The 113,292-nt window shown below is 67.7% G+C and carries 103 protein-coding genes, 1 tRNA gene and 2 pseudogenes (2 of these 106 cut by a window edge); 49 read left to right on the top strand and 57 right to left on the bottom strand.

Features of this window, described 5'->3' with window-relative positions; all coding sequences use genetic code 11:
- The 11 genes from htpX to KR541_RS16240 all read left to right on the top strand — a co-directional run.
- Positions 1–709, top strand: the 3' portion of a protein-coding gene (htpX, locus tag KR541_RS16290) for a zinc metalloprotease HtpX (RefSeq protein WP_011546484.1). It extends 149 nt beyond the left edge of the window; only the last 709 of its 858 coding nucleotides appear in the window; its start codon lies off the left edge, out of view; it ends in the stop codon at positions 707–709.
- 260 nt (positions 710–969) lie between these two features.
- On the top strand, positions 970–2,361 hold the full coding sequence (rsmB, locus tag KR541_RS16285) for a 16S rRNA (cytosine(967)-C(5))-methyltransferase RsmB (protein WP_089488947.1): 1,392 nt from the start codon (positions 970–972) through the stop codon (positions 2,359–2,361).
- Complete coding sequence (locus KR541_RS16280) at positions 2,358–2,948, top strand: DUF4390 domain-containing protein (RefSeq protein ID WP_006477467.1); 591 nt, start codon at positions 2,358–2,360, stop codon at positions 2,946–2,948. Before rsmB ends, KR541_RS16280 begins: the two co-directional genes overlap by 4 nt.
- The gene (gene esaS / locus KR541_RS16275; protein ID WP_050011124.1) at positions 2,938–5,352 is read left to right on the top strand and encodes a sensor histidine kinase EsaS; all 2,415 of its coding nucleotides are present in this window, start codon (positions 2,938–2,940) and stop codon (positions 5,350–5,352) included. Before KR541_RS16280 ends, esaS begins: the two co-directional genes overlap by 11 nt.
- A complete protein-coding gene (gene esaR, locus KR541_RS16270) occupies positions 5,353–6,054 on the top strand; it encodes a response regulator transcription factor EsaR (protein WP_006495385.1) in 702 nt (233 codons plus the stop codon).
- Between the two features lie 60 nt (positions 6,055–6,114).
- Positions 6,115–6,190: transfer RNA gene (locus tag KR541_RS16265), tRNA-Phe, on the top strand.
- Between the two features lie 350 nt (positions 6,191–6,540).
- The gene (gene queC, locus KR541_RS16260) at positions 6,541–7,275 is read left to right on the top strand and encodes a 7-cyano-7-deazaguanine synthase QueC (RefSeq protein WP_050011125.1); all 735 of its coding nucleotides are present in this window, start codon (positions 6,541–6,543) and stop codon (positions 7,273–7,275) included.
- A gap of 76 nt (positions 7,276–7,351) precedes the next feature.
- Complete coding sequence (gene queE / locus KR541_RS16255; RefSeq protein WP_050011126.1) at positions 7,352–7,984, top strand: 7-carboxy-7-deazaguanine synthase; 633 nt, start codon at positions 7,352–7,354, stop codon at positions 7,982–7,984.
- Between the two features lie 18 nt (positions 7,985–8,002).
- On the top strand, positions 8,003–8,455 hold the full coding sequence (gene queD, locus KR541_RS16250) for a 6-carboxytetrahydropterin synthase QueD (RefSeq protein WP_050011127.1): 453 nt from the start codon (positions 8,003–8,005) through the stop codon (positions 8,453–8,455).
- 333 nt (positions 8,456–8,788) lie between these two features.
- Complete coding sequence (locus KR541_RS16245; RefSeq protein ID WP_050011128.1) at positions 8,789–9,574, top strand: HpcH/HpaI aldolase family protein; 786 nt, start codon at positions 8,789–8,791, stop codon at positions 9,572–9,574.
- Complete coding sequence (locus tag KR541_RS16240; protein ID WP_050011129.1) at positions 9,571–10,326, top strand: tetratricopeptide repeat protein; 756 nt, start codon at positions 9,571–9,573, stop codon at positions 10,324–10,326. Before KR541_RS16245 ends, KR541_RS16240 begins: the two co-directional genes overlap by 4 nt.
- A 67-nt stretch (positions 10,327–10,393) precedes the next feature.
- On the opposite strand, the gene rodA is transcribed toward KR541_RS16240, so the two are convergent.
- The 5 genes from rodA to KR541_RS16215 all read right to left on the bottom strand — a co-directional run bounded on the left by rodA (position 10,394) and on the right by KR541_RS16215 (position 16,700).
- Positions 10,394–11,542 carry a rod shape-determining protein RodA gene (rodA, locus tag KR541_RS16235; RefSeq protein ID WP_050011130.1) on the bottom strand — a complete coding sequence of 383 codons (1,149 nt, stop codon included), beginning with the start codon at positions 11,540–11,542 and terminating at the stop codon, positions 10,394–10,396.
- Between the two features lie 11 nt (positions 11,543–11,553).
- Entirely contained in the window at positions 11,554–13,842 is a 2,289-nt protein-coding gene (gene mrdA / locus KR541_RS16230) for a penicillin-binding protein 2 (RefSeq protein WP_050011131.1), read from the bottom strand.
- Positions 13,843–13,943: 101 nt separating this feature from the next.
- Positions 13,944–14,456 carry a rod shape-determining protein MreD gene (gene mreD / locus KR541_RS16225; protein WP_006477476.1) on the bottom strand — a complete coding sequence of 171 codons (513 nt, stop codon included), beginning with the start codon at positions 14,454–14,456 and terminating at the stop codon, positions 13,944–13,946.
- On the bottom strand, positions 14,453–15,529 hold the full coding sequence (gene mreC, locus KR541_RS16220) for a rod shape-determining protein MreC (protein WP_050011132.1): 1,077 nt from the start codon (positions 15,527–15,529) through the stop codon (positions 14,453–14,455). The genes mreD and mreC overlap by 4 nt, the downstream gene beginning before the upstream one ends.
- Before the next feature lie 127 nt (positions 15,530–15,656).
- Positions 15,657–16,700 carry a rod shape-determining protein gene (locus KR541_RS16215; RefSeq protein WP_004189550.1) on the bottom strand — a complete coding sequence of 348 codons (1,044 nt, stop codon included), beginning with the start codon at positions 16,698–16,700 and terminating at the stop codon, positions 15,657–15,659.
- 367 nt (positions 16,701–17,067) lie between these two features.
- Between KR541_RS16215 and gatC the strand changes: the two genes are divergently transcribed.
- From gatC to KR541_RS16190, 5 genes are all read left to right on the top strand, one after another.
- Positions 17,068–17,367, top strand: a complete 300-nt coding sequence (gene gatC, locus KR541_RS16210) for an Asp-tRNA(Asn)/Glu-tRNA(Gln) amidotransferase subunit GatC (protein ID WP_006485929.1) — start codon at positions 17,068–17,070, stop codon at positions 17,365–17,367.
- Positions 17,368–17,436: 69 nt separating this feature from the next.
- Positions 17,437–18,927, top strand: a complete 1,491-nt coding sequence (gene gatA / locus KR541_RS16205; protein WP_011546474.1) for an Asp-tRNA(Asn)/Glu-tRNA(Gln) amidotransferase subunit GatA — start codon at positions 17,437–17,439, stop codon at positions 18,925–18,927.
- Between the two features lie 2 nt (positions 18,928–18,929).
- Complete coding sequence (gene gatB / locus KR541_RS16200) at positions 18,930–20,402, top strand: Asp-tRNA(Asn)/Glu-tRNA(Gln) amidotransferase subunit GatB (RefSeq protein ID WP_124631141.1); 1,473 nt, start codon at positions 18,930–18,932, stop codon at positions 20,400–20,402.
- 118 nt (positions 20,403–20,520) lie between these two features.
- The gene (locus KR541_RS16195; protein WP_089488912.1) at positions 20,521–21,360 is read left to right on the top strand and encodes a polyphosphate kinase 2 family protein; all 840 of its coding nucleotides are present in this window, start codon (positions 20,521–20,523) and stop codon (positions 21,358–21,360) included.
- 328 nt (positions 21,361–21,688) lie between these two features.
- A complete protein-coding gene (locus KR541_RS16190; RefSeq protein WP_050017918.1) occupies positions 21,689–22,462 on the top strand; it encodes an exodeoxyribonuclease III in 774 nt (257 codons plus the stop codon).
- An 86-nt stretch (positions 22,463–22,548) separates the two neighbouring features.
- Here the strand turns inward: KR541_RS16190 and KR541_RS16185 are convergent, their stop codons facing one another.
- Positions 22,549–23,601 carry an NAD(P)-dependent alcohol dehydrogenase gene (locus tag KR541_RS16185; protein ID WP_216089617.1) on the bottom strand — a complete coding sequence of 351 codons (1,053 nt, stop codon included), beginning with the start codon at positions 23,599–23,601 and terminating at the stop codon, positions 22,549–22,551.
- A gap of 227 nt (positions 23,602–23,828) precedes the next feature.
- Here KR541_RS16185 and KR541_RS16180 point away from each other — a divergent pair, with 227 nt between their 5' ends.
- On the top strand, positions 23,829–24,773 hold the full coding sequence (locus KR541_RS16180) for an AraC family transcriptional regulator (protein WP_050017920.1): 945 nt from the start codon (positions 23,829–23,831) through the stop codon (positions 24,771–24,773).
- A gap of 21 nt (positions 24,774–24,794) precedes the next feature.
- On the opposite strand, the gene KR541_RS16175 is transcribed toward KR541_RS16180, so the two are convergent.
- The 13 genes from KR541_RS16175 to argB all read right to left on the bottom strand — a co-directional run bounded on the left by KR541_RS16175 (position 24,795) and on the right by argB (position 41,686).
- Positions 24,795–25,841, bottom strand: a complete 1,047-nt coding sequence (locus tag KR541_RS16175; RefSeq protein WP_089488911.1) for a M48 family metallopeptidase — start codon at positions 25,839–25,841, stop codon at positions 24,795–24,797.
- Positions 25,831–27,252, bottom strand: coding sequence for an AmpG family muropeptide MFS transporter (locus KR541_RS16170; RefSeq protein WP_050017922.1), 1,422 nt, complete (start codon positions 27,250–27,252; stop codon positions 25,831–25,833). Before KR541_RS16170 ends, KR541_RS16175 begins: the two co-directional genes overlap by 11 nt.
- A gap of 119 nt (positions 27,253–27,371) precedes the next feature.
- The gene (metW, locus tag KR541_RS16165) at positions 27,372–27,980 is read right to left on the bottom strand and encodes a methionine biosynthesis protein MetW (protein ID WP_006755281.1); all 609 of its coding nucleotides are present in this window, start codon (positions 27,978–27,980) and stop codon (positions 27,372–27,374) included.
- Positions 27,977–29,122 (bottom strand): homoserine O-succinyltransferase MetX, encoded by a 1,146-nt coding sequence (metX, locus tag KR541_RS16160; protein ID WP_050017923.1) that lies wholly within the window; start codon positions 29,120–29,122, stop codon positions 27,977–27,979. Before metX ends, metW begins: the two co-directional genes overlap by 4 nt.
- A gap of 265 nt (positions 29,123–29,387) precedes the next feature.
- Positions 29,388–32,375, bottom strand: a complete 2,988-nt coding sequence (locus KR541_RS16155) for an autotransporter family protein (RefSeq protein ID WP_425542617.1) — start codon at positions 32,373–32,375, stop codon at positions 29,388–29,390.
- A gap of 403 nt (positions 32,376–32,778) precedes the next feature.
- The gene (locus KR541_RS16150) at positions 32,779–33,321 is read right to left on the bottom strand and encodes a fimbrial protein (RefSeq protein ID WP_050017925.1); all 543 of its coding nucleotides are present in this window, start codon (positions 33,319–33,321) and stop codon (positions 32,779–32,781) included.
- Positions 33,322–33,571: 250 nt separating this feature from the next.
- Complete coding sequence (locus KR541_RS16145) at positions 33,572–34,645, bottom strand: fimbrial protein (protein WP_216089616.1); 1,074 nt, start codon at positions 34,643–34,645, stop codon at positions 33,572–33,574.
- Positions 34,646–34,701: 56 nt separating this feature from the next.
- Entirely contained in the window at positions 34,702–37,311 is a 2,610-nt protein-coding gene (locus KR541_RS16140) for a fimbria/pilus outer membrane usher protein (protein WP_176016702.1), read from the bottom strand.
- A gap of 114 nt (positions 37,312–37,425) precedes the next feature.
- Positions 37,426–38,361: a fimbrial biogenesis chaperone gene (locus KR541_RS16135; RefSeq protein WP_235356319.1), complete on the bottom strand. Its 936-nt coding sequence runs from the start codon at positions 38,359–38,361 to the stop codon at positions 37,426–37,428.
- The gene (locus KR541_RS16130; protein ID WP_050017928.1) at positions 38,291–38,833 is read right to left on the bottom strand and encodes a fimbrial protein; all 543 of its coding nucleotides are present in this window, start codon (positions 38,831–38,833) and stop codon (positions 38,291–38,293) included. Before KR541_RS16130 ends, KR541_RS16135 begins: the two co-directional genes overlap by 71 nt.
- Before the next feature lie 533 nt (positions 38,834–39,366).
- The gene (gene slmA, locus KR541_RS16125; protein WP_050017929.1) at positions 39,367–40,032 is read right to left on the bottom strand and encodes a nucleoid occlusion factor SlmA; all 666 of its coding nucleotides are present in this window, start codon (positions 40,030–40,032) and stop codon (positions 39,367–39,369) included.
- Positions 39,999–40,790 carry an HAD-IA family hydrolase gene (locus KR541_RS16120; RefSeq protein ID WP_050017930.1) on the bottom strand — a complete coding sequence of 264 codons (792 nt, stop codon included), beginning with the start codon at positions 40,788–40,790 and terminating at the stop codon, positions 39,999–40,001. Before KR541_RS16120 ends, slmA begins: the two co-directional genes overlap by 34 nt.
- A complete protein-coding gene (gene argB, locus KR541_RS16115; protein ID WP_006490510.1) occupies positions 40,787–41,686 on the bottom strand; it encodes an acetylglutamate kinase in 900 nt (299 codons plus the stop codon). The genes KR541_RS16120 and argB overlap by 4 nt, the downstream gene beginning before the upstream one ends.
- A 294-nt stretch (positions 41,687–41,980) precedes the next feature.
- On the opposite strand from argB, the gene KR541_RS16110 reads away from it, so the two are divergent.
- The 3 genes from KR541_RS16110 (at position 41,981) to KR541_RS16100 (ending at position 44,273) form a co-directional block, all read left to right on the top strand.
- Entirely contained in the window at positions 41,981–42,205 is a 225-nt protein-coding gene (locus KR541_RS16110; protein ID WP_050017931.1) for a cysteine-rich CWC family protein, read from the top strand.
- A gap of 93 nt (positions 42,206–42,298) precedes the next feature.
- Entirely contained in the window at positions 42,299–43,717 is a 1,419-nt protein-coding gene (locus KR541_RS16105; protein WP_204383476.1) for an ATP-binding protein, read from the top strand.
- Positions 43,718–43,730: 13 nt separating this feature from the next.
- A complete protein-coding gene (locus KR541_RS16100) occupies positions 43,731–44,273 on the top strand; it encodes a response regulator transcription factor (protein ID WP_021156278.1) in 543 nt (180 codons plus the stop codon).
- A 67-nt stretch (positions 44,274–44,340) separates the two neighbouring features.
- On the opposite strand, the gene hslU is transcribed toward KR541_RS16100, so the two are convergent.
- The 8 genes from hslU to dapF all read right to left on the bottom strand — a co-directional run bounded on the left by hslU (position 44,341) and on the right by dapF (position 52,582).
- Complete coding sequence (gene hslU, locus KR541_RS16095; RefSeq protein ID WP_050017933.1) at positions 44,341–45,684, bottom strand: ATP-dependent protease ATPase subunit HslU; 1,344 nt, start codon at positions 45,682–45,684, stop codon at positions 44,341–44,343.
- A gap of 10 nt (positions 45,685–45,694) precedes the next feature.
- Positions 45,695–46,231, bottom strand: coding sequence for an ATP-dependent protease subunit HslV (hslV, locus tag KR541_RS16090; protein ID WP_006477497.1), 537 nt, complete (start codon positions 46,229–46,231; stop codon positions 45,695–45,697).
- A gap of 236 nt (positions 46,232–46,467) precedes the next feature.
- Positions 46,468–46,884: an RNA polymerase-binding protein DksA gene (gene dksA, locus KR541_RS16085; protein WP_006477498.1), complete on the bottom strand. Its 417-nt coding sequence runs from the start codon at positions 46,882–46,884 to the stop codon at positions 46,468–46,470.
- 494 nt (positions 46,885–47,378) lie between these two features.
- Positions 47,379–48,461, bottom strand: coding sequence for a CobW family GTP-binding protein (locus KR541_RS16080; protein ID WP_204383474.1), 1,083 nt, complete (start codon positions 48,459–48,461; stop codon positions 47,379–47,381).
- A gap of 188 nt (positions 48,462–48,649) precedes the next feature.
- A complete protein-coding gene (locus tag KR541_RS16075) occupies positions 48,650–49,864 on the bottom strand; it encodes a class I SAM-dependent rRNA methyltransferase (RefSeq protein WP_050017945.1) in 1,215 nt (404 codons plus the stop codon).
- 76 nt (positions 49,865–49,940) lie between these two features.
- Positions 49,941–50,861 carry a tyrosine recombinase XerC gene (gene xerC, locus KR541_RS16070; RefSeq protein ID WP_050017935.1) on the bottom strand — a complete coding sequence of 307 codons (921 nt, stop codon included), beginning with the start codon at positions 50,859–50,861 and terminating at the stop codon, positions 49,941–49,943.
- 13 nt (positions 50,862–50,874) lie between these two features.
- Entirely contained in the window at positions 50,875–51,600 is a 726-nt protein-coding gene (locus tag KR541_RS16065) for a DUF484 family protein (RefSeq protein ID WP_050017936.1), read from the bottom strand.
- A gap of 37 nt (positions 51,601–51,637) precedes the next feature.
- The gene (dapF, locus tag KR541_RS16060; RefSeq protein WP_080334404.1) at positions 51,638–52,582 is read right to left on the bottom strand and encodes a diaminopimelate epimerase; all 945 of its coding nucleotides are present in this window, start codon (positions 52,580–52,582) and stop codon (positions 51,638–51,640) included.
- Positions 52,583–52,716: 134 nt separating this feature from the next.
- Here dapF and KR541_RS16055 point away from each other — a divergent pair.
- A pseudogene (locus KR541_RS16055) lies at positions 52,717–52,863 on the top strand (HigA family addiction module antitoxin); the annotation flags it as partial.
- Between the two features lie 28 nt (positions 52,864–52,891).
- Here KR541_RS16055 and lpxL read toward each other — a convergent pair.
- Entirely contained in the window at positions 52,892–53,776 is an 885-nt protein-coding gene (gene lpxL / locus KR541_RS16050) for a lauroyl acyltransferase LpxL (RefSeq protein ID WP_216089615.1), read from the bottom strand.
- A gap of 265 nt (positions 53,777–54,041) precedes the next feature.
- Between lpxL and metK the strand changes: the two genes are divergently transcribed.
- Entirely contained in the window at positions 54,042–55,229 is a 1,188-nt protein-coding gene (gene metK, locus KR541_RS16045; RefSeq protein WP_050017940.1) for a methionine adenosyltransferase, read from the top strand.
- Positions 55,230–55,338: 109 nt separating this feature from the next.
- Here metK and KR541_RS16040 read toward each other — a convergent pair whose 3' ends face one another.
- Positions 55,339–55,680 (bottom strand): hypothetical protein, encoded by a 342-nt coding sequence (locus tag KR541_RS16040; RefSeq protein WP_050017941.1) that lies wholly within the window; start codon positions 55,678–55,680, stop codon positions 55,339–55,341.
- A 352-nt stretch (positions 55,681–56,032) separates the two neighbouring features.
- Between KR541_RS16040 and KR541_RS16035 the strand changes: the two genes are divergently transcribed.
- Positions 56,033–56,806, top strand: a complete 774-nt coding sequence (locus tag KR541_RS16035) for a phytanoyl-CoA dioxygenase family protein (protein ID WP_050017942.1) — start codon at positions 56,033–56,035, stop codon at positions 56,804–56,806.
- Positions 56,807–56,956: 150 nt separating this feature from the next.
- Here KR541_RS16035 and KR541_RS16030 read toward each other — a convergent pair whose 3' ends face one another.
- Positions 56,957–57,163, bottom strand: coding sequence for a DUF3185 family protein (locus KR541_RS16030; protein WP_006477510.1), 207 nt, complete (start codon positions 57,161–57,163; stop codon positions 56,957–56,959).
- Positions 57,164–57,356: 193 nt separating this feature from the next.
- On the opposite strand from KR541_RS16030, the gene mgrA reads away from it, so the two are divergent.
- Entirely contained in the window at positions 57,357–58,400 is a 1,044-nt protein-coding gene (gene mgrA / locus KR541_RS16025) for an L-glyceraldehyde 3-phosphate reductase (RefSeq protein ID WP_089488907.1), read from the top strand.
- A gap of 105 nt (positions 58,401–58,505) precedes the next feature.
- Here mgrA and KR541_RS16020 read toward each other — a convergent pair whose 3' ends face one another.
- Both KR541_RS16020 and KR541_RS16015 read right to left on the bottom strand, forming a co-directional pair.
- The gene (locus KR541_RS16020; protein ID WP_006482800.1) at positions 58,506–58,691 is read right to left on the bottom strand and encodes a hypothetical protein; all 186 of its coding nucleotides are present in this window, start codon (positions 58,689–58,691) and stop codon (positions 58,506–58,508) included.
- Positions 58,692–59,044: 353 nt separating this feature from the next.
- The gene (locus KR541_RS16015; RefSeq protein ID WP_050017949.1) at positions 59,045–59,932 is read right to left on the bottom strand and encodes a DMT family transporter; all 888 of its coding nucleotides are present in this window, start codon (positions 59,930–59,932) and stop codon (positions 59,045–59,047) included.
- A gap of 806 nt (positions 59,933–60,738) precedes the next feature.
- Between KR541_RS16015 and KR541_RS16010 the strand changes: the two genes are divergently transcribed.
- Together KR541_RS16010 and KR541_RS16005 are read left to right on the top strand one after the other, a co-directional pair.
- On the top strand, positions 60,739–60,951 hold the full coding sequence (locus KR541_RS16010) for a hypothetical protein (protein ID WP_006477514.1): 213 nt from the start codon (positions 60,739–60,741) through the stop codon (positions 60,949–60,951).
- A 39-nt stretch (positions 60,952–60,990) separates the two neighbouring features.
- Complete coding sequence (locus KR541_RS16005; protein WP_080334409.1) at positions 60,991–62,013, top strand: serine/threonine protein kinase; 1,023 nt, start codon at positions 60,991–60,993, stop codon at positions 62,011–62,013.
- A 77-nt stretch (positions 62,014–62,090) separates the two neighbouring features.
- Here the strand turns inward: KR541_RS16005 and KR541_RS16000 are convergent, their stop codons facing one another.
- Positions 62,091–63,533: a coniferyl aldehyde dehydrogenase gene (locus KR541_RS16000; protein ID WP_050017947.1), complete on the bottom strand. Its 1,443-nt coding sequence runs from the start codon at positions 63,531–63,533 to the stop codon at positions 62,091–62,093.
- 901 nt (positions 63,534–64,434) lie between these two features.
- Here KR541_RS16000 and KR541_RS15995 point away from each other — a divergent pair.
- Entirely contained in the window at positions 64,435–66,075 is a 1,641-nt protein-coding gene (locus tag KR541_RS15995; RefSeq protein WP_050014218.1) for a GMC family oxidoreductase, read from the top strand.
- A gap of 30 nt (positions 66,076–66,105) precedes the next feature.
- Here the strand turns inward: KR541_RS15995 and KR541_RS15990 are convergent, their stop codons facing one another.
- The 6 genes from KR541_RS15990 to fliF are packed head-to-tail and all read right to left on the bottom strand — an operon-like array spanning position 66,106 to position 72,922.
- Positions 66,106–67,476 (bottom strand): flagellar hook-length control protein FliK, encoded by a 1,371-nt coding sequence (locus tag KR541_RS15990; RefSeq protein ID WP_050014219.1) that lies wholly within the window; start codon positions 67,474–67,476, stop codon positions 66,106–66,108.
- Positions 67,477–67,507: 31 nt separating this feature from the next.
- On the bottom strand, positions 67,508–67,966 hold the full coding sequence (gene fliJ, locus KR541_RS15985; protein ID WP_050014220.1) for a flagellar export protein FliJ: 459 nt from the start codon (positions 67,964–67,966) through the stop codon (positions 67,508–67,510).
- 5 nt (positions 67,967–67,971) lie between these two features.
- Positions 67,972–69,465, bottom strand: a complete 1,494-nt coding sequence (gene fliI, locus KR541_RS15980) for a flagellar protein export ATPase FliI (RefSeq protein ID WP_373452495.1) — start codon at positions 69,463–69,465, stop codon at positions 67,972–67,974.
- A 32-nt stretch (positions 69,466–69,497) separates the two neighbouring features.
- Positions 69,498–70,181, bottom strand: a complete 684-nt coding sequence (fliH, locus tag KR541_RS15975) for a flagellar assembly protein FliH (protein WP_050014222.1) — start codon at positions 70,179–70,181, stop codon at positions 69,498–69,500.
- Positions 70,174–71,169, bottom strand: coding sequence for a flagellar motor switch protein FliG (gene fliG, locus KR541_RS15970; protein ID WP_050014223.1), 996 nt, complete (start codon positions 71,167–71,169; stop codon positions 70,174–70,176). The genes fliH and fliG overlap by 8 nt, the downstream gene beginning before the upstream one ends.
- Positions 71,159–72,922, bottom strand: coding sequence for a flagellar basal-body MS-ring/collar protein FliF (gene fliF / locus KR541_RS15965; RefSeq protein ID WP_050014224.1), 1,764 nt, complete (start codon positions 72,920–72,922; stop codon positions 71,159–71,161). Before fliF ends, fliG begins: the two co-directional genes overlap by 11 nt.
- A gap of 248 nt (positions 72,923–73,170) precedes the next feature.
- On the opposite strand from fliF, the gene fliE reads away from it, so the two are divergent.
- The 6 genes and pseudogenes from fliE to KR541_RS15935 all read left to right on the top strand — a co-directional run bounded on the left by fliE (position 73,171) and on the right by KR541_RS15935 (position 77,318).
- Positions 73,171–73,515: a flagellar hook-basal body complex protein FliE gene (gene fliE, locus KR541_RS15960; RefSeq protein ID WP_050014225.1), complete on the top strand. Its 345-nt coding sequence runs from the start codon at positions 73,171–73,173 to the stop codon at positions 73,513–73,515.
- Positions 73,516–73,745: 230 nt separating this feature from the next.
- Positions 73,746–74,180: a flagellar export chaperone FliS gene (gene fliS / locus KR541_RS15955; RefSeq protein ID WP_050014226.1), complete on the top strand. Its 435-nt coding sequence runs from the start codon at positions 73,746–73,748 to the stop codon at positions 74,178–74,180.
- Positions 74,177–74,509 carry a flagellar protein FliT gene (locus KR541_RS15950; protein ID WP_050014227.1) on the top strand — a complete coding sequence of 111 codons (333 nt, stop codon included), beginning with the start codon at positions 74,177–74,179 and terminating at the stop codon, positions 74,507–74,509. Before fliS ends, KR541_RS15950 begins: the two co-directional genes overlap by 4 nt.
- A gap of 133 nt (positions 74,510–74,642) precedes the next feature.
- Positions 74,643–76,000: pseudogene (fliK, locus tag KR541_RS15945) on the top strand (flagellar hook-length control protein FliK).
- Complete coding sequence (locus KR541_RS15940) at positions 75,997–76,314, top strand: EscU/YscU/HrcU family type III secretion system export apparatus switch protein (protein WP_050014230.1); 318 nt, start codon at positions 75,997–75,999, stop codon at positions 76,312–76,314. The pseudogene fliK and the gene KR541_RS15940 overlap by 4 nt, the downstream one beginning before the upstream one ends.
- Before the next feature lie 269 nt (positions 76,315–76,583).
- Positions 76,584–77,318 (top strand): PepSY-associated TM helix domain-containing protein, encoded by a 735-nt coding sequence (locus KR541_RS15935; protein WP_050014231.1) that lies wholly within the window; start codon positions 76,584–76,586, stop codon positions 77,316–77,318.
- A 61-nt stretch (positions 77,319–77,379) separates the two neighbouring features.
- Here KR541_RS15935 and KR541_RS15930 read toward each other — a convergent pair whose 3' ends face one another.
- The 8 genes from KR541_RS15930 to KR541_RS15895 all read right to left on the bottom strand — a co-directional run bounded on the left by KR541_RS15930 (position 77,380) and on the right by KR541_RS15895 (position 85,500).
- The gene (locus KR541_RS15930) at positions 77,380–78,405 is read right to left on the bottom strand and encodes an XdhC family protein (RefSeq protein WP_050014232.1); all 1,026 of its coding nucleotides are present in this window, start codon (positions 78,403–78,405) and stop codon (positions 77,380–77,382) included.
- Positions 78,406–78,659: 254 nt separating this feature from the next.
- Positions 78,660–80,066, bottom strand: a complete 1,407-nt coding sequence (bcaP, locus tag KR541_RS15925; RefSeq protein ID WP_050014233.1) for a branched-chain amino acid transporter BcaP — start codon at positions 80,064–80,066, stop codon at positions 78,660–78,662.
- 241 nt (positions 80,067–80,307) lie between these two features.
- Positions 80,308–80,964: a response regulator transcription factor RqpR gene (rqpR, locus tag KR541_RS15920; protein ID WP_050014234.1), complete on the bottom strand. Its 657-nt coding sequence runs from the start codon at positions 80,962–80,964 to the stop codon at positions 80,308–80,310.
- Between the two features lie 7 nt (positions 80,965–80,971).
- The gene (rqpS, locus tag KR541_RS15915) at positions 80,972–81,787 is read right to left on the bottom strand and encodes a quorum system sensor histidine kinase RqpS (RefSeq protein WP_050014235.1); all 816 of its coding nucleotides are present in this window, start codon (positions 81,785–81,787) and stop codon (positions 80,972–80,974) included.
- 450 nt (positions 81,788–82,237) lie between these two features.
- Positions 82,238–83,008, bottom strand: coding sequence for a ferredoxin--NADP reductase (locus KR541_RS15910; protein WP_050014236.1), 771 nt, complete (start codon positions 83,006–83,008; stop codon positions 82,238–82,240).
- A gap of 306 nt (positions 83,009–83,314) precedes the next feature.
- Entirely contained in the window at positions 83,315–84,130 is an 816-nt protein-coding gene (locus tag KR541_RS15905) for an endonuclease/exonuclease/phosphatase family protein (RefSeq protein ID WP_006477533.1), read from the bottom strand.
- Between the two features lie 5 nt (positions 84,131–84,135).
- Positions 84,136–84,624 carry a hypothetical protein gene (locus KR541_RS15900; RefSeq protein WP_050014237.1) on the bottom strand — a complete coding sequence of 163 codons (489 nt, stop codon included), beginning with the start codon at positions 84,622–84,624 and terminating at the stop codon, positions 84,136–84,138.
- 147 nt (positions 84,625–84,771) lie between these two features.
- The gene (locus KR541_RS15895; protein ID WP_050014339.1) at positions 84,772–85,500 is read right to left on the bottom strand and encodes a nitroreductase; all 729 of its coding nucleotides are present in this window, start codon (positions 85,498–85,500) and stop codon (positions 84,772–84,774) included.
- Positions 85,501–85,753: 253 nt separating this feature from the next.
- On the opposite strand from KR541_RS15895, the gene KR541_RS15890 reads away from it, so the two are divergent.
- The 3 genes from KR541_RS15890 to KR541_RS15880 all read left to right on the top strand — a co-directional run bounded on the left by KR541_RS15890 (position 85,754) and on the right by KR541_RS15880 (position 88,502).
- Entirely contained in the window at positions 85,754–86,734 is a 981-nt protein-coding gene (locus KR541_RS15890; RefSeq protein ID WP_050014238.1) for an AAA family ATPase, read from the top strand.
- A gap of 178 nt (positions 86,735–86,912) precedes the next feature.
- Positions 86,913–88,022 (top strand): NAD(P)/FAD-dependent oxidoreductase, encoded by a 1,110-nt coding sequence (locus KR541_RS15885; RefSeq protein ID WP_050014239.1) that lies wholly within the window; start codon positions 86,913–86,915, stop codon positions 88,020–88,022.
- 168 nt (positions 88,023–88,190) lie between these two features.
- Complete coding sequence (locus KR541_RS15880; protein ID WP_021163765.1) at positions 88,191–88,502, top strand: high-potential iron-sulfur protein; 312 nt, start codon at positions 88,191–88,193, stop codon at positions 88,500–88,502.
- A 215-nt stretch (positions 88,503–88,717) separates the two neighbouring features.
- On the opposite strand, the gene KR541_RS15875 is transcribed toward KR541_RS15880, so the two are convergent.
- On the bottom strand, positions 88,718–89,233 hold the full coding sequence (locus KR541_RS15875; RefSeq protein WP_050014241.1) for a hypothetical protein: 516 nt from the start codon (positions 89,231–89,233) through the stop codon (positions 88,718–88,720).
- Entirely contained in the window at positions 89,230–90,240 is a 1,011-nt protein-coding gene (locus KR541_RS15870) for a DUF6402 family protein (RefSeq protein ID WP_124631165.1), read from the bottom strand. The genes KR541_RS15875 and KR541_RS15870 overlap by 4 nt, the downstream gene beginning before the upstream one ends.
- Before the next feature lie 597 nt (positions 90,241–90,837).
- Here KR541_RS15870 and KR541_RS15865 point away from each other — a divergent pair.
- From KR541_RS15865 to KR541_RS15835, 7 genes are all read left to right on the top strand, one after another.
- Positions 90,838–92,145 (top strand): MFS transporter, encoded by a 1,308-nt coding sequence (locus KR541_RS15865; RefSeq protein ID WP_050014243.1) that lies wholly within the window; start codon positions 90,838–90,840, stop codon positions 92,143–92,145.
- Positions 92,146–92,465: 320 nt separating this feature from the next.
- Entirely contained in the window at positions 92,466–94,094 is a 1,629-nt protein-coding gene (locus KR541_RS15860) for an ABC transporter substrate-binding protein (RefSeq protein WP_050014244.1), read from the top strand.
- 118 nt (positions 94,095–94,212) lie between these two features.
- Positions 94,213–95,223 carry an ABC transporter permease subunit gene (locus KR541_RS15855; protein ID WP_050014245.1) on the top strand — a complete coding sequence of 337 codons (1,011 nt, stop codon included), beginning with the start codon at positions 94,213–94,215 and terminating at the stop codon, positions 95,221–95,223.
- A 4-nt stretch (positions 95,224–95,227) separates the two neighbouring features.
- Positions 95,228–96,145: an ABC transporter permease subunit gene (locus KR541_RS15850; RefSeq protein WP_006489141.1), complete on the top strand. Its 918-nt coding sequence runs from the start codon at positions 95,228–95,230 to the stop codon at positions 96,143–96,145.
- 1 nt (position 96,146) lies between these two features.
- Positions 96,147–97,145, top strand: a complete 999-nt coding sequence (locus KR541_RS15845) for an ABC transporter ATP-binding protein (protein ID WP_050014246.1) — start codon at positions 96,147–96,149, stop codon at positions 97,143–97,145.
- Positions 97,142–98,155 (top strand): peptide ABC transporter ATP-binding protein, encoded by a 1,014-nt coding sequence (locus tag KR541_RS15840; protein ID WP_050014247.1) that lies wholly within the window; start codon positions 97,142–97,144, stop codon positions 98,153–98,155. The genes KR541_RS15845 and KR541_RS15840 overlap by 4 nt, the downstream gene beginning before the upstream one ends.
- Positions 98,148–99,293: a TraB/GumN family protein gene (locus KR541_RS15835; protein ID WP_050014248.1), complete on the top strand. Its 1,146-nt coding sequence runs from the start codon at positions 98,148–98,150 to the stop codon at positions 99,291–99,293. The genes KR541_RS15840 and KR541_RS15835 overlap by 8 nt, the downstream gene beginning before the upstream one ends.
- A gap of 577 nt (positions 99,294–99,870) precedes the next feature.
- Here the strand turns inward: KR541_RS15835 and pxpA are convergent.
- Genes pxpA through pxpB form a run of 3 tightly spaced genes read right to left on the bottom strand, consistent with a single transcriptional unit; the run spans position 99,871 to position 102,411 of the window.
- The gene (gene pxpA, locus KR541_RS15830; protein ID WP_050014249.1) at positions 99,871–100,635 is read right to left on the bottom strand and encodes a 5-oxoprolinase subunit PxpA; all 765 of its coding nucleotides are present in this window, start codon (positions 100,633–100,635) and stop codon (positions 99,871–99,873) included.
- A 55-nt stretch (positions 100,636–100,690) separates the two neighbouring features.
- The gene (locus tag KR541_RS15825; protein WP_050014250.1) at positions 100,691–101,758 is read right to left on the bottom strand and encodes a 5-oxoprolinase subunit C family protein; all 1,068 of its coding nucleotides are present in this window, start codon (positions 101,756–101,758) and stop codon (positions 100,691–100,693) included.
- Entirely contained in the window at positions 101,755–102,411 is a 657-nt protein-coding gene (gene pxpB, locus KR541_RS15820; RefSeq protein WP_050014251.1) for a 5-oxoprolinase subunit PxpB, read from the bottom strand. The genes KR541_RS15825 and pxpB overlap by 4 nt, the downstream gene beginning before the upstream one ends.
- 149 nt (positions 102,412–102,560) lie before the next feature.
- Between pxpB and KR541_RS15815 the strand changes: the two genes are divergently transcribed.
- Positions 102,561–103,073 (top strand): winged helix DNA-binding protein, encoded by a 513-nt coding sequence (locus KR541_RS15815; RefSeq protein ID WP_044847863.1) that lies wholly within the window; start codon positions 102,561–102,563, stop codon positions 103,071–103,073.
- Positions 103,074–103,146: 73 nt separating this feature from the next.
- Here KR541_RS15815 and KR541_RS15810 read toward each other — a convergent pair whose 3' ends face one another.
- On the bottom strand, positions 103,147–103,755 hold the full coding sequence (locus KR541_RS15810) for a 5-formyltetrahydrofolate cyclo-ligase (protein ID WP_050014252.1): 609 nt from the start codon (positions 103,753–103,755) through the stop codon (positions 103,147–103,149).
- 8 nt (positions 103,756–103,763) lie between these two features.
- Here KR541_RS15810 and KR541_RS15805 point away from each other — a divergent pair, with 8 nt between their 5' ends.
- The 4 genes from KR541_RS15805 (at position 103,764) to KR541_RS15790 (ending at position 108,683) form a co-directional block, all read left to right on the top strand.
- Positions 103,764–105,716: a lytic transglycosylase domain-containing protein gene (locus KR541_RS15805; RefSeq protein ID WP_050014253.1), complete on the top strand. Its 1,953-nt coding sequence runs from the start codon at positions 103,764–103,766 to the stop codon at positions 105,714–105,716.
- Positions 105,717–105,773: 57 nt separating this feature from the next.
- On the top strand, positions 105,774–106,733 hold the full coding sequence (locus KR541_RS15800) for a complex I NDUFA9 subunit family protein (RefSeq protein WP_050014254.1): 960 nt from the start codon (positions 105,774–105,776) through the stop codon (positions 106,731–106,733).
- 64 nt (positions 106,734–106,797) lie between these two features.
- A complete protein-coding gene (locus KR541_RS15795; RefSeq protein ID WP_050014255.1) occupies positions 106,798–107,445 on the top strand; it encodes a glutathione S-transferase family protein in 648 nt (215 codons plus the stop codon).
- Positions 107,442–108,683 (top strand): multifunctional CCA addition/repair protein, encoded by a 1,242-nt coding sequence (locus KR541_RS15790; protein ID WP_050014256.1) that lies wholly within the window; start codon positions 107,442–107,444, stop codon positions 108,681–108,683. The genes KR541_RS15795 and KR541_RS15790 overlap by 4 nt, the downstream gene beginning before the upstream one ends.
- Positions 108,684–108,747: 64 nt before the next feature.
- Here the strand turns inward: KR541_RS15790 and KR541_RS15785 are convergent, their stop codons facing one another.
- Entirely contained in the window at positions 108,748–109,527 is a 780-nt protein-coding gene (locus KR541_RS15785) for a helix-turn-helix domain-containing protein (protein ID WP_050014257.1), read from the bottom strand.
- Between the two features lie 373 nt (positions 109,528–109,900).
- Here KR541_RS15785 and KR541_RS15780 point away from each other — a divergent pair, with 373 nt between their 5' ends.
- Positions 109,901–111,751, top strand: coding sequence for a M24 family metallopeptidase (locus KR541_RS15780; protein ID WP_089488899.1), 1,851 nt, complete (start codon positions 109,901–109,903; stop codon positions 111,749–111,751).
- A 57-nt stretch (positions 111,752–111,808) separates the two neighbouring features.
- On the opposite strand, the gene KR541_RS15775 is transcribed toward KR541_RS15780, so the two are convergent.
- The 3 genes from KR541_RS15775 to flgA form a co-directional block, all read right to left on the bottom strand.
- The gene (locus tag KR541_RS15775) at positions 111,809–112,249 is read right to left on the bottom strand and encodes a flagella synthesis protein FlgN (protein WP_050014259.1); all 441 of its coding nucleotides are present in this window, start codon (positions 112,247–112,249) and stop codon (positions 111,809–111,811) included.
- Between the two features lie 78 nt (positions 112,250–112,327).
- Positions 112,328–112,657, bottom strand: coding sequence for a flagellar biosynthesis anti-sigma factor FlgM (gene flgM / locus KR541_RS15770; RefSeq protein ID WP_050014260.1), 330 nt, complete (start codon positions 112,655–112,657; stop codon positions 112,328–112,330).
- 117 nt (positions 112,658–112,774) lie between these two features.
- Positions 112,775–113,292 carry the 3' end of a flagellar basal body P-ring formation chaperone FlgA gene (gene flgA, locus KR541_RS15765; RefSeq protein WP_124631183.1) on the bottom strand. 721 nt of this gene lie beyond the right edge of the window, so the window shows 518 of its 1,239 coding nt (coding positions 722–1,239); the start codon falls outside the window, past its right edge — the gene reads right to left on this strand; its stop codon occupies positions 112,775–112,777.

Raw genomic sequence — 113,292 nt, 5'->3', positions numbered from 1 at the left:
CAAGATGGTGCTGCGCATGTACAACGCGCAGGAAGTCGACGAGAACACGGCACCGCAGTTCTACCGGATGGTGCGCGAGCTGGCCACGCGCGCGAACCTGCCGATGCCGCGCGTCTACCTGATCAACGAGGATGCGCCGAACGCGTTCGCGACGGGCCGCAACCCGGAGCACGCGGCGGTCGCCGCGACGACGGGCATCCTGCGCGTGCTGTCGGAGCGCGAGATGCGCGGCGTGATGGCGCACGAGCTCGCGCACGTGAAGCACCGCGACATCCTGATCTCGACGATCACCGCGACGATGGCGGGCGCGATCTCGGCGCTCGCGAACTTCGCGATGTTCTTTGGCGGGCGCGACGAGAACGGCCGGCCGGCCAACCCGATCGCCGGTATCGCGGTCGCGTTGCTCGCGCCGATCGCCGGCGCGCTCATCCAGATGGCGATTTCGCGGGCCCGCGAGTTCGAGGCCGACCGCGGCGGCGCGCAGATTTCCGGCGATCCGCAGTCGCTCGCCACCGCGCTCGACAAGATCCATCGCTATGCGGCGGGCATCCCGTTCCAGGCGGCCGAAGCGCATCCGGCCACCGCGCAGATGATGATCATGAATCCGCTGCACGGCGGCGGTCTGCAGAACCTGTTCTCGACGCACCCGGCCACCGAGGAGCGCATCGCGCGCCTGATGGAGATGGCGCGCACCGGCCGCTTCGAGTGACGCTTGGCGACCCGCGCGGCCGTTGCCGCGCGGGGTCGCTTCGCCACCCCGCATGCTTCGCGCTGCGGGGTGTTTCATTTGTGCGCGCCGTAAAGGGGCCAAAGGGGCAGCATGGCCGCACGCTACAATGCGCGGTTTGGGATCGCCGGGCCAACTGGCGGTTGCGATCCCGCCGTTTGCCGCACCCGTTTGCCGCACCCGATTGCTCGCACCCGATTGCTCGCGCCTGTTTGCCGCGCCTGTTTGCCGATTCCGCACCGATGACACGACCCCGTTCTTCCGCTTCGACTTCCTCCGGCCGCCCGGCGCGCCTGGCTGCGCTGCACCTGGCGCCCGATTCGCTCGGCTTCGCGCTCGACGCGGCCGCGCAGGCGGTCGATGCGGTGCGACGCGGCACCGCGTTGCCGGCGGCATTGTCGGCGGTATTCGCGCAGATGCCATCCGGTGCGCAGCCACTCGCGCGCGGCGCGACGCAGGACGTCGCCTATCGGACGATGCGCCGCCTCGGCAGCGCGGACTGGCTGATCGGCAAGTTCGTCAGCAAGGCGCCGCCCGCGCACGTGCACGCGGTGCTCGCCGGTGCGTTCGCGCTGCTGCTCGACCCGGCGGACGAGGCCGCGTACCCGGCGTTCACGGTGGTCGACCAGGCCGTCACCGTCATCGGCGCGCGGCGCGAATTCGCGTTCGCGAAGGGGATGGTCAACGCGGTGCTGCGCCGTTTCCTGCGCGAGCGCGACGCACTCGTCGCCGCGATGCAGGACGACCCGGTCGCGCGCTGGAACTACCGCGCGTGGTGGGTCGATGCGGTGAAGCGTGCATGGCCCGACGCGTGGCAGGCGATTCTCGCGGCCGGCGAGCGTCAGGGGCCGCTGACGCTGCGCGTGAATGCGCGCCGCGTGAGCGTCGACGCGTATCTCGACACGCTGCGCGCGAATGGAATCGAAGCGACCGCAATCGGCCGGCATGCGGTGCGACTCGCGTCGGCGCTGCCGGTCGAACGCATTCCGGGCTTCGCCGACGGCGTGGTGTCGGTGCAGGACGCCGGCGCGCAGCTCGCGGCCGAATGGCTCGGCGCGCGCGACGGCATGCGCGTGCTCGATGCGTGCGCGGCGCCCGGCGGCAAGACGGGCCATATTCTCGAACTCGCCGATGCGGACGTCGTGGCGCTCGAAAGCGACGCGACGCGCGCCGCGCGGATCGGCGAGAATCTCGTGCGCCTGTCGCTCGCCGCGAACGTGTGCGTCGGCGACGCCGGCGCGCCGGACGCGTGGTACGACGGGCGTCCGTTCGATCGCATCCTGGCCGACGTGCCGTGCTCGGCGTCCGGCATCGTGCGGCGGCACCCCGACATCCGCTGGCTGCGCCGCGAGGCCGACATCCCGGCGCTGGTCGCGGAGCAGCGGCGCATCCTGTCCGCGCTGTGGCCGCTCGTGAAACCGGGCGGCGAACTGCTTTACGTGACCTGCTCGATCTTCCCCGAGGAAGGCGAAGGGCAGGCCCGCTGGTTTGAAGCGGCCTGTGAAGATGCGGTACGATTGGACGCCCCCGGCCAACTGCTGCCGGGCGGCGTGCAGGGACGGGCGGCCGCCGGCGCACTCGACCAGAACACCGATCACGACGGATTTTTCTACGCGCGGTTTCAGAAACGGTGACGATCAAACACCTTTTTCCCTTTCGGCTCGCGGCCGTCTTGCTGGTCGCGTTGACGCTGTGTCTGGCCGTCGTCCGGCCGGCGCATGCCGAATCGATCGCCGTGCAGCGCGCGTCGCTCCAGTCCGACGGAAGCGGCTGGAGCCTCGACGCACGGTTCGACTTCGAGCTGAATCCGAACCTCGAGGATGCCGTCAACAAGGGCATCCCGCTTTACTTCACGACCGACTTCGAGCTGAGCCGCGCGCGCTGGTATTGGTTCGACGAGCAGCCGGTGGCGGTCACGCAGACGATCCGCCTGTCGTTCCAGCCGCTCACGCGCGAGTACCGCGTGTCGACGGGCGGCCTGCAGCTCGGCTTTCCGTCGCTGAAGGATGCGCTCGCGGTGGTCCGGCACATCACGTCGTGGCACGTGATCGACCGCAACCAGGTGCGCGCGGGCGAAACCTACACGGCGTCGGTGCGCATGCAGCTCGATACGGCGCTGATGCCGAAGCCGTTCCAGGTCGATGCCGTGAACAACCGCGACTGGACGCTCGGGTCGGACTGGAAGCGCTTCAACTTCACGGTGACCGAACGTGCTAAATAAAGTACGCCGCGCGGCCAGCGGGAAGAGCCTCCTGATCCGCGTGATCGTCTCGACGGTCGCGCTGACCGCGCTGCTGCTGCTCGTGCTGCTCGCGGCCGCGAGCGCGAACACCGAATTCTTCGACCGCTACTACTCGTGGCTGTACGCGACGAACATCGTCGTCGCGCTCGTGTTCCTGCTCGTGGTGCTCGGGCTGATCGGGATGATCGTCGTGCGCCTGAGGAAGGGCAAGTTCGGCACGCGGCTGCTCGCGAAGCTCGCGGTGTTCTTCGCGCTCGTCGGTGTGGTGCCGGGCGGGATCATCTACATCGTGTCGTACCAGTTCGTGTCGCGCAGTATCGAATCGTGGTTCGACGTGAACGTCGAGACGGCGCTGACGGCCGGCCTGAACCTCGGCCGCGGGATGCTCGATGCGTCGCTGTCCGATCTGCAGACGAAGGCGCGGCTGATGTCCGACCAGCTCGCGAGCGTCGATGCGAACACGAACGGCACGACGCTCACGCTGCTGCGGCTGCGCGACCAGTTCGGCGTGCAGGACGCGACGATCGTCGAGCCGAGCCGCGGCGGCTCGGGTGCCGCGCCCGACCTGCACATCGTCGCGCAGGCGTCGGGCAATTTCGCGGCGCTGATTCCGGACGACCTGCCGACGCCGCTGATGCTGAGCCAGGCACGCGAACACGGCGCGTATGCGGCGATCGAGGGCGAAGTCGACGGCGACCCGCGCGCGCACGGTGCGAAGGGCGCGCTGCGGCTGCGCGTCGTGCGGCCGATTCCCGATGCGACGACGTCGCTGCTGCAGCCGGCGGAGCGGTTCCTGCAGCTCACGCAGCCGGTGCCGCCCGGGCTCGCGCACAATGCGGACGCGGTGCAGCGCGCGTACCGCGAGTACCAGGAAAAGTCGCTCGGCCGCACGGGCCTGCGCAAGATGTACATCGGCACGCTGACGCTCGCGCTGTTTCTCGCGACCTTCATCGCGATGATGCTCGCGCTCGCGCTCGGCCAGCAGCTCGCGCGGCCGCTGTTCCTGCTCGCGCAGGGCACGAAGGAGATCACCGAAGGCGACTACACGCCGAAGCGCGAGATCAAGACGCGCGACGAGCTCGGCTTCCTTACGCAGTCGTTCAACGCGATGACGCGCCAGTTGTCGGAGGCGCGGCTCGCGGTCGAGAAGAACCGCATCGCGCTCGAGCATTCGAAGACGTATCTCGAGAGCATTCTCGCGAACCTGACGGCCGGCGTGTTCGTGCTCGACCGGCAGTTCCGGCTGACGACGGCCAATCGCGGCGCCGAGCGGATCTTCCGGCAGCCGTTCAACTCGCTGATCGGTACGACGCTCGACCGGATCGGCGTGGCCGCCGGGTTCGGCGCGATGGTGCGCAAGGCGTTCGCCGATCGCGAGGCGGCGTCCGACGGCGGCAGCGGCGATCGCGGCCACTGGCAGCAGCAGTTCGCGATCGAGGTGCCGGGCGAAACCGATCCGCTGACGCTGCTCGTGCGCGGCACGCGGCTCGTGTCGACGGTCGAGGGGCAGGCCGACGATCCGCAGACGTCCGGCTACGTCGTCGTGTTCGACGACATCTCCGACGTGATTTCCGCGCAGCGTTCGGTTGCGTGGGGCGAGGTCGCGCGGCGGCTCGCGCACGAGATCAAGAATCCGCTGACGCCGATCCAGCTGTCGGCCGAGCGGCTGCAGATGAAGCTGTCGGACAAACTCTCACCGCCCGACGCGGACGTGCTCAAGCGCGGCGCGACGATGATCGTGAACCAGGTGGCCGCGATGAAGCGGATGGTCGACGATTTCCGCGAATACGCGCGCACGCCGCCGGCGGTGCTCGCGAACCTGCAGTTGAACGAACTGGCGAGCGAGGTGCTCGGGCTGTACGGTGTGGGCGAAGGCAAGAGCTCGATCGTCGCCGAGCTCGCGCCGTCGCTGCCGGTGATTCGCGGCGACGCGACGCAATTGCGCCAGGTGATTCACAACCTGCTGCAGAATGCGCAGGATTCGGTTGCGGAGTCCGCGCATCCGCGTGTGTTGATCGAAACCAAGACAGTAGAATATGGCGACCCCGACGCCGAGGGCAAAACGCGCGTCGCGGTACGTCTGACCGTGTCCGACAACGGGCCCGGTTTTCCGGCACGCATCCTGACCCGCGCGTTCGAGCCTTACGTGACGACGAAGGCGAAGGGCACGGGGCTCGGGCTGGCCACGGTCAAGAAAATCGTTGACGAGCACGGCGCGCGGATCGATCTGCGCAATCGCATGCACGGCGAGACCGTCGAGGGTGCGCAGGTGTCGATCCTGTTCCTGCAGATGGCGAGCGATACGCCAGGCGCCGAACCCGGTGCGCAGGACGGGGCGACTCCCGCCAAGACAAAAGCAAGTGAGCAGACAAAGGCAGCGTAAATGGCAACCATCCTGGTGGTAGATGATGAAATGGGCATCCGGGAATTGCTCTCGGAGATCCTCAGCGATGAAGGACATGTCGTCGAGGCGGCGGAGAACGCGCAGGCCGCGCGGGAATACCGGCTGAATCAGGCGCCCGATCTCGTGCTGCTCGATATCTGGATGCCCGATACCGACGGCGTCACGCTGCTCAAGGAATGGGCGGCGCAGGGGCTGCTGACGATGCCCGTGATCATGATGTCCGGGCACGCGACGATCGATACGGCCGTCGAGGCGACGAAGATCGGCGCGCTCGATTTCCTCGAGAAACCGATCGCGCTGCAGAAGCTGCTGAAGTCGGTCGAGCACGGGCTTGCGCGCGGCGCAGCGCCGGTGTCCGCGAACGCGGCGGCGAAGGCGGGCGGCGGGCAGGCCGCGGGGCCGGCGGCGGTCGCGTCCGCGGCGGCGCTGCCGACGCTCGGCGACGACATGGCGTCGGCGCTCGGCCTCGCGGGCCAGACGGCCGCGATCCCGTTCGACATCCCGTTGCGCGAGGCGCGCGATGCGTTCGAGCGCGCGTACTTCGAATATCACCTCGCGCGCGAGAACGGCAGCATGACGCGCGTCGCGGAGAAGACGGGCCTCGAGCGCACGCACCTGTATCGCAAGCTGAAGCAACTCGGCGTCGAGCTCGGCAAGAAGCCGTCGGAAGGCGCGCTGTAAAAAATTTCGCGAAAGCACTTGCTCGGGGCCGAATAGCTCGATATACTTTCATTCTTCGTTGGCCCGGTAGCTCAGTTGGTAGAGCAGCGGATTGAAAATCCGCGTGTCGATGGTTCGATTCCGTCCCAGGCCACCAGCATTTAAAACCCCAAGAATCGGAAGGTTCTTGGGGTTTTTCGTTTGTGGTGGATATCGCGCGTCGTGAGCGGCGGGCCCGGCAGCATTCGCCGGGGCATGATAAAATCCGTGCCCGCTCAATGACTTAGCGCATCGCTTCATGCGCATGGCAGGCTGCCCGCGGCGCACCTGCCGTGGCGCGCGGCCACGATGCCGCGCGATGAGCGGTATAAGCGCGCCGCCGCATTCGCGGCCGACCGCGCTGCCTATACTGGTCGGGCCGGCGCAGGCCGGCCGCGTCGGCCGCCCGGTGGCAGCCGGCCTCGGGGCGCAGTGCGACGCGAGCCTACACATTCACGGAGTATCACGGTGATTCGGACAGACGCTAAAGACGGCGCGCTCGTGTTGTTTTCCGGCGGGCAGGACTCCGCCACGTGCGTGGCATGGGCCCTCGAGCGCTACCAGACGGTCGAGACGCTCGGCTTCGATTACGGCCAGCGTCATCGCGTCGAACTCGAGTGCCGCGAAGGCGTGCGCGAAGCGCTGAAGCGCAAGTTTCCGGCGTGGTCGGACCGGCTCGGCGACGATCACATGATCGACCTGTCGGTGCTCGGCGCGATCAGCGATACCGCGATGACGCGCACGATCGAGATCGAGACGACGGCCAACGGCCTGCCGAACACGTTCGTGCCGGGCCGCAACCTGATGTTCATGACGATCGCCGCGGCGATCGCCTATCGCCGCGGGCTGCGCGTGCTGGTCGGCGGGATGTGCGAGACCGATTTCTCCGGCTATCCGGACTGCCGCGACGACACGATGAAGGCGCTGCAGGTCGCGCTGAATCTCGGGATGGATACGCGCATCGTGCTCGAGACGCCGCTGATGTGGCTCGACAAGGCGCAGACCTGGCAGCTCGCCGAACAGCTCGGCGGCAACGCGCTCGTCGAACTGATCCGCGTCGAGACGCACACGTGCTACGTGGGCGAGCGTGCGGAGCTGCACGACTGGGGCTTCGGCTGCGGCGAATGCCCGGCCTGCAAGCTGCGCAAGCGCGGCTACGAGGCCTACCTGAAGGGCGAGCGGGTGACCGAAGCGCCGCTGTGACGCGGCTCGCGCGGGCAGCGCTTGATGGACAACGGATTCTGATCGACAACGAGCGGCGCGAGCCGGACGAAGCACGATGACTTACGCGGTCAAGGAAATTTTCTACACGTTGCAGGGCGAGGGCGCGAATGCGGGCCGGCCGGCCGTGTTCTGCCGGTTCGCCGGCTGCAACCTGTGGTCGGGCCGCGAAGAGGATCGTGCGGAGGCCGTGTGCCGCTTCTGCGATACGGATTTCGTCGGCACCGACGGCGAGAACGGCGGCAAGTTCAAGGATGCCGCCGCGCTCGTCGCGACGATCGCCGGCCTGTGGCCGGACGGCGAAGCGCACCGCTTCGTCGTCTGCACGGGCGGCGAGCCGATGCTGCAGCTCGACCAGCCGCTCGTCGACGCGCTGCATGCGGCCGGCTTCGAGATCGCGATCGAGACCAATGGTTCGCTGCCGGTGCTCGACACGATCGACTGGATCTGCGTGAGCCCGAAGGCCGATGCGCCGCTCGTCGTCACGAAGGGCAACGAACTGAAGGTCGTCGTGCCGCAGGACAACCAGCGGCTCGCCGACTACGCGAAGCTCGATTTCGAGTATTTTCTCGTGCAGCCGATGGACGGCCCGTCGCGCGACCTCAACACGAAGCTCGCGATCGACTGGTGCAAGCGTCATCCGCAGTGGCGGCTGTCGATGCAGACCCACAAATATCTGAACATTCCCTGAGCCACGGCCTTTGACATCGTGCTGATTACCCGAAAACTCGAATTCGACGCGGGCCACCGCATTCCCGATCACCGCAGCCAGTGCAGGAACCTGCACGGCCATCGCTACGTGCTCGAAATCACGCTGCGCGGCGATCTCGTCGATACCGAGGGCGCGCCCGACCGCGGCATGGTGATGGATTTCGCCGACGTGAAGGCGCTCGCGATGGAGCACCTCGTCAGCAAGTGGGACCACGCGTTCCTGGTCTATGCGCGCGACGACGTCGTGCGCTCGTTCCTCGAGCAGATGGCCGACCACAAGACCGTCGTGATCGACCGGATCCCGACCGTCGAGAACCTCGCGGCGATCGCGTTCGACCGCCTCGCGAACGTGTACGACGCGCACTACGGCGTGAACCTGCGCCTCGAGCGCGTGCGCTTGTACGAAACGCCGAACTGCTGGGCCGACGTCGAGCGCCAGTCCGGCCGCTGATCCTGCCTGCACCGGCAGCCCCGCCGTCCGGCGCGGGCTGCCCGTCACCGCGCCTGGCGGTGTCGCCTCCCGCCGTCCCGCGCCGGTACGGCTTCCCCCGTCTGTTCCCGCATCGAGCACCCCGCCGCGCTATGATCGTCGTGCGGCACCGAAAAACGCGCGCGTGGGCGATCGCGCGGCCCGCGCTGTCAGATCGGCCGTCCCGGTCCGACTCACGTTCTGCGGCGCGCGGTCTGCGGCCGCCGCCATGCTTCGATTGCTTGGGCGGTGCGCGTTTCGCTTCGCCTGTTGCTTGTCCCGTTCGATTGCCGTTCCGTTCCGGAGGCCGTATCGATGAGCACGCTCACCAATTCCCTCAAACAACGCCTGCGCGACGGTGACGAGCCGCTGTACGGCCTGTGGCTGTCGCTCGGCAGCGACTCGGCCGCGGAAGCGCTTGCGCATGCCGGTTACGACTGGCTCTGCATCGACATGGAGCATGCGCCGAACGACAGTCGCGACGTGGCATCGCAACTGCGCGCGATCGCCGCGGCGCACCTGCCGAGCGAGCCGGTCGTGCGCGTGCCGGCGCGCGAGCCGTGGCTCGTGAAGCGCGCGCTCGACGCCGGCGCGCGCACGCTGATGTTCCCGTGTATCGAGTCGCCCGACGACGCCGCGCACGCGGTGCGGCTCACGCGCTTCCCGTCGCCGGAATCGCCGGACGGGCTGCGCGGCGTGGCCGGCATGGTGCGCGCGGCGGCATTCGGCATGCGCCGCGACTATCTGCAGACGGCGAATGCGCAAGTCGCGGTGGTCGTGCAGGTCGAATCGGCGCGCGGCGTCGACGAAGTCGAGCGGATCGCGGCGACGCCCGGCGTCGATTGCCTGTTCGTCGGCCCGGCCGATCTCGCGGCGAGCCTCGGGCATCTCGGCGATATCCGCCACCCGGACGTCGAAACCGCGATGGCGCGCGTGCTCGCGGCCGGCAAGCAGGCGGGCGTCGCGGTCGGCATCTTCGCCGGCGATACGGCGGCCGCGCGCCAGTATCGCGACGCCGGATACCGGATGATTACCGTATCGGCCGACGTGAGCTGGCTGTTGCGCGCGACGCGGCAGGCGTTGCAGGAGGTACGGTCATGAACGGAGCAGACGCTGCGTGCCGCAGGCGGGTGCGGATCGGGGCGATGGTCGGGCTGTGGGCCGTGTGGATGGCGGCCGCCGCGCAGGGCGTGCCGCAAGCGAAGCCCGATCCGGCGCGCGAGACGCAATCGGCGGTCGCCGACTACAACGCCGGCGACTATCGCGCGGCGCTCGTGCAGTTCCACGATGCGGCCGAGCGCGGCGATCGCCTCGCGCAGTTCAACTACGCGATGATGCTGCTGACGGGCGAAGGCGTGACGGCGAACATCGACGAAGGGGTGCGCTGGCTCAAGCGCGCGGCGGACGCGAACATGTCGCACGCGCAGTACGTGTACGGCCGGATGTTCGACGACGGCGAGTTCGTCGCGCGCAACCCGGCAGAAGCGCATCGCTGGTTCCTGCGGGCCGCGAAGCAGGGGCATGTGCAGGCCGAGCTGTCGCTCGCAAACCAGTTCCTCGACGGGCGCGGTACGCCGCGCGACAACCGGCAGGCGTTCACGTGGTACAAGCAGGCCGCCGACGCCGGCGATCCCGTCGCGCAGTACGTGACCGCGTCGTTCTACGAGCGCGGCGGCGACGGCGTCGCGCAGAACCTGAACATCGCGCGCGCGTATTACGCGGCGGCGGCCGCGCAGGGCGACGAGACGGCCGGGCTGAAATTCAAGGAGTTGAGCGCGCGGCTGAAGGCGCCGACGCCGGCATCGGGCGCCGGCGCGGTGCAGCCAGGCAAGCCGTACGCGCCGCCGCAGTAAGCGGCCTGGCCCAATGAAAAACGGCGCCGGGGCGCCGTTTTCGTGTGTCGCGGGGCAGGCCGCGCGGTCAGCTCTTCATCAGCCGCCGCTGCCGCCCGACGCTCATGATCATCCCGATCGCGATGCCGAGCGTCGTGAGCGCGGTGCCGCCGTAGCTCATGAACGGCAGCGGCACGCCGACGACCGGCAGCACGCCGCTCACCATCCCGATGTTGACGAACGCGTAGACGAAGAACGCGAGCGTGAGCGAGCCCGCGAGCAGCCGGCCGAACTGCGTCGCGCCCTGCGCGGCGATGTAGAGGCCGCGTGCGATCAGTGCCATGTACAGCGTCAGCAGCACGAGCCCGCCGGCGAGCCCCCATTCCTCGGAGAACACCGCGAAGATGAAGTCGGTGTGCTTTTCCGGAATGAATTCGAGGTGCGCCTGCGTGCCTTTCAGGTAGCCCTTGCCGAGCGCGCCGCCCGAGCCGATCGCGATCACGGCCTGGATCGTGTGGAAGCCCTTGCCGAGCGGGTCGGACGTGGGGTCGAGCAGTGTGCACACACGGTGCTTCTGGTAGTCGTGCATCAGCGGCCACTGCACTTCGGGCTGGCAGATGCGTTCCTCGAACACGGCGATCGAGCCGACCGCGATCACGCCCGCGACGAGCACGGGCACGATCAGCTTGAACGACAGGCCGGCGAGGTAGATCACGAAGAAGCCGGCCGCGAACACGAGCAGGCCCGTGCCGAGGTCGGGCTGCTTCGCGATCAGCCCGACCGGCACCATCAGGATCCCGAACGCGGCGACGAAGTCGTACCAGCGCAGCCCGCCTTCGCGGCGCTGGTAGTACCACGCGAGCATCAGTGGCGTCGCGATCTTCAGGATTTCCGACGGCTGGATCACGACGCCGACGTTCAGCCAGCGCTTCGCGCCCTTCTTGGTCATCCCGAACAGCGCGACGGCAATCAGCAGCGCGACCCCGAACGTATAGAGCGGGACCGCGAAGCGCATCAGCGTGGTCGGCGGGATGTTGGCGATCACCCACATCAGCACGAACGTCAGCAGAATGTTGCGCAACTGGTCCTCGACGCGGCCCGGCACGTCGATCGACGCGCTGTACAGCGTGACGATGCCGACGCACAGCAGCAGGAACACGATGAGGGCGAGCGGGCGGTCGAAGCCCGCGAACATCTGCTTGATCTTGTCGAGCCAGGCGCGCTTGTCGAATTGCATGCCTTTCTCCGTTAATGAGCGGTGCCGGCGTCCGCCGCTTTCGCGGGGGCCGTTGCGCGGTGGTTGTCGTCCCGCGGCGTGGCGACGACCGGCTGCGCGTCGCTGGCGGGCCGGCGCGGCCGGTGCGGGCGCCGGATCGGCGGCAGGCTCGCGGCCATCGGCGCCGCGGCGCTCGCGTCGGCCGGCGCGGTGGTGCTGGCGCTAGCCGGCCCCGAGGCATCCGACGCCCCCGATGCGGCCGATGCCGCATCGGCCGCGCTGGCCGCCGACGGCACGACCGGCTGCGGCAGCGCGGTGAAGCCGGCCGCGATCGTGGCCGGCTTCGACGTGTCGCCGACCACCGGCGCGCTCACCGGCTCGGTGGCCGACGCCGCGGCGGCCACGGCCGCGGCCTCGTTCTTCGGGTTCTGGCGCTCGACGAGGTAGTAGTCGAGCACGCGCCGCGCGATCGGGCCGGCGGCCTGCGCGCCCCAGCCGCCGTTCTCGACGACCAGCGCAATGGCGATCTGCGGATGGTCGACCGGCGCGTACGCGATGAACAGCGCGTGGTCGCGCAGGTGCTCGGCGAGCAGGTGGCCCTTGTAGTTCGAGCCCTGCAGCGAGAACACCTGCGCGGTCCCGGTCTTGCCGGCCGCGAGGTACGGCACGCCGCGGAACACCTTGTACGCGGTGCCGGACGGGTTCTCGATCACGTTCTCCATCCCGCGCTTCACGACGTCGATGTCGGCCGCCTTCAGCGGGATCACGTCGCTTTCCTTCGGCACGGTCAGGTGGCGCGCACGCGAGATCGGATCCTCGACTTCCTTCACGAGGTGAGGCTTCATCACGACGCCGTTGTTCGCGAGCGTCGCCGTGGCGTGCGCGAGCTGCAGGATCGTGAACGAGTTGTAGCCCTGGCCGATCCCGAGGCTGATCGTCTCGCCGTCGAACCACTTCTGCTGCGCCGCTTTCTTGAACGCCTTCTTCTTCCAGTCGGTCGACGGCAGGATCCCGCGCGCCTCGCCCTGGATGTCGATCCCGGTGATCTGGCCGAAGCCGAACGGCTTCATGAAGTTCGCGATCGCGTTCACGCCGAGGTCGCGCGCGAGCATGTAGAAGTAGGTGTCGTTCGACACCATGATCGCCTTGTTCATGTCGACCCAGCCCTGGCCCGAGCGCACGTCGTTGCGGAACGTGTGGCCGCCGAACGTGAAGTAGCCGGGATCCTGGAAGCCCCAGCCCGGCGTGCGCTTGCCGAGCGTCAGGCCGGCGAGCGCCATGAACGGCTTGTACGTCGAGCCGGGCGGGTAGGTGCCGTGCAGCGGGCGGTTCAGCAGCGGCTTGTCGGGCGAGTTGTTCAGCTCGTCCCAGGTCTGCTGGTCGATGCCGTCGACGAACGAGTTCGGGTCGAAGCTTGGCGACGACACGAACGCGAGCACGTCGCCCGTCTTCGGCTCGATCGCGACGAGCGCGCCGCGCTTGCCGGCGAACGCCTGCTCGGCGACCTGCTGCAGCCCGATGTCGAGCGACAGCACGAGGTTGTTGCCGGGCGTCGCCTGCGTGCGCGACAGCGTGCGCACCGGCCGGCCGCCGGCCGTCACCTCGACTTCCTCGAAACCCGTCAGCCCGTGCAGCTCGGTTTCGTAGCTCTGCTCGACGCCGATCTTGCCGATGTAGTCGGTGCCCTTGTAGTTGTTCGCGTCGCGGCGCGGATCGTAGTGCTCCTGGTCGCTGTCGTTGTCGTCGCTCATCGCGTCGATGCGATCCTGGTCGCGCTTCGAGATCCGGCCGATATAGCCGATCACGTGCGCGGCCGTCATGCCGAGCGGGTACTGACGGAACAGCCGCGCGCGCACGTCGACGCCGGGGAAGCGGAAACGCTGCGCGGTGAAGCGCGCGACTTCCGCGTCGGTGAGCCGCGTGCGGATCGGCAGGCTCTCGAAGTTCTTCGAGTCTTCCTGCAGCTTCTTGAAGCGGCGGCGGTCGCGTGCGTCGATCGGGATGATCTCGGACAGCTTGTCGATCGTGTTGTCGAGCGTGTCGTCGAGCTTCGACGGCGTGATCTCGAGCGTGTACGCCGAGTAGTTCTTCGCGAGGATCACGCCGTTGCGGTCGGTGATGATCCCGCGGTTCGGCACGATCGGCGCGACGGAGATGCGGTTTTCCTCGGCCTGCAGCGCGTATTTGCCGTGCTGCATCAGCTGCAGGTAGAAGAAGCGGCTCGCGAGCAGCCCGAAGCAGACGAACACGAACACGCCCGCCGCCGCGACGCGCAGGCGGAACCTCGAGAGCTGCTGTTGGGTGTCGTTGAATTCGGTCATTTAAGGGCAATCTGGCCCGCGCGCGGGCGCGGGCGAGGTGCCGCCCCGGAGCGCGTCGCGCGGCGGGCGTGGGGGCGGCGGGTATTCAAGGTCGGTCCGGCTCAGATCGGTCGCGTATCGTCCGGGTCGACCGGGCGGCGTTGCGGCATCAGCAGCAGGTGGCTCGCGATCGGCCACAGCGCGGCTTCGACGAAACCGTCGACCAGATAGCGCCAGCCGGGGAACGCGGCGCCCATCAGCAGGCGGATCACGAACGGCACGAGCTGCGCGGCGACGAGCAGCGGCGTGACGTACAGCACCTGCACGCCGATCGGCATCCACAGCACGCGGCGGTGGATCGTGATCGCGCCGTACGACAGCAGCGTATAGGCGAGCGCGTGCTCGCCGAGCAGCCCCGCGTCGTGCACGTCCATCAGGATGCCGAGCGCGAACGCGACGCCCATCCCGACCTTGCGCGGTTGATGGATGTTCCAGAAGAGCAGCACGAGCGCGACGAAGTCGGGCACGCCGGGCAGGCGGCCCCACGGCATCAGGTTCAGCAGGAACGCGGCGGCGAGGCTGAAGACGATGAAATACGGATTGACCGGCTGCAGGATGTATTGCGGGCGGTTCATCGCTGGGCTCCTGATTGCCCGGCGGCGGGCTTCGCGGGCGCGGCGGCCGGTTGGGCCGGCGCGGCAGGCGCCGCGGGCGCCGGCTTTGCGCCGGGCTGGGCCGCGGCGGCCGGCTTCGCGTTCGCGTCGGCCTTGTCGGTTTTCTCCGCTTTGTCGCTCTTCGCGGCGGCTTTCGCGCCCTTCTTGCCCTTCGCGTTCTTCTCGGTCGCGGGATCAAGCTCGGCCGGGCGCGGCGGGATGTCGTTCCGGTAATGCAGCACGAGCATCTGGCGCGCGCCGCGCACGGCCGCGACCGGTGCGCAGGTCACGCGGGCGAACGCGGTATCGGCGAGCTTGTCGACGCGCACGACCTTCGCGACCGGCAGGCCGGGCGGATAGACGCCGTCGAGGCCGCTCGTGACGAGCTCGTCGCCGGCGACGAGATCCGCGCTCGTCGGCACGAAGCGCAGGTCGAGCGAATCGCCCTTCGGCGTGCCGTAGATCACGCTGCGCAGGCCGGTGCGCAGCACCTGCACGGGGATCGCGAGATCGCGGTCGGTGACCAGCGTGACTTCGGATTGCAGCGGGAACACGCGCGTGACCTGACCGATCACGCCGTCCTCGCTGACGACGGGCGAGCCGTCCTGGATGCCTTGCTGCGAGCCTTGGCCGACCACGATCTTCTGCGTGAAGGGATCGCTCGTGTCGTACTGGATCTCGACCGGCGTCGATTGCGTCGCGATGTGCTGGCGCAGTTCGAGCACCGCGCGCAGGTGCGCGTTTTCCTGCGTGAGCACGGCGGCCTGGTTGGCCTGCGTGGACAATTGCAGGTTGCGCTTGCGCAGATCGTCGTTCTCGTGGCGCAGCGACGCGCCGGTAACGGCGATGTCGGCCGCGCCCATGAACAGGTCGCGCGGCACGAGCGCCGCGCGTTGCAGCGGGTAGAGCACGGTGCCGAGCACGCCGCGCACGATTTCGAGCGTGCTGAAGCGCGCGTCCGACACGAGGAGCGCGATGGCGAGGGCGACGAAGAAGATGAGCCGCGCGAGCGCGGGCGGACCTTGCTTGAAGAGGGGCGGCGGACTGTATTCCATGGTCGGCGCCGGGCGCGTGTGATCGGTTAAATAATGCTCAGACGCGCAAACGGCGCGGCGGTTCGTTCTGAACGAGCGATCCGGCCACGCCGCGGGTGCGTCATATCAAACGGGACTGCTTAGGCGATCACTCGTACGAGAAGATGCTGCCCAGCTTGTCCATGCGCTCGAGCGCCATGCCCGAACCGCGTACGACGCAGGTGAGCGGATCCTCGGCGACGAGCACCGGCAGGCCGGTTTCTTCCGCGAGCAGGCGATCGAGGTCGCGCAGCAGCGCGCCGCCGCCCGTCAGCATCATCCCGCGTTCGGCGATGTCGGCGCCGAGTTCCGGCGGCGTCTGTTCGAGCGCGATCTTCACCGACGACACGATCTGGTTCAGCGGATCGGTCAGCGCTTCGAGGATTTCGTTGCTGGAGATCGTGAAGCTGCGCGGGATGCCTTCCGACAGGTTGCGGCCCTTCACTTCCATTTCCTTGACTTCGGAGCCCGGGAACGCGGAGCCGATTTCCTTCTTGATCGCCTCGGCGGTCTGCTCGCCGATCAGCATCCCGTAGTTGCGGCGGATGTAGTTGACGATCGCCTCGTCGAACTTGTCGCCGCCGACGCGCACCGAGCCTTTGTACACGATGCCGCCGAGCGAGATCACGCCGACTTCGGTCGTGCCGCCGCCGATGTCGACGACCATCGAGCCGGTGGCTTCGGACACCGGCAGGCCCGCGCCGATCGCGGCCGCCATCGGCTCCTCGATCAGATAGACCTGCGACGCGCCGGCGCCGTGCGCCGCTTCCTTGATCGCGCGGCGCTCGACCTGGGTCGAGCCGCACGGCACGCAGATGATGATGCGCGGCGACGGCGAGAACATGCGCGACTCGTGGGCCGTCTTGATGAACTGCTTGATCATCTGCTCGGTGACGGTGAAGTCGGCGATCACGCCGTCCTTCATCGGGCGGATCGCCTCGATGTTGCCCGGCACCTTGCCGAGCATCTGCTTGGCTTCCTTGCCGACCGCCTGGATCGTCTTCTTGCCGTTGGGGCCGCCTTCCTGGCGGATCGACACGACGGACGGCTCATCGAGGACGATGCCCTTGCCGCGCATGTAGATCAGGGTGTTTGCGGTGCCGAGGTCGATCGCGAGATCGTTGGAGAAGTAGCTGCGCAAAAAACCGAACATTCAGAATCCTGTTTCGCTCTGGGCCGGCCCTGCATAGCGAGCGCTGAGGGCGGCAGCGGAAAAAATAACAGCCTCGGGAAGCGTGGCGGAAGCGGCCGCCGCGGCGCACGAAGCTGCGAGTGATGTCTACCGGGGATCGCACGAAGCACGCACGGCTTGCCGAAACAGGGCGAAACGGTGCGGGAAAAGGCTGCCGGGTTTGGGTCGAACGCGTAATGATACCTTATAATTTCTCGGTATTTGAATCGAAACGGGCGGTATTTTTGCCGCTTCGGCCCCGATTTTTGAGGGTGGGATCGCACCCTCCAACCCCCCGCCGCAGTGCTGTCGTCGATGCACTGCGCAGCCTTGTTTTTCCGGTGATCGCATGGCCCTGACCCTGACCGATGTGAAACGCATCGCGCACCTGGCGCGACTCGAAATGGCCGACGCCGACGCCGAGCACATGCTCGGCCAGCTCAATGAATTCTTCGGCCTCGTCGAACAGATGCAGGCGGTCGACACCGCCGGCATCGCGCCGCTCGCCCACCCGATCGAACAGATCCAGGAAGTCGCGCAGCGCCTGCGCGACGACGCCGTGACGGAAGTCGTCGATCGCGACGACAACCAGCGTCCGGCGCCGGCCGTCCAGGACGGCCTCTATCTCGTGCCGAAGGTGATCGAGTAAGCATTCGATGACAAGCGCGCCGGCCGTCCAGCGCCGCGCGCCACCCAGAATTCCCAGGAAAACCACTCAATGCACGCAAAAAGCCTGACCGAACTGCGCGCCGCGCTCGCCGCCAAGGAATGCTCGGCCGTCGAGCTCGCGCAGCACTACCTGAAACGGATCGACGCCGCGCGCGACCTGAACGCGTTCGTCCACGTCGACGCCGACCTCACCCTCGCGCAGGCGAAAGCCGCCGACGCGGAACTCGCCCGCGGTGCGGGCGGCGCGCTGACCGGCCTGCCGATCGCGCACAAGGACGTGTTCGTCACGCGCGGCTGGCGCTCGACCGCCGGCTCGAAGATGCTCGCGAACTACGAGAGCCCGTTCGACGCGACCGTCGTCGCCCGCCTGCAGGCGGCCGGCATGGTCACGCTCGGCAAGACCAACATGGACGAGTTCGCGATGGGCTCGTCCAACGAGAATTCGGCGTTCGGCGCGGTGAAGAACCCGTGGGACACGAACGCGGTGCCAGGCGGCAGCTCGGGCGGCAGCTCGGCCGCCGTCGCCGCGCGCCTCGCGCCGGCCGCGACCGGCACCGACACCGGCGGCTCGATCCGCCAGCCCGCGTCGTTCGCGGGCGTGACGGGCATCAAGCCGACCTACGGCCGCGTGTCGCGCTACGGGATGATCGCGTTCGCGTCGTCGCTCGACCAGGGTGGCCCGATGGCGCAGAGCGCGTCCGATTGCGCGCTGCTGCTGAACGCGATGGCGGGCTTCGACGAGCGCGACTCGACGAGCCTCGAGCGCGACGACGAAGACTTCACGCGCCACCTCGGCCAGCCGTGGGCGGCCGGCAACGACGCGGGCAAGCCGCTCGCGGGCCTGCGCATCGGCTTGCCGAACGAGTATTTCGGCGCCGGCCTCGCCGACGACGTGCGCGCGACGATCGACGCGGCGCTCAAGCAATACGAAGCGCTCGGCGCGACGCTCGTGCCGGTGTCGCTGCCGAAGACGGAACTGTCGATCCCCGTGTACTACGTGATCGCGCCGGCGGAAGCGTCGTCGAACCTGTCGCGTTTCGATGGCGTGCGCTTCGGCCACCGCGCCGCGCAGTACGGCGACCTGCTCGACATGTACAAGAAGTCGCGCGCCGAAGGCTTCGGGCCCGAGGTGAAGCGCCGGATTCTGGTCGGCACGTACGTGCTGTCGCACGGCTACTACGACGCGTACTACCTGCAGGCGCAGAAGATCCGCCGCATCATCGCGAACGATTTCCAGGAAGCGTTCAAGTCCTGCGACGTGATCATGGGCCCGGCGTCGCCGACGGTCGCATGGGATCTCGGCGCGAAGGGCGACGATCCGGTGCAGATGTATCTCGCCGATATCTACACGCTGTCGGTGAGCCTCGCGGGCCTGCCCGGCATGAGCGTGCCGTGCGGCTTCGGCGCGGGCGCGAATGCGAAGCGTCCGGTCGGCCTGCAGATCATCGGCAACTATTTCAACGAAGCCCGGATGCTGCAGGTCGCGGATGCGTTCCAGCGCGCGACCGACTGGCACAAGCAAGTTCCGGCGGGGGTGTAAGCATGACTCAATGGGAAGTCGTTATCGGTCTCGAGACGCACGCGCAACTGTCGACCGTCTCGAAGATTTTCTCGGGCGCCTCGACGCAGTTCGGCGCGGAGCCGAACACGCAGGCGTGCCCGGTCGACCTGGCGCTGCCGGGCGTGCTGCCGGTGCTGAACCGCGGCGCGGTCGAGCGGGCGATCCGCTTCGGCCTCGCGATCGGCTCGACCATCGCGCCGCGCAGCATCTTCGCGCGCAAGAATTATTTCTACCCCGATCTGCCGAAGGGCTATCAGATCAGCCAGTACGAGATTCCGGTCGTGCAGGGCGGCACGCTGACGATCCACGTTCCGGCCAATGAGAAGGCCGGCAAGGCTGCATACGAGAAGACGATCAATCTGACTCGTGCGCACCTTGAGGAGGATGCAGGTAAGTCGCTGCACGAGGACTATGCAGGGATGACCGGGATCGACCTGAACCGCGCGGGCACGCCGCTGCTCGAGATCGTCACCGAGCCGGAAATGCGCAGCGCGGCCGAGGCTGTTGCCTATGCGAAGGCGCTGCATGCGCTCGTCGTGTGGCTCGGCATCTGCGACGGCAACATGCAGGAAGGCTCGTTCCGCTGCGATGCGAACGTGTCGGTGCGACCGGTCGGCCAGAAGGAATTTGGCACGCGCGCTGAAATCAAGAACCTGAACTCGTTCCGTTTCCTCGAAGAGGCGATCAACTACGAGGTGCAGCGTCAGATCGAACTGATCGAGGATGGCGGCGAAGTTGTGCAGGAGACGCGCCTCTACGATCCGGACAAGCGCGAGACGCGGTCGATGCGCAGCAAGGAAGACGCGCACGATTACCGCTACTTCCCGGACCCCGACCTGATGCCGCTCGTGATCGGCCAGGACTGGGTCGAGCGTGTGCAGTCGGGCATGCCCGAACTGCCGGCCGCGATGCAGCAGCGCTTCGTCGACGAGTACGGCGTGTCCGCGTACGACGCGGGCGTGCTGACGTCGAGCAAGGCGATGGCCGCGTACTTCGAATCGGTGGTCGCGAAGGCCGGCGCGGCGAATGCGAAGATCGTCGCGAACTGGCTGATGGGCGACGTGTCGTCGCAACTGAACCGCGACGGCATCGAGATCGACGCGATTCCGGTGTCGGCCGCGCAACTCGCGCTGTTGCTGCAGCGCATCGCCGACGGCACGATCTCGAACAAGATCGCGAAGGAAATCTTCGCGACGATCTGGGACGAGAAGGCGACCGACGAAGGTGCGGCCGACCGCATCATCGACGCGAAGGGCCTGAAGCAGATCTCCGACACCGGCGCGCTGGAAGCGATCATCGACGAAGTGCTCGCGGCGAACGCGAAATCGGTCGAGGAATTCCGCGCGGGCAAGGAAAAGGCGTTCAACGCGCTGATCGGCCAGGCGATGAAGGCGACCAAGGGCAAGGCCAATCCGCAGCAGGTCAACGAACTGCTGAAGAAGAAGCTCGGCTGAGCATGCGCGCGCGCCTGAACCGCGCTTGACGACGGGCCGCTCCGAACCAGTTCGGGGCGGCCCGTCGCGTTTGGTGGATGCGTTATCGTATGCGTCGCACCGTTCAACGGAGGAACGAATGGCGAAACAACCGTCGCTCGACGATTTCCGCGTGCCCTACAGCACGCGCGACAAGGAAGCCGCCGCATTCAAGCTCGACGCGTTCGACTCGGCCGCGAAGCCGTTTTCGTCCGGTTCGAAGGAGGCCGACCGCGAACGGCTGTCGGTCGTGTCGACCGAGCTCGACGTCCAGCAGGAGCGCCTGCACACGCAGCAGAAGAAGCGCGTGCTGCTCGTGCTGCAGGGGATGGACACGAGCGGCAAGGACGGCACCGTGCGCGCGGTGTTCCGCGAGGTCGATCCGCTCGGCCTGCGCATCGTGCCGTTCAAGGCGCCGACGCCGATCGAGGCCGCGCACGACTTCCTGTGGCGCGTGCATGCGCAGGTGCCGGCGGCGGGCGAACTCGCGATCTTCAACCGCAGCCACTACGAGGACGTGCTGGTGCCGCGCGTGCTCGGTGCGATCGACGACAAGGAATGCGAGCGCCGCTACCGGCAGATCCGCGATTTCGAGACGATGCTGTTCGAGAACGGCACGACCATCGTCAAGTGCTTCCTGCACATTTCGAAGGACGAGCAGCGCGCGCGGCTGCAGGCGCGTATCGACGATCCGACCAAGCACTGGAAATTCGACATCTCGGATCTCGACGCGCGCAAGCACTGGGACGCGTACCAGTCCGCGTACCGCGACGCGCTCGCCGCGACGTCGGCCGAGCATGCGCCGTGGTACGTGATCCCGGCGAATTCGAAGACGCACCGCAACGTGATGATCGCCGAGCTGCTGCTGCGCACGATGACCGACATGAAGCTGGAATTCCCGCCGCCGAAGCCCGAACTCGAAGGCGTGAAGATCCGTTAGGGCCTGTTCACGCTAATATCGGGCTTGCGAACGTGCCTTTCCGCCCGCAGGGCAAGGAGCGAGGAGGCGCAATAGCCGTCGCTATTGCAACGACGAACGACGCCACCATGCGGGCGGAAAGGCACGTTCCCCTGTTTGAAAAATGCATTCGTGGGGCTGGCCCCCAGAAGGGCCGATCGCCGCGTCATGCTCCTCGCGAATACGTCGAGTATTCGCTTCGTCGCAATCCTCGCGCTCGGCCCTTCTGGGGGCCAGCGCAAGCCCGATATTAGCGTGAACAGGCCCTAAGCTGCCCCCTGTAAAAACATCGAACTGAACGGAACCCGACATGATGCGAGTGATCACCGCCAACCTGAACGGCATCCGCTCCGCCGCGAAGAAGGGCTTCTTCGACTGGCTCGGCGAACAGAACGCCGATTGCGTGTGCGTGCAGGAAATCAAGGTGTCGGCCGACGACCTGCCGGCCGAATTCGTCGAGCCGCACGGCTTCAAGAGCTATTTCCACCACGCGGAGAAGAAGGGCTACAGCGGTGCGGGCGTGTACAGCCGCCGCGAGCCCGACGACGTGATCATCGGCTTCGGCAGCAGCGAATTCGATGCCGAAGGGCGCTACGTCGAGGCGCGCTACGGCAAGCTGTCGGTCGTGTCGGTGTACGTGCCGTCCGGCTCGAGCGGCGAAGAACGCCAGCAGGCCAAGTACCGCTTCATGGCCGAATTCATGCCGCACCTCGCCGCGCTGAAGAAGAAGCGCGAGGTGATTCTGTGCGGCGACGTGAACATCGTCCACAAGGAAATCGACATCAAGAACTGGAAGAGCAACCAGAAGAACTCCGGCTGCCTGCCGGAAGAGCGCGAGTGGCTCACGAGGCTGTTCGACGACGTCGGCTACGTCGACGTGTTCCGCACGCTCGATCAACGCCCCGAGCAGTACACGTGGTGGAGCAACCGCGGCCAGGCGTACGCGAAGAACGTCGGGTGGCGGATCGATTACCAGATCGCGACGCCGGGCGTGGCCGGCACCGCGAAAAGCACGTCGATCTTCAAGGACATCAAGTTCAGCGACCACGCGCCGCTGACGATCGACTATGACTACACGAAGTGACGGCCGGCGCTACGCGGTGCGCGTAGCCGCCGCATGCAAAACGGGCCGCATGTCGAACATGCGGCCCGTTTCGTTTGGGGCGCGGCTTACTGCTTGAGCGACGCCATATCCACGACGAACCGGTACTTCACGTCGCTCTTCAGCATCCGTTCGTAAGCGGCGTTGATTTGCTGCATCGGAATCGTCTCGATGTCCGACGTGATCCCGTGCTCCGCGCAGAAGTCGAGCATTTCCTGCGTTTCCGCGATCCCGCCGATCAGCGAGCCGGCGAGGCGGCGGCGCTTGAAGATCAGATTGAACACCTGCGGCGACGGATGATCGTGCTCCGGCGCGCCGACGAGCGTCATCGTGCCGTCGCGCTTCAGCAGGTGCAGGAACGGGTTCAGGTCGTGCTGCGCGGCGACCGTGTTCAGGATGAAGTCGAAGCTGTTCAGGTGCGCGTTCATCTGCGCTTCGTCCTTCGAGATCACCACTTCATGCGCGCCGAGCCGCTTGCCGTCCTCGATCTTCGACGGCGACGTCGTGAACAGCACGACGTGCGCGCCCATCGCGCGCGCCAGCTTCACGCCCATGTGGCCGAGGCCGCCAAGGCCGACGATGCCGACCTTCTTGCCGGGGCCGACGTTCCACTGCCGCAGCGGCGAGTAGGTCGTGATCCCCGCGCACAGGAGCGGCGCGGCGCCGGCCGGATCGAGCGTGTCCGGCACGCGCAGCACGAATGCTTCGTCGACGACGAGCTGCGTCGAGTAGCCGCCGTAAGTGATGTCGCCCGTCACGCGATCCTGGCCGTTGTAGGTGCCGACGAAGCCGTTTTCGCAATACTGCTCGAGGCCTTCTTCGCAGCTTGCGCAGGTGCGGCACGAATCGACGAGGCAGCCGACGCCGACCAGCTCGCCGACCTTGAAGCGCGACACCTGCGGGCCGGTCGCGGTCACGCGGCCGACGATTTCATGGCCCGGCACGACCGGGTAGATCGTGTTGCGCCATTCGTTGCGCGCCTGGTGAAGGTCCGAGTGGCAGACGCCGCAGTAGAGGACGTCGATCTGGACGTCGAGGTCGCGCAGCGCGCGACGCTGGAATTCGAACGGGGCGAGCGGCGACTGCACATCGGTCGCCGCGTAGGCATAGGTTGTGCTCATGCAATGGGCTCCTTGTCCGGAAAACGTCCGGTGAAACAGACTGCCGTCGCATCATGTGGCGATGCGGCGAGACAGGACGTCATCGTAAGGAGCGAGGCGCCGCGGCGAAATACACGAAGGTCTGGAAGATTTGCCTATTCCTCTCGAATTGCCCACGAACGGCCGTCAAAATGCGTTCAAGGTGCTACATTGCGAGCCAGATTCTCTTGCCGGACAGGGCCGTACCGATGAGCTTCCAACCCCTTTTGGCCGACGTGGGCGAGCGCCTGCAGCGCCGCATGATCGAGCTGCACACGCGCCTCGCGCCGAACGAGGGCGACACGCTCGCGGCGCTCGACGGCGTGCGCTTCATCCGCGTGACCCATCCGGCGCCGCGCATGCCGGTGCTGTACGAGCCGAGCATCATCGTCGTGTGCCAGGGGCGCAAGCTCGGCTATCTCGGCGACCGTTCGTTCGTCTACGACGCGCAGCAGTATCTGGTGCTGTCGGTGCCGCTGCCGTTCGAATGCGAGACGTTCGCGAGCATGGACGAGCCGTTTCTCGCGATCTCGATCCGCGTCGATCTCGCGGTGATCGCCGAGCTCGCGATCCTGCTCGACGAGACGCTCGGCGCGGCGGTCAGCGAGCCGCTCGGCGTCTATTCGACGCCGCTCGATGCGCCGCTGGCCGATGCGGTCGTGCGGCTGCTCGAAGCGCTCGCGTCGCCGCACGACACACGGGTGCTGGGGCCGGCGATCATGCGCGAGATCGCGTATCGCGTGCTGACCGGCGAGCAGGGCGACGCGATGCGAGCGGCGCTCGTGCAGCAGCATCATTTCGGCCGCATCGCGAAGGCGCTGCGGCGCATCCATGCGGAGTTGAAGGCCGATCTCGACGTCGAGACGCTCGCCCGCGAAGCCGGGATGAGCCTCGCGGTGTTCCACGCGCAGTTCAAGCACGTGACGGCGACGTCGCCGATGCAGTACGTGAAGACCGCGCGGCTGCACCAGGCGCGGCTGATGATGGTGCGCGACGGCGTGGGCGCTGGCGCGGCGGCCGCGCGGGTCGGCTATGCGAGCGCGTCGCAGTTCAGCCGCGAGTTCAAGCGGCTGTTCGGCCGCAGCCCCGGCGACGAAGTGCGCTGGATGCGCGACAGCGGGGTGCGGCCGGCCATGGCCGACGTGGACGCGTAGCGTCCGGCGCCGCGCGGCGGCTCAGCGCCGCACGATCTTGCGCCGCTGCGCGCTGATGCCCGCGTAGTCGGGCAGCGATTCGACGCGTTTGCCCGTCGCCTTCGCGTACAGCGGCATCAGGTCCGGCAGCCGGTTCAGCAGATCCTGGCGGCGCGCGGTGCTGTACGGGTGCGTGTAGATGAAGCCCGACGTCTTGTTCGCGCGCGTCGCGACCGCGAGTTTGTCCCACAGCGTGATCGCCGCGCGCGGATCGAAGCCCGCGCGTGCGGCGATGTCGCCGCCGATCACGTCGGCCTCGGTCTCGTCGGTCGGATCGTAGTGGAGCGACTGCAGGCGCTCGCCGAGGTTCAGCGCCTGCGGCAGCGGATCGCCGACGCCGAACAGCGGCGGCAGCGCGGCCGCGCGCAGCGACGTCTGCGAGGCCACGCTGAAGTTGCTGCGCGCGTGTTCGCGCAGCGCGTGCGCGATGCCGTGCGCGAGCAGCACGCCGAACTCGTCGTCGTTCAGGCGCACGCGGTCGAGCATGCCGCCGTACACGAGCACCTTGCCGCCCGGCAGGCAGGTGAGGCGGATATCGCGCGAGCGGATCACGTTCACGTCCCACGCCCAGCTTTTCACGCGGTCGTTCCACTTCACCGAATACGGCGCGAGCTTCGCGACGATCGCGCGCAGGCGCTTCACGCGCGGCTGGTTCGCGGGCAGCAGCCGGTTGCTGTCGGCGGCCGTCTGCACGATCTGCGCGTATTCGTTCGCGGTGAGCTGTTCGAGCAGCGGCGACGGGATCAGCGTGCGGAACGCGATCGCGTTGCCGTAGCGGACTTGCGTCGGCGTCGGCGTATAGGCCTTTGCCGGCACCGCGGCGCCGGTCGGCTGCGCGCCTTCGGCGGACGGCGGGACGGGCGCGGCAGAGGTGGCGGCGGGCGGCGCGGCTTGCGCGGCGGCCGGCGCGGAGCTTGCCGCGGCCGCGCCGGTGTCGGTCGCGTGCGCGAGCGTCGCGGCCAGCGCCGCGGCGCCGACGCTCAACGCCGCCGCCGCGTGTGCGAGCCGACGCGGGCGGTTACCGCGCACGGCTCGCCTCGCCGTTGCGCGCGGTGCCGTTCCACGGCGCGATCCTGAACAGCAGCAGCATGCCGGGGATGGCGAGCACGGTACACACGATGAAATAGTCGTACCAGCCGATCTTCGCGACGACGAAGCCGCTCGCGGCCGACGCGAGCGTGCGCGGCACCGACGCGAGGCTCGTGAACAGCGCGAACTGCGTGGCCGTGTAGCGCGGGTCGGTCGTGCTCGCGATATACGCGACGAACGCGGCCATCGTCAGGCCGGTCGTGAAGGTCTCGAAGCCGTAGACGATCGCGAGCGCGACCGTCATCGGGCTCAGCCTTGGCGTGATCTCGATACCGAACACCGACATGAACGACGCGAGCGCGTGGCTGGCCGCGACCGTGAAGTCGTACAGCACCGCGAGCACCGGCGAGCCCGGGCCGAGCTGCGCGAGCCACGCGAAGCCGAGCGTCGACACCATCTGCAGCGCGCCGAAGATCCACAGCCCGCGGCCGATGCCGATCTTCACGAGCCAGATGCCGCCGATGATGCCGCCCGCGACGCTCGCGACGAGCGCGGTGGTTTTCGCGACGATGCCGATCTCGGTGCGCGAGAAGCCGATGTCGAGGAAGAACGACGTCGACAGCGTGGTGGCCATCGTGTCGCCGATCTTGAACAGGAAGATGAATGCGATGACGAGCAGCGCGCCGGCCCAGCCGTCGCGCTGGATGAATTCGCGGAACGGCAGCACGATCGCGTCGCGCAGGTTGCGCGGTGGTGCGCCGACCACTTCGGGCTCGCGCACGACGAGCGTCATCAGGATGCCCGGCAGCATGAACGCGCCGGTGATCGCGAACACGGCGTCCCACGGCAGGTGGTCGGACAGGATCAGCGCCAGCGAACCGGGGATCAGCGCGGCGAGCTTGTACGCGTTGACGTGTACCGCGTTGCCGAGCCCCTGCTCGGTGTCGCGCAGCAGTTCGCGGCGGTACGCATCGATCACGATGTCGGCGCTCGCGCCGAAGAACGCGACGAGCGTCGTGAGCGCGGCGACCGTCCAGATCGAGTCGCGCGGCGACACGAAGCCGAGCGCGGCGATCGCACCCGCGACCAGTACCTGCGTGAGCAGCAGCCAGCCGCGCCGGCGGCCCGGCCGCCAGCCGGGTAGTCGCGGGACGTAGCGGTCCATCAGCGGCGCCCACAGGAACTTCCACGTATACGGGAACTGGATCAGCGCGAACAGGCCGATTTCCTTCAGGTTCACGCCCTCGGAGCGCAGCCATGCCTGCACGAGGTAGACGAGCGTGAAGAGGGGCAGACCCGACGTGAAGCCCAGGAACACGCAGATCAGCATGTGCGTGTTCAGATAGGCGCGCCAGCCGGGGTGATCCTCGTGAGCGGTGAGTGCGGGCGCCTCGTGTGGCGTTTTCGACATGGACTGGAACTGGGTAGCGTTGACTGATGGCGGCGGCAGCACAGGCGGCGGCGCGGGTCGCGCAGCGGCGCGGCCGCACGTGCGTGCGGGCCGTCGGCGTCCGTCAACGGCTCCCCGGCTCAGCTGCGCTTGACGCGGTAGACAGCAAGACTACCACGCCAGTTCGCTCCCCATCGAATCGGTTGGCCTTCGTGCAGCACCACGCGGTCGAGGATCGTCACACCGACTTCGGGCGCGAGCGCCTCGAAATCCTCGATCGTCAGCACCCGCACGTTGGGCGTGTTGTGCCACTGGTAAGGCAGCGACTTCGACACCGGCATCCGGCCGTTCAGCACCGACAGCCGGTGCGGCCAGTAGCCGAAGTTCGGGAACGACACGATGCACTCGCGGCCGACCCGCGCGGTTTCGCGCAGGATCGCAGCCGTCTGGTGAATCGTCTGCAACGTCTGCGACAGGATCGCGATGTCGAAGCTGTGGTCCTCGAACAGGCGCAGGCCGTCTTCGAGGTTCTGCTGGATCACGTTGATGCCGTTCTTCGCGCTGGCGAGCACGCCCGCGTCGTTCAGCTCGATCCCGTAGCCGGTCACGTCCAGTTCTTCCATCAGCAGCGCGAGCAGCGAGCCGTCGCCGCAACCGAGGTCGAGCACCGTCGAGCGCGGTTCGACCCAGCGCGCGATCGTGCGGAAGTCCGCGCGCGCGGACAGGGAATTCAGCGCTTGCTGGTTCATGCGCCCACCTCGTTGGCAATTCGTTCGTAATACGCGCGGAGCAGGTTGTGATAGCGCGCGTCGTCGAGCAGGAACGCGTCGTGGCCGTGCGGCGCATCGATTTCCGCGTAGCTGACCGTGCGCTTGTTGTCGAGCAGCGCCTTCACGATCTCGCGCGAGCGTGCCGGCGCGAAACGCCAGTCGGTCGAGAAGCTCGCGATCAGGTATTTCGCCTGCGTGTGCGCGAGCGCGGCCGTCAGGTTGCCGTCGAACGCCTTCGCCGGGTCGAAGTAGTCGAGCGCGCGCGTAATCAGCAGGTAGGTGTTCGCGTCGAAGTAGTCGGCGAACTTGTCGCCCTGGTAGCGCAGGTACGACTCGACCTCGAATTCGACGTCGAAGCTGAAGTTGTACGCGTCGAGCGCGCCGTCGGCGCGGCGCAGCGCGCGGCCGAATTTCTCGGCCATGTCGTCGTCGGACAGGTACGTGATGTGGCCGATCATCCGCGCGACGCGCAGGCCGCGCTTCGGCTTCACGCCGTGCGCGTAGTAGTCGCCGCCGTGGAAGTCGGGATCGGACAGGATCGCCGAGCGCGCGACCTCGTTGAACGCGATGTTCTGCGCGGACAGCTTCGGCGTCGACGCGATGTCGATGCAGTGCGCGACGCGCTCCGGATACATCAGGCTCCACGCGAGCGCCTGCATCCCGCCGAGGCTGCCGCCCATCACCGCGGCGAAGCGCTCGATGCCGAAGGCATCCGCGACGCGCGCCTGCGCGTGCACCCAGTCCTCGACGGTGACGACCGGGAAGCTCGCGCCATAGGGCTTGCCGGTCGACGGGTCGATGCTCATCGGGCCGGTCGAGCCGAAACACGAGCCGAGGTTGTTCACGCCGATCACGAAGAAGCGGTTGGTGTCGAGCGGCTTGCCGGGGCCGACCATGTTGTCCCACCAGCCGGTGCTGCGCGGATCGTCCGCGTAGATGCCGGCGACGTGGTGCGACGCGTTGAGCGCGTGGCAGACGAGCACCGCGTTCGAGCGCGCGGCGTTGAGTTCGCCGTACGTCTCGACGACGAGCTGATAGTTGCCGATCACGCTGCCGCTTTGCAAGCGCAGCGGTTCGGCGAAGTGCATGGTCTGTGGAGCGACGATGCCGATCGATTCCATTCGTTCCGCCTTATGACTGGGCGGCTAAATGGTGTCGGCGAGGCGCGGAGTCGGAGATGCGCGGCTGACGACCTCTTTAGCCGCATTTGTAGTGAACCGCCAGGGAACGACGCATCGACACATCAACGCCCCGGCCGGTTCGCGCGCCCGCAATCGAGTCAGCAAATCGGCGCGCTTCCGACTGCCGCCAAGCGGGCGGCAGTCGGAGGAGTATAGCGGAATTCCGCAGGGCGCGGATTTCACACCTCGCCGGCCGCCGACGACTTCACCAGCGGTACTTCGCCGAGAACTGTCCCTTTACCACCGAGTAGTCGGACAGATTGCCTTCCACGCCGATGCTCGCCGATATCGAGAATTGCCGGCTCAACTGCCCGGTTGCGCCGATCCGGACGGCAGCCCGGTCGCGCGGCACGCTGAACGAGAACGCATTGCGATCGAGCGTCAGCGAGCGCGAGCCGGGGCCGTGCCACCAGTTTGCCTCGATGAACGGCCGAAGTTCGCGTCCATGCGGCATCGCGGTGATGCCATGCACGCGCACGCCCAGGCGGGTGAGCACGTCGGTGGAGCCCTGGCCGTCGACGCGGCCGCCGGCCGTGCCGTGTGCATCCGCGCGATAGTCGGATACGACGAGCTGCGCTTCGGGCTCGACGAAGAATCGTGTGTCGCCCCGCTCGTAGAAGGGCAATGAATAGCCCGTTTCGACCGAGCCCGTGAGGGTGCGCGAACGGTACGAGTCGGCAGCGAGGCTGCCGCCGACGCTGTTCGCGTAGGCGCCATACATGAACCATGCGTCGACATAAGGGCCGGTCAGGATGTCACGGTTGCCGTACCACGTGCCATACAGGCCGACGTTGTAGCCGGAGACGCTGCCGCGCGCGGTGGCGTTCATCACGCGGTGCTCGATCGCATTCCACAGCGGACGCGTCGACCAGTTCGTCTGGCTGCCGTACATGCCCATCGCGCCGACGCGCACGCTGCCGCCGTGACCGTCTTCGAAGCGGAGCAGGTCGGCGCCGGCGTGAATCAACCGACCGTTGCCCGACACGCTGCGATTGCCGCCCGACATCGACGTCATCTGGCCTTCGGCGCGCAGCCATACCGCGCCGTCGAGCGGCCCTGTCGCGGCCGCGCCCGTGCGCAGTGACGCGTCTTCACGCTGATGCAGCGTATGGACGGCCATCATCGAGGCTGCATCGGCATTCGCCAGATACGCATCGGGCTCCGGTGCGGCGGCACGCGGCGGCGGAGTGATTTCCGGCACGATCGGCGGCTCGGGATCGACCGGGCCGGGCGGAACCGGGTCGACGGGGCCGGGTGGAACCGGCGGCTGAGGCTTCGCAGCGGACACGAGATACCAGTCTTCTTCCTGCCCGCCGTTGCCGCCGCGCTTGAGCATGTAGTCGTAGCCGCCCGCGGACAACGTGCCGAAGCCATTCCGGTAGCCGTCGGATCCCGCATCGAGGGTGAATGCCGACACGTCCGTCGTGCCGCCATTGCGGGTTTCGACGAGCGGGATGCCGATGGTCGTCGGCGCACCGTCGCCGCCCGAACGCTTGACGACGATACCGGTGTCGCCGGACGCTCGGCCGCCGTCGATCATGAGGCGGTCGGTGGGCGACGCGTCGTCCTGCAGCGTCGTATGGAGGACGAGCCGGCCGTTGCGGGCCGCATAGTCGCCCGTCACGACGAGCGTGCGCGGCGTCGGCATGCCGCGTGCCGCGGGCGCGGCGAACTCGATCGTCGAATCGTTCAGGGCGACGGAGCCGACCGTCGAATCGGCGGTGACGGTCCAGCGGCTGTTCGTGTCGAGCGACAGCGTGCGGACCACGTCGGTCGCGCCGGTCCACTCGGATGCATTGGCGAGCGCGACGTTCGTCACGGCATCGGTCGCACTGCCGTCGTCGGTCGGCAGGTTTACGATGTCGCCGTCGGCACGGGAGCCGGTGTCGAGCGTGAGGCGCACGGGTGCGCTTGACTCTGCATGGACCGACAGCAGTGTGCCGTTGCCGCCGATGGCGCGCGTGCCGTTCTTCAGCGCGATGGTCGCGTCGGACGCGTCGATCGCGCCGTGGCGTTCGCTGACCAGCGAACCGTCGTCGATCGTCAGCGTACCGCCGTAGACGGCCGCTGCGGGGGCGCCTTCGCCGGTCGCGCGCGCGCTGGTCCGCACCAGGTCGATTGTGCCGCCTGAACTCGAATAAAGCGCAACGGCTTGCTTGCCCTGCGTTTCGACGCTCGTATCGACGAGCGACGCGACGGAGTCCGCGCCGGCCGACATCACGCCGCGCGCGCGTTCGCCGCTCGTGGTGATGCCGCCGCGCGTCATCGAGATCTTGCCGCCGAGGCGGGCGATCACGCCGATTGCGCGGTCGCCGGTGGTGGTCACCAACGTATCGGTTGCATCGACGACAGGCGTATCGGTGTATTCCTTCGATGCATAAAGCCCGTGCGCGCTCTTGCCGTGCGTGATGACGCGCGTGCCCGCGAGTTCGACGCTGCCCTCGCGCGTGTCCACGCCGAGCGCGTAGTCGCCGGCGGTTTCGAGGTGCGAGTCGTTCAGTGCGACCGTGGAGGCGCTCGGCAGGTACAGCACCGACGCGTAGTCGCCGTCCGTGCGGATATCGGTGCGGGTCAGTGTCGCGCGGACACCGCCGTAACTGATGGACAGGCCGACGCCGAACAGGCCGCTGGTACGGACCAGCGTGTCGGCCACCTCGATGGTGCCGCCCGGCGCCAGGATCGCCGTGATGCCATGCGCTTCCTTGCCGCGTGTCACGATCACGCTGTCGGAGAGCGTGAGGCGCGCGTTGGTGCCGTCGACGGACGCGCCATGCGCGTAGTCGCCGTCGGTATCGATGGAAATGCGCTCCGCAGTCGCGTTGGCACCATTACGAAGATCGATGCCGGCGCTGGAGCCGCCGCGGGTCCGGATTTCCGTATCGCGCAGCACGACGCGCGACGCGCTGCCCCATGCGGCGGCGCCCGCCGCGCCGTTGCCGGTTGAAAAAACGCGGGTCCTGCCGCCGGTCGTCAGGATGCCGCCGTTGATCGCGGAAAGCACCGCTTTGCCGGCCTCGTGCGTCGAATATTCACCCGGCGCGACTTCGAGTTCAATGCCGTCGGCTTGCTGCGGGCCGCCGCCCGTGACTTGTGCGGTTGACGGCGACGACATCGCCGCGCCGGCGAGCAGGGCCGAATGTGCGACGTACAGGCGGACGCGCGCTCGGGACGAGAGGAAATAACTGCGGTTCACCAGATCACCTTTCTTGTCTTGAACAGGTGAAAAGTAGTTTTGTTGAGCAGGTTTGGATATTGGACGAGTTCGAATTTTCGGAGGAAACCGACGAACGGCACGGGGGACACGTGAGGCGGGAAGGTGCTTCGGTGCCCGTTGCCTGAATGATTGGAGGCGTGGGTGGTGTGTAGCGGGCCTGGAACTGCGCTGGCCAATTGCGTGCCGCCCGGCGTGAGCGTTGCCGGCCGGGTTGATGAGGGAATCCTGAAAGAGGCGAGAGGCAGTGACGACTGCTCGAACGACAATTCCGTCGGCACGCGGATCGATGGCGCGTTGGTCCGCCGAGGATGTCGGGGAAGGGGCGCGCGCCCCCGCGCCCTGGTACGAGCCGGCGCGCAGGACGCGCACCGGCGCTCGGACTTTACTGATACATGATCGAGTACATCACCGAGGTGTTCACCGTGCCTTGACCTGCTGCGCCGCCCGTCGCGACATACTGGGCGTAGTACGGCAGGTCTGCAGCGCCGTCCTTCAGCGCGACCGCCTTCGAATTTTCATCGGCCTTGCCGACGCCGATATTGGTCGTATCGCCGTTGAGCAGGCCGACTTCGACGTTCTTCGCGGTGCCCGATGCGTTGAGCAGCTGACCGGTGGTCGAGTTGACCGTCGTGCCTGCCTCGAAATGCGTGAAGACGTTGCCGGTGGCCGGCGAGCAGTTCTTCAGGCCGATCTTGAACGGCGTGCGGCCTGCCGTCGAGCCGCCGCTGGCGAGCGACGACGTCGACACCTTCGGCAGCGCGACCGTGAAGTCCTTGCCGCCCGTGCCGTTGCCGTCGATCGTGCAGGTCTGCGTACCGATCTTGCCGTTGATGGTGATCGTGCCGTCGGCGGCGTGCGAGACGGCCGGCATCATGGCTGCGGCTGCGACGGTGAGAGCAGCGATGCTGGAGAGAGCGAATTTCATATCAATTTCCTCAAGTACTGGTTGGAAAAAACGCGGACTCCGTCGTCGTGCCGCCTGCACGCCGGGATTGGCCGTGCGTGCGGCATGTCGAGTTCATCCGATAAGCACCTTCCGATGAAGTCCTGTCGGACTGCTAATCAGAAGCTTGTTTTGGTCACCGATCGGACGGTGACCGATGGAGCGCGCCTACCGCTTGAAATTGGGTTGCGGCCGGCGCACTGCCGAATTGCTTTGATCGAGTGCGACGCGTTCACTGATAGCTCAACGTGAACGTCGCGGCGCCCTTGACCGTCCCGCCGGATACGGCTCCGGTCGCGATGTATTGCGCGCTCAGCGGGATGCTGCTTACCGACCCTGACGATCCGACGTACCACTGGTTCGGGTTGCCGACCGCGCCCGAATCGGGACCGTAGCTGACGGGTTGGCCGTTCCTGAGAATCCGCAGCTTGACGCCCTTCGCCGTGGCGTCCGGCGTGAGCGTGAGGGCATTGCCCATGTTTCCCGGATTGGTCAGGTCCGTCAGCGTCACGTAGAGGCTCGTGCCGGACTTGCAGGACAGGCCGATGGCGAAGTTGCGATCGCCAGCTGTCATGCCGACCGCATTCAGCTTGCTGGCGGCGACCGGTGGCAGCGGGACGGTCTGGTTTTTCGTCAGGACGGTACAGCTTGCCGGCGTGAGCGTGATATTCCCGGTATCCCACCAATAGCTTCTCCAAATCGCCGCAGGTGCATTGGTATTCCTGTTGTGTATTCGTATCTCCGAGTCGAATTGACTAATTGAGATTAGTTTTCCATTGGGATAGTTGTAGATCATGTCGTCCACTTTGATCAGCTCTTTCTTGACCCTCACCACGCCTCGGACGGGCCCGGTCTCACCGAACGGTGGCGCCCACTGCTGAGCAGTAGAGGGGAGCATCATGACTTCACCCGTATCCAGGTTCGTCGTGCGAATGCCGATGTATAGATAGTGCTCCCAGCCGGTAAAAGTGCCGATGCTGTAGACACCCGGCATTTTGGTCGGCCAGAACCAATGCCCGTACTGGATCTCCCATCCGCCGGGCTTGCCGTGCAGGGGGGGATTGGTGTCACAGACGTACTCAAATTCCGTAGTGGCGGTTCCAAGTACGGCGCCATTCGGCAAATTGGGTGGAATGACGAGTTTCCCTCCATTACCGAAGGTGAAGTACCAGCTAGATACCTGGTTGGGCTTGTCGAACTTGCATGCTTGCGCATGCGCAGTGCCGAAACCGCATGTCACCGGTATCAACCAGACGATGAGCAGCCTGAGAAGATGAATGACGAATCTGCGTGGGGTGAACTTCATGAAACCTCACCGTAAAAAATTGTGTGTTCGAAGGAGTCGGCAGCATGTGGAACGGCTTACGGCCGGGCCTTGACCAGCGAGTAATCGCATTTCGCGTCCATCCGCGCGTATGCGGAATGTTTGCTCCGCTCCGTCGGCAAACTGTAGGAGAACGAACAGGCCTGATTGGCGCGGTCGCCCCATTTCGCGGTCAGCACACCCGAATCATTCAGGCCGCGCGTGAATACCGTGCCGCCCTGGCCCGCCATACCGATCGAATTGCCTTCCTCGTCGACCACCGCGCTGCCAAACGGAATGGGCGTGCCGTCCGGCTGATGAATCCCGAGCAGCACCGCGCGTCCGCTGATGGTGCCGAACTTGAGCTTCACCACCGAATTCGCGCGCGGTGCGACCTGCTGGCTCGTCGTCAGCATCTCCACGTCGAGCGGAATGCCCTTCGGGTCGAGCTCGATTGAGTTCATTTTGTACGGCGTCAGATACGGCAGCACCGCATAGCCGCGCCGGCCGATCCGAACGTCCGTGCCGTTGGTGATACGGGCGCCGACGGCGTCCTTGGCCTCGATGATCGCGACGGTATCGCCGAGATCGTTGGCCAGCGTGACACCGCCCGCATGACCGACGACGCCGCCCGATACGCCGACGGATACGCTCGAGTAGCCGCTGCCGCCGGTCGCGCTGCCCGAGAAAGTCGCGAACGGGCTGCGATACTGCACGTTGCCGCCGCCCGACGTCGTGCCGCCGCCGGTGGTGGTGTTCAAGCCGTAGGTGAGCGCGCCGGATTCGCCGAGCGTGCCGGTCAGCGACATCTGGCCGGTGGTGCCGCCCTGGTTGTCGTGCGCGATACTCGAGCTCAACGTCGGCGAGTACGAGCGCCGGCCGAGCGGGATGGTCACGTTCGCATAGACCTGATTGTTCAGGTTGCCCGAATAGCCGTCACGCTGCCTCGACACCGACAGGTTGTAGCTCACGTTGAGGCCGGCGATCCGCAGGCTGTTGTTGTAGCCGACCTGGAACTGCGTGGTCGTGCCTTGCCGATTCCAGTAGCTGGACGACGAGCCGATCGCGAACAGCGTGCCGCGCCCTTCGCCGAGCGTCTGGTTCAGCGTCAGTTGAACCTGGTTGCGCTGCCGGTACACGTCGCCCGGATCCCGGCCTGCCGCCGCTTGTTCCCGGGCATGCATCGCATCGCGCATGCCCCAGTATCCGCGCGATGAGTAACGGTACGCGGCGACCGCGACGTTGGTGCCCGTCGCTTCGACGGACTTGCTGTAGCTGACGCGCACGCTCTGGCCGCTCGTGGCCGACACGCCCGGGATGCGGGCGCTCGCCTGCGTGACATCGACCGCGAAAGCGCCGGCCGGCGTGTTGAACGCGGCACCGACCAGCCCGGCCAGATAGTTTTCCGCGACGATGGCCCCGACATAGCCGGTCAGCAGGTTGCTGATGCCGCGCTGATAGGTGGCCTGCGCAAAATTCGGGTGACGCTCGAGCAGCGGCTCGCGCAACTGGCCCACTGCGACACCGAAACGCGAGATGCCAGGGCGCAGCGACTGCACGACCGCCGCATATGGCACTGTGAAGCTGTGCTTCCTGCCGTCGGCCTCGGTGACCGTGACGAGCAGGTTGCCGCCGTAACCGGTCGGGTACAGGTCGTTGATCTCGAACGGGCCGGGCGCGACGTTGGTTTCGTACAGCAGCGCGCCGTTCTGCGACACTTCGACGTGCGCATTGCTCGTGGCGACGCCGCGGATCATCGGCGCATAGCCGCGCATCGAATCGGGCAGCATCCGGTCGTCCGATTCGAGCGTGGCGCCGCGCATGCCGACGCTCTCGAACAGCGTGCCGTCGGTATAGGTCTCACCGATCTTCAGCTGGCTGCGCCATGCGGGCAGGTCGCGCTGCAGGTAGGTATTGAGGCTCCGGTAGCGGCTCGGCCCTTGGGATTGCGCGCTGTAGGACCCGTTGTGGCGGAAATGCCAGTTGCCGAGATTGGCGCCCCCGTGCAACCCGAGATAGGCCTGCGTGCTGTCATAGCCGGACGACATGTTCCGGAACACGTTTGCGTCGTACTTGAGCGTCATGCTCGGCACGCCACTGTCCCACAGTTCCGGACTCACGTAACCGCGTGGATTGCGCAGCAGCGATGCCTGCGGAATGCTCACGTTCAGCCGCAACTCGGACAGGTCGAATTCAATCGTAGCGCCGGCCACCAGACTGGCGACGTCCGTGCACTCGCCGGCCTGCACGCGAGCCAGCTCGGCGCGCGCCGCATCGGTCAGCGTCTCGCTGTCGAGGCCGAGCCGGCTCACGACCGTGCGATCGAGGCACGGCGTCGCGCTGACCGCGCCTGCCGGTGCATCGAAGCGTACGGTCGAGCGGCCGGTCCACGTTTCGTTCACGTAGAGGTCGACCAGGTACTCGCCGGCCGGAACCGGGTTGCCTTTCGCGAAGCGATCGAGGTCGAGCCGCTGGCCGCGCGGTTTCATCATCAACGTGTCATTGAACTGAACCTGCGCGACATCGAAGTGCTCTGCCGGAGTGGTTGACGCGTCGGCGGCAAATGCACCGGCCGTCCAGCCGCCGAGCGTCGCCATGACGAGCAGATAGCCCGGCTTGAGGGCTAAACGCGGGGACTCCAGTGGTTGAATGTGATGATTCGCTCGCATGAATTCAATATGTTGATGCCGCATCGTCATAACGCGAGCGACGGTCTACCTGTGCCGGTGCGAGGGCCGCACCGCAGGTCAACGACGGGTTGAGTCAGAAACGGTCGGGCTGTGTCAGTGCGCCTTTTTCGGCGCGTAACGGCCTTCGATGGCGGCGCCGTAATCGTTGAGGAACGTATAGTCGACTTCGATCGGCGCGCCCAACGGTGACGGCACGTTGCCGACGTCGAATTGTTCGGTGGCGCCCGGCTTGACCATGCCGCCCTTGTCGTCGGTCCAGGTCGCGCCGCCGGACTTGACGACCAGCTTGGTGAATGTCACGTGGTAGGGCGTCGGATTCGTCGCTTGCAGCGCATAGCCGCCGCTGGACTTCGGCGCGAAATTCCAGGTGACCTTTTCCGCGGATTCGTCGGCGACGCCTTGCAGTGCCGCCGGGCGGAAGAACAGCTTGATGCGCGTGCGGAACGCGAGCTGCAGCATGTTCGGATCATTCGAATCGCCGGTCGCCTGAGGTGGGACGTCGAGCACGTTGAGCCAGTACAGCGTTTCCTTATTCTGCGCGAGCGGTTCCTGCGTATAGATCAGCCGCAGGCTCTGGCCTTTCTTCGGATCGAGACGGAACAACGGCGGCGTCAGCGTAAACGGTACCTTCGAGTCGTCGGGCAGTGCGTTCGCGTGGCCGTCGTCGATCCATGCCTGGACGAGCGAAGGCCGGTCGCCCTCGTTGGTCATCTTGACCGTGACCTCGCGCTCCTTTTCCGGATAGATCACACGCGTTCCGCCGATCACGACGCTTGCATCCGCGGTGGTCAGGCCGGACAGCGACGCGATCAGCATTGCTGCGCCCACGCTCAAACGCAAGTTCATTGGCATTCCCATCGCCGATTTCTCCTTATAGATGGACAGTTCACTGTTGGTCGGACGCGGCCCGTGCAGCACCACTGCATCGCGTGCCCGGGCCGCCGGTCGGCAGACCGCGTTACTGGTACGAGACCGAATACATGACCGACGTATTGACCGTGCCGGCCGTGGCCGCGCCGCCGGTTGCAACGTATTGCGCGTAGTAGTTGAGCTCCGCCGAGCCGCTTGCGATCGGCACCGTCTGCGAGTTCTGCTGCGCTTGTGCCGCGCCGAGCTTGATGTTCGAGCCGTCCTTGTTCAGGAGGCCGACCTCGACGTTCTTCGCGTCACCCGTCGCGTTGAACAGCTGACCCGTTTGCGCGTTGACCGTCGTGCCCGGCTCGAAGTACACCGATGCGTTGCCCGAATTCGGCGAGCAGTTCGACAGGTTGATGCGGAACGGCTTGCGGCCGGCCGTCGAGCCGGCCGCCGAGAGTGCCGAGGCCGACACGTTGGGCAGCGTGACGGTGAAATCCTTGCCGCCGCCGTCGCCCGAGATGTTGCAGGTCTGGGCGGTGATTTCGCCGGTGATCGTGATCGTGCCGTCAGCTGCCTGAGCCGACGAGGCCGCGGCGAGGAGACCTGCTGTCGCCATCAGAATGGAAAGTGCTTTTTTGGACATTTAAGTACCTGTTAGTAAGGGCCTCGCGTCGAAAGACGACGCACGGACGTTTCCATCGCGCTGTCGCGCATCGCTGCTGCGGGGCGGCAGCAGCTGCGGGAAACAGGTGCTATTGTTCCGAAGTAAGTCATTCGAAAGAATGGGACGATTTCTAAGTTGAGTGGCTTTAATCTAGTTCGAGTACTAAATTTCTTTTAAGAATCGTCAAGGGCCGTGACTCGCATGCCGCACACCCGTGCCGGGACGTCGACGTTGCGGGAGCGCCGCAAGGATCGAGAGGCTGTCTGATGGATTCGGCTCGCCTCGGCGGCCGATTCAGGCAGGGATATATTGAGGATGGCGAATTAATGACGGCGTGCGCGGGATATGAACCCCGCGCCGATTCAGGCCGTCAGTACCGCGGGTGCGGACAGGTGAGGCGATGCCGTGTGCCACGGCGAGCGCGGAATCGGCGCCTGGGCATTGACGCGTGTCGCCAAGCGAGTGCGACGCCAGACGGCGTGCTCGCAGCGCGCACGTCCGCGCCTCGGGCGTTACTGCAGGATCAACCGCAAATGCGCATCGGCCTGCTCGCCCGGCGGCTTCTGGAACCCGCCCTTTGCGAAGCGGTGCCATCGGCCGATCACGTAGCAGACGAGCAGGCTCGCGCGGGCGGCCGGATCGTAGTCGGCCGGTAGCGCGAACGGTGCGGCGCCGTCCTGCGGCGCGTTGGCTTCCGTGCGCGCGACCCGAAGGCATTGCTTGACGGTCGCCTCGATCCGGTCGAGCAGCTGGTTTACGCGTTCGGTCAGCCGCTCGTCCTCGCCGACCAGCGCCTCGCCGGTCAGCACGCGTGTCATGCCCGGGTTCTTCGCGGCGAAATTGAGCATCGTCAGCGCGATCGTGCGCGCCTGCTGCACGCCGTTCGGCTCCTTCGCGACGATCTGGTTCACGAGCCCGAACAGCGCCTGCTCGATGAACTCGATCAGCCCTTCGTACATCTTCGCCTTGCTGGTGAAATGCCGGTACAGCGCGGCCTCCGACACGTCGAGCCGGGCCGCGAGCGCGGCGGTCGTGATTTTCTCGGGCTTCGGCGCCTCGAGCATCGCGGCGAGCGTCTGCAGGATCATCACGCGCCGCTCGCCCGGTTTCGGGCGCGGGCGGGACGGTGTGGCCTGGTCTTCCTTTACGGCGTGGTCCTGCGGGTAAGTCGGCTGCATTTCTGTCGCCCCGATCGTGTGCCCAGTCGCAGCGATTTTAACGAACGAATGCGCTGGTCGACATAATGCGGTCGGCCGATGTTCGGCAGATGGCCCGGCAGGTGGCCGGTGATCCATACGGTGCCGATGCCGAGGCGCTTGTAGCGCTTCAGGTGGCTGCGGGTGTCTTCTACGAGGATCGCATCCGTGAGCCGTGCATGCACGGCGCGCAAAGTCCTGCGCAGCATCGCACGATCGGGCTTCGCGCGCCACGTGCGGCGATCACGCATGTGCTCGATCGCGATCACGCGCTCGAACAGCCGCTCGATGCGCAGCTCCCGCAGCACCGCGCGTGCGTAGTTCGCGGGCGCGTTGGTCAGCACGAACTTGCGGCCCGGCAGCGCGGCGATGATGTGCGCGAGACCACGCTCTGCGCGCACCATTGCAGGCAAGTCGGAAAACGTGTGGACCACGCGCAGGAAGTCGTGCGGATCGATCGGGTGATGGCGCGTGAGGCCGAGCAGCGCGGCGCCGTAGCGCTCGGTATAGCCGTTGCGCAGGCGATCGGCTTCGGCGTGCCCGACCTGCAGCGCGTCGATGATGTATTGCGTCATCGCACGGTTGATCTCGGGAAAGATCGCGTGCGATGCGTGGTGCAGCGTGTTATCGAGATCGAACAGCCAGACGGGCGCGCCGGCACGCGGCCGGCTGCGCGAAATGCGCCGGCGTCGCAACGACGCCGGCAGGTCGGGGCTGGCAGGCGGGCGGCGCGCGCTCAATGCGAGCGGATCATCGTGCCGAACGGCTGCTCGGTCAGGATTTCCAGCAGCACCGAGTGCTCGATCCGGCCGTCGACGATGTGCACCGACTTCACGCCGCTCTTCGCCGCGTCGAGCGCCGACGAGATCTTCGGCAGCATGCCGCCCGAGATCGTGCCGTCTTCGAACAGCGCGTCGATCTCGCGTGCGGAGAGATCGGTCAGCAGGTTGCCGTCCTTGTCCATCACGCCGGGGATGTTGGTCATCATCAGCAGCTTCTCGGCGTTGAGCACCGTGGCGAGCTTGCCGGCGACGAGGTCGGCATTGATGTTGTACGACAGGCCATCCTCGCCGAAGCCGATCGGCGAGATCACCGGGATGAACGCGTCGTCCTGCAGCGCCTTCACGACCGCCGGGTTGATCGCCTCGACTTCGCCGACCTGGCCGATGTCGATGTACTGGCCCGGGTTGTCGCGGTCCGGCATCAGCAGCTTGCGTGCGTGGATCAGGCCGCCGTCCTTGCCCGTCAGGCCCACCGCGTGGCCGCCGAAGTGGTTGATCAGCATCACGATGTCCTGCTGCACTTCGCCGCCGAGCACCCATTCGACGACTTCCATCGTCTCTTCGTCGGTGACGCGCATGCCCTGGATGAAGGTGCCGGCCTTGCCGATCTTCTTCAGCGCGTGATCGATCTGCGGACCGCCGCCGTGGACGATCACCGGATTGATGCCGACCAGTTTCAGCAGGATCACGTCGCGCGCGAAGCCCTGCTTGAGCCGCTCTTCCGTCATCGCGTTGCCGCCGTATTTGATGACCACGGTCTTGCCGTGGTAACGGCGGATGTACGGCAGCGCCTCCGCGAGGATTTCTGCTTTCAGCGTGGGGGCGATCTGCGAGAGGTCGATGGGCTCGGACATGGCGGCGGCTCTGGCTGGGAACGGTTGAAACAGGCCGAATTGTACAGGAGTGGCGCAGCGCAGCATCGGGTTTTTGGGCCGGCCGGAACACCGGCGGCGCGAGGCGGGTACAGCGCGCGGCGGCCCGCCGGCTATGGCGCGGCGCGATTCGGGCGGCGCCGCGCGGGTGGCGCCGGCGGGCTGGCGCGCGTGAGTTTGCGGTGGATCTCGGCCACGCGGCCGACGTGCAAAATCCGGCCGCCGCGCTATGCTTGTCGCGTGGGGCGATGTCCCGCCCGCTTCCGCGATTGCACCATGACCGATTCCGCCGCCGACGCCCGTTCTGCCCCGCGCCGTGCGCGCTGCCCGCACTGCGGGCGCGGCTTCGACTGCGGCGCGCACACGCAGCCGTTCGACTGCTGGTGCGCGTCGATGCCGGTGCCGCCCGGCGGCGCCCAGCCGGCGGCCGGCGCACGCTGCCTCTGCCCCGAGTGCCTGGCCGACGAGATCGCGCGGCGGATGGCCGGCGCGGCCGGGTGACGGCATCGGCCGCGTACGCGTGGGCGGCCCGTTCGCCTCGTGCCGATCCGGCCCCGCTAGAGGCGTCGGGCGCTAAACGGGTAAACTGCCCGGATGCAACGAATCACCACCACCGGGCGCGTCAACCTCAGTCACCTGTTCTGGCTGCGCAATCTTGCGATCATCGGCCAGCTCGTGACGATCGGCGTCGTGCAGACCTATTTTGGCGTGCATCTGCCGCTGCCTGCGATGCTGATGGTCATCGCGCTCGAAATCGTTTTCAACGCACTGACCTGGGTGCGCGTGCTGCGCGCGCGGCCCGAGACCAATTTCGAGCTGCTCGGCCAGCTGTGGGTCGACCTCGGTGCGCTGTCCGCGCTGCTGTTCCTGTCGGGCGGGACGACCAACCCGTTCGTGTCGCTGTACCTGCCTTCGCTCGCGATCGCGGCGGCCGTGCTGCCGTGGCACCTGATGATCTGGCTCGCGGCGTTCGCCGTCGCCTGCTACGCGGCGCTCGGCTTCGATTCGGTGCCGCTCAACATGGACAACCCGGCGAACCTGTTCGATTACTACCGTACCGGGATGTGGGCGAACTTCATGGTCAGCGTCGGGCTGATCGCGTGGTTCGTCGCGCGCATGTCGAACGCGCTGCGCCAGCGCGACGCGGCGCTCGGCGAGGCGCAGCAGCATCTGCTGCGCGACGAGCGGGCCGTCGCGCTCGGCGTGCAGGCCGCCACCGTCGCGCATGAAATGGGCACGCCGCTGTCGACGATCGCGATGCTCGCCGAGGAGTTGCGCGACGCGGCGCGCGCCGATCCGGGGCTCGCACGCTACGAGGCCGACCTGAAGGTGCTCGAGGAACAGATGTCGCTGTGCACGTCGGCGCTCGCGCGCCTGCGCAGCCGCGCGAGCGCGCCGGCGAGCCGCCAGCCGGTGGACGACTGGCTCGACACGTTCGTCGAGCACTGGCGTCTGCGGCATCCGCACGTGCAGTTCGAACTGCTCGGCGCGCGCCCGGCGGGCGTCGCGCTCGACGATACGGTCGCGGCCGGCCAGATCCTGACGATCCTGCTCGACAACGCCGCGCGCGCGAGCCCGCAGCGCGTGACGCTGGCCGCGAAGGTCGCGCATGGCGGCACGGCCGACGAGATCGAATTCGAGGTATGCGACGACGGGCCCGGCATTCCGGCCTCGCTGCGCGAATCGCTCGGCGCGATGCCGGTCGACAGCACGCAGGGCGGGCACGGTGTCGGCCTGTATCTGGCGTTCAGTGCGGCCGCGCGGCTGGGCGGCGAGATCGAACTGTCCGACGTCACGCCGCGCGCGGCGGGCGGCAACGGGCGGGCGGGCAGTGCGGCGAATGGTCACGCCGCGGCGGGATCGGCACAGCGCGCGGGCCAGCGCCTGACCGAACGGACAAGCGGCGCGCCGGACAGCCGCGCGGCCGGCACGACCGCCGGGCGCGGCACGCGGGCCGTGCTGCGCCTGCCGGTCGTGCGCGTCGCGCTGCCGGCGGCCTCAACCAACACGTAGACGGAGAAACCCCATGAGCGAGAACAATTTCCTGGTGATCGACGACAACGAGGTGTTCGCGGGCACGCTCGCGCGCGGCCTCGAGCGCCGCGGTTACGCGGTCCAGCAGGCGCATGACAAGGAGGCGGCGCTGCGGCTCGCCGCGGGCGGCAAGTTCCAGTTCATCACCGTCGACCTGCATCTCGGCGAGGATTCGGGACTGAGCCTGATCGCGCCGTTGTGCGACCTGCAGCCCGACGCGCGCATTCTCGTGCTGACCGGCTATGCGAGCATCGCGACCGCCGTGCAGGCCGTGAAGGAAGGTGCCGACAACTACCTCGCGAAGCCGGCGAACGTCGAGTCGATCCTGGCCGCGCTGCAGACCAACGCGACCGAAGTGCAGGCCGACGAGGCGCTGGAGAACCCGGTCGTGCTGTCGGTGGACCGGCTTGAATGGGAGCACATCCAGCGCGTGCTGGCCGAGAACAACAACAACATTTCGGCGACCGCGCGTGCGCTGAACATGCACCGCCGCACGCTGCAGCGCAAGCTCGCGAAGAAGCCGGTGCGCCAGTAAGCGGCGCACCAACGAAAACGGGCGACCCCCGAAGGGGCCGCCCGTCTCGCATCCGGCGCCGCGCGCGTTACAGCACGTAGCGCGACAGGTCTTCGTCCTGCGACACTTCGCCGAGTGCGCGGTCGACATACTTCGCGTCGATCGTCACGCGCTCGCTCGCATGGTTGCCCGCCGAGAACGACACTTCCTCGAGCAGTTTCTCGATCACCGTGTACAGCCGGCGCGCGCCGATGTTCTCGGTTTTCTCGTTGACCGCGAACGCGATCTCCGCGAGACGGCGGATGCCGTCGTCGGCGAATTCGAGCTGTACGTCTTCGGTCGCGAGCAGCGCCTGGTACTGCTTGACGAGGCTCGCGTCGGTCGCGACGAGGATCGCTTCGAAGTCGTTCACCGACAGCGAATCGAGTTCGACGCGGATCGGGAAGCGGCCCTGCAGTTCCGGAATCAGGTCGCTCGGCTTCGCGAGGTGGAACGCGCCGCTCGCGATGAACAGGATGTGATCGGTCTTCACCATCCCGTACTTCGTGTTGACCGTCGTGCCTTCGACGAGCGGCAGCAGGTCGCGCTGCACGCCCTGGCGCGACACTTCGCCGCCGCTGCCTTCGTTGTTGCGCGACGTGATCTTGTCGATCTCGTCGAGGAACACGATGCCGTTCTGCTCGACGTTCTGCACGGCCTTCGTCTTCACTTCCTCTTCGTTCAGCATCTTCGCCGCTTCCTCGTCGGTCAGCAGCTTCAGCGCTTCCTTGATTTTCACCTTGCGGCGCTGCTTCTTGCCGCTGCCGAGGTTCGAGAACATCGAGCGGATCTGCTCGGTCATCTCTTCCATCCCGGGCGGCGCCATGATGTCCATGCCGACCGACGGCTGCTCGAGGTCGAGCTCGACTTCCTTGTCGTCGAGCTGGCCTTCGCGCAGGCGCTTGCGGAACGTCTGACGGGTTGCGTTGTTGTCGTCGTTCGCGTGCTCGGCATTGCCGCCGAAGCCGACCGCGCGCGGTTGCGGCAGCAGGATGTCGAGGATGCGGTCTTCGGCCTGGTCGGTCGCCTTGCTGCGCACCTTGCGCATTTCGGATTCGCGCGTCTGCTTGACCGAGATCTCGATCAGGTCGCGCACGATGCTGTCGACGTCGCGGCCGACGTAGCCGACTTCGGTGAACTTGGTCGCTTCGATCTTGATGAACGGCGCATCGGCGAGCTTCGCGAGGCGGCGCGCGATTTCGGTCTTGCCGACGCCCGTCGGCCCGATCATCAGGATGTTCTTCGGCGTGATTTCCTGGCGCAGCGGCTCGGCGACCTGCTGGCGGCGCCAGCGGTTGCGCAGCGCGACGGCGACGGCCTTCTTCGCCTTCGCCTGGCCGATGATGTGCTTGTCGAGTTCCGAGACGATCTCGGCAGGGGTCATGGTGCTCATGGGGCTGTCCTTACTCGATCGTTTCGATGATGCGGTTGTGGTTCGTGTAGATGCACATGTCGCCGGCGATCCCGAGCGACTTCTCGACGATCTCGCGCGGCGACAGCTCGGTGTTCTCGACGAGCGCGCGGGCCGCGGCCTGCGCGTACGCACCGCCCGAGCCAATCGCGCAGATCCCGCCTTCCGGGTCGAGCACGTCGCCATTGCCGGTGATCACGAGCGTGGTGGTCGCATCGGCCGTGATCAGCATCGCCTCGAGGCGGCGCAGCATCCGGTCGGTGCGCCAGTCCTTCGCGAGCTCGACGGCCGCACGGGTCAGGTTGCCCTGGTGCTTCTCGAGCTTCGCCTCGAAGCGGTCGAGCAGCGAGAACGCATCGGCGGTGCCGCCCGCGAATCCGACCAGCACCTGGTTGTTGTAGATCCGCCGCACTTTCCGCGCGCCACCCTTCATGACGATGTTGCCGAGGGTTACCTGGCCGTCGCCGCCGAGCGCGACCTTGTCGCCGCGCCGGACCGAAACGATGGTCGTGCCGTGAAATTGCTCCATCTGCGTTCCTTGAGAAAAACGGGGGAAGGCGGGGGCGCGGGGCGCCGCCGCGTAAATCTCGCAGTGCGCCGGGAAGCGGCCCGGCGCGCGTCCGTTTCATTTTAGGGCGGGCGCCGGGATATCAAGAGGGGAAGGCAAATCGGCCGGCGGCCGGGAATCGGTGCCGGAAAAACAAAAAGCGCGCGGCAGGCCGCGCGCTTTCGGGAAGCAGCGTGTTTGAGCGGAATGCCGCCCGATCAGTCGCCGAACAGCTTCTGGCGCAGCTCGCGGCGCTCCTGCGCCTCGAGCGACAGCGTGGCGGTCGGACGCGCGAGCAGGCGCGGAATGCCGATCGGCTCGCCGGTTTCCTCGCACCAGCCGTAATCGCCGGAATCGATGCGGGCGAGCGACTGCTGAACCTTCTTGAGGAGCTTGCGTTCGCGGTCGCGCGTACGCAGCTCGAGCGCGTGCTCTTCCTCGATCGTCGCGCGGTCGGCGGGATCGGGGACGATCACCGTCTCGCGCAGGTTCTCGGTCGTCTGGCCTGCATTCTTGAGGATGTCCGCCTGCAACTGTTCGAGCCGATTTTTGAAGAAGGCGAGCTGATCCTCATTCATGTAATCCTTGTCGCTCATCTTCAGGATTTCGGCTTCGGTCAAGAGTTTCTTCGTCATCTGCTTGCTTCTTCAATGTGCGGCAAATCGAGAGATATTGCCTGCACTTTGGGATTACCCGCAACCGCGTTTGCATTCATTTGCGATTTGCCGCCGCGGGGCCGAAAGCCTCTGGAAACCGGTTCTCAAATACCAGGATAGGCCTGGCGCGGAGTTGTGCGCGCTGCGAACCGGTGTGCTGCGCGGCACATCGCATCGGCCGCGGCCGGGAGGCGGATGGGCGATCCGGCGCGGTTGCGATGCCCGGAAAACTGGTTCAGCAAGAACCGGGCCTGTTTGTTGCCGTACTCCAGCGGGCACGTATTGTAACTGAATCGCAAGCGGGCGCCGTATCGGGTCGATCCCCGTCGGCTGCGCCAATATCTAGAAAATATAACGCGCAAATCGCGAAAAAGCGATGACGGCGAAACCCTGCCCGAAAAAGGCGCCGCGCGGCGGCCGCCACCGCCCGGGCTGGCGGCCGGGCGGCGGGGCGCGGCGGGCGCCCGCGCGGGTCAGGCGAGGCAGGCGTCGAGGCCGTCGGTGATCAGGTCCTGCGGCAGGTCGACGCCGATGAACACCATCTTGTTGGTCTTCTTCTCGACCGGCAGCCACTTCGCCGCGAGGTCGCTGCCCATCATCTGGTGCACGCCCTGGAACACGACCTTGCGGTCGACGCCCTTCATGTACAGCACGCCCTTGTAGCGCAGCATCCGCTCGCCGTAGATCTGCAGGATGCCGCCGAGGAAGTCTTCCAGCTTGTTCGGGTCGAACGGGCGGTCGTTGCGGTACACGAACGACTTGATCTTGTCGTCGTGGTGCGCGTGGTGGTGGTGATGATGGTGGCCATGGTCGTGATCGTGCGCGCATTGACCGTGATCGTGGTCGCAATTCGCGTGATCGTGATCATGGTCGTGATCGTGGTGAGCGTGCGCGTGATCGTCCTCGGCGAGGAAATCGGGATCGATCTCGAGCTTCGCGTTCAGGTTGAAGCCGCGCAGGTCGAAGATTTCCTTGATGTCCGCTTCGCCGAAATTCACGACCTTGATCGCGGCCTTCGGGTTCATGTGCATCAGGCGGTGCTTGAGGCCCGCGACAGTCTGGTCGTCGACGAGGTCCGACTTCGTGATGAACAGGCGATCGGCGAAACCGACCTGGCGCTGCACGACCTCGTGTTCGTCGAGCTGCGCGTTCGCGTGCTTCGCGTCGACCAGCGTGATGACCGCGTCGAGCAGGAAATCGTCGGCGATTTCGCTGTCGATGAAGAACGTCTGGGCGACGGGGCCCGGGTTCGCGAGGCCGGTCGTCTCGATCACGATGCGGTCGAAGTCGAGCTTGCCTTCGCGCTTCTTCGCGGCGAGATCGCCGAGCGTGCGCGCGAGGTCGCCGCGGATCGTGCAGCAGATGCAGCCGTTGCTCATCTGGATGATCTGCTCGTTCGAATCCTGGATGAGGATTTCGTTGTCGATGTTCTCTTCACCGAACTCGTTCTCGATCACGGCGATCTTCATGCCGTGCTGTTCGTTCAGGATGCGCTTGAGCAGCGTCGTCTTGCCGCTGCCGAGGAAGCCGGTGAGGATGGTGACGGGAGTGGCCATGTCAATCGCCTGTGGTTCGTGAATCGGGGTCAAAACAGGATGTGCGTCGCGCCCTCGCGCTGCGAGCCGGGGCGCACAACCAACAATTGAAACATACCTGTCAAGTTCCCGCCCGTCGTCCGGACGACAGGCGGCAACGCAGCGCCGCCAATGGGACGGGCGCGGTTGTCCGCGCTAGATCGGGGCGATCAGACGATTTGCAACAGCAGGCCCTTCAGATATTCGCCTTCCGGGAACGCGGCGAGCAGCGGATGATCGACGCCCGCGCCGAGCCGTTTCAGGATGCGCGCGTCGACCTTCGCGTCGGCGGCCGCGCCCGCGACGATCTTCTGGAACAGGTCCATGTCGATCGCGCCCGAGCACGAGTACGTGAACAGCAGGCCGCCCGGACGCAGCAGCTTGAAGCCGCTCAGGTTGATGTCCTTGTACGCGCGCGCCGCACGATCGACGCTGTCGCGCGTCGGCGCGAACTTCGGCGGATCGAGCACGATCAGGTCGAAACGCTCGCCTTCGTCGACGAGGCGGCGCAGCGTCTTGAACGCATCGGCGTCGAGCCAGGTCGCGCGTTCGGCGTCGAAGCCGTTGGCGACGACGTTCTGCTGCGCGAGCGCGAGCGCATCGCCCGACGAATCGATCGATACGACGCGTTTCGCGCCGCCCTTGAGCGCTGCGAGCGAGAAGCCGCCCGTGTAGCAGAAGCAGTTCAGCACGTCGCGGTCGGCCGCGTACTGCGCGACGAGCGCGCGGTTGTCGCGCTGGTCGACGTAGAAGCCCGTCTTGTGGCCGTTCGGCACGTCGACGTGATAGCGCACGCCGTTTTCGTTCGCGATCAGCGTCGCGGGCGGCGCGTCGCCGGCCAGTACGCCGGTCGTCTGTTCCAGCCCTTCCTTGTCGCGGATCGACACGTCCGAGCGCTCGTACACGTTCGGGCAGCCGGTCGCGCCGGTGAGCGCCGCGACGATCGCGTCCTTCCACGCTTCGACGCCCGCGGCCATGAACTGGCAGACGAGCTGGCCGCGCGGCGCGGCGCCGGCTTCGGCGGTATCCGCGACGTAGTAGTCGACGACCAGCCCCGGCAGCCCGTCGGCTTCGCCGAACACGAGCCGCACCGCGCCCGTGCCCGACACCATCGTCGTGCGGTGCGCGACCGCGCGCTGCACGCGGCGCTTGAAGAACGCGTGATCGATCGGCTCGTGCTCGTCGAAGCTCCACACCCGCACGCGGATCTGCGACTGCGGGCTGTACGCGCCGCGCGCGAGGAAGCGGCCGTCGTGCGCGCGCACGAGCACGGTCGCGCCGGGCGCGGGCTTGCCGTCGACGCGGTCGATCGCATTGGCGTAGATCCACGGATGGCGGCGCAGCAGCGATTTTTCCTTGGACGGCTTGAGGGTGACGGTTTGCATGATGAGATCGAAATGGGCCGCGCGCGACGCCGGCCGGTGCCGGCCGCCGCGCGCGGCGGGTAACACGGGGCGCGCGTCAGTCGCGCTTCTTCGCGCGCGGATGCGCGCTGTCGTAAATCTTCGCGAGATGCTGGAAGTCGAGCGACGTATAGATCTGCGTCGCGGCGACGCTCGCGTGGCCGAGCAGTTCCTGCACCGCGCGCAGGTCGCCGCTCGACTGCAGCACGTGCGTCGCGAACGAGTGGCGCAGCACGTGTGGGTGGACGTTGGCGGGAATGCCGGCGGCGAGCGCCGCGCGCTTCACGCGCTCGCGCACGACGCCCGGCGACATCCGGTTGCCGCGCACCGACACGAACAGCGGATGCGGATCGTGCTTCACGAATTCGTCGCGCACCGCGAGCCACGCGTTCAGCGCGTCGATCGCCTTGCGGCCGACCGGCACCTTGCGCTCCTTGTTGCCCTTGCCGCGCACGGTGACCTCGGCTTCGGCGAGGTCGAGCCAGCCGGCCGAGCGGTAGCTGTCGGCCTGCGTGTACCGGACGTCGAGCCCGACCAGCTCGGCGAGGCGCAGCCCCGACGAATAGAACAGCTCGAGGATCGCGTGATCGCGGATGCCTTCGGTCGTGTCGGGCAGCGGCGTATCCATGAGCGTGACCGCATCGTCGACCGACAGCGCTTTGGGCAGCGATTTCTCGCGTTTGGGCGCGCGGACCCCGGCGACGGGATTCGCGGGCATCTCGACGCGCTGCGCGAACCAGCGATAGAACGCACGCCATGCGGAAAGCCGGTGCGAGATCGAGCGCGCGGACAGCCCGGCCGCGTGCCCGCGCACGACCGCGCCGCGCATGTCGGCGGCGGTCAATGCGTCGAGCGGCCGGCCGGCCGCGAGCTTCTTCAGTTCGTCCAGTTCGTGCGTGTACGCGCGCAGCGTGTGTTCCGACAACTGCCTGACATGCTTCAGGTTCGACAGGTAGGCGGCGATCGGATCGTCGGTCATCGCGTGCGGCGGATCAGTGCGGCAGCAGGCGCGTGAGCGCGGCGCTCGCGAGCGTCGCGATCTGCGCGAGGAAGTCGGTCGCCATCCCGTCGTGGAAGCGGCGCGGATCGGGCGAGCCGAGCACGAGCAGCCCGAACGCGGGCGCGTCGTTGCCGGCGAGCGGCGCGCGCAGCGCGAGCAGCGCGACCGATGCGGCCGCACCGTCGCCGGCCGGCGCGGCTTCGGCGCCTTCCGCCGCGCTCGCGGCCGGGGCGGCGAGCGCGGGGGCGAGCCACTGGGCGGCCTCGAAGCCCGTGTTCGCGCCGCAGTACGGCGTCGACAGGCCGTTCGCGAACAGGCGCACTTCCTCGCCGACCTGGCGGGCGAAATCGGCTTGCGCGTAGGTGTCGGCGACGTCCCACACGCGCAGCGCCGTCTGCGGCACGTCGAACACGTCGGCGATGCCGTCGGCGATCGTGCGCGGCAGCGCGTACGGATCGCGTTCCGCGATCACGCGCGCGGTCCAGCGGCTGAACTTCGCGGACAGGCTGTCGTTCTCGTGGCCGTAGCGCACGAGTTCGGCGAGCCGGCGCTCGAGATGCTTGTTCTTGTCGCGCAGCATCTCCATCTGCCGCTCCTGCAGCGAGATCGCGGCCTTGCCGTGCGGGTTCGCGAGACGGATCGTCGCGAGCAGCTCGGCGTGCTGCGCGAAGAATTCGGGATTGGCGAGCAGGTAGTCGGCGACTTCGCGATCGTTCATGTGGCTGGCGCGTTCAGTTATCAAGGACGTTGCAGGGTCAGGCGTTCAGGTCGATCTCGCCTTCGAACACGGTCGTGGCGGGGCCGGCCATCATCAGCGCGGCGGCTTCGTCGCGCGCGCCGTCCCAGCCGATCGTCAGCGTGCCGCCGTGGGTGTGCACGGTCACGGGCGAATCGAGCAGGCCGCGCCGGATGCCGGCCGCGACCGCCGCGCATGCGCCGGTGCCGCACGCGAGCGTCTCGCCCGCGCCGCGTTCGTACACGCGCAGCTTCACCTCGTGGCGCGACACGATCTGCATGAAGCCGGCGTTCACGCGCTGCGGGAAGCGCGCATGGCGCTCGATCAGCGGGCCTTCTTCCAGCACCGGATACGCCTCGACATCGTCGACGACCTGCACCGCGTGCGGGTTGCCCATCGACACCGTCGAGATCCAGCGCGTCGCGCCGCCGACGTCGAGCGGCCACAGCGTGTCGTTGCCTTCCTTGCGGCCGTCGAGGCCCGTCGCGCCTGGACCGGCCGTATCGAACGGCACCTGTGCCGGCGCGAACACGGGCGCGCCCATGTCGACGACGACTTCGCCGTTGTCCTGCAGCGTCAGCGTAATCAGGCCCTTCATGACCTGCACGCGCACGCTGCGCTTGTCGGTCAGGCCGCGGTCGCTGACGAACTTCACGAAACAGCGCGCGCCGTTGCCGCAGTGTTCGACCTCGCCGCCGTCGCAATTGAAGATCCGGTACTTGAAATCCGCGCCGTCGACGGTCGGCTTCTCGACCAGCAGCAACTGGTCGGCGCCGATGCCGAAGTGGCGGTTGGCGAGCGCGCGCACCTGCGCGTCGGTGAGCGGCGGCAGCGCGCGCGAATAGCCGTCGAGCACGACGAAGTCGTTGCCCGCGCCGTGCATCTTGGTGAACGAGAGTTTCACTGGGTCCGGAATTCCATGGCGAACAAGGCGGTCGGCACGACACGGACGGCCGCCGGCCATGCCGGGCGGCCTCGTTCGTCGTGCTGATCTCAACCGCAAATGATACATGCAGCCGACGGGGGCGTCCTGCGCGGGCGGGGCCGCGCGTCTGTCGTGCAGATGGGAAGGGGCGCTATTTGCCGATCGGCCGACTGGACATGGCGTTGCGGCTCGAGGCGTGGCTCGGCGAGGAAAACGGGGGAAAGGCCGATCTGTGGCTCGTGCAGCAGTCGGCCTACGATCTCGGGCAGGCGCGCGCGAAGGGCGCGCCGAAGGTGGCGAGGGCGCAGGCGCGCGCATGACGGCGCACCCGCGAACGTCGCGGCAGGGTCAGTACAGGCTCGGCTCGCCGGGCGGGCGCGTCTTGAAGCGCTTGTGCACCCAGTAGTACTGCTCGGGCATCAGCGGAATCTGTTCCTCGAGGAATGCGTTCATCCGCCGCGCGTCGAGATCGTCGTCGCCGGTCGGGTAGTGATCCCACGGCTTGAATACCTTCAGACGGTAGCCCTTGTAGTTCGGCAGCACCTCGCCGATGAACGGCACGACCTGCGCGCGGCCCGTCTTCGCGAGCCGGCCGACGGCCGTCAGCGTGCAGGCCGGCACGCCGAAGAACGGGACGAACGTCGAGTTGCGCAGCCCGTAGTCCATGTCCGCGCCGAGCATCACCGGCTTGCGGTCGCGCAGCCAGCGCAGCACGACGCGCGCGCTGTCCGCGCGGCCGACCATCTCGGCGTCGAAGCGCCCGCGCGCCTTCTTCGCCTCTTCCTCGAGCACCGCGTTCGAGAACGGCTGGTAAAGCGATCCGCAGCGGCGGTGCAGCGACCGGTTCAGCCAGATCGAACCGGCCTCGATGCCGACGAAGTGCAGGCCGAGGAACAGCGTCGGCGGCAGGTCGGGATCCTCGAGATCGACCGCGCTGTCGACCTGGATCAGCTTCGCGAGCTTCTTCTCCGAGCCGAACCACTGGACGCTGCGCTCGACGTAGCTGCGGATCGCATGACGGAAATGCTGGCCGGCCACTTCCTCGCGCCGTTCGTCGCTCCAGTCGGGGAAGCAGAGTTTCAGATTCGTATGTACGATGCGCTTTCGCCGGCTGGGGATCTGATACAGCAGCCAGCCGAGGCCATCGCCGAACCGTGCGGTCAGACCGTACGGCAGCAGGGCGAGCAGCTTCAGCAAGCCGATGGCGAGGTGCGTGCCGAGGCGGCCTAGCATGCGGAATCTCCGTGGGGCCGGCTGGCCGGCACGTTGCGAACAGGGTGGTAAGACAGCGGAAGATGCAGCACGGGCGGCGCTCTGTGACAATTCAGGAAAGCCGCTATAATACGGGCTTCGCCGAGTTAACTGACAACTTGCGGGGCGAAGCCGGCTGGCGCGACACACGCTGCCCGGTCCTGGTAATCCGCTAAAGCGTCGCCGCTTCAGGCCCAACGAAGCTGGCTACGTGAAACCAACCGTAACCACACAGGAGCCTGAAAAAGTGGCAAACGATTATCTCTTCACGTCCGAATCCGTCTCCGAAGGCCATCCGGACAAGGTCGCGGACCAAATCTCGGACGCGATTCTCGACGCCATCCTCGAGCAGGACAAATACTCCCGCGTTGCGGCCGAAACGCTGTGCAACACGGGTCTCGTCGTGCTGGCTGGTGAAATCACCACGACGGCCAACATCGATTACATCCAGATCGCGCGCGATACGATCAAGCGCATCGGCTACGACAACACCGACTACGGCATCGACTACAAGGGTTGCGCGGTGCTCGTCGCGTACGACAAGCAGTCGCCGGACATCGCGCAGGGCGTCGATCGCGCGCACGACGACAACCTCGACCAAGGCGCGGGCGACCAGGGCCTGATGTTCGGCTATGCGTGCGACGAAACGCCGGAACTGATGCCGCTGCCGATCTACCTGTCGCACCGGCTCGTCGAGCGCCAGGCCAGCCTGCGCCGCGACGGTCGCCTGCAATGGCTGCGTCCGGACGCGAAGTCGCAGGTCACCGTCCGCTACGTCGACGGCAAGCCCGATTCGATCGACACCGTCGTGCTGTCGACGCAGCATGCGCCGGACATCGAGCTGCCGGCGCTGCGCGAAGCGGTGATCGAGGAAATCATCAAGCCGACGCTGCCGGCCGACCTGATCAAGGGCGACATCAAGTTCCTCGTGAACCCGACCGGCCGGTTCGTGATCGGCGGCCCGCAAGGCGATTGCGGCCTGACCGGCCGCAAGATCATCGTCGATACCTACGGCGGTGCCGCACCGCACGGCGGCGGCGCGTTCTCGGGCAAGGATCCGTCGAAGGTCGACCGTTCGGCTGCGTATGCGGGCCGCTACGTCGCGAAGAACATCGTCGCGGCCGGCCTCGCGTCGCGCGCGCTGATCCAGGTGTCGTACGCGATCGGCGTGGCCGAGCCGACCTCGGTGATGGTCAACACGTTCGGCACGGGCCGCGTGTCGGATGCGGTGATCACGAAGCTCGTGCGCGAGCATTTCGATCTGCGTCCGAAGGGCATCATCAAGATGCTCGACCTGCTGCGCCCGATCTACGAGAAGACGGCAGCTTACGGCCACTTCGGCCGCGAAGAGCCGGAATTCTCGTGGGAAGCGACCGACAAGGCGCTCGTGCTGGCCGAAGCGGCCGGCGTGGAGCCGACGGCACGCGTCGCGTAAGCGTCGTCCGCCTGAAATGAAAAACCCCGGCCAGGCCGGGGTTTTTTTATGGGTTCGATCGCCGGGGCAACGGTGGCGATCGGGCGGACAACGCCCGCCGGGCGCCCGCTCAACGCGCGCCGAACCCGAACCAGCCGTTGCTGGCCGCGAGGCGGCGCGGGCGGTTGATGCGGCGCTGCGGGCCGAGCTTGCGGCGCAGCGCGAGCGCGCGCAGCGACGACGGCTTCTGCAGCAGCGAGCGCAGGCCGGCGCGGCGAGCGAACGCCTGCGCGCTCATCATCGAGAAAAACGCGTGGAACCACGCACGGATGCCGTCCAGCCGGCTGTGCGGGTGCGTACGTTCGGCCAGCGCCTGCGTGCGTGCGCGATGATGGCGCAGCGAGCGGACAGGAGCGGGCGACACGACGCGCTTGGCAGTGCGGTTGAAACGGGAAGTCAGACGGAATGGCATGTGAACGATGCTTCGCTTGTATGGGTGGCGCCCTGCAGAGCACACTGGTATGAACGGCCTCGGATGACGCAACGGATCTTATCGAAACCCGTTGCGCGCCGCGCCCGCCAGAATTGACAGGCCGCGTCAGGCTACAGGGGATTCATGACGCGCAAAAGTCGCGATAAACCCTTGTGCCGCAACGCGTGTGCCGCATACCGCCTGTCGCTGAGGCAGGCGCCGCGTCGCACAGTTCCCTTGCGCTGGATCAAATCCGCGATTGGCATGCCCCTGCGCACGACAATGGCGCTGTTCGTGGTATCCGGCGCCGATTTACAATCGTCACATTCACACAATAAACGTCTGGCATCCCATGTCGTCTCCATTGCAGTCGGAATCGATCCGCGCGCAAGTCGCGGAATTGCGCGAGCGCGGCTTCGTCGTCGCGCGCGGCCTCGTCGGCGAAGCGCAGTGCGCGGCGCTCAGGCAGATCGCGGAGCGCCAGTTGCGGGAGGCCGCCGAGCCGATCGAGTTCGAGGCCGACCTGCGCTATCCGGGCGCGCCCGAGTCGAAGCATGCGCCGGGCGGGCATACGGTGCGACGGCTGCTCGATGCGTATTCGCGCGATCCGGCGTTCGCCGCGCGCGCGATCGCGCCCGAGATCGGCGCATGGATGCGCGAGTATTTCGGTGAAGAGCCGGTGCTGTCGCGCGCGCATCACAACTGCATGATGACGAAGCACCCGGCGTACGGCAGCCTGACCGGCTGGCATCGCGATTTCCGCTACTGGGCGTTCGAGCGCCCGGACATGGTCTCGGTGTGGCTTGCGCTCGGGCCGGAAACCAACGAGAACGGCGCGCTGTGGCTGGTGCCGGGTTCGCATACGGCCGAATTCGGGCCGGAAGCGTTCGACGACGCGAAGTTCTTCCGCAGCGATCTGCCGGAAAACCGCAGGATGATCGACGCGGCCACGTGCCCGTCGCTGCAGACGGGCGACGTCGTGTTCTTCCACAGCAACACGCTGCATTCGGCCGGGCAGAACCGTTCCGACCAGGTGAAGTTCTCGCTCGTGTACACGTATCACGGCGCGAGCAACCGGCCGCTGCCCGGCACACGCTCGGCGTCGAAGCCGGAAGTGCCGTTCTAGGTTCGGATCGGACGGGCGGCGACACCGCGGCGGTCACGCGATGCGGCGCATCGCGGGCGTTTGAAGCAACGGGCGGCCTGGCCGCCCGTTTCGTTTGACGCGGCCCGAGCCGAGCGACGCGGGCCGTTCGTATGTCGCGCGGCGGCGCGCTCAGCGCTTGCCGCCCGGCATCGCGAGGCCGATCAGGCCGACGAACGACGCGACGGCGCCGCCGACGATCAGCAGGATCGTCTTCGTCGCCGGCGAGCCGGTGAAGAAGCGCGACACGTTGTCGTTGATCGAATGGAACGACTGGCCGCCGAAATACAGCAGCACGACGCCGCCGACGAGCAGTGCAACCGAGATGACCCGGGACATACCAACCTCGCTGAAACGGTGATTCGAGACGCCGCAGTGTAGGCGAGCGCCGCGGTCGCGTCCATCGTCGTGCCGCCGTGCACGATCCGGCCGCTTTCGCTACCATAGTCGTCGTATGACTTCTTCGCCGCCGTCGCGCCATGGGCGCGGCCGGCGCGCGTCCCTTCCCCCGATGTCCTGACGGAACAGACTCATGGCCTACGAAGCAGCTTCCGAACGTTATGCCGGCATGCAATACCGCACCTGCGGCAAATCCGGGCTCCAACTGCCCGCCCTGTCGCTCGGTCTGTGGCACAACTTCGGCGATTCGACGCCGATCTCGACGCAGCGCGAGATCCTGCGCACCGCGTTCGACCTCGGCATCAACCACTTCGACCTCGCGAACAACTACGGGCCGCCGTACGGGAGCGCCGAAACCAACTTTGGCCGACTGCTGAAGGAGGATTTCCGGCCGTATCGCGACGAGCTGCTGATCTCGACGAAGGCCGGCTGGGACATGTGGCCGGGGCCGTACGGCAGCGGCGGCGGATCGCGCAAGTACGTGCTGGCGAGCCTCGACCAGAGCCTGCAGCGGATGGGGCTCGACTACGTCGACATCTTCTACTCGCACCGTTTCGACGCACATACGCCGCTCGAGGAAACCGCCGGCGCGCTCGCGTCGGCGGTGCAGCAGGGCAAGGCGCTCTACATCGGCATCTCGTCGTACTCAGCCGCGAAGACGCGCGAGATGGCCGCGCTGCTCGCGCAATACAAGGTGCCGCTGCTGATTCACCAGCCGTCGTACAACCTGCTGAACCGCTGGATCGAAGAGGATCTGCTCGGCACGCTCGACGACGTCGGCGCGGGCAGCATCGCGTTCACGCCGCTCGCGCAGGGTTTGCTCACGTCGAAGTACCTGAACGGCGTGCCGGCCGACGCGCGCGTGAACAAGCCGGGCGGCGGCTCGCTGAAGCAGGATCACCTGAGCGCGGACAACCTCGAGCATGTGCGCAAGCTCAACGCGATCGCCGAACGGCGCGGCCAGAGCCTTGCACAGATGGCGCTGGCGTGGGTGCTGCGTAACGGCCGCGTGACGTCCGCGCTGATCGGTGCGAGCCGGGCCGAGCAGGTGCGCGAGAACGTCGGTGCGTTGAAGAACCTCGAATTCTCCGCTGAGGAACTCGCGGAGATCGATCGTTACGCGACGGAAGGCGGCATCAATCTGTGGGAAAAGCCCTCCACGGATCAGGCGATCTGATCGAAAGTCGATACGGGATGCGAAACATCGCGTGCCGTATCGGTCACGCGCAGGCAGTCCGTCGCGTCGCTGCGGGGCAGCGACGCACGTCACGCGCCGATGGCGCTAGATCAGCGCAGGCAGGCCTTCAACGAGCAACACAGCGACGCCGACGCCGAGAATGACGCCGAGCACGCGCAGCAGGTTGTGACGGAATTGTGTGGCGCATGGCACCGCGCCGAGAAATAGCGCTCCGGCCAGCGCCATCGGAATCAACAGAATGAAGTCGCCGATCGTGAAATAGGTCGTCATGCGTGTCTCCAGTGTCGGCCGAAGTGGGCGCTTCAGTGCTTGCCTAGCGGCTCCATCCCTGCGGGATATCGGCCCGAAACGGCACGCGTGCGCTCACCCCGGTCCCATGCCGGGTGTTTCTAGTGGGTCCGGCCCGTCGTACGCGGGCCGGTCAATTCGAGTATAGGCAACCGGCGGCGTTTTTCGCTATCCGAACCATTAAAAATCAGCGGAAAGCCTCGGGAATCCCGCGGTTTTCGCGCAAACAAGACGAACGCCTTGCGCGTATCTTTCCCGTTCCTTTCGATTTTCGCGGAATCGTCGTATGTGTCCGATGCGGGCCGCCGCACCCGCGGGCGCGGCGGCCCGCCCGCTCACGCGCGGTCGGGTTGCGGGCGGCCGGCCGGCGCGCGAAACACGAGCGCGAGCCCCGCGATGATCGCGCCCATGCCGGCGAGCGCGAGCGGCTCGGGCCGGTTGCCGAGCCACACGGCGTCCATCAGCGTGGTGACGACGGGCACGAGATAGAACAGGCTCGTCACGTTGACGAGATCGCCGCGCTGCATCAACCGGTAGAACAGCAGTTGCGCGATCACCGAGATCACGATGCCGAGCCACAGCAGCGGCACGACGAACGCCCAGCTCATATCGAACGACACCGGCCGGAACGGCACGATCGCGACGCACAGCGCGAGGCCGATCGCATTCTGCAGCGGCAGCACGTCGGCGGGCGCCGCGCGGACGCGCTTTTGCAGCAGCGAGCCGACGGTCAGCGCGACGAGCGCCGTGAGCGCGCACGCGACGCCGGCAGCCGACAGGCCGCCCGTCCCGCCGCTCACGCCGCGGCCGACGACGAGCGCGAGGCCGGCGAGCGATAGCGCGAGTCCCGCGATGCGCACCGGTTGCCAGCGACGCTCGACGATCGCGAGCGTGAGGATCGGCTGCACGCCGAGGATCGTCGCGAGCACGCCGGGCGCGATGCCGCGCTCGAGCGCGAGCAGGTAGAAGATCGAATAGCCGCCCATCATCAGCAAGCCGGTCAGCGCGGCCATGCGCCGCTCGCCGCGCGGCGGCAGCCAGCGTTTGCGCATGAACGCCAGCGCGAGCAGCACGAGCGATGCGAGCGCGAAGCGGGCGGTGAGAAAGGCGAACGCGGACGCGTGACGCAGACCGAGTTCGGCGAAGATCGCGCCGCTGCTCCACAGCAGTACGAAGAGCGACGTCGCGCCATGCGCGGCGAGCGCGCGTTTGAACGAAACCATGTGAATCCACCTGTCGAACGGATCGAAACGTTCCATTCGCGCGCGCGGCAACACGTCGTGCGTCATGACGCACGTACCTGTGACCAACGGGGCGAATGGAAGACGAAAACGGATGCCGGCGAGTCAGCCGGCGCGTGCCGCCGAAGGGGGCGGCGCGGCGCAGACGAGCGGCGGTGCGACAGGGGGAGGAAGGACCGACGGATGCGCGCACGCCCGCGGCCGCGAGTCGAACTGCGGCCGGGATTTTGCGAGGGCGGACGTGAGCGGATACATCGTGTCGGAGTGCGGTTGAACGCGAATGAAAGGTTAAGGTACCGCAAGGCAGCCATCGAACGCAACTGCTGTCGGCGGCTGCATATCGCGAGCGACATGTCGCGCCGATGCAGGCCGATGTCGGTGCGCGCGCAAGCGTTCGACGAACGGTGGATAGCGATCGGCATGCGATGCGCGCGACGTGATTCCGGTCGGCCGCGCGAAGTGTTCCGATGATTCCGCAGCGGCGAAGCGAAGCGGCACGCGCGTTGCGTCAACATGTGCGCGCGGCGGCGCCGGGCGGTTTCGGTGGGCAGTCACATTCGACAGGGTATGATGGGGGTAACCGGGCGGGCAAGTACGTGCCCGACGCAGTGGTTGATTGGAGACATTCGACGAATTCGCGGCACTTCGCCTGCTTCTTCTTCTTTTCGCGCTTCGATAAACCGTGAACAATGGGATCACGCGCAACGCTCCGCCGAGAGCGGCGCGGATCGTGCATTTGCCGGCTCGCCAGCGGGCCGGGTTTCAAGATTCAAGAGTGGGGAACCATCATGCATATCGGGTCGATCGTCTGCACTACCCATATCGCGGTGCCGAAGGGCGCGCGCGGCATCGTCCAGCGCATCCTGGGCGACATGGCCATGGTGACCTGGTACGCGGGCGTGCCGGGTGAGTCGAAAGAACTCAACACCGAGCCTTTCTTTCTCGAGGACCTGATCGACACCGGCGAATCCGTTCTGCCGGCCGGCGCGGCGCTTCACTAAGGCTCGTCTTTCGGTCCGGCTGGCTGCACAATGCGGGGCATGACAGACGCCACTTCCGCTCCCGCTTCCTCCGCCAGCCCGCCGTTCGCCGGCCTCACGCCCGAGTGCGTGCTCGACGCGCTCGACAGCGTGCTGATGCCGGCCGGCCTGCGCACCGACGGGCGCCTGCTCGCCCTCAACAGCTACGAAAACCGCGTCTACCAGGTCGGCATCGAAGACGGCCCGCCGGTCGTCGCGAAGTTCTATCGCCCGGCGCGCTGGTCCGACGACGCGATCCTCGAAGAGCATGCGTTCGTCGCCGAACTCGCCGCGCGCGAGATTCCGGCGGTGCCCGCGCGTGCCTTCAACGGCCGCACGCTGCATGCGTTCGACGGCTTCCGATTCTCGATCTTCGAGCGGCGCGGCGGCCGCGCACCCGATCTCGACCGCAGCGACACGCTCGAATGGCTCGGCCGCTTCATCGGCCGCATTCATGCGGTCGGCGCGACGCAGCCGTATGTCGCGCGTCCCGTGCTCGACATCGCCACGTTCGGCTACGAGCCGCGCGACTACCTGCTCGCGCACGATTTCATTCCGGATGACGTAAGACCGGCGTACGAGACCGCGGTCAAGCTCGCGCTCGAAGGCGTCGAGGCCGCGTTCGAGCGCGCCGGAGAGATCCGCCTGCTGCGCACGCACGGCGACTGTCATCCGAGCAACGTACTGTGGACCGATGCCGGCCCGCATTTCGTCGACTTCGACGACAGCCGGATGGCGCCGGCCGTGCAGGATCTGTGGCTGCTGCTGCCGGGCGATCGCGAAGGCGCATCGCGCGCGCTGGCCGACCTGCTCGCCGGCTACGAGGATTTCTGCGAATTCGAGCCGCGCGAGCTGCATCTGGTCGAAGCGCTGCGCACGCTGCGGCTGATCCACTATGCGGCGTGGCTCGCGCGGCGCTGGGACGATCCCGCGTTTCCGGCCGCCTTCCCGTGGTTCAACACGCATCGTTACTGGGAAGCGCGCGTGCTCGAACTGCGCGAGCAGATCGGCGCGATGCAGGAAGGGCCGCTCTGGCCCGTGTGACGTGTGGCGGCTGCATGCGCGGCATCCATGCCGCGCGGCAGCTTCGCCGGGGCCGCGGCGCGACGCGGCCCGCCCCCTCAGAACTTCAGCATCAGCTTGATCAGCGCGGCGAAGCGCTTGCCGTACGGCGGTGCGAGCAGGTTGCGCGCGTTCAGCCGCGCCTGCGTGAGCACCGGCTTCATCTTCGAGAACGTCACGAAGCCGTCGTAGCCGTGATACGCGCCCATGCCGCTCGCGCCGACGCCGCCGAACGGCAAGCTGCCGCACGCGATGTGCATCAGCGTTTCGTTGATCGACACGCCGCCCGAGACCGTTTCGCGCATCACGCGGTCGATCGTGCCGCCATCCTCGTCGAACAGGTATAGCGCGAGCGGACGCGGGCGCGCATTGACGTACGCGATCGCTTCGTCGAGCCGTTCGTACGGCACGAGCGGCAGCAGCGGCCCGAAGATTTCCTCCTGCATCAGTGGCGACGCGGCCGGCACCTGCGTGACCGCGCACGGCACGAAGCGGCGCGACACCGGATCGGACTGCGCGTCGGACAGCGGATGCAGCTGCGCGCCGGCGGCCTGCGCATCGCTTGCCAGTTGCTGCAGGCGTGCGTAGTGACGCGGCGACACGATCGTCGTGTAGTCGCCGTTGGTCGACAGGTCCGGATACAGCTTCGCGAAGCGGGCCCGCGCGCGTTCGATGAACGCGCCTTCCATGCCGCGCGGCAGCAGCACGTAGTCGGGCGCGATGCAGGTCTGGCCGGCGTTCAGCGTCTTGCCGGCGACGATCGCGTCGACGGCCGCGTCGAAGCGCGCATTCGGGCCGACGATCGCCGGCGACTTGCCGCCGAGCTCCAGCGTGACCGGCGTGAGGTTGTCGGCGGCCGCGCGCATCACGTGGCGGCCGACCTGCGTCGAGCCGGTGAACAGCAGATGGTCGAACGGCAGTGCGCTGAACGTGGCGCCGACTTCCGCGTCGCCGTTCACGACCGCGACGTGGTCGCGCGTGAAGGTCTTGCCGATCAGTTGCTCGAACAGCGCCGACGTGCGCGGCGTCAGTTCGGACATCTTGATGATCGCGCGGTTGCCGGCGGCGAGCGCGCAGATCAGCGGGCCCGCGGCGAGCAGCACCGGGTAGTTCCACGGCACGACGATGCCGACCACGCCGAGCGGTTGCGGAATCACCTTCGCGCGCGCCGGCCGCAGCCACTTGTTCATCGGCTTGCGGATCGGCTTCATCCAGCGCTTGCCGTGCGTCAGCGCATCGTCGATCTCTTCCTTCGCCATCCAGATTTCCGACAGCAGCACTTCCTGCTTCGCGCGATGGCCGAAATCGGCGCTGATTGCGTCGGCGAGCGCATCCGCGTGATCGATCAGCATCGTGCGCAGCGCGCGCAGGTGCTGCGCGCGCGTGTCCCATGCCGGGTACGGTGCGCGCAGGTACGCCGCGCGCTGGTCGTGCAGCAGCGACGTCAGCGCATCGACCGACGGCAGTGCTTGCGGGGCCAGTTCGGGCAGGTCGTTCTTCATGTCGTCTCCTCCAGTTGGGCCTGGCTGATCGGCCGGCCGTCACGCCGCACGCGCACGCTCGGCGAGCGCGGCGACGCGGATCGGGTGATGCGTGTCGCCCGGCGCGGGGCCGGATGCGACGGGTGCTCGAAAACCGGTTTCAGCACGCGGCAAGCGTCGTATCCGCGCGACGGTGTCCGCGTCCGAACGTCGTGCCGCACGGCATGCGCATACGAGCCGATACGGTGACGCGCGGGCACGCGATGCCGTCTCGCGATCGTCTGCCGGTGTACCGCGGCGGCGCAGCGCGACAGATCCGCGGCGGTGGCTCGCCGCGGATCGTTCGGCGGCGGCGACACACCGTCCAAACGGTCGGCGACGACACGTGCCGTTCGATTTCGACCGACTGCGCGCATGGCGCCGTGCATCGTCGCGCGGGCCGCCGTTTGAAATGAAATGCGGACCGCGCGCGTGACCGCCGGATCACCCGGTCGGCACGCGGCCGGCAGGCGTTGGCGCTGCATCGTCGTTCCTCCCGTTTCGCGACGAATCGGCTTCTCGTGGCCGGTGCATCGCGCGACGCGACTCGATACATCTTAAATTTAGTTCACGCGGGCGTTTAGAGGAATCGCTCTTGAATCGGCGCGCCGCGCACGGGACGGCCATTCCTACAATGCCCCGAGGGTCTGTTTGCAGATGGCAACGCCAAATTAAAAAATCATGTAACGGGAATGCCCGAAATCGCCCGTATGGCGGCGTCGCTCGTCGCTTGTTTGGCTCGGCCAAACGGCGCTCCTCGCTCCTTGCCCTACGGGCGATTTCGGGCATTCGCATGCGTGTTCCATCTGCAAACAGACCCTCCAGAGGAGACGCGGTCGCGCGGCGGTGCCGGGCGCCTTCCATGACACGACGGAGACGTGACATGCAATACGACTACATCATCGTCGGCGGCGGCTCGGGCGGTTCGAGCCTCGCCGGCCGTCTCGCCGATGCCTGCCCCGATGCGACGATCGCGCTGATCGAGGCCGGCTCGCATACGGAGCGCAACCTGCTCGTCAACATGCCGGTCGGCATCGCGGCGCTGGTGCCGTTCAAGCTCGGCACCAACTACGGCTACGAGACGGTGCCGCAGCCGGGCCTCGGCGGGCGGCGCGGTTATCAGCCGCGCGGGCGCGGGATGGGCGGCTCGAGCGCGATCAACGCGATGATCTACACGCGCGGCCACCCGACCGACTACGACGAGTGGGCGCAGCTCGGCGCGACGGGCTGGGGTTGGCAGGACGTGCTGCCGTATTTCCGCCGCGCGGAAGGCAACGAACGCGGCGCGGACGCATGGCACGGCGCGGACGGGCCGCTGTCGGTATCGGATCTGCGCTTTCGCAATCCGTTCTCCGAACGATTCATCCAGGCCGCGCACGCGGCCGGCTATCCGCTGAACGACGACTTCAACGGGGCGACGCAGGAAGGCGTCGGCTTCTATCAGGTCACGCATCGCGACGGCTCGCGCTGCAGCGTGGCGCGTGCGTACATTTACGGCCGCAACCGGCCGAACCTGCACGTGATCCCCGATGCGACGGTGCTGCGCGTCGGCTTCGACGGCAAGCGCGCGGTCGGCGTCGTCGTGTCGCGCAACGGGCGGGTCGAGACGCTCGGCGCGCGCGCGGAAGTGGTCCTGTCGGCCGGCGCGTTCAATTCGCCGCAACTGCTGATGTGTTCGGGGATCGGCCCGGCCGATCAGTTGCGCCGGCACGGGATCGCGGTCGTGCAGGATGCGCCGGACGTCGGCGTGAACCTGATCGACCACATCGACTTCATCATCAACACCCGCGTGAATTCGTCGGAACTGGTCGGCGTGTGCGTGCGCGGGATCGCGAAGATGACGCCCGCGCTCGTGCGCTATTTCTCGAGCCGCACGGGGATGATGACGAGCAACGTCGCGGAGGCCGGCGGCTTCATCAAGAGCGATCCGTCGCTCGCGCGGCCCGACCTGCAACTGCATTTCTGCACGGCGCTCGTCGACGATCACAACCGCAAGATGCACTGGGGTTTCGGCTATTCGCTGCACGTGTGCGCGCTGCGGCCGTTCAGCCGCGGCACGGTCGCGCTCGCGAGCGGCGATGCGCGCGACGCGCCGCTGATCGATCCGCGCTTCTTCAGCGATTCACGCGACCTCGACCTGCTGGTGCGCGGTACGCACGCGATGCGCCGCATCCTGTCGCAGGCGCCGCTCGCGTCGCACGGCGGGCGCGAGCTGTACACGCGGCCGGACCAGGGCGAAGCGGAGCTGCGCGCGACGATCGTCGCGCATGCGGACACGATCTATCACCCGGTCGGCACCTGCCGGATGGGCTCGGATGTGCGCGCGGTCGTCGATCCGCAACTGCGCGTGCGCGGCGTCGACGGGCTGCGGGTGGTGGATGCGTCGGTGATGCCGACGCTGGTCGGCGGGAACACGAATGCGCCGTCGGTGATGATCGGCGAACGCGCGGCGGACTTCATCGTCGCCGCGCGCAAGGGCGGCGTCCCGCGCGGCGAGGCGGCTGCCGCGGTGCACGGCCGCTAGCGGCGCGCGCACGGCAGCAGCGGCCCATGCTCAGGCAAACGTATCGACGAGGCCGGCGCGGCTCGCGCGCGCGGCGACCGGTGCGGATTGCGCGGCGTCGACGGGTGCATCGACGGCTGACGGTCCGCCGTTCCCGCGTCGCGGCGACTGGCCGCCGGCGAAGGTCTGCTGCGGGTTTTGCTGCTGTTGCTGCGAAGCGAAGCCGCCGTCGCTGACGGTCGCGCTGCCGAGCCCGAGCCCGCCCGCTTCCATCGCTTCGCGCAGCTTCGGCAGCGCGGCTTCGACCGCGTCGCGCACCTGTGCGTGCTGCGACACGAACAGTGCGTGCGCATGGTTGTCCGCGACGCGCAGCACGACCTGCAGCGGCCCGAGATCGGGCGGGTTGAGCGTCAGCTCGGCGCTCTGCTGGTGCGCATTCGACAGGAACACCACCTTCTGGCTCAGCGCATCCGTCCAGTCGGCCGTGCCGACGTGCGGCGCGAGCACGTGCGCGTTGGCGGCGGCGATCGCGCCGGCTGCCGGCGACAGTTGCAGGTTCGCCTGCGCGGCGGCGGCAGCCGTTGCGCCGGCCGCGAGCGTCGCGCTGGCGGCCGGGTCCGTCGCGTTGCTGGCCGCCGCGAGCGCGTGCTGGACGCCGGACTGCGCGTTCGCGTCGGCCTGCAGTGTCTGCGCGGTGATCTGGGTCGGCGTCGGTTGCGTGGCGAGCGCGCCTTTCGCGTCGGCGAGCGTGCGGTCGAAGGTCGGCACTTTCGGCGTCAGCGGTGCGGCGGCGTTCGATGCGGTTGCGGCCGGCGTCGTCGGCGTGGCGGCGGCGGTCGCGCCGGTCGCCGGCATCGCGATCGCGCCCGCGCCGCCCGTCAGCTTGGCGAGCGCCGCTTGCAGCGCGTCGCGGCTCGATGCCGGGTCGGTCGGTTGGGCGGCCGCGTCCTGGGCTGCATGATCGGCGAGCGTCGCCGTGGCGTCCGGCTGGCCGGACACGGCCGTCTTTTGCGTCGTGGCCGCGGCGGCAACGGCCGCGGCGGTCGCCGCGTCGGCCGGCGTCGCGGTGTCCGGGCGCGCCTGCAATTGCGCCTGCACGGCCGCGGCGGCCGCAAGCGCGGCGGCGTCGGGGTTGACGGCGGCGTTCGCGGTCGTGTCGTCGGTCGCCTTGTCGTCATCCGTGCCGGACGGTTTCGCGCCGGCGGCCGGCTTCGACGCAGCCTGTTGGGTCGACGCGTCCGGCGTGCCGGCGTTGGCCGTTTCGCCGCGCGTGGCGACGCTTTGCTTGAGCGTCTGCGCGAACGGCGCGGCGCTCGTGGCGGCCGACGCATCGTTGGCGGCGGACGAACCCGAGCCGCGGGCGGCCTTGAGTGCGGCGCCGGCGGTGTCGAGCAGCGCGCCGAGCAGGGGTAGGGGAGGCATGACGGTTCTCTCGTTCGAATGCGGTGGTCGGTTACGACGAACGGGCCGCGTCGGCCCGCATGCGCAGGATCTTCGCGGCGTGTTCGTCGGCGTCGCGCTGTTCGCGCCGGGCGTCGCGCTGTGCTTCCTGCGCGACGCCGCGCGCCTGCAGGATTTCATACGAGCCGACGGTACGTTTCTTCTGCTGCCAGTTCGGACGCGCCTCGTCGATGCGGACGTCGGCCGCGGCGAGCACGCTGCGCTGCTGCGCGATCGCGGCATCGAGCGTGTCGATGAACGCCTGGAAATTGCGCCAGTTGCCGGCCGGCATCCCGCTTTGCGCGGATTGCGCGAAGCGCGCGTGATATTCGTCGCGATAGCGCAGCAGCGCGTCGAGCTGTTCGGCCGCCGCGGTGCGGTCGCGCTGCGCGGTGCCGAGCTGCTTCGCGGCCGAGTCGAGGTCGTCCTGCGCACGGTCGAGCAGCAACTGAAGGGGAAAGCCGTGGGCCATCGGGATCAGCCTCCGTAAGCGTCGAACAGCGCATCGAGCGCAGTGAGGCTCGATGCGAACGGCGCGCATTCGCGAAAGCCTTGCTGCAGGAACGCCTCGATGCGCGGGTAGAGCGCGATCGCGCGGTCGAGCTGCGCGTCGCGCCCGGGGGCGTACGCGCCGACCGCGATCAGGTCGCGGTTGCGCTGGTAGCGCGACAGCATCTGCTTGAACTGCCGCACGTGGTCGAGATGCGTTTCGTCGATCAGCGCGGTCATCGCGCGGCTGATCGACGCTTCGATGTCGATCGCGGGATAGTGGCCGGCCTCGGCGAGCGCGCGCGACAGCACGATGTGGCCGTCGAGGATCGCGCGCGCCGAATCGGCGATCGGGTCCTGCTGGTCGTCGCCTTCGGTCAGCACCGTGTAGAACGCGGTGATCGAGCCGCCGCCTTCGGGCCCGTTGCCGGTGCGCTCGACGAGCGCGGGCAGCTTCGCGAACACCGACGGCGGATACCCCTTGGTCGCGGGCGGCTCGCCGATCGCCAGCGCGATCTCGCGCTGCGCCATCGCGTAGCGCGTCAGCGAATCCATCAGCAGCAGCACGTGCTTGCCCTGGTCGCGGAAATACTCGGCGAGCGACGTCGCGTACGCGGCGCCCTGCATCCGCAGCAGCGGCGACACGTCGGCCGGCGCCGCGACGACGACCGAGCGCGCGAGCCCGTCCTCGCCGAGGATCTGTTCGATGAATTCCTTCACTTCGCGGCCGCGTTCGCCGATCAGCCCGATCACGATCACTTCCGCGCTCGTGTAGCGCGCCATCGTGCCGAGCAGCACCGACTTGCCGACGCCGGAGCCCGCGAACAGGCCCATCCGCTGGCCGCGGCCGACGGTGAGCAGCGCGTTGATCGCGCGCACGCCGACGTCGAGCACGTGGTGGATCGGTTCGCGATCGAGCGGGTTGATCGACGGCGCCGACAGCGGCGCATCGACTTTCGACGCGAGCGGGCCGAGGCCGTCGAGCGGGCGGCCCGACGCGTCGACGACGCGCCCGAGCATCTCCCAGCCGACCGGCAGCCGCTTCGCGCCCGCGAGCGGATCGGCGACGGGCGCGCTTTCGCGCGGCCACACGCGTGCGCCGGGCAAGACGCCTGCGACGTCGGTGGTCGGCATCAGGAACAGGCGGTCGCCGGCGAAGCCGACGACTTCCGCTTCCGCGTGCGGCAGCGTGCTGCCGGGCGGCAGTTCGATCGTGCATTCGGCGCCGACCGACAGGCGCAGCCCGATCGCCTCGAGCACGAGGCCGGCCGCGCGCGTGAGGCGCCCGCACGGGCGCAGCGGCAGCGCGTGGTGGCTGCGCGCGGCGAGCCCGTTCAGGTGCGTGCGCCAGTGCGCGAGATGCGGGTTGTGCGGCGCGCGCGGGGCGGCGGCGACGCTGGCGGACGCGGGGTGCGGCGTGGCATCGTGCGCGGCCGCCGGCCCGAACGACGCGAGCGCGAGCTCGCGTTCGAGCGGCGTCATGCCGTCGTGCGCGAGCGCGTCGGGCGAGCGCGTCACCACGTGCTCACCTTGCCGATCGCGGCGGCGACGCGCTGCCAGCGCGTGGGCAGCGTCGCGTCGACCTCGCCGGTCGCGGCGTGCGCGCGGCAGCCGCCGCGCTCGATCGACGCGTCGGTGCGCACGTTCCAGCCGAGCGTGTCGAGATCGTCCTGCAGATACGCTTCGACGACGGGCAGGTCGGCCGGATTGACCGCGAGATGCGGCGCGCCGGACAGCGCGGGTTCGGCCGCGAGCACATCGCGCACGGCGGCGACCAGTGCGGCCGGGTCGTGCTTCACGTGCTGGCGCACGACCTGCTGCGCGATGTCGAGCGCGAGCTGCGCGAGGTCGGACGCGAGATCGTGTTCGACGGTCGCCACGGCTTCGCGGAACGACGCGGCGAGCGCCGCGAGCTGCGCGGCCTGTTCGCGTGCGTCGGCCTGGCCAGCCTCGAAGCCCTGTTCGCGGCCCTGCTCGAAACCGGCCTGGTAGCCGCGCGCCTGGCCTTCGACGTGGCCGGCCGCATGGCCTTCGGCGTGCGCGGCGTCGCGCACGCGCTGCAATTCCTCGGCGAGCGCAGCCGCAGCGGCCGCCGCGTCGTCGGGCGGCGGCGGGGGCGGGGGCGGGTCGAACGACGCCATCTCCCACCGCTGGTATGCGGTGAGGGTGCCCACGCGATCGCTCGCCGAATCAGACATACGCGTCTTCCGCCTTGCCGCCGATCGCGATCGCGCCGCTCTCGGCCAGGTTGCGCACGATCTGCAGGATGCGGCGCTGCTGCGTCTCGACGTCGGACACGCGTACCGGGCCGCGTGCGTCGAGATCCTCGGCGAGCAGTTCGGCCGCGCGCTGCGACATGTTCGCGAGGAACTTCTGACGCAGCGCGGGCGGTGCGCCCTTCAACGCGATGATCAGCGTTTCCGACTCGACTTCCTTCAGGATCATCTGGATCGCGCGATCCTCGAGGTCGAGCAGGTTCTCGAACACGAACATCTGGTCGATGATCTTCTGCGCGAGATCGGCGTCGTACTGGCGCACGCTTTCGAGCACGCCTTCCTCGTGCACGCTGGTCATGAAGTTCAGGATCTCGGCCGCGGTGCGGATGCCGCCCATCGGGCTGCGCTTCAGGTTGTCGCTGCCGGACAGCAGGCCCGTCAGCACGTCGTCGAGCTCGCGCAGCGCGGCCGGCTGGATGCCGTCGAGCGTCGCGATCCGCAGCAGCACGTCGTTACGCAGCCGTTCGGTGAAGCACGATGCGATTTCGGACGCCTGGTCGCGGTCGAGGTGCACGAGGATCGTCGCGATGATCTGCGGATGCTCGTTCTTGATCAGTTCGGCCACCGCGGCCGAATCCATCCATTTGAGGCCCTCGATGCCGCTCGTGTCGCTGCCCTGCAGGATGCGGTCGATCAGCACGCCGGCCTTGTCCTCGCCGAGCGCCTTCGTCAGCACCGAGCGGATGTACTCGTTGGAATCGAGCGACAGCGCGGTGTGCTGCTCGGCTTCCTTCACGAATTCCTGCAGCACGTCCTCGACCTGCTCGCGCGTGACGTTCTTCAGCGCGGCCATCGCCACGCCGATCTTCTGGACCTCGCGCGGCGCGAGGAACTTGAATACCTGCGCGGCCTCTTCCTCGCCGATCGACATCAGCAGCAGCGCGCTCTTGGTCAAGCCTTCAGCGTTCATCGGACACCCAGTTCTTCACGACGGTGGCGACGATCTTCGGATCCTGGCGGGCGATCGTGCGCGCGTAGTCGAGGTTGCGTTCGTAGCGGTTCTTCTCGTTTTCGAAGCCGAGCAGCAGCGGATCGGCTTCGTCGGCTGGCTTCTCCAGCGCGGGCAGGCCGTCGAGCGCGACCGTGTCTTCCGGCGCGGCGAGCGCCGGCGCGGCCGGCTCGGGCGGCGGGAACGCGCGGCGCATCGCCGGGCGCACGAACATGAAGTAGAGCGCCGCCGCGGCCGCTGCGATGCCGAGCCACTTCGCGGCTTCCTTCGCCATCGCGATCACGTCGGGTTGGCGCCACCACGGCAGGTCGGCGTACGGGTCGCTCACGGTCGAGAACGCGCTGTTCACGACGTTGACCGAGTCGCCGCGCTTCGCGTCGTAGCCCATCGCATCCTTCACGAGCTGTTCGACCTGCGCGAGCTTCGCGGGCGGCAGCGGCTGCATCGTCACGTGGCCCTTCGCGTCGGCGACCGGCTGGTAGTTGACGACGACCGCGACCGACAGCCGCTTCACGCTGCCCATCGGCTGTTCGGTATGGCGGATCGTCTTGTCGAGCTCGTAGTTGGTCGTCTGGTCCTTGCGGTCGCTGACCGGCGTGGTCTGCGGCCCGTTCTGGCCGTTGCCCGCGACGATCGGCGCGGAGGCCGGCTGCGGCGGCGTGTTCGACAGCGCGCCCGGCACGCCCGACGCGCCGCCCTGCGCGAGTTCGGTCGCGCTGCTGGTCTGCTGGCTGCGGATCGCGGATTGCTGCGGATTGCCGTTCGGGCCGTAGCTTTCCGACGTCTGCTCGATCTTCGAGAAATCGAGATCGGCGCTGACCTGCGAGCGCGCGTTGCCGGCGCCGAAGATCGGCGCGAGGATCGCGTCGATGCGCTTCTGCGTGTTGTGCTCGACCTGCTGCACGTACTTGAGCTGGCTCGCGTCGAGGCCGGACGCGGACGCGGTCTGGGTCAGCAGGTTGCCGTCCTGGTCGACGATCGTCACGTTCTTGGCCGGCATGTCGGGCACGCCGGACGACACCATCCGCGTGATCGCCTGCACCTGGCCCTCGTCGAGCACGCGGCCCGGGTAGAGGTCGACGAACACCGACGCGCTCGGCGCTTCCTTGTCGCGCACGAACACCGACGGCTTCGGGATCGCGAGGTGCACGCGCGCGCCGCGCACGGCGTTGATCGATTCGATGGTGCGCTGCAGCTCGCCTTCGAGCGCGCGCTGGTAGTTGATCTGCTCGGCGAACTGGCTGATGCCGAATTTCTGGTTGTCCATCAGCTCGAAGCCGACCGAGCCGCCCTTCGGCAGCCCCATCGCGGCGAGCTTCAGGCGCGTTTCGTGCACCTGGCCCGACGGCACGAGGATCGCGCCGCCGGCATCGGCGAACTTGTAGGGAACGTTTGCCTGCTGGAGCGCGGCGATGATCGCGCCGCCGTCGCGGTCCGACAGGTTGCTGTACAGCACGCGGTAGTCGGGCGCGCGGCTCCACAGCACGAGCGCGGTGATCGCGGCGATCGCGAACGCGACGGCGATCACGAACGGCAGCTTCGGGTTGCCCTTCATCCGCGAGATGCCGGGGATGCGTTCGGCGAAGCCGCCCAGCCCGAAGTCCGCGCCTGCGCCGCCCGCGCCCGGCAACGCGGCGGCCGCGGCGGCGCCTGGCGCCGGGCTGAGGCCCGCGCGGGCGTCTGGGTTGATCAGCGAGTTGGCCTGCGAATCCATGCGTCGAGTTTCTCCGGAGCGGGACGACTGAGCTCGCTCGGACGAGCGGGCGGACAATGACACGATGCGATTATCGTGACCCGCGGCGCACTCCGATCGACCGAAAAGAGCGGGGTTTCCCCCGTACTTTCGCGGCTTTGACGCGCGCCGCGCTGCTATCCTTTTTCGCGATCCGGCATGGTGCGCGTCGTGCGGCGCCGGCGGGTCGCCCGGTGCGTCCGGGTCTCTTCTCTAGGTTTGGGGGCAGCATGACTGCGAACGTCAGCGGAATCGGTTCGGTGTTGCAACAGATGCAGTCGATGGCCGCGCAGGCGTCCGGCGGCGTCGCGAGCCCGACGGCGGCGCTGGCCGGCTCGGGCGCGGCGACGGCCGGCACGTTCGCGAGCGCGATGAAGGCGTCGCTCGACAAGATCAGCGGCGACCAGCAGCACGCGCTCGGCGAGGCGAAGGCGTTCGAGGTCGGCGCGCCGAACATCTCGCTGAACGACGTGATGGTCGACATGCAGAAAGCCAACATCGGCTTCCAGTTCGGGCTCCAGGTCCGCAACAAGCTAGTGAGCGCTTACAACGACATCATGCAGATGGCGGTGTGAGGGGCCATCAGGCGATGGGCATCCGCGGGCGGGCATTCGGGGACGGCTAACCGGCGGCGGGCATCCAGGAATGGCTCCAGGCTTGCGGAACGGGGCCGGCGAGCCGGCATCGGCGGCCCCCGCGCACCTAAAGCTTTTCAAATCCCTTCCGATAACTGCGGTGAAGGCCGCACCGTGCGACGCACGGCGGCGGCTCCCGACCAGCCAACGCAAATAACAAGGAGAAGCGCATGTTTTCCCCAGGACACGCTGGAGCCAGTGCGTACGCGCGTGTCGGCGTCGAGACCGGGGTGATGGGCGCTTCCCCGCACCGGCTGATCGCGATGCTGTACCAGGGCGCGCGGCAGGCGATCGCGCTGGCGCGCATGCATTTGCAGCAGGACAACGTCGCCGGGCGCGGCGAAGCGATCGGCAAGGCGATCCGGATCGTCGAGAGCGGCCTGCAGGCGTCGCTGAACCGCGACGCGGGCGGCGAGATCGCCGAACGGCTCAATGCGCTGTACACCTATATCGGCCGGCGCCTGCTGGAAGCGAACGCGCAGGCGAGCGACGCGATGCTGATCGAGGTCGACGGCTTGCTCGCGACGCTCGAGGAAGCATGGACGGGCATCGCCCCGGAAGTCGCGCGGATGGCCGCGCAACAGGTAGCGGAAGCATCACGATGAATCACAAGGCCGAATACTTCGCGCGTTACGAGGCGCTCGCCGCCGTGTCGGGCCGGATGCTGTGCGCCGCGCGCGGCGCCGACTGGAACGCGTTGCCGGAGTTGCAGGCCGAATTCATGCAACTCGTCGACGGGTTGAAGCAGGCCGATCCGGCCGTCGTGCTCGACGAATCGGATCTCGGCCGCAAGCTCGACCTGATCCGCCGCATCCTGGCCGACGACGCCGCGATCCGCGATCTCGCGAGCCCGGACGTCGCGCGGCTGTCCGCGCTGTTCGAGGCGCGGCGCTCGACCCAGGTATTGACCGATCTTTATCGCGCGCGCGGGTAGGGCCGTGCGCCGGGCGACCGGCGCGAGGCGCCCGGACCCGGCGCCGCACGCGGCGCGCGCTGTTCCCGTGGGCGGCGCCGGCGTGCCGCGCGCGGATTCGCAACCCGTTGGCTGAGCTGAGCAGGCCCCGATCATGACCGGTATCGACTCCGTTGCGGCCGCGCTGCTGGCGAGCCGCCTCGACAGCCTGCTGACCGGCACCGTCGCGGCGTCCGCCGGCGGCGGCGCGACCGCGCAGGTCGGCACGCCGGGCGCCGGCGCGTCGTCCTCGCCGCCGGCCGGCAGCCCGCCCGCCGCGCCGCCGGCTTCCACGCAGACCGCGCTGTCCGATGTCGGACGCGTGCTCGACGCGATCTCGCGCTCGGGCGGCGATGCGACGCCGGCGATCGTCGGCCGGCTGCCGCTGCTCGCCGATCCGGCCGTGCTGCTCACCGATACGCCGGTGCCCGCGCCGACGCCCGCGCCGGCTGCGTCCGCACCCACCGGGGCTGCCACGCCGGCTTCCGCTCAAGCGTCGTCCGCCGCGGCGACGCGCGAAGCGGCCGCGCCGCCGCCGGTCGCGGCGTTGCGTGCGGCGTTGGCGCAGACCGTGAGCGAAAGCGGCCTCTTCTACGAATCCCATCTAGCGCAGTGGCTGGCCGGCCAGCGTCCGCTCGCGGCGCTGATGCGCGAGCCGCAGGCACGCCTCGCGACCGCGCTCGCGCCGGCCGACCCGACAGTCGTCCCGCACGACTCGACCGACGTGCTCGACGAACTGCTCGCGCAGCGCCGCCGCTGCCGGCCGCCGCGCGGGCCAGCGCGCCACCGTCGGCCCAGGGCGGCGCATCGGCGCGCGACCCCGCGCAGGCCGCACCGGCAGCAGCCCGGCCGGGCACGTCGTTGCCGCCCGATACCGCCGATCCGCTGGCTGCGCACGCCGATACGCGCTGGACGCCCGCGCGCGCCGAGCTGGCCGCCGCATCGTCCGATCCGCAGGCGCAGCCGCTCGCGACCGTGCATCCGGCCGCCGTGCCGCTCGTTCGGCAGCAGCTCGATGCGCTCGCGACCGACCAGTTTCGCTGGACCGGCGAGGCGTGGCCCGGTGCGCGGCTCGACTGGACGATCGAACCCGACGAGCCGGGCCACCGCGCGCCGCGCGGCGGCGGCGACGACACGGGCGACGGCATCGCGTGGCGCACGCGCCTCACGTTGACGCTGCCGTCGCTCGGCACGGTCGATGCCGAACTGGTGCTGAACGGCGCGCAGCTCGTCGCCCGGCTGCGCGCGAACCAGACGGGCGCCGACCGTCTCACGCGCCACGAAGCCGCGCTGCGGCAGCGGCTCGAAGGCTCGGGGCTCAAGGTGGGCGGGCTGTCGATCCGCGCGGTCGACGACGGGCCGGACGGCTTCGACCTGTTCGCCGCCCAGGCCGCCGCCGCCGCGTATGCGCGCGGTGCGGCCGGCGGCCCCGTTGCGCGGGTGCCGGGCGACGATGACGAGGCGCTGCGATGAGCATGACGTCCCGCAAGCGCGCGGCCGCGCTCGTCTACGACCCGAAAGGCGGCGATGCGGCGCCGCGCGTGGTCGCGAAGGGCTATGGCGTGCTCGCCGAGATGATCGTCGCGCGCGCGCACGATGCGGGGCTGTACGTGCACACGGCGCCGGAGATGGTGTCGCTGCTGATGCAGGTCGATCTCGACGACCGGATTCCGCCGCAGCTCTATCAGGCGGTCGCCGACCTGCTCGCGTGGCTGTACGCGCTCGATCGCACCGAGCCTGCGCCGGATGGCGTCGCGCCGCGTTTTCCGTTGCCGCCGTTGCGCTGAACGGCCTGCCGTCGGGCGGCTTCTTGCGGATGGCAGTCCGTGGTCAGCGGGATGGTTCCGCCGACATTTTGCGTCTATCGATCGCCATCGTGTCGCGACGCATGCCTTCTTGCGCATTCGCGCGCGCATTGAACCTGCCGCTCCGTACGCGCACCCGATTGAGCCGCCTTCCGATTTATGTAATGATATCCATTCTCATTTTCATGTTGCCCGGGCGGCGCGCATTCCCTGCGCGCCGCCCGTCGTTTTGAACGAATGGATACCTTCGCGTGAACGCGCCCGAAACGATCGACCCGCCCAAGACGGGCCTGCCGCGCGCCGGCGTCACCGTGCTGCACCCGGCGGGCCGCCCGCTGAACGACGACGAGCTCGCCGCGCGCCGCCGGCGCTCGCGCCGCGCGACCTTCATCAAGTGGCTGCGCAAGGTGCACGGCTGGGTCGGGCTGTGGGGCGCGGTGCTCGGGCTGCTGTTCGGTGTGACGGGCGTGGTGCTGAACCACCGCGCGCCGCCGCTGAAGATCTCGACCGGCGAGCCGCAGGTCGAGGAGATGCAGATCGCGCTGCCGGATCCGGTGCCGAAGACGCCCGCCGCGATGATGAAGTGGCTCCAGCAGGAGCTGCATTTCGACGGCAAGCCGGGCCGCATGCGCAAGGAGCCCGCGCAGGCCGTCGCGTGGGGCGACAAGCGCGTGATGCAGCCCGAGCACTGGCAATTCGGCGTGTTCGGGCCGCACCAGAACCTGCAGGGCGAATACTGGGTGGGCAACGGCTACGTGTCGGTGAAGCGCACGGGCAACACGTTCCTGACGACGCTGAACAACCTGCATCGCGGCGTCGGGATGAATCTCGGCTGGGTGCTGCTGATGGATACGATCGCGGGCTCGTTGATCCTGCTGTCGTTGACGGGCGTGCTGCTGTGGACCGAGCTGAACAAGCGCCGCACGGTCGGCGTCGTGCTGGTGGTCGGTTCGGTCGCCGCCGCGCTGGCCGCCGGCCTGACCTGACCGACGGTCGCGCCGGCCGGGGCCAGCGCCCGGCGCACGCGCGGCCGCCCGCCGCCGCGGGTCAGAGCCCGCAGGCCGCGCCGCTGTTCGCCGCGATTTCGCGCGCGGCCTTCGCGCCTTCGACCTGCAGGATCGTCGGCAGCGACACGTTGTTCTTCGCGGCGGTGATTTCCGCGAGGATCGAGATCGCGATTTCCGGCGGCGTCCGGCTGCCGATGTAGATGCCGGCCGGCCCGTGCAGCCGGGCCAGTTCCCCTTCGCTCAGGTCGAATTCGCGCAGCCGCTCGCGCCGCGCCGCGTTGTTGCGCCGCGAGCCGAGCGCGCCCACGTAGAACGCGGGCGTCTTCAGCGCCTCCATCAGCGCGAGATCGTCGAGCTTCGGGTCGTGCGTGAGCGCGATCACGGCCGAACGCGCATCGAGCTTCATGTCGAGCACCGTATCGTCGGGCATCGTGTGGACGACGCGCGTGCCCGGCACGTCCCACGCATCCGTGTATTCGTCGCGCGGATCGCAGACCGTCACCTGATAGTCGAGCCCGACCGCGATCTGGCACAGATAGCGCGACAACTGGCCGGCGCCGATCACGAGCATCCGGTAGCGCGGCCCATGGATCGTCACGAGCCGTTCGCCGTCGAACGCGAGCCCGTCGGCCGCCTGCGCGGGCGACAGCGACGCGCGACCGGTCGCCAGCGTCATCGTGCGCGTGACAAGGCGGCCGGCCTCGACTTCCGCGCACAGCGCCGCGATCCCGCTGTCGCGCGTGAGCGGTTCGAGCACGAGCTGGATCGTGCCGCCGCACGGCAGCCCGAAGCGGTGCGCTTCCTCGGCCGTCACGCCGTACTTGAGCGCTTCCGGGCGCGCATCGGCCGCGATGCCGCTCGCATGCACGCGGGCGATCAGGTCGTCCTCGATGCATCCGCCGGACACGGAGCCGACCACCAGGCCGTCCTCGCGCACCGCGAGCATCGCGCCTTCGGGGCGCGGCGACGAGCCCCATGTCTTCACGACCGTCACGAGCAGCACGCGGCGCCCTTCTTCGAGCCAGCGCGCGCTGGATTTCAGTACATCGAGATCGACGCTTTCCATCGTGTTTTCCTGTTGCCGGACGGGCCGCCGCGCGGCGCCGTCGTTCGATGGCGGGATTATGAACCGCTCGGCGCGCGTGTGCAGGCGGCGCGCGGGCCGGCGCCGGCAAATCCGGACGATCGGGCAAGAGATCGCGACGATCGGACAGTGATCGCGCGCTGGCGGAGGGTTCGGGGAAAGAAGGTGTGCGGGGCCGCGACGGGCCCCGCGTGGGTTCGTCATGGCGCGCCGCGGAGGCGCCGCCATGACGGCGCTCAGTGCGCGTCGGGGTGACCGTGCGCGAGCTTCGAATGGTGCCGCGAGTACAGGAAGTAGATCACGAGGCCGATCACGAGCCAGATGCCGAACGCGGCCCACGTGACCGGCTGCAGGTTCAGCATCAGGAACAGGCACGCCGCGACCGCGAGGATCGGCACCACCGGCACGCCCGGGCAGCGGAACGCGCGCGGCAGCTCGGGGTGCGTGCGGCGCAGCACGAGCACGGCGATCGACACCATCGAGAACGCCGCGAGCGTGCCGATGTTGATCAGCTCGGCGAGCACGTTGAGCGGCACGAGCGCGGCGATCAGCCCGAAGAACAGGCCGACCAGCCAGGTGGTCAGGAACGGCGTCGCGAAACGCGGATGCACGCGCGACAGCGCCGCCGGCAGCAGCCCGTCGCGCGACATCGCGAAGATCACGCGCGTCTGGCCGTAGCTCATCACGAGGATCACGGTCAGCATGCCGAGCACCGCGCCGAGATCGATGAAGCCCGCGACCCACTTCTCGCCGGCGACCTGCAGCGCATACGAGATCGGGTGCGAGATGTTCGCGTACTGGGCCGACGGCACGATGCCGGTCGCGACCGCGGCGACCGTCACGTACAGCACCGCGCACACCGCGAGCGACGCGATGATGCCGATCGGCAGATCGCGCTTCGGGTTCTTCACTTCCTCGGCCGCCGACGACACCGCGTCGAAGCCGATGAACGCGAAGAACATCACGGCGGCCGCGCCGAACACGCCGTTCCAGCCGTGCGGCATGAACGGCTTCCAGTTCGCGGGCGTCACGTGGAACAGGCCGACCGCGATCACGAGCAGCACGACCGACACCTTGATGAACACCATGATGTTGTTGATGCGGGTCGATTCGCGGATGCCGATCGACAGCAGCGTCGTGATCACGATCATCACGAGGAACGCGGGCAGGTTGAACCACGTGGTGACGCCGGGCACCGCGCCGGGCGCGGCCGTCAGCACGGTCGGCAGCGACAGCCCGAAGCCCTGCAGCAGCGATTGCAGATAGCCCGACCAGCCGACCGACACGGCCGACGACGCGAGGCCGTACTCGAGCATCAGATCCCAGCCGATGATCCACGCGACGAGCTCGCCGAGCGTCGCGTACGAATACGTGTAGATCGAGCCGGCGACGGGGATCGACGACGCGAACTCCGCATACGACAACGCGGCCAGGCCGCACGCGATCGCGGCGATCACGAACGACAGCATCAGCGCGGGGCCGGCCTGAACGGCGCCGGTGCCGGTCAGCACGAAAATACCGGTGCCGATGATCGCGCCGATGCCGAGGAACGTGAGGTCGATCGCGCCGAGCGCTTTCTTGAGCCCGGCGGCTTGCGCGCCGGCGATCATGCGATCGACGTTTTTCTTGCGGAAGAGAGACATTGCGGATGAATCGCCAGCACGCGCGGGCACGGCGCGCCGACTGAGTGAAAACCGATAATTTTAGCCGATTTGGCGTGCAAGCCCCGTTGCGGTGCAGCGGCGCGTCGCGGAATCGTCCGAAAAAACAAGCGTTTGCGCGCGACACGGGGTGAAACGGAGGCGAAGCGGGCGCGATCGAGCGCGGCGCGGCGCGGCGTTCGCCGCGTCGCCGGATCGGACGAATGCGGGGCTGGCCGGGCGATCAGGCGCCGGCCGTGGGCGCCATGTCGACGAGCCGATTGCTCATCACGTAGAACGTGAGTTCCGCGTTGTTCGACAGCCGCATCTTCTCGAGCAGCCGCGACCGGTACACGCTGACCGTCTTCACCGACAGCGACAGCGTGTTCGCGATATCGGTGAGCCGCTTGCCGGACGCGAGCATGCAGAGCGTCTGGTATTCGCGATCGGACAGCTTCTCGTGCGGCAGCGGTTCGTTCTCGAACGACACGTATTCGGCGAGCGCCTCGGCCATCGCGGGGCTCACGTACTTGCGGCCGGCCGCGACCTGCTGGATCGCGCCGATCATCTGCGCGGCGTTGACCGTCTTCGACAGGTAGCCGGCCGCGCCGGCCTTCAGCGCGCGTACCGCGTACTGATCCTCGCGGTACATCGAGAACATCAGCACCGGCGCACGCGCGAGCTTGCGCTTGAGGCGCTTGAGCACCTCGATGCCGTTCGCGTCGGGCAGCGAGATGTCGAGCAGGATCACGTCGAATTCCTGCTTGTCGACGGCAGCCATCGCGTCGCCGCCGTTTTCGGCCTCGGTCACGTCGCGCGCGATGCCGCGGTCGATCAGCAACTGGCGGATCCCTTGCCGGACGATCGCGTGATCGTCCACGAGCAGGATGTTCAGGCTCATCGCGACCTCACGAAAGCGACGTGCGGCGTGCCGCGACCGGCACCGCGAGCAGCGAATCCCACGCGAAGCGTGCGGTGACGCGCGTGCCGCGGCCGGTGGCCGGCGTGGCCGCCTCGAAGCTGCCGCCGAACGCCTCGCACCGGGCGCGCATGCCGGCCAGGCCGTAGCCGCTGCGGCGGCGCTGGGCGAAACCGGTCCCATCGTCGGCGACACTGAGCGACAGGTGCGTGCCGTCGGTGGCGATCCGGACGTCGACCGACGTCGCGCGGGCATGTTTCGCGACGTTCGACAACGCTTCCTGCGCGACGCGGAACACCGCGAGCGCGCTTGCGCCGGCGAGCTGCGTCAGGCGGGCGTCGGCCGCGCACACGAAGCTCGTGCGCAGGCCCGTGCGGGCCGCATGGGTGTCGATCCACGACGCCAGCGCGCCGACCATGCCGGCGTCCAGCGCCGGCGTGTCGCGCTCGTCGATGAGCCGGCGATTCGCGTCGGTCGCGGCGTCGAGCGCCTGCTGCGCCAGCGCCAGCGCGCGCAAGCAGCCTTCCGGCGCATCGGCCGGCAGCCACGTTTGAACGTTTGCGAGCGCGAAGCGGGCGGCGGTCAATTCGGCGCCGAGCCCGTCGTGCAGCTCGCCGGCCAGATGGCGGCGGGCCGCTTCGTCGGCGGCGAGAAGCTGGGCGGAAAGTGCCGCGATCCGTGCGGCGGACGCGTCGCGTTTCGACGCGGCGTCGGCCGTCGACGGAGTAGCAGCGCGGCCAGGCATGCGCTGCCGCGACGGGAACGGGGCGTGGGCGCCCGAGGGCGCGTTAAGCGACGTATCCATGACTCTCCCTGCTGTCAGAAAGCGGTTCAGACACCGGCTGGCTGCGTGGGCTGGCTGCCGTTTCGATGACGGTCGCCGCCGGAGAATCGCCCCATGCCGAAGTAACAAAAGTTACGTCTTGTAACACTTGCATCCGACCCTTTCAAGCTCATCCAAACGGCAACCACGCGCGCCGAATAATATCTCAAAATTTCTGAAAAGGTCATGTCAGGCGGACATTTAAGGGTAAATGTGAATAATCGGAATGAAGGTGTTGTAGGAAAAACACTGACACCCGAGCACCCGGGGATGACGTATCCAAATGTAACTATTTGAGATGGAATGGTCCCAGTTTGTTACGAATTCGCCAAGTGCGGACGAAAAAAAACCGGCGCTTTCGCTCCGGTTCTTGATGACGCGCAATGAGGGCCTGTTCCCGTTATTGGCGGGAACAGGCCCGAAGGGGATCGATCAGTCCACGAACGCGCGCTCGATCACGTAATGACCCGGTGCGCTGTTCTTGCCTTCGACGAGGCCGGCCTGCTTCAGCAGCTCGGTCGTGTCCTTCAGCATCGCGGTGCTGCCGCACAGCATCACGCGGTCGTTTTCCGGCGAGAACGCCGGCACGCCGAGATCCGTGAACAGCTTGCCCGTCGCGATCAGGTCGGTGATCCGGCCCTCGTTGTCGAACGCTTCGCGCGTGACCGTCGGGTAGTAGACGAGCTTTTCCTTGATGATGTCGCCCAGGTACTCGTGGCCCGGCAGGTCGTGCTTGATGTAGTCCATGTACGCGAGCTCGCCCTTCAGGCGGCACGTGTGGGTCAGGATCACCTTGTCGAAGCGGTCGTAGATGTCCGGATCGCGGATGATCGACATGAACGGCGCGAGGCCCGTGCCCGTCGACAGCATCCACAGCGTCTTGCCCGGCAGCAGGTTGTCGGCGACCAGCGTGCCCGTGGGCTTCTTGCCGATCAGCACCGTGTCGCCCACCTTCAGGTGTTGCAGGCGCGACGTCAGCGGGCCGTCCTGCACCTTGATGCTGAAGAATTCGAGATGCTCTTCGTAGTTCGGGCTGACGATCGAGTAGGCGCGCGCGAGCGGCTTGCCGTCGACTTCGAGGCCGACCATCGTGAATTCGCCGTTGTTGAAGCGCAGGCTCGCCTCACGGGTGCAGGTGAAGCTGAAAAGCGTGTCGGTCCAGTGATGGACGGATTGGACGGTGGCGGTGTCGTATTTGCTCATGGCTTTGAAAACGGACGCGCGTGGCGAACGCGTGTAACGGGCCCAAAAAATGGGCAAAAACCGAGTGCGACGGCCCGATCGCGGATCGGCCGGCTGGCGCGTCGGACACGCGCCTTCTCGATGACAGACGTTTGAGGAACTGGTTATTTTACCCTGTCGACGCGGATCGCGGGCTTGACCCCCGCGGCTGCGCGGATTTGGCGCAACATATCCTTTCAACATGCTTTCGCTGGTCGGCCGCGTGATTCGCGGCGCATGCGGCGCGCGCCGGCGGCGCCGTGACCGGGGCGCCGCCGGCCGCGCGCGTTACTGCGGATCGAGGCGCAGGCGCGCAATGTACGGCAGGTGGTCCGACAGCCACGCGGCCTCGCCGGACGGCGCGCGCCATTCGAGCGGCGTCAGGCCGCGCACGAACATCTTGTCGAGCGCGAGCGCCGGCGAGAACGCGGGGAACGTGCGGCCCGATTCGCCGAGCAGCGTCGCGACCTCGGACAGCCCGATCTCGCCGAACAGCGCGACCGAATCGTTGCGCCAGTCGTTGAAGTCGCCGGCGAGCATCAGCGGGCCGTCGCCCGCGTTGCGCACGATCCAGTGCGCGATCCAGTGCATCTGGCGCAGTCGCGCGGCGCGCGTGAGCGCGAGGTGCGCGCACAGCAGCGTGACCGGCCGCGCGCCCGCGAGCGTCGCGCGCGCGACCAGCAGCCCGCGCCGCTCGAAGCGGTGCGCGGAGATGTCCCAGCGGCCGCCGAGGTCGAGCGGATGCGGCGACAGGATCGCGTTGCCGTGCCGCCACGACGGCTTGAACACGTTCGGCCCGAGCGCGATCTGCCAGTCGAGCGCCTGCGCGATCTCGGTGGCCTGGCAATGCCACACGTCGTCGACCGTGTCGTCCATCGGCGCGCCGAAGCCCGGTGCGAGCATCGGGCGCGGCATGCGGCGCGCCATCGCTTCCTGCAGGAAATACACGTCGGCGTGGGTCGACTGCATCCAGTCGCGCATCGCGTTCCACGCGGTGAAGCCGAGCGGCGAGCGCCCTTTGTGCAGGTTCCAGCTGACGGCGGTGATTTCGTCGGGCGCGGCGTGGGGCTCGGCGAACGGCAAGGAGAGGGCGTCGGCGGACATGACGTTCAGTCCTTCGCGACGTGCGCGCGCACGCGGTACACGAGATGCGGATGCTGCTCGACGAGCGTCCAGTCGGTCCAGGCGTCGCCGCCGACCGCCAGGCCGGGGTGGCTCGCGACGATTTGCCGCGGCGACGCCGGCACGCACGGATCGCTACGCGTCGCGTTTTCGTCGTCGAGCGTTTCCTGCACGTCGAGCCCGAGCGACACGGTATTCGCGCTGACGTCGACGGCGAGCGGCGCGACCGTCACCGAGCGCGCGCGCTCGGTCGGCACGACGCGCGCGGCATTGCCGCAGCCGACCGGCACGGACGACGGATAGCGATGGGTATCGGTGCGGGACTGGCCCACGGTGGTGTTTTGCTGGAACGTGTCGATCGTCTGACCGTCGCGCACCACCTGGATTTCCCATGCGACGACGGCCGGCGCGGGGCTCTGCGCATGGGCGGCGAGCACGACGCTCGCAAGCAGGACGGCCAGGCCGTGTTTCAGCATGAAACGTCTCCGGAAACGCGGGAAAAGCGGGGAACGGACGCACATCTTACGCCCGATCGATTTCGGTCGCGATGTGACGGGACGTGCCGCGCCAGGTTCGCAGCACGATGCGGTCCTGCTCGGCAGGTAGGGCCGCGTCATGCATTTTCAAGCGAAAAAGCGCGTGAACTCGGCGACGCTCGCGCGCTCGGTGACGAGCCGGTTCTCGATCGCGTCCGGGTCCGCATGGCCGAGCGACATCCCGCAGACGAACTGCTCGTTCGCGGGAATGTCGAGGTGTTCGGCGACGATCCGGTGAAACGGCACGAACGCCGCCTGGGGGCACGTATCGAGGCCGCGGGCACGCGCGGCCGTCATCACGCCTTGCAGGAACATCCCGCAGTCCAGCCATGCGCCGTGCGTCATGACCCGGTCCAGTGTGAAGAACAGCGCGACCGGCGCATCGAAGAAACGGAAATTGCGCGCGTGCTGCGCATGCATGCGCGCCTTCTCGTCGCGGCGGATGTTCAACAGGCCGTACAGGTCCCAGCCGACCTTGCGGCGCCGGTCGATATACGGCGACACCCATTCGCGCGGGTAGTAGTCGTATTCGGCGACGTATTTCTCGTCGCGCGCGGGGTCGTCGTAGGCGGCGGTGAGCGCGGCGGCGAGCGCGTCGCGCGTGGCGCCCGTCGCGACGTACACGCGCCACGGCTGGATGTTGGTGCCCGACGGCGCGCGGCTCGCGGCTTCGAGGATCGCCTCGATCGTGTCGCGCGGCACAGGCGTCGGCAGGAACGCGCGGACCGCGCGGCGCGACTTGAGCGCGGCGTCGACGGCATCGACGGAACGGATCGCGTCGGCATCGACGCGCGGGGAAGCAGCGGGGACGGGCATCGGCATACCTTTGGGCGGCGCGGCGTCAGGCGAAGTGCGGGGCAGTGTGCGAGCGGCGCGTGGGCGCGAGCGGCGCGCCCGCGGCGAGGGTCGTGAACGTTCGATCATACGCCGCGGCGCGCGGCCGTGCAGCGGGCGCGCGCTGTTAGCAGCAGACTCCCCCGGCTGCTTGCTTGCACGGCGATGCGGGATCGTTACACTGAAAATCGTAAGGGTCTGATGAGTGTGTGACGGCAAGTGCAGCGAGGTGGGTATGACGACGGCGATGGTGAAACAGGAACTGGCGGTGGCGTCCTTCAGCACGGTGTACGACCTCGAGCAGGTCGAGACGGCGCTGAGCGACCTGAACGAGAGCGCGAGCGACGCACTGCGCTCGACCTACGAGCGGATGCTCAAGACGGGGAATCTGCGCTTCTGCGTGAAGCCGAACCGGATGCCGTCGTTCGACGCGCTCGGCGAAGCGCTGCCGAATTTCGGCGAGCCGCTCGACGACGTGCGCAAGCAGATCGCGCTGTGTCTCGAAACGGAGGATCGGCTCGAACTGATGCCGATCCTGCTGCTCGGGCCGCCCGGGATCGGCAAGACGCATTTCGCGAAGGCGCTCGCGCAGTTGCTCGGCACCGCGTACCACTACGTGCCGATGAGTTCGCTGACGGCCGGCTGGATCCTGTCGGGCGCGTCGTCGCAATGGAAGAACGCGAAGCCGGGCAAGGTGTTCGACGCGCTCGTGAACGGCAGCTACGCGAACCCGGTGATCGCGGTCGACGAGATCGACAAGGCCGGCAGCGATGCGCAATACGATCCGCTCGGCGCGCTGTATGCGTTGCTCGAGCACGACACCGCGCGCGCGTTCGTCGACGAATTCGCGGAAGTGCCGATCAACGCGGGCAACGTGATCTGGATCGCGACCGCGAACGACGCGCAGGCGATTCCGGAGCCGTTGCTCAACCGGATGAACGTGTACGAGATCGCGGCGCCCGATGCGGCCGGCGCGCGCCGGATCGCGCAGACGATCTACGACGAGATCCGCACGTCGCATGCGTGGGGGCGGCGCTTCCCGGAGACGCTCGGCGACGATGCGCTCGACGTGCTGGCCGCGACGCCGCCGCGCACGATGCGCCGCGCGCTGCTGCACGCGTTCGGCGCCGCGCGGCTCGCCGGCCGCGACGCGATCGGGCCGACCGACATCCGCGCGGACGAAGGCGCGGCGAAGCGCCGGCCGATCGGCTTCTGACGCCGTCCCGCGCGCCCGGCTGCGGTGTGCGCGGGGCGTGCGTTGTGCGCCCGGCCACATCGTTGTCCACACCACCATCCGTATCGTCGCGACGCGATGCGCACGTGTTCGGCAAGCGGGCGAACCGGGACGTACAATTCTCTTCTCTCCCTTCGACGCGCGAGCAGCGCGAAAAGCCATGGAGCAGACGGATTGTGTCGTGATCGGCGCGGGTGTCGTCGGTCTGGCGATTGCGCGCGAGCTGGCCGCGCGCGGACGTGAAACGATCGTGCTCGAGGCGGCCGACGCGATCGGCACGGGCACGAGTTCGCGCAACAGCGAGGTGATTCACGCGGGGCTCTACTATCCGCGCGGGTCGCTGAAGGCGACGTCGTGCGTGCACGGGCGCGACCTGCTGTACGAATTCTGCGACACGCATCACGTGCCGCACCGGCGCACGGGCAAGCTGATCGTCGCGACGAGCGCCGCGCAGGTGAAGCAGTTGAAGGCGATCGGCGCGCGCGCGGCCGAAAACGGCGTGCTCGACCTGCTACCGCTCACGCGCGCCGAGGCGCAGACGCTCGAGCCCGCGCTCGAATGCGTGGAGGCGCTGTTCTCGCCGTCGACCGGCATCGTCGACAGCCACCAGCTGATGCTCGCGCTGCTCGGCGATGCGGAGCGCGACGGCGCCGTGTGCGCGCTGCAATCTCCGGTCGAGTCGATCGACGTGCTGCGCGGCGGGCGCTTCAGCGTGCGTACCGGCGGCGCCGCGCCGACCGAGATCGACGCGTCGTGCGTGATCAACAGCGCGGGGCTCGGCGCGCAGGCGCTCGCGCACCGCACGCGCGGCCTCGATCCGCGCTGGGTGCCGCCGCTCTATCTCGCGCGCGGCAATTATTTCAGCCTGTCGGGCCGTGCGCCGTTCTCGCACCTGATCTACCCGATGCCCGATCGTGCGGGGCTCGGCGTGCACCTGACGTTCGATCTCGGCGGGCAGGCGCGCTTCGGCCCGGACGTCGAGTGGTGCGATGCGCTGCGCTACGAAGTCGATCCGGCGCGCGCGGGTGCGTTCTACGCGTCGATCCGCGCATTCTGGCCGGGCCTGCCCGACGACGCGCTGCAGCCGGCGTACGCGGGCATCCGGCCGAAGGTCGCCGGGCCCGGCGAGCCGCCGGCCGACTTCATCGTGCAGGGCGCCGCTCAACACGGCGTGCGCGGGCTCGTGAACCTGTTCGGCATCGAGTCGCCGGGGCTCACCGCGTCCCTCGCGCTCGCGCAGCGCGTCGGCGACATGGTGTCGCGCGCGTGACGCACGGCCCGCCTCCGCGCGGGCCGGCCGCGGGAAGCCCGTGTGAAGCCCGTGTGAAATCCCTTATCTCCGGCATTTCGGCGCGCACATTTATTCGCTTGGCGGTTATTCTGTTGGACGCCGTCGCCAGAACGGCTTTCAAACCGATAACGTTGGAGCGAGTCCCCCATGAAAACATCCCGTCGGAGTTTCCTGATTACGAGCATCGGCGCCGTGTCCGCGCTGGCGCTGTCGCGCGAAGCGCTGGCCGATGCGCCGATGCTGTCGGAAACCGATCCGACCGCGGTGGCGCTCGGCTACAAGGCCGATGCCACGAAGGTCGACAAGACGAAGTACCCGAAATACGCGGCGGGCCAGGATTGCGCGGCCTGCATGCTGTATCAAGGCAAGAAGGGCTCGGCGTCGGGCCCGTGCGGCGCGTTCCCCGGCAAGCAGGTGTCGGCGAAGGGCTGGTGCAGCGCGTTCTCGAAGATGGGTTGAGGCCCGTGCGGCATCGTGCGATGCCGCAATGTGGCGAAAACCGCAAAACGCTCGCCTTCCAACGATGGCGGGCGTTTTTTATTGCTTGAAAACGGTTCCCGCGTGCGGGACGCGGTTACGCAGCGCAAGGCACTTCGATACTGCTTCGGAGGCGTTCTGCCCAGCAATACGGGATGTGGCTGGATCGGCTATCGCTTCGACGTGTGACGCATGTCTTACGGAAGCTGTGCGGCGAGTCGATCGTAAAGGGAAGGCGGAAGCCCGATCGTCTCGAGGTTGTCGCCCTTGGGATAGATCAATGCGTCCTTTGTCCAGGTCAGGCTGACCAACGTCCCGGAGGTATCCCGGTAGGTTCGCTCGGCAAGCAGCCGCGTGACGTCGTTGCTGTACAGCCTCAGAATGATCGTGTCTCGGAAGTAGCAGTATTGCGCGACGTAGCGGCCGTCAGGCGCGTACTCGGTCACTTGATCGCGGGGACTGCAGGCGCCTCGCAATCGTGCGTCAAGCCAGTATCGCCACGCCATGCCAAGCACCATGAGGACCGCGAGTGTGATGACGACGCGCCGGACCGATGCGAAGACCATTCGGCTGGCTCGCTGCGTTTGGCCGGCTTGACCCGACCAGATGAAGCGTAGCGCGCGAATCATTGCGATCGATGCAATCACGATGGAAACGCTCGCGAATATCAGAACAAGCGTACCGATACCAATGGATTCTGCGGCGGCACTCATGAAAACTCGATCTCGATGGGTTCGGGGAGGGTTACGCAGCGATAGTCCGAGAAGATGACGAAGTCACCGCCGCGCCGGTGCCGTAGCTGCCACTCGCGAAACGACTTGTTTCTGACCGGATAGTAGATGTTGCCCCGGGACCGCTTGCCTTCGGCGACGACGGGATAGTCCAGCCAGCGAATGCCGGCAATTCCGGCTGCACCGGTCGCCGGCACGAGGACGACGCGCTTGTGGTTCCAGTGTCCGAGATATTGCGACTGTTCGCCGGTCCGGTCGGAAAACGTATAGTTGTCGCGTACGTAAAGATAGATCGACGTGATCGTTGCGTGACGCGCGTCGCGGTCGAATTCGGCATAGGCGACGGCCGCATAGATGTTGAACGACCCCAGCGCCCCCGTCAGATCATCCGGTAATCCGCTGTTGGTCAGCCGTTGGAGGATGAATTCGTCGAGCTTTTGGCCAAACGTACTTTCAACGCCGGCGAACTGAAACTGGAAGCGTTTGTGCAATTCCGCCAGGTTTCCATTGCAAAGCGCCAGCGCGTCGATCGTCGTATCGGTCATTCTGACACGGGACAAGCACCGGCGAAGTGATTCGACAGCCCGTGGCGTAGTGAGCCGTTCACGTTGTTGTAGCGCGTTGTATTGCGCCCGTGCACGAGGGTATTTGAGAACCCATTCGAGCTTGACGGATTTCATGTCGTACATGTCGGGGGGATAGGGTTGGCCCTCCTGATTGATGCATAGTGCCTCGTCCCTGTCGGTCGGCGAATAGTTCAACGCTCCGGCAAACCATCGCTCCATCAACCTCGCCGATACCGGCATGAACAGTCTCCGCATTGCCCCGGGGATTTCCTGGATGTCCAGTGGCGCGATCGTCGGGTCCTTTTCGTGCTCTGCAGGTGGCGCAGGCGCGGAGCGTGCCGGTTCTTGCGGCGTATCAAGCCATTTTTTGAATCGCCCCAGGGCCTCGGCAGCGGCCATGAGGGCGTTCAGTGTGTTGTCCACGCGATCTGCGCGAGTCAGGCGCTTGACGGGCTGCCGGGCTGGTTTGGGGGGCTTGGGAGCAGCGGGCAACGGCGGTGGCGCCTTGTTCATCGATAGCTTGGCGTCGTGGGCGATTTCGCAGCCTTCGATGCCTTCGCATCGAGCCCATTTCCATAGCAGCCTTAGCCTTGTAATAAGGAATTTTGTCGTTGTCCATGATGGTGCCCGAGCAAAATTGTTGTGACCGGCCAACGTTCCGATACATGTCGAACATCGTGTGATCCGGCGCGTGGAATTGCATCGGGCGAAAGTTAATGGAAAGGAATGGCGCGGGAAATCAGACAAGGACGAAAGCGTTGTCTCCGCGCACGACTGACACCACGCGAATGGGTGGGATCCGTTGCACGGCTGGCGTGTTCTCGACGGAGCATGTCCGCTCGATCGTGCGATGCCGCAATGCGGCGAAAACCGCAACACGCTCGCTGTCGTTCGGTGGCGGGCCTTTTTTATTGCTTGAAAACGGTTCCGTCGCTTTCTACACTCGCTGCACACCAGCGCGCCGCGGCATCCCGCGCGCCGAACCGCCCGACACGGCGAATTCATGAGGACGAGGCACGCATGGCGACGATTGCGAATTCAACGAAATTGACCCGGCCCGAGCGTGCGCTGAACCGGCGAGCCGTCGTGGCCGCCGTGATCGGCAATGCGCTCGAGTGGTACGACTTCACGGTGTTCGGCTTCATGACGGTCGTGATCGCCGAGCTGTTCTTCCCCACCTCGAGCGAATACTCGTCGCTGCTGCTCACCACCGCGACGTTCGGCGTCGCGTTCTTCATGCGCCCGATCGGCGGCATCGTGTTCGGGCTGTACGCGGACCGTGCGGGCCGCAAGGCCGCGCTGTCGCTGGTGATCCTGCTGATGACGGCCGGCATTTTCCTGCTCGCGATCGCGCCGCCCTATGCGGCGATCGGCATCGGCGGCCCGCTGCTGATCGTGCTCGGCCGCCTGCTGCAGGGCTTTTCCGCGGGCGGCGAATTCGGCAGCGCGACGGCCCTGCTGATCGAAGCGGCGCCGTTCTCGAAACGCGGTTTCTACGGCAGCTGGCAGATGGCGAGCCAGGCGGGCGCGCTGCTGATCGGCGCGCTCGTCGGCGCGGCCGTCACGCGCGGGCTGTCGCACGACGCGCTGCGCAGCTGGGGCTGGCGCGTGCCGTTCGTCCTCGGGCTCGTGATCGGCCCGATCGGTTTCTACATCCGCCGTCATCTCGCGGATTCCGAAGCATTCCTGCATGCGCAGCAGAGCGCGCGCCGCGCGACGCTCGGCGAAGTGTTCACGCGCCACCCGCGCGAGGTGCTGTGCGGGCTCGGCTCGGTGATCGCGCTCACCGTGACGATCTACGTGCTGATCAGCTATCTGCCGACCTTCGCGGTGAAGCAGCTGAAGTTGCCCTATGCGGAATCGTTCTACGCGGTGATCGTCGGCAACCTGCTGCTGATGGTGCTGTCGCCGATCGCCGGCGCGTGGTCGGACCGCATCGGCCGCAAGGGGCTGTCGCTGTGGTCGCTGGCGCTGACGCTCGCGCTGATGTATCCGCTGTTCGCGTGGCTCGACGCGGCGCCGAGCATCGGGCGGCTGATCGCGGTGCAGGCCGTGCTGTCGGTGACGCTCGCGGGCTACTACGGGCCGTTCGGCGCGATGATCGCCGAGCTGTTCCCGGCCAACGTGCGCTCGACCGGGCTGTCGATCGCGTACAACGTCGCGGTGATGCTGTTCGGCGGCTTCGGCCAGTTCATCGTCACGTGGCTGATCAAGGTGACCGGCACGCCGCTCGCGCCGACCTATTACGTGATGGCGGGCATCGCGCTGTCGATCGTCGCGGTCGCGTTCGTGCCCGCGCGCAACGCCGACCTCGACGCGCCGGCGTGACGACATGACGATTTGACGACGGTCATCGCATCGTTTCGTAAAACGCAATGATGTGCTGCAGAACGCGGGGAAACGGTGCGTCGCCCCTTCGTGTTCGCACCCGAATTGTTTAGTCGTCGAACGAAACAAGCCGCGAAATGAACGAAATTGTCGCTCGCGCGCGTTGTCGCATTTTTTACCCCCACTAAAAATCGGCAAAAACCCGCCGGACATCTAGAAGAGTTTTTTCTCCAGCTTGTTGCCGCATCGTTAGCTCAAGTAATATCCGCGTACGCCGGACCCTGGCGGGACCGGTTCCGATCTGGAGACCTGGAGGAAACATGGAATACAACCGTCTGTTGCACACCCTGCGTGTTACCGCCATGGCAGGCGTGGCAGCGGCATCGCTCGGCGTCGCGGGCTCTGCATTCGCACAGATCCCGAACAAAACGCTCGTCTACTGCTCAGAAGGCAGCCCGGCGGGTTTCGATTCCGCGCAATTTACGACCGGCGTCGATTTCACCGCCGCCACGTTCACCGTCTACAACCGCCTCGTCGAATTCGAGCGCGGCGGCACGAAGGTCGAGCCCGGCCTCGCCGAGAAGTGGGACGTGTCGTCCGACGGCAAGGTGTACACGTTCCACCTGCGCCACGGCGTGAAGTTCCACACGACCGACTTCTTCAAGCCGACGCGTGAATTCAACGCGGACGACGTGCTGTTCTCGTTCCAGCGCATGCTCGACCCGAACAATGCGTTCCGCAAGGCGTACCCGGTGTCGTTCCCGTACTTCACCGACATGGGCCTCGACAAGCTGATCACGAAGATCGAGAAGGTCGATCCGTACACCGTGAAGTTCACGCTGGCCGAGCCGAACGCGCCGTTCATCCAGAACATGGCGATGGAATTCGCGTCGATCCTGTCGGCCGAATACGGCGATCAGCTGATGAAGGCCGGCAAGGCCGCCGACATCAACCAGAAGCCGGTCGGCACGGGCCCGTTCATCTTCCGCAGCTATACGAAGGATGCGACGATCCGCTTCGACGGCAATCCTGATTACTGGAAGAAGGGCGAAGTGAAGCTGTCGAAGCTGATCTTCTCGATCACGCCGGATCCGGGCGTGCGCGTGCAGAAGCTCAAGCGCAACGAATGCCAGGTGATGAGCTATCCGCGCCCGGCCGACATCGCGACGCTGAAGGCCGATTCGAACGTCGACATGCCGTCGCAGGCCGGCTTCAACCTCGGCTACCTCGCGTACAACGTCGAGCACAAGCCGGTCGACAAGCTCGAGGTGCGTCAGGCGCTCGACATGGCGATCAACAAGAAGGCGATCCTCGAGTCCGTCTACCAGGGCGCCGGCCAGGCCGCGACCGCGCCGATGCCGCCGACCCAATGGTCGTACGACAAGAACCTGAAGATGGCCGCCTATGACACCGCGAAGGCGAAGGCGCTGCTCGCGAAGGCAGGCTTCCCGAACGGTTTCGAGATCACGCTGTGGGCGATGCCGGTGCAGCGCGCGTACAACCCGAACGCCCGCCTGATGGCCGAGATGATCCAGGCCGACTGGGCGAAGATCGGCGTGAAGGCGAAGATCGTCACGTATGAATGGGGCGAGTACATCAAGCGCGCGCACTCGGGCGAGCAGGATACGATGCTGATCGGCTGGACGGGCGACAACGGCGACCCGGACAACTGGCTCGGCACGCTGCTCGGCTGCGAGGCGATCAAGGGCAACAACTTCTCGCACTGGTGCTACAAGCCGTTCGACGAACTGGTGCAGAAGGGCCGCACGACGACGGGGCAGGACGCGCGCACGAAGCTCTACACGCAGGCGCAGCAGATCTTCGCGCAACAGCTGCCGTTCTCGCCGATCGCGAACTCGACCGTTTACCAGCCGGTGCGCAAGAACGTGGTCGACATGCGTATCGAACCGCTCGGCTATGCGCGTTTCGACGGTGTCAGCGTGAAGTAACCGGGCTGGCGTAAGCTGTCGTCATTGAGAAAACCGGCTTGAAATCATCCGGCGGCGAGGGGCCAAAAGCCCTTCGTCGCCGGTCGCACATTTCCCACAAGAAAATACGAGACGCATCATGTTCAGATTCGTGTTGCGCCGCGTGGGGATGGTGATCCCGACTTTCATCGGCATCACCATCCTGGCGTTTGCGCTGATTCACCTGATACCGGGCGACCCCATCGAAGTGATGATGGGCGAGCGCGGCGTCGATCCCGCGATGCACGCAGAGGCGATGAAACGCCTCGGGCTCGACCAGCCGCTGCCCCTGCAGTACATCCACTACATCGGCCGGGCGCTGCATGGCGACCTCGGCATGTCGATCATCACCAACACGAGCGTCGCGGGCGAGTTCTTCGCGCGCTTCCCGGCGACCGTCGAACTGTCGCTGTGTGCGCTCGTGTTCGCGCTCGCGGTCGGGCTGCCGGCCGGCGTGATCGCCGCGCTGCGGCGCGGCTCGGTCGTCGACCACGGCGTGATGGGCACCGCGCTCACCGGCTATTCGATGCCGATCTTCTGGTGGGGGCTGATCCTCATCATGGTGTTCTCGTCGTATCTCGGCTGGACGCCCGTGTCGGGGCGCATCGCGGTCGAATACGATTTCCCGCACCCGACCGGCTTCATGCTGATCGACGCGCTGCTCGCGCCGGACGAAGGTTCGTTCAAGTCGGCGGTCAGCCACCTGATCCTGCCCGCGATCGTGCTCGGCACGATCCCGCTTGCGGTGATCGCGCGGATGACGCGCTCGTCGATGCTCGAAGTGCTGCGCGAGGACTACATCCGCACCGCCCGCGCGAAAGGGCTGTCGCCCGTGCGCGTGGTCGTCGTGCATGCGCTGCGCAATGCGCTGATCCCGGTCGTCACCGTGATCGGCCTGCAGATCGGCACGCTGCTTGCTGGCGCCGTGCTGACCGAGACGCTCTTTTCGTGGCCCGGCGTCGGCAAGTGGCTGATCGATGCGATCGGCCGCCGCGACTATCCGGTCGTCCAGGGCGGCATCCTGTTGATCGCGACGCTCGTGATCGTCGTGAACCTGGTCGTCGACCTGCTGTACGGCGTGCTGAATCCGCGCATCCGCCACACGAGGTAATTCCATGAGCAATCTGCAAAATACCCTGCCGACCGAATCCGCGCCGGCCGGCGGCCGTGCGCTCGCGCTGCGCGAGTTCTGGGCCAACTTCTCGCGCAACCGCGGCGCCGTCGGCGCGGGCATCGTCGTGATCGTGCTGATCGCAGTCGCCTTGCTCGCGCCGCTGATCGCGCCGCACAGCCCGGTCGAGCAATACCGCGACTACGTGAAGATTCCGCCCGCGTGGCTCGCCGGCGGCAACTGGCAATTCATCCTCGGCACCGACGAAGCGGGCCGCGACATCCTTTCGCGGCTGATGTTCGGCGCGCGGATGTCGTTCTGGATCGGCTTCGTATCGGTCGTGCTCGCGCTGATCCCCGGCATCGTGCTCGGGCTCGTCGCCGCGTTCTTCCAGAAGTGGGCCGACACGCCGGTGATGCGCATCATGGACGTGCTGCTCGCGCTGCCGTCGCTGCTGCTCGCGGTCGCGGTCGTCGCGATCATCGGCCCGGGCCTCACCAACACGATGTTCGCGATCGCGATCGTCGCGCTGCCGGCCTACGTGCGCCTCACGCGCGCGTCGGCGCTCGGCGAGCTGCAGAAAGAGTACGTGACCGCGTCGCGCGTGGCCGGCGCCGGCACGCTGCGGCTGATGTTCTCGCAGGTGCTGCCGAACTGCACGGCGCCGCTGATCGTGCAGGCGACGCTCGGCTTCTCGTCGGCGATTCTCGACGCGGCCGCGCTCGGCTTCCTCGGCCTCGGCGTGCAACCGCCGACCGCCGAGTGGGGCGCGATGCTCGCGTCCGCGCGCGACTACATCGACAACGCATGGTGGATCGTGACGATGCCCGGCCTGTCGATCCTGATTTCGGTGCTCGCGATCAACCTGCTCGGCGACGGGCTGCGCGACGCACTCGATCCCAAACTGAAACGGATGGCCTGATATGAGCCACAATCTTCTGACCATCCGCAATCTCGCGGTGAACTTCAACGGCCTGCCCGCGGTCGACCGGATCAACCTGTCGGTCGCGCCGGGCGAGGTGGTGGGCGTCGTCGGCGAATCGGGCTCGGGCAAGAGCGTGACGATGATGGCGCTGATGGGCCTGATCGACGCGCCCGGCAAGGTGACGGCCGACGAGGTCACGTTCAACGGCGTCGATCTCTTGAAGGCATCGCCGAAGGCGCGCCGCAAGATCGTCGGCAAGGACATCGCGATGGTGTTCCAGGACGCGCTGACGAGCCTGAACCCGAGCTACACGGTCGGCTACCAGATCAAGGAAGTGCTGAAGCTGCACGAAGGGCTGCGCGGCGACGCGCTGCACCGGCGCGCGCTGGAGCTGCTCGACCAGGTCGGCATTCCCGATGCGAAGAATCGCATCGCATCGTTTCCGCACCAGATGTCGGGCGGGATGAACCAGCGCGTGATGATCGCGATGGCCGTCGCGTGCAACCCGAAGCTGCTGATCGCCGACGAGCCGACCACCGCGCTCGACGTGACGATCCAGGCGCAGATCATGGATCTGCTCGTGAAGCTGCAGAAGGAGCGCGGGATGGCGCTCGTGCTGATCTCGCACGATCTGGCCGTGGTGTCGGAGGTCGCGCATCGCGTCGCGGTGATGTACGCGGGCGAGATCATCGAGACCAACCGCGTGCCCGACATCTTCCGCGCGCCGCATCATCCGTACACCGAAGCGCTGCTCGCGGCGATTCCCGAGCACAATCAGGGGGCGCGTCGCCTTGCCGCATTGCCGGGCATGGTGCCGGGCCGCGATGATCGCCCGTCCGGGTGCCTGTTCGCGCCGCGCTGCAAGTACGTCGTCGACGATTGCCGCAAGGCGCGGCCGGCGCTCGACGCGCTGGTGTCGGGCAACGATGCGATGCGCGCGCGCTGCATCAAGCCGCTCAATCTTTCCAACCTCGACGTGACGGGAGGCGCACGATGAACGCAGTCCAAGATACGCGCCACGCGTCGCACGACGAGGACGTCCTGGTGGCCGATGGCCTCGCGAAACACTACACGGTGAAGCGCGGGATGTTCGGGCAGGGCACGGTGAAGGCGCTGAACGGCGTGTCGTTCTCGCTGAAGCGCGGCAAGACGCTCGCCGTCGTCGGCGAGTCGGGCTGCGGGAAGTCGACGCTCGCGCGCCAGCTGACGATGATCGAGACGCCCACCGCCGGCAGCCTCGTGATCGACGGCAAGAACGTCGCCGGCGCGAACCGCGAGACGGTCGCCGACCTGCGCCGCCGCGTGCAGATGGTGTTCCAGAACCCGTTCGCGTCGCTGAATCCGCGCAAGACCGTCGAGCAGACGCTCGCGGAGCCGCTCGAGATCAACGCGAACCTGACGGCCGCCGAGCGCGCCGCGCGCATCGCGCAGATCATGCGCACGGTCGGCCTGCGGCCCGAGCACGCGAAACGCTATCCGCACATGTTCTCGGGCGGCCAGCGCCAGCGGGTCGCGATCGCGCGCGCGATGATCCTCGATCCGCGCATCGTCGTCGCCGACGAGCCGGTGTCCGCGCTCGACGTGTCGATCCAGGCGCAGATCCTGAACCTGTTCATGGATCTGCAAGAGCAGTTCAAGACGAGCTACGTGTTCATCTCGCACAACCTGTCGGTGGTCGAGCATGTCGCGGACGACGTGATGGTGATGTACTTCGGCAGCGTCGCCGAGCTCGGCGACAAGGCGACGATCTACGCACGGCCGCGTCATCCGTACACGCGGGCGCTGATGTCGGCGACGCCGGCGATCTTCGAGGAAGATCGCCGCGTGCAGATCAAGCTGCAGGGCGAGTTGCCGTCGCCGCTCAATCCGCCGTCGGGCTGCTCGTTTCACCAGCGCTGCCCGTACGCGATCGAGCGGTGCCGCGTCGAGGAGCCGCCATTGCGCGAAGTCGACGGCCGGCGCGTGGCCTGCCATCGCGCCGAGGAGGTCGGGGAGGAGAATGCCTGAAGCGTTGGCGGCGCGCGTGTCCGGCGTGCGCCGTGCGGGAGCAGGCGGCGCGCGCGCGATGCGTGCGTACCGCGATGCGCGGCGCTGGAGCGTGCGTACCGTCACGGGCGCGGCGCTGGCCGGCGCGTGCGTGGCGGCCAGCGTCATGGTCCCCGTCGAACCGGCGCGCGCCGAAGGGCGTGCGCCGGCAACCTCGCCGATTCATCCGTCGCAGGTGCCGCGGCCCGGCATGAGCCTGCCGGGCTTCCATGCGCCGGCCGTGTCCGATGGCACGGTGTCGCGCGGCACCGTGCGCGTGCAGCCGGCGCGCATGCCGTTCTACGTCGCGACCCGCGGCAAGGTCACGCTCTACGTGCTCGGCACACTGCACACGGGCGACCCGTCCGATTACCCGAGCGCGCAGCCGTTCCGGCCGCAGATCCTCGCGGCGCTCGCCGCGTCGCCGACGCTCGCGCTCGAGCTGTCGCCCGACGATCTGCTCGAATCGCAGGACGACGTGTCGAAGTACGGCGTGTGCCGCTACCCATGCCTGCAGCGCCTGCTGCCCGAGCCGCTGTGGCAGCGGCTCGCGGCGCGCCTGCGCGGCAACCCGGCCGCGCTCGCCGAGATCCGCAAGATGCGGCCGTGGCTCGCGGCGCTCGTCGTCGAGACCTACGATTCGCTGTCGGCCGGCCTGCAGACCGAATACGGCACCGAGGCGCAACTGCAGAACGTGTTCCTGAAGCGCAAGGGCGGCCGCGTGATCGGGCTCGAGACGCTCGCCGAACAGATGCGCGCATTCACCGGGCTGACGCTCGCCGAGCAGCGCGAGATGCTCGCGCAGGACATGGTGCAGACGCCCGCGCAGAACGCCGACGATATCAAGGCGCTGCATCGACTGTGGCGAATTGGCGACGCCGATGCGATCGCCGCGTGGGCCGTCGCGAAGAGCGAGCGGCTCGCGCGTTCGAAGGCGTTGTCGGCGTCGCTCGACAACAAGATCGTGTACGAGCGCAACCGGCGCTTCGTTGCACGGATGACGGCAATCGCCGCGCCGAACCGGCCGTTGTTCGTCGCGATCGGCGCGCTGCATCTGGGCGGCTCGCGCGGCGTGCTCGAATTATTGCGCCAGCAAGGATACCGGGTCGACGCGAACTGATCGCGCCCGGCTGTCCGCACCGATCTTCCCCTGTTTGATCGACGTCGCGCGCCCCGCGCGAGGCGCTTGCGCGCGGGGCGTCGGTCGATAAGGAAAACCCTCGAATCATCGGAAAATAGCGTTTAAAACGATTGACATCCCGATCGGCCGATATCTATTCTTCATCCCACAAGTTGAAAAAATGAAAAGAATAGATAAGTTCTACGGGGTAGCAGAAATAAAGCGCGGGGTGAGCGTCGCCGGCACGTGAAGCACGTGCCGGCCGCGGAGAGTCTGCATGCACGGCGGGGCCAATCGTCGTCGAACAACATAGGCATGCAGGTCGACTTGCACATAAGCGACGTTCCGTCGTCTGACCGGGGAAGGCAGTGATCGGGCGGCGGCGGACGTTTTTTAATCCGGAATATTTTTCCGGTCACCGTCGAAAGACGGTTTCGGGGGATGAATCGACAGACGGCGAAGCCGCAGCGATTGCATCAACGTAAAAGCGCCACGAGGGCGCTTTTTTCTTTGGTGCGATGAAAACGTGCGGTGAGCGGGCAACGTCGCGAATGCGTCGAGTGCGTCGAACGGGCAGTTACGCGCCTTCGTCGGCCTGCACCGCTCCGGGCGCCACCACGTCGACGCCGGCGGCCTCGAGCGCCGCGCGGATCCGCTTCGCGAACGCCAGCGCATGCGGCCCGTCGCCATGCAGGCAGACGGTCTGCGCATTGAGCGGCACCCATTCGCCGCTCAGCGCGCGCACCTGCCGGTTGCGCACCATGTCGAGCGTGCGCGCGAGCACCGCATCCTCATCGTCGATCAACGCGCCGGGCTGGCTGCGCGGCACCAGCGAGCCGTCCGCGCGGTAGCCCCGATCGGCGAACACTTCCTCCACCGCGGCGAGCCCCGCATGCCGCGCGGCCGCGACGAATACGCTGTTCGCGAGCCCGAACACCGCGAGCGACGGATCGAAGTCGTGGATCGCGGACACCACCGCGTCGGCGATCAGCGGGTCGCGCGCGGCCTGGTTGTACAGCGCGCCGTGCGGTTTCACGTGCGCGATGCGCCCGCCCTCGGCCTGCGCGATCGCCGACAGCGCGCCGAGCTGGTACAGCACGCCCGCATAGATGTCGCCGGCCGGCAGCTGCATTTCCTTGCGGCCGAAATTCTCCGGATCGTGAAAGCTTGGGTGCGCGCCGATCGACACGCCTTTCTGCACGGCCCAGCGCACGCAGTCGCGCATCGCATTCGCGCCGCCTGCATGCCAGCCGCATGCGATGTTCGCCGACGTGACGAGGTCGAGCAGCGCCTCGTCCGATCCGCATCCTTCGCCGAGATCGGCATTCAGATCGATTTCCATATGTTCCTCGTCCACTGGTTGCGTGGCGCGTCTTTCGTTACCGCTTCCGCCATTGTCACGCCGCGCGCGATTGCGCGCGGCGGCGCGCTTCCTCGCGCATCTCGATCGCGACGTCGATCTGGCGCAGGTACGCCCGTTCAGCGACGAGGGCGGCGCGCGCGGCGTCGGGCGTCGTGCGCACGAAGCGGATCGGCAGGTTGAGCCGCGCCTGCGCGAGCTTCCACAGGTCGGCGCGGATCACCGTGCCGATCTTCGGGTACCCGCCGGTGGTCTGCGCGTCGTGCATCAGCACGATCGGCTGGCCGTTCGGCGGCACCTGGATCGTGCCCGGCAGCACCGCGTGCGACAGCAGCTCGGCCGGCCGCTCGCGCACCAGCTCGGCGCCGGCGAGGCGATAGCCCATCCGGTTGCTGTTCGCGGTGACGAGCCATTCCTCGTCCCAGAACGCCTGCTGCGAATCGGCCGCGAACGACGCGTAGTCCGGGCCCGGCAGCACGCGCACGGGCATCGCCCACGGCGCATGCGCGGGGCGGTGACGGCGCGGCGGCTCGTCGACGCGCACGAACGCGCACCACGCCGGCGCCTTCACGCCGAATTCGGGCGCGTCGGCCGCGAGGCAGCCGGCGCCGGCCGGCGGCGCGCCGACCGGCAGCCGGTCGCCGTCGCGCAGCGTGCGACCGCCGAGGCCGCCGAAGCGCGACGCGAGATCGGTGCTGCGCGAGCCGAGCATCGGCAGCACGTCGATGCCGCCCGCGATGCACAGGTAGCCGCGCATCCCGCGTTTCGCGGCCGGCAGCACGAGCGTCTGGCCGGCGTCGACCGGCAGGCTCCACCACGAATACACGGGCTTGCCGTCGAGCGTCGCGCCGAACTCGGTGCCGGTGATCGCGATGCGCGTGGCGCGCGTGAAGCGGAACGTGGCGGGGCCGATCGTGATTTCGACGGCCGCCGCGTCGGGGCGGTTGCCGACGAGCCGGTTGCCGACTTCGAGCGCGAGGCCATCGAGCGCGCCGCCTTGCGCGACGCCGAGATGGCGCGTGCCGCGGCGCCCGAGATCCTGCACGGTCGACAGCGGGCCGGCCCGCACGACCTCGACGGTGCCCGGTGCGTTGCTCTGGGTCATCGTGCGTCGACTCCCGCAATGGTGAAGCGTACGCGGTCGCCGGGCAGCAGCAGCGTCGGCTGCGGCCGCGCCGGATCGAACAGCCGCTGCGACGTGTGGCCGATCAGCTGCCAGCCGCCGGGCGACGTGGCCGGGTAGATGCCCGTCTGCGCGCCGCCGATGCCGACCGAGCCGGCCGGCACCTCGAGGCGCGGCGCCGCGCGGCGCGGCGTATGCAGCGACGCGTCGAGGCCGCCCAGATACGCGAAGCCCGGCTGGAATCCGACGAAGAACACGACGTAGGCGCCGGCCGCGTGGCGTGCGACGACCTCGTCGGCCGACAGCCCCGTGTGCGCGGCGACGGCGGCCAGGTCGGGGCCGGCGGCCCCGCCGTACTCGACCGGGATCTCGACCTCGCGGCCGTCCGCGTGCTCGACGTCGGCCGTCTCCCACGCGTCGCGCAGCGCGGGCGTGAGCGAGTCGGCCGTCGCGGCGAGCGGGTCGAACACGATGGTCAGGTTGTTCATGCCGGGGACGACGTCGATCACGTCGGGCCACGCGCGCGCGGCCGCGGCCACGGCCCAGACGCGGCGCTGGCAATCGAGCGTGGCGGGCGGCGGCACCTCGCAGACGAGGGCGGCATCGCCGAGCGGATAAATGCGGGGTGGCGTCATCGGACTGGCACGGTTCGGACGGCAATGTTAGCGCACATTGTCAATAAAATATCGACAACTTCTCAATAAGCGTTTTCGCCTAGCTCGTAGGCCGGGGCTTCTGGCGTACACTCGGGCACATCCTGTCATCCGGCTTGCGCCGCCTTTCCATGAAGCGTCCTGCGACCAAGATCGTGTCATCCGAACACCTCGTTTCCGATTCGAGCGCGGAGCTGTCGGAACTCGAATACGGGCTCATCATGGCCGGCAACGCGTTCAACCGCTGGATGGTGCGCTGCATGTCGGCGGCGGGCGCGAAGGACATGACGGCGGTCGAGGTCTCGCTGCTGCATCACGTCAGCCATCGCGAACGCAAGAAGAAGCTCGCCGACATCTGCTTCGTGCTCAATATCGAGGATACGCACGTCGCGACCTATGCGCTGAAAAAACTGATCGCCCGCGGCTATGTGAAAAGCGAGAAGAGCGGCAAGGAAGTGTTCTTCTTTGCGACCGACGCGGGCCGCGAGCTGTGCCTGAAGTACCGCGAGGTGCGCGAGCATTGCCTGATCGAGACGCTGAAGGACAGCGGCCTCACCAACGAGCAGATCGGAGACGCGGCGCAGTTGCTGCGCCACGCGTCGGGCCTCTACGACACGGCCGCGCGCGCGGCGGCGTCGCTGTAACCGAGCGCGGAAACGGTCGGTCGCCGCGACGCGCTCACGGCAAGCCGCGACGATCGCGGCGCCGCGCGCGCCATCATCCGGCGGCCGGGTAAAGCGCACCGTCGGTGACGATCCAGCGCAGCGCGAGATCGTGCGCCTCGGCCGGCAGCGCATCGACGCGGCACGCTTCGTACGCGATGCCGACCGTCACGGGCAGCGTGTCGCCCGGCCAGGCGGCGAGCGTGCGATCGTAGTAGCCGCCGCCGTAGCCGAGCCGGTAGCGCTGCGGATCGAATCCCACGCACGGAATCAGCAAAAGATCGGGCACGACGACGATTCCCGACGCCGGTTCGGGAATCCGGTGATGGCCTTCGCGCATCGGCGTGTGCGCGTCCCACGCGTGGAACGCGAGCGGCGTGTGACGCTCGCCGATCACCGGCAGCGCGGCGCACCGGCCGGGCCCCGCCGCGCACCATGCGAGCACCGCGTCGCGCGCATCGAATTCGCTCGGCAGCGGCCAGTAGAACCCGACCGTGCGCGGCGCCAGACGGTCGAGCAGCGTGCGCAGCCGCGCATCGAGCGCGGCGTTCGCGGCGGGTTGCGACGCGGCGTCGCGACGGGCGCCGGACAGCGTTTTGCGCAGCGCAACCTTCGGGTTCGGCACAGGGTTGCGTGCTATGCTTTCGGTCACTTCGTGCTCCATTCAAAACGATGTCGAACAGCCTTTTCCGAGTATATCGCGCGGTCGCGCTCGCGCTTTCGGCCGCCGCGCTCGTCGCGGGCACGGCCGCATGCGCCGCACCGAACGACGACACGCTCGCCGGGGACGACCAGATCTTCGTGCAGCTTCGCGAAGCCGCACGCCGCAACGACGCCGCGAAGGCCGCGCAGCTCGCGTCGATGATCCCGAACTATCCGGTGCCGTCCTACGTCGAGTATTTCCAGATCAAGCCGCAGTTGTTCGATTCGACGGGCCGCGCGCGCGTCGATGCGCCGGACGCGCCCGTGCAGTCGTTCCTGCAGCGCTACGACGGCCAGGCGATCGCCGATCGCCTGCGCAACGACTACCTGCTCGTGCTCGGCGCGCGCCACGACTGGCGCAATTTCGACGACCAGTACAAGCGCTTCGTGCTCGACGACGACACGCAGGTCAAGTGCTACGCGCTCGAGTCGCGCGCGGCGCGCAACGAGAACGTCGCCGACGCGGCGCGCGCGCTGCTCGTCGAGCCGAAGAACTACGGCGATGCGTGCGTCGACCTGATCACCGCGCTCACCGTCAACCAGCAGTTCACGAGCGACGACGTGTGGCAGCAGGCGCGCCTCGCGTACGAGCAGAACTACACGACGCTCGGCGGCAAGATCGTCGACGCGCTCGGCCCGCGCCCCGTCGGCTTCGACCAGGCGACGAGCGCGCCGCCGCTGTACCTCGCGCGCGGCGTCGGGGCTGACGCCGCATCGCATCAGATCGCGCTGATCGCGCTCAGCCGCATGGCGCGCAACGATCCGGACGCCGCCGCCGGGATGCTGACGACGGTCGCGCCGTCGCTGACCAAGCAGGAGCAGGCGATCGCGTGGGGCGCGATCGGCTACCAGGGCGCGATCAAGCGCTCGCCGATGGCGTCGGTCTGGTATGCGAAATCGGCGAACGCGCCGCTGTCGAACCCCGGCTACGAATGGCGCACGCGCGCCGCGCTGCTCGCCGGCAACTGGCCGATGGTGCGCTGGTCGATCGAGCAAATGCCGCCGTCGCTGCGCAACGACCCGGCGTGGATCTACTGGCATGCGCGCGCGCTCAAGCAGAGCGGCGACACGCTGCAGGCGAACCAGGAATTCGAGCAGGTCGCCGGCCAGTTCAACTTCTACGGGCAGTTGGCCGGCGAAGAGCTCGGCCAGCGCACGACGATTCCGCCGCGCACGAAGGTGAGCGACGCCGAGGTCGACGCGATGGGCAAGATTCCGGGCTTCGCGCTCGCGCAACGCTTCTACGCGCTGAACCTGCGCCTCGAAGGCAATCGCGAATGGAACTGGCCGCTGCGCGGGATGACCGATCGCCAGCTGCTCGCGGCCGCCGAATACGGCAAGCGCGTCGAACTGCTCGACCGCACGGTCAACACGGCCGACCGCACGAAAGCCGAGCACGATTTCACGCTGCGCTATCCGTCGCCGTACCGCACGACCGTCGAGCGCTACGCGCAATCGACGGGACTCGACGTCGAATGGGCGTACGGGCTGATCCGCCAGGAATCGCGCTTCATCATCAGCGCGCGTTCGTCGGTGGGCGCGGGCGGCCTGATGCAGCTGATGCCGGCGACGGCCCAGATGGTCGCGAAGAAGCTCGGCATGGGCACGATCTCGCGTGCGCAGATGCACGATATCGACACCAACATCCAGCTCGGCACCTGGTATCTCGCGGACATCTACAACAACTTCGACAGCTCGCCGGTGCTCGCCACGGCCGGCTACAACGCGGGCCCGGGGCGGCCGCGCCAGTGGCGCCAGGTGTTGACGCAGCCGGTCGAAGGCGCGATCTTCGCGGAGACGATTCCGTTCAACGAGACGCGCGACTACGTGAAGAACGTGCTGTCGAACACCGTCTACTACGCGGCGCTCTTCGAGGGCAAACCGCAGTCGTTGAAGAAACGTCTAGGCATGATCTCGCCCTGATACGCAATCTTCACACTGCCGCGCGAGACGCGGCAGTGTTCTTTTGAGGCCCACATCATGGATCGCCAGACCGTCGCGCTGCTGGGCGGCACCGGCTTCATCGGCAGCCGGCTCGTCAATGCGCTGATCGACGCCGGCAAGCACGTACGGATCGGCACGCGGCGGCGCGACCACGCGCGCCACCTGCAGATGCTGCCGGTCGACATCGTCGAACTCGATGCGCTCGACACGCGCACGCTCGCGCGCTTCGTCGCCGGCGCGCACGCGGCGATCAACCTGATCGGCGTGCTGCACGGCGGCCGGGGCACGCCGTACGGGCCCGGCTTCGAGCGCGCGCACGTTGCGCTGCCGGCCGCGCTGGCGACCGCCTGCACCGAGGTCGGCGTGCAGCGCCTGCTGCACATGAGCGCGCTCGGCGCCGATTCGCACGGCGCGAGCATGTACCAGCGCTCGAAGGGCGACGGCGAAGCCGCGCTGCATGCGGTCGCGGCCACCGATTCGCTCGCGCTGACGATCTTCCGGCCGTCGGTCGTGTTCGGCCCGGGCGACGCCTTCCTCAATACGTTCGCGAAACTGCAGCGCACGGTCCCCGTGCTGCCGCTCGCGATGCCCGACGCGCGTTTCCAGCCGGTGTTCGTCGGCGACGTCGTGCGCGCGTTCGTCAACACGCTCGATCTCGCGGGTGCGCACGGCAAGACCTACGAACTCGGCGGCCCGACCGTCTACACGCTCGAGCAACTGGTGCGCTACTGCGGCACGCTGGTCGGTCGGCAGGCACGCATCGTGCGGCTGCCCGACGCGCTTGCGCGGCTGCAGGCGAGCGTGTTCGAATGCCTGCCGGGGGAGCCGGTGCTCACGCGCGACAATCTCGCGACGATGTCGGTGCCGAACGTGCTGTCGGGGCCGCTCGCGCCGGAACTCGGGCTCTCGCCCGCGAGTCTCGAAAGCATTGCGCCCGCGTATCTCGGCGAAGCGCCGACGCGCTCGCGGTTCGACTGGTTCCGCTCGCGTCGCTAATACCCGCGGGGCGCCGCCGGTCGGCGCCTTTCGTTTCCTGTTTCGCATTTTTCGGAACCCCGTCATGAAGCTCGTCATTGGAGACAAGAACTACTCGTCGTGGTCGATGCGGCCGTGGCTGCTGCTCGCGCATTTCGGCATCCCGTTCGACGAGATCGTGGTCGAACTGCGCCGCGACGACACGGCCGCGCGCATCCGCGAATACTCGCCGACCGGCAAGGTGCCGTGTCTGGTCGACGATCACGGCGCGGCGATCTGGGATTCGCTCGCGATCGCCGAGACGCTCGCCGAGCGCTATCCGCAATTCCCGATGTGGCCGGCCGACCCGCTCGCGCGTGCGCATGCGCGCTGCGTGTCCGCCGAGATGCATTCGGGCTTCTTGGCGCTGCGCACGCAGATGGGCATGAGCATCCGCGCGTCGATGCCGGGGCGCGGCGCGACGCCCGACGCGCTCGCCGACGTCGCGCGCATCGACGCGCTGTGGAGCGAATGCATCGAGGCGTCGGGCGGGCCGTTCCTGTTCGGCGAATTCGGGATCGCCGATGCGATGTATGCGCCCGTCGTGATGCGCTTCAACACGTATGCGCCGGCGCTGTCGCCGGAGGCGGCCGGCTATGCGGCGCGCGTGACGGCGCTGCCGGCGGTGCAGCGGTGGATCGATGCCGCGCGCCGCGAAACCAACGTGATCGCCGAATACGAACCGCAGCCATGAACATCTACGCAGTAGGCGGAGCGATCCGCGACGAATTGCTCGGCGTGCCGGTGCAGGATCGCGACTACGTGGTGGTCGGCGCGACGCCCGAGCAGATGGCCGCGCAGGGCTTCCGGCCGGTCGGGAAGGATTTCCCGGTGTTCCTGCATCCGCAGACGCAGGAGGAATACGCGCTCGCGCGCACCGAGCGCAAGACGGCGGCCGGCTATCACGGCTTCCGGTTCCATTACGCGCCGGATGTGACGCTCGACGAGGATCTCGCGCGGCGCGACCTGACGATCAACGCGATGGCGCGCGAGGTGAGCCCGGAAGGCGCGCTGGTCGGCCCGGTGATCGATCCGTTCGACGGGCAGGCCGACCTGCGCGCGCGCGTGTTCCGGCACGTGAGCGACGCGTTCGTCGAGGATCCGGTGCGGATCCTGCGCATCGCGCGCTTCGCCGCACGGTTCGCGGATTTCACGGTCGCCGACGAAACGCTCGCGCTGATGCGGCGGATGGTCGACGCGGGCGAGGTCGACGCGCTCGTGCCCGAGCGCGTGTGGCAGGAAATCGCGCGCGGGCTGATGGAGGCGAAGCCGTCGCGGATGTTCGCGGTACTGCGCGACTGCGGCGCGCTCGCGCGCATCCTGCCGGAGGTCGACGCGCTGTGGGGCGTGCCGCAGCGCGCCGATTACCACCCGGAAGTCGATACCGGCGTGCACGTGATGATGGTCGTCGACTACGCGGCGAAGCAGGGCTATTCGCTGGCGGTGCGCTTCGCGGCGCTCACGCACGATCTCGGCAAGGGCACGACGCCCGCGGACGTGCTGCCGCGCCACGTCGGCCACGAAAGCCGCAGCGTCGAGCTGCTCAAGCCGTTGTGCGAGCGGCTGCGCGTGCCGAACGAATGCCGCGATCTCGCGCTGGTGGTCGCGCGCGAGCACGGCAACCTGCATCGCGTGATGGAGATGGGCGCGGCCGCGCTGGTGCGGCTCTTCGAGCGCAGTGACGCGCTGCGCAAGCCGGCGCGCTTCGCCGAGTTGCTGCAGGCGTGCGAATCGGACGCGCGCGGCCGGCTCGGGCTCGATGCGCAGCCGTATCCGCAGGCCGAGCGGCTGCGCGTCGCGCTCGCGGCCGCGCGCAGCGTCGATGCCGGCGCGATCGCGCGTGGCATCGGCAGCGACACGGAGAAGATCAAGGAAGCCGTGCATCGCGCGCGGATCCAGGCCGTCGCGCAGGCGCTCGCGATCGGCGAGTAGTCGACGAATAGTCGGCGAGTAATCGGCGCGGAACCGGGCGCGCGGCATGTGCGCCCGTCGGCCGTTACGGTTTCTTCCTGCGCGCCGGCGTCGCGGCCGCCGGGCGTTTGCCGGCGGCGGCGCGCGGCTTCGCCGAACCCTTCTTGTCGGCTGCGTCAACCTTGGACGGCCGCGCCGCGGCGGTGTCGCGAACATCCCGTCTGGGCGTCGGCGCACGGCGGCTCACGCGCGGCTCGGCGGGCTTCGACTGCCGGATTTCCGTCGTCGCGGACGCGAATTCCGCCGAACTGTCGTCGAACAGCGGCAGCGTGCTGACGGTGATCAGCTCGACCGGCCCGTCGCCGACATTGGCCACGCGATGCCGCTTGCGCGCGTCGAAGTGCAGCGAGTCGCCGGGCCCCAGCGGGTAATTCTTCCTGCCGACCGTGTAGCAGACGCGGCCGGCCAGCACGTACACGAATTCGTCGCCGCCGTGCGCGACCCATTCCGACCGGTAGCCTTCCATCATCTGCACTTTCAGCGCGTTGATCTGGCTGCCGTCGAACGTGGTGGACAGCCGTTCGTACCATTGCGACGCGGCGTCGAGCGCGTACGGCTTGCGGCTGCCCTCGTGCGAATCGGGCTGCGGCTGGCGAGGCTGCTCGATCAGCGTGCCGAGCGGCACGCCCAGCGCCTTCGCGACGTTGACGAGCGACGACAGCGAGATGCCCGTCAGATGACGCTCGACCTGCGACAGGAACCCGACCGACAGTTTCGCTTCGGTCGCGACTTCCAGCAGCGTCTTCTTCGCTTCCCGGCGCAGGCGGCGAATGCGCTGGCCGATACGCATGAGGTCTGAATCCATGAATCTCTTTCGTGGCAACGAGTCGGGGCGCGGGCACGGCGGCGGTGCGCTCGCCGGGGCGGAGGCCGGCGCATTGTACCGCGCAGCATCGCCGGGTGAATTGGCGCTGTGCCGGGATCCGCAGGCCGTGCGCCGATTTTAGTCCTACGAAAATTTTGGCTTGACCTCGATTTCGGCCTGCTCTAGATTCTGTCGCGCATCAAACAAAGTTAAGTGAGACGAAAATTTGCCGAGAGCGGCCGCTGGAACCGCGGCGCGGTCCGGCCGCGCGTCGCGCCATGCGCGACCTGCGCCGCGGCGACGTGTCGTGTCAGGCAGCAGCGCTGCCGCGACGCGCCGCTAGCCGCGGACAACAATGAATAACGGGCATCCGATGATCGACCGACTGAAATACAGCTTCTCCGGCCTTTCCCCGTACGACGCGTCCGTCGCCGAGACCCAGGCCGGCTTGTCGCGCCTGCTCGATGCCGCGCGACTCGACGCGGTGGTGATCACGTCGCAGGACGAGTACGTGACCGAGTACCTGCCGCGCAGCAACAACCCGCGCTACGCGGTGTCGGGCTTCGACGGCTCGGCGGGCTGCGGGATCTTCCTGAGCGCGGCGACCGCGCAGGCGCTTGGCGTGCCGCCGTTCGTGCTGTTCGTCGACGGCCGCTATCACTTCCAGGCCGACGAGCAGTGCGATCCGGCGCGCGTGCGCGTCGAGAAGCTCGGCATCGACGTGACGATCTGGCAGGCGATGGCCGACTGGCTGGTCGCGCACGCGAGCCGGCTCGCGCGGGTCGGCTACGACGCGCGGCGGATCAGCGTCGCGCAGCGCAACCGGCTGTTCGAGCAGACGCAGGCCGCGACGCTCGACTGGACGAGCCTCGCCGATCGCGAAATCGACCAGGCGATCGCGCTGCCGGGCTGGAACGTCGAGCGGCCGATCTTCGAGATTCCCGCCACGATGACCGGCCTGAGCGTCGCGCAGAACCTCGACACGCTGAACCGCCGGCTCGCCGCGCATACCGGCGCGGCCGACGGCAAGACCGCGTTCTTCACCTGCGCGTCGGACGATCTCGCGTATCTGCTGAACAGCCGCGGCTATCACATCCCGAATGCGTCGTCGCACCTCGGCTTCCTGTTCGCGATCGGTGCTCAGGTGGCGTTGTTCTTGCCGGAAGGCTGCGACCGCTGCGAGGTCGCGCTCGATTCGTATCCGGCGCTGCACGTGATCCGGCGCGACGTCGCGGCGCTCGAGCGCTTTCTCGCGCAGTTCGCGGTCGAGCACGTGTGCTACGGCTTCGAATCGGTGAACTGCGCGCTCGTCGACGCGGTGAACCGCGTGTGGCCGCACGCGCGGCATGCCGATTTCAACCCGGTCGAGGCGATGCGGGCGAGCAAGACGCCGGCGGTGCTCGACCAGTTTCGCGACGCGTTCGCGCGCAGCGCCGCGGCGATCGCCGAGACGATGCGCTGGGCAAAGACCGGCGAGCCGGGCGTGCGCCACACCGAGTACGACCTCGCGCGCACGATCAACGACGCATACGGCGCCCGTTCGGCGGTCGCGCTGTCGTTTCCGTCGATCGCGGCGAACGGCGCGAACAGCGCGTTCGCGCATTACACGGCGGCGAGCGCCGACGTCGAGCTGACCGAAGGCGAACTCGTGCTGCTCGACAGCGGCGCGTACTACGAAGCCGGCTTCGCGACGGACTGCACGCGCGTCGTGCTGCGTCGCACGCGGCCGGACACGGTCGCGCAGCCGTGGCAGCGCGAGATCTACACGGTCGCGCTGAAGGCCTGCATCAAGGGGCTCGTCACGCGCTTTCCGGCGAGCGCGACGGGCGGCGACGTCGATGCGCTGGTGCGGCAGGTGTGTCGCGATCACGGCCATGATTTTGGCCACGGCACCGGGCACGGCGTCGGGATTCACGTGCACGAGGGCGGCGTGCGGTTCGCGCCGGGCGCGCGGTACGGGCTGGTGCCGAATGCGGTGATTTCGGTCGAGCCGGGCATCTATTTGCCGGGCAAGGGCGGCGTGCGGATCGAGAACATCGTGATCGTGCGGCCGGACGACGCGCAGCCCGACACGGTGACGTTCGAGAACATCGTGACGGTCGGCTACGACTGGGACCTGATCGATCTGGATCTGCTGGACGACGCCGAGCGTGCGTACCTGCGCGACTACGAGCGGTTGTGCGTGGAACGCGGCACGCAGGTCACCGCGTGTCCGCTGTTGTAACGAAGGGAAGGGGACAGGCGCGGCTGCAGGGCGGCCGCGCGGTGCGACGTCGGCCGGTCAGCGCGCGAGCGCCGACACGCGTCCGTCGGGGCCGTACACGCCGGACGGCGCGGGCGCCGAGCGCAGCACCGCGAGCGCGCGCTCGTTGTAGTCCATCCGGATCCGGATCAGCATCCCGTTGTTCGCATTGGCCTGGCGCGCGCGTTCGGCGGCCTGTTGCAGCAGTTGCCAGCGGCTCGCGAGGCGCGCATCGCGCTCGGCCGCCTGGTCCATGCCTTTCTTGCCGGCCGGAAAGCCGAGCGCGGAAAGCTGCGTGTCGCGCGTGCGTTCGAGCTGCGCGAGCCGGTCGATCAGTTCGCTTTTCTTCTCGACGATGCCGGGCAGCATCTCGAGCGGCTCGGCCGTCGTCAGCGCCTTTTCCTCGTAGACGAGCAGGGACGCGAACGCCTCGATCGTCGCGTGTTCGTCGTTGACCGTGGCCAGCAGCTCTTCTCTCATCGCGTCATGCTCGTCACGCCGGTGCGTGCGGTGTCGCGCGCGCCGGCAAACCGGGTGACCCGGCCACGAGGCCGGGGCTTAGCTGCCCTGCGGGCGCTGCTGCTGCAGCAGTTCGCGGGCGGTGTTCAATACGCCGTCGGCAATCTTGTTCGCGTCGATCGTCAGCGTGCCGTCGTTCAGCGCGTCCTTGATCGACTGGACCAGACCCGTGTCGATATCGGCGTCGCCCGACGCGGATACCGAACGCAGCTGGCCGGACAGACCCGACAGGTTGACGTTCGTGTCGCTGCCGCTCGATCCTGCATCGGCTGCCTGTGCGGACGACTGGGCCGTGCCGGACGGCGCACGGGCCGCGCCGGTGCCGGTCGGCGCGAGGGGGCTCGGTTTCGGAGTGGAATCGATCTTCACGATGGGTTTCCTGTACGGTTTGACCCAGATAACGGCCGGGTCGGCCCGAACTTTAGCATCGCGAGCCCGAAATGCCCCGAATAAACAATTCTTTACATTTTTGCGGCAGATCCATCCCTACAGCGGAATTTCGACGGTGCCGGCGTCCTTGACGATCGCCGTGACGATCTGCCCGGCCGCCATCCGCACGCGTACCGACTGGCCCGGCGCCGCATTCGCGAGCACGCTGCCCTCGGCCGAAATCGTGAAGCCGGGGCCGGCCGCGACGACCCGCACCGTCTGGCCGGCCGACACCGACGCCGCGCTCTTCAGCATGTCCTGCCGCAGCGGTAGCCCGGCCGAGATGCGCGCGAGCGCGGTCGCGCCGACGGCCTGCGCGGGATCGGTGATCACCGCGAGCGGCAGCACCGTCAGGTCGCCGTCGCGCGCGACCAGGTCGGCCGCGGAGAGCGGCTCGCCGGGCGCGATCTGCCGCGCGGCGACGTAATAGGTGGCCTGCACGGCGACCTTCGCCTGCAGGTAGACGGTCCACGGCCGCTCGCCCGCGCAGCGCACGCCGACCGTCGTGCGGCCCCACAGGCGCGCGCCGGTCGGCAAGAACGGCTCGAGCGTCGTGCATGCGGCGAGCCCGCGCG

The organism is Burkholderia sola, from assembly GCF_905400185.1.
Classification (GTDB): Bacteria; Pseudomonadota; Gammaproteobacteria; order Burkholderiales; family Burkholderiaceae; genus Burkholderia; species Burkholderia sola.
This window is presented reverse-complemented; position numbering and strand designations above follow the sequence as displayed.

What these genes read in the sequence shown, in the direction of transcription:
- KR541_RS15900 (WP_050014237.1), bottom strand. Translation starts at nt 84,624, where the DNA reads ATGCTGAAACACGGCCTGGCCGTCCTGCTTGCGAGCGTCGTGCTCGCC.
- KR541_RS15940 (WP_050014230.1), top strand. Translation starts at nt 75,997, where the DNA reads ATGAGCATGACGTCCCGCAAGCGCGCGGCCGCGCTCGTCTACGACCCG.
- rsmB (WP_089488947.1), top strand. Translation starts at nt 970, where the DNA reads ATGACACGACCCCGTTCTTCCGCTTCGACTTCCTCCGGCCGCCCGGCG.
- slmA (WP_050017929.1), bottom strand. Translation starts at nt 40,032, where the DNA reads ATGCAGCCGACTTACCCGCAGGACCACGCCGTAAAGGAAGACCAGGCC.
- KR541_RS15865 (WP_050014243.1), top strand. Translation starts at nt 90,838, where the DNA reads ATGGCGACGATTGCGAATTCAACGAAATTGACCCGGCCCGAGCGTGCG.
- argB (WP_006490510.1), bottom strand. Translation starts at nt 41,686, where the DNA reads ATGTCCGAGCCCATCGACCTCTCGCAGATCGCCCCCACGCTGAAAGCA.
- KR541_RS16130 (WP_050017928.1), bottom strand. Translation starts at nt 38,833, where the DNA reads ATGTCCAAAAAAGCACTTTCCATTCTGATGGCGACAGCAGGTCTCCTC.
- KR541_RS15785 (WP_050014257.1), bottom strand. Translation starts at nt 109,527, where the DNA reads ATGGATTCAGACCTCATGCGTATCGGCCAGCGCATTCGCCGCCTGCGC.
- fliJ (WP_050014220.1), bottom strand. Translation starts at nt 67,966, where the DNA reads ATGGCCCACGGCTTTCCCCTTCAGTTGCTGCTCGACCGTGCGCAGGAC.
- pxpB (WP_050014251.1), bottom strand. Translation starts at nt 102,411, where the DNA reads ATGACGCCACCCCGCATTTATCCGCTCGGCGATGCCGCCCTCGTCTGC.
- KR541_RS15860 (WP_050014244.1), top strand. Translation starts at nt 92,466, where the DNA reads ATGGAATACAACCGTCTGTTGCACACCCTGCGTGTTACCGCCATGGCA.
- KR541_RS16075 (WP_050017945.1), bottom strand. Translation starts at nt 49,864, where the DNA reads ATGCAAACCGTCACCCTCAAGCCGTCCAAGGAAAAATCGCTGCTGCGC.
- gatC (WP_006485929.1), top strand. Translation starts at nt 17,068, where the DNA reads ATGGCCCTGACCCTGACCGATGTGAAACGCATCGCGCACCTGGCGCGA.
- KR541_RS15850 (WP_006489141.1), top strand. Translation starts at nt 95,228, where the DNA reads ATGAGCAATCTGCAAAATACCCTGCCGACCGAATCCGCGCCGGCCGGC.
- fliH (WP_050014222.1), bottom strand. Translation starts at nt 70,181, where the DNA reads ATGTCTGATTCGGCGAGCGATCGCGTGGGCACCCTCACCGCATACCAG.
- fliS (WP_050014226.1), top strand. Translation starts at nt 73,746, where the DNA reads ATGTTTTCCCCAGGACACGCTGGAGCCAGTGCGTACGCGCGTGTCGGC.
- KR541_RS16030 (WP_006477510.1), bottom strand. Translation starts at nt 57,163, where the DNA reads ATGTCCCGGGTCATCTCGGTTGCACTGCTCGTCGGCGGCGTCGTGCTG.
- gatA (WP_011546474.1), top strand. Translation starts at nt 17,437, where the DNA reads ATGCACGCAAAAAGCCTGACCGAACTGCGCGCCGCGCTCGCCGCCAAG.
- KR541_RS15815 (WP_044847863.1), top strand. Translation starts at nt 102,561, where the DNA reads ATGAAGCGTCCTGCGACCAAGATCGTGTCATCCGAACACCTCGTTTCC.
- KR541_RS16080 (WP_204383474.1), bottom strand. Translation starts at nt 48,461, where the DNA reads ATGGCCACTCCCGTCACCATCCTCACCGGCTTCCTCGGCAGCGGCAAG.
- metW (WP_006755281.1), bottom strand. Translation starts at nt 27,980, where the DNA reads ATGAACCAGCAAGCGCTGAATTCCCTGTCCGCGCGCGCGGACTTCCGC.
- KR541_RS16215 (WP_004189550.1), bottom strand. Translation starts at nt 16,700, where the DNA reads ATGTTCGGTTTTTTGCGCAGCTACTTCTCCAACGATCTCGCGATCGAC.
- rodA (WP_050011130.1), bottom strand. Translation starts at nt 11,542, where the DNA reads ATGCAATTCGACAAGCGCGCCTGGCTCGACAAGATCAAGCAGATGTTC.
- KR541_RS15825 (WP_050014250.1), bottom strand. Translation starts at nt 101,758, where the DNA reads ATGACCCAGAGCAACGCACCGGGCACCGTCGAGGTCGTGCGGGCCGGC.
- KR541_RS15780 (WP_089488899.1), top strand. Translation starts at nt 109,901, where the DNA reads ATGATCGACCGACTGAAATACAGCTTCTCCGGCCTTTCCCCGTACGAC.
- KR541_RS16190 (WP_050017918.1), top strand. Translation starts at nt 21,689, where the DNA reads ATGATGCGAGTGATCACCGCCAACCTGAACGGCATCCGCTCCGCCGCG.
- KR541_RS16035 (WP_050017942.1), top strand. Translation starts at nt 56,033, where the DNA reads ATGTCGTCTCCATTGCAGTCGGAATCGATCCGCGCGCAAGTCGCGGAA.
- KR541_RS16040 (WP_050017941.1), bottom strand. Translation starts at nt 55,680, where the DNA reads ATGCCATTCCGTCTGACTTCCCGTTTCAACCGCACTGCCAAGCGCGTC.
- fliF (WP_050014224.1), bottom strand. Translation starts at nt 72,922, where the DNA reads ATGGATTCGCAGGCCAACTCGCTGATCAACCCAGACGCCCGCGCGGGC.
- KR541_RS15910 (WP_050014236.1), bottom strand. Translation starts at nt 83,008, where the DNA reads ATGAGCAAATACGACACCGCCACCGTCCAATCCGTCCATCACTGGACC.
- KR541_RS16185 (WP_216089617.1), bottom strand. Translation starts at nt 23,601, where the DNA reads ATGAGCACAACCTATGCCTACGCGGCGACCGATGTGCAGTCGCCGCTC.
- KR541_RS15790 (WP_050014256.1), top strand. Translation starts at nt 107,442, where the DNA reads ATGAACATCTACGCAGTAGGCGGAGCGATCCGCGACGAATTGCTCGGC.
- KR541_RS16110 (WP_050017931.1), top strand. Translation starts at nt 41,981, where the DNA reads ATGACCGATTCCGCCGCCGACGCCCGTTCTGCCCCGCGCCGTGCGCGC.
- mreC (WP_050011132.1), bottom strand. Translation starts at nt 15,529, where the DNA reads ATGGAATACAGTCCGCCGCCCCTCTTCAAGCAAGGTCCGCCCGCGCTC.
- KR541_RS15855 (WP_050014245.1), top strand. Translation starts at nt 94,213, where the DNA reads ATGTTCAGATTCGTGTTGCGCCGCGTGGGGATGGTGATCCCGACTTTC.
- bcaP (WP_050014233.1), bottom strand. Translation starts at nt 80,066, where the DNA reads ATGTCTCTCTTCCGCAAGAAAAACGTCGATCGCATGATCGCCGGCGCG.
- KR541_RS15795 (WP_050014255.1), top strand. Translation starts at nt 106,798, where the DNA reads ATGAAGCTCGTCATTGGAGACAAGAACTACTCGTCGTGGTCGATGCGG.
- KR541_RS16180 (WP_050017920.1), top strand. Translation starts at nt 23,829, where the DNA reads ATGAGCTTCCAACCCCTTTTGGCCGACGTGGGCGAGCGCCTGCAGCGC.
- KR541_RS15775 (WP_050014259.1), bottom strand. Translation starts at nt 112,249, where the DNA reads ATGAGAGAAGAGCTGCTGGCCACGGTCAACGACGAACACGCGACGATC.
- KR541_RS15805 (WP_050014253.1), top strand. Translation starts at nt 103,764, where the DNA reads ATGTCGAACAGCCTTTTCCGAGTATATCGCGCGGTCGCGCTCGCGCTT.
- fliE (WP_050014225.1), top strand. Translation starts at nt 73,171, where the DNA reads ATGACTGCGAACGTCAGCGGAATCGGTTCGGTGTTGCAACAGATGCAG.
- KR541_RS15950 (WP_050014227.1), top strand. Translation starts at nt 74,177, where the DNA reads ATGAATCACAAGGCCGAATACTTCGCGCGTTACGAGGCGCTCGCCGCC.
- queE (WP_050011126.1), top strand. Translation starts at nt 7,352, where the DNA reads ATGACTTACGCGGTCAAGGAAATTTTCTACACGTTGCAGGGCGAGGGC.
- KR541_RS15840 (WP_050014247.1), top strand. Translation starts at nt 97,142, where the DNA reads ATGAACGCAGTCCAAGATACGCGCCACGCGTCGCACGACGAGGACGTC.
- KR541_RS15880 (WP_021163765.1), top strand. Translation starts at nt 88,191, where the DNA reads ATGAAAACATCCCGTCGGAGTTTCCTGATTACGAGCATCGGCGCCGTG.
- KR541_RS15835 (WP_050014248.1), top strand. Translation starts at nt 98,148, where the DNA reads ATGCCTGAAGCGTTGGCGGCGCGCGTGTCCGGCGTGCGCCGTGCGGGA.
- xerC (WP_050017935.1), bottom strand. Translation starts at nt 50,861, where the DNA reads ATGACCGACGATCCGATCGCCGCCTACCTGTCGAACCTGAAGCATGTC.
- dapF (WP_080334404.1), bottom strand. Translation starts at nt 52,582, where the DNA reads ATGGCCGGCGGCCGTCCGTGTCGTGCCGACCGCCTTGTTCGCCATGGA.
- KR541_RS16195 (WP_089488912.1), top strand. Translation starts at nt 20,521, where the DNA reads ATGGCGAAACAACCGTCGCTCGACGATTTCCGCGTGCCCTACAGCACG.
- pxpA (WP_050014249.1), bottom strand. Translation starts at nt 100,635, where the DNA reads ATGGAAATCGATCTGAATGCCGATCTCGGCGAAGGATGCGGATCGGAC.
- hslU (WP_050017933.1), bottom strand. Translation starts at nt 45,684, where the DNA reads ATGAGCACCATGACCCCTGCCGAGATCGTCTCGGAACTCGACAAGCAC.
- KR541_RS16100 (WP_021156278.1), top strand. Translation starts at nt 43,731, where the DNA reads ATGAGCGAGAACAATTTCCTGGTGATCGACGACAACGAGGTGTTCGCG.
- lpxL (WP_216089615.1), bottom strand. Translation starts at nt 53,776, where the DNA reads ATGCTAGGCCGCCTCGGCACGCACCTCGCCATCGGCTTGCTGAAGCTG.
- mgrA (WP_089488907.1), top strand. Translation starts at nt 57,357, where the DNA reads ATGGCCTACGAAGCAGCTTCCGAACGTTATGCCGGCATGCAATACCGC.
- metX (WP_050017923.1), bottom strand. Translation starts at nt 29,122, where the DNA reads ATGGAATCGATCGGCATCGTCGCTCCACAGACCATGCACTTCGCCGAA.
- KR541_RS15995 (WP_050014218.1), top strand. Translation starts at nt 64,435, where the DNA reads ATGCAATACGACTACATCATCGTCGGCGGCGGCTCGGGCGGTTCGAGC.
- KR541_RS16170 (WP_050017922.1), bottom strand. Translation starts at nt 27,252, where the DNA reads ATGTCGAAAACGCCACACGAGGCGCCCGCACTCACCGCTCACGAGGAT.
- KR541_RS16020 (WP_006482800.1), bottom strand. Translation starts at nt 58,691, where the DNA reads ATGACGACCTATTTCACGATCGGCGACTTCATTCTGTTGATTCCGATG.
- KR541_RS15810 (WP_050014252.1), bottom strand. Translation starts at nt 103,755, where the DNA reads ATGGAGCACGAAGTGACCGAAAGCATAGCACGCAACCCTGTGCCGAAC.
- KR541_RS15890 (WP_050014238.1), top strand. Translation starts at nt 85,754, where the DNA reads ATGACGACGGCGATGGTGAAACAGGAACTGGCGGTGGCGTCCTTCAGC.
- KR541_RS15895 (WP_050014339.1), bottom strand. Translation starts at nt 85,500, where the DNA reads ATGCCCGTCCCCGCTGCTTCCCCGCGCGTCGATGCCGACGCGATCCGT.
- KR541_RS16140 (WP_176016702.1), bottom strand. Translation starts at nt 37,311, where the DNA reads ATGCGAGCGAATCATCACATTCAACCACTGGAGTCCCCGCGTTTAGCC.
- KR541_RS16150 (WP_050017925.1), bottom strand. Translation starts at nt 33,321, where the DNA reads ATGAAATTCGCTCTCTCCAGCATCGCTGCTCTCACCGTCGCAGCCGCA.
- rqpS (WP_050014235.1), bottom strand. Translation starts at nt 81,787, where the DNA reads ATGGATACGTCGCTTAACGCGCCCTCGGGCGCCCACGCCCCGTTCCCG.
- mrdA (WP_050011131.1), bottom strand. Translation starts at nt 13,842, where the DNA reads ATGACCGAATTCAACGACACCCAACAGCAGCTCTCGAGGTTCCGCCTG.
- KR541_RS15930 (WP_050014232.1), bottom strand. Translation starts at nt 78,405, where the DNA reads ATGGAAAGCGTCGATCTCGATGTACTGAAATCCAGCGCGCGCTGGCTC.
- dksA (WP_006477498.1), bottom strand. Translation starts at nt 46,884, where the DNA reads ATGACGAAGAAACTCTTGACCGAAGCCGAAATCCTGAAGATGAGCGAC.
- KR541_RS15905 (WP_006477533.1), bottom strand. Translation starts at nt 84,130, where the DNA reads ATGTCCGCCGACGCCCTCTCCTTGCCGTTCGCCGAGCCCCACGCCGCG.
- KR541_RS15885 (WP_050014239.1), top strand. Translation starts at nt 86,913, where the DNA reads ATGGAGCAGACGGATTGTGTCGTGATCGGCGCGGGTGTCGTCGGTCTG.
- KR541_RS16015 (WP_050017949.1), bottom strand. Translation starts at nt 59,932, where the DNA reads ATGGTTTCGTTCAAACGCGCGCTCGCCGCGCATGGCGCGACGTCGCTC.
- KR541_RS16010 (WP_006477514.1), top strand. Translation starts at nt 60,739, where the DNA reads ATGCATATCGGGTCGATCGTCTGCACTACCCATATCGCGGTGCCGAAG.
- rqpR (WP_050014234.1), bottom strand. Translation starts at nt 80,964, where the DNA reads ATGAGCCTGAACATCCTGCTCGTGGACGATCACGCGATCGTCCGGCAA.
- KR541_RS16000 (WP_050017947.1), bottom strand. Translation starts at nt 63,533, where the DNA reads ATGAAGAACGACCTGCCCGAACTGGCCCCGCAAGCACTGCCGTCGGTC.
- KR541_RS16065 (WP_050017936.1), bottom strand. Translation starts at nt 51,600, where the DNA reads ATGAACGATCGCGAAGTCGCCGACTACCTGCTCGCCAATCCCGAATTC.
- esaR (WP_006495385.1), top strand. Translation starts at nt 5,353, where the DNA reads ATGGCAACCATCCTGGTGGTAGATGATGAAATGGGCATCCGGGAATTG.
- fliG (WP_050014223.1), bottom strand. Translation starts at nt 71,169, where the DNA reads ATGAACGCTGAAGGCTTGACCAAGAGCGCGCTGCTGCTGATGTCGATC.
- mreD (WP_006477476.1), bottom strand. Translation starts at nt 14,456, where the DNA reads ATGAACCGCCCGCAATACATCCTGCAGCCGGTCAATCCGTATTTCATC.
- KR541_RS15875 (WP_050014241.1), bottom strand. Translation starts at nt 89,233, where the DNA reads ATGAGTGCCGCCGCAGAATCCATTGGTATCGGTACGCTTGTTCTGATA.
- KR541_RS16240 (WP_050011129.1), top strand. Translation starts at nt 9,571, where the DNA reads ATGAACGGAGCAGACGCTGCGTGCCGCAGGCGGGTGCGGATCGGGGCG.
- KR541_RS15845 (WP_050014246.1), top strand. Translation starts at nt 96,147, where the DNA reads ATGAGCCACAATCTTCTGACCATCCGCAATCTCGCGGTGAACTTCAAC.
- gatB (WP_124631141.1), top strand. Translation starts at nt 18,930, where the DNA reads ATGACTCAATGGGAAGTCGTTATCGGTCTCGAGACGCACGCGCAACTG.
- KR541_RS15800 (WP_050014254.1), top strand. Translation starts at nt 105,774, where the DNA reads ATGGATCGCCAGACCGTCGCGCTGCTGGGCGGCACCGGCTTCATCGGC.
- fliI (WP_373452495.1), bottom strand. Translation starts at nt 69,465, where the DNA reads ATGACGCCGCTCGAACGCGAGCTCGCGCTCGCGTCGTTCGGGCCGGCG.
- hslV (WP_006477497.1), bottom strand. Translation starts at nt 46,231, where the DNA reads ATGGAGCAATTTCACGGCACGACCATCGTTTCGGTCCGGCGCGGCGAC.
- KR541_RS16145 (WP_216089616.1), bottom strand. Translation starts at nt 34,645, where the DNA reads ATGAAGTTCACCCCACGCAGATTCGTCATTCATCTTCTCAGGCTGCTC.
- KR541_RS16105 (WP_204383476.1), top strand. Translation starts at nt 42,299, where the DNA reads ATGCAACGAATCACCACCACCGGGCGCGTCAACCTCAGTCACCTGTTC.
- KR541_RS16245 (WP_050011128.1), top strand. Translation starts at nt 8,789, where the DNA reads ATGAGCACGCTCACCAATTCCCTCAAACAACGCCTGCGCGACGGTGAC.
- KR541_RS16005 (WP_080334409.1), top strand. Translation starts at nt 60,991, where the DNA reads ATGACAGACGCCACTTCCGCTCCCGCTTCCTCCGCCAGCCCGCCGTTC.
- KR541_RS15990 (WP_050014219.1), bottom strand. Translation starts at nt 67,476, where the DNA reads ATGCCTCCCCTACCCCTGCTCGGCGCGCTGCTCGACACCGCCGGCGCC.